Annotated in this window: 91 protein-coding genes and 1 riboswitch (1 of these 92 only partly in view); of the genes, 43 read left to right on the top strand and 48 right to left on the bottom strand. The window is 54.7% G+C overall.

Annotation, left to right across the window (positions count from 1 at the left end):
* Positions 1 to 7: 7 nt before the first annotated feature.
* Positions 8 to 1,717 (bottom strand): DEAD/DEAH box helicase, encoded by a 1,710-nt coding sequence (locus ACFSOY_RS10345; RefSeq protein ID WP_417852005.1) that lies wholly within the window; start codon positions 1,715 to 1,717, stop codon positions 8 to 10.
* Between the two features lie 125 nt (positions 1,718 to 1,842).
* On the opposite strand from ACFSOY_RS10345, the gene ACFSOY_RS10350 reads away from it, so the two are divergent.
* The gene (locus ACFSOY_RS10350) at positions 1,843 to 2,628 is read left to right on the top strand and encodes a hypothetical protein (protein ID WP_386046318.1); all 786 of its coding nucleotides are present in this window, start codon (positions 1,843 to 1,845) and stop codon (positions 2,626 to 2,628) included.
* A 48-nt stretch (positions 2,629 to 2,676) separates the two neighbouring features.
* Here the strand turns inward: ACFSOY_RS10350 and ACFSOY_RS10355 are convergent, their stop codons facing one another.
* Positions 2,677 to 2,970, bottom strand: coding sequence for a DUF3817 domain-containing protein (locus ACFSOY_RS10355; RefSeq protein WP_386046320.1), 294 nt, complete (start codon positions 2,968 to 2,970; stop codon positions 2,677 to 2,679).
* A 56-nt stretch (positions 2,971 to 3,026) separates the two neighbouring features.
* Positions 3,027 to 3,740, bottom strand: a complete 714-nt coding sequence (gene rluF, locus ACFSOY_RS10360) for a 23S rRNA pseudouridine(2604) synthase RluF (RefSeq protein ID WP_386046322.1) — start codon at positions 3,738 to 3,740, stop codon at positions 3,027 to 3,029.
* Between the two features lie 196 nt (positions 3,741 to 3,936).
* Between rluF and ACFSOY_RS10365 the strand changes: the two genes are divergently transcribed.
* Positions 3,937 to 4,095: a hypothetical protein gene (locus ACFSOY_RS10365; protein WP_386046324.1), complete on the top strand. Its 159-nt coding sequence runs from the start codon at positions 3,937 to 3,939 to the stop codon at positions 4,093 to 4,095.
* A 15-nt stretch (positions 4,096 to 4,110) separates the two neighbouring features.
* On the opposite strand, the gene ACFSOY_RS10370 is transcribed toward ACFSOY_RS10365, so the two are convergent.
* Positions 4,111 to 5,952: a dihydroorotate dehydrogenase gene (locus ACFSOY_RS10370; RefSeq protein ID WP_386046326.1), complete on the bottom strand. Its 1,842-nt coding sequence runs from the start codon at positions 5,950 to 5,952 to the stop codon at positions 4,111 to 4,113.
* 288 nt (positions 5,953 to 6,240) lie between these two features.
* On the opposite strand from ACFSOY_RS10370, the gene ACFSOY_RS10375 reads away from it, so the two are divergent.
* Entirely contained in the window at positions 6,241 to 6,594 is a 354-nt protein-coding gene (locus tag ACFSOY_RS10375; protein WP_386046328.1) for an SdpI family protein, read from the top strand.
* Between the two features lie 38 nt (positions 6,595 to 6,632).
* Here the strand turns inward: ACFSOY_RS10375 and ACFSOY_RS10380 are convergent, their stop codons facing one another.
* Positions 6,633 to 8,063 carry an MDR family MFS transporter gene (locus ACFSOY_RS10380; protein WP_386046330.1) on the bottom strand — a complete coding sequence of 477 codons (1,431 nt, stop codon included), beginning with the start codon at positions 8,061 to 8,063 and terminating at the stop codon, positions 6,633 to 6,635.
* Positions 8,064 to 8,187: 124 nt separating this feature from the next.
* Between ACFSOY_RS10380 and ACFSOY_RS10385 the strand changes: the two genes are divergently transcribed.
* Both ACFSOY_RS10385 and ACFSOY_RS10390 read left to right on the top strand, forming a co-directional pair.
* Positions 8,188 to 8,769 (top strand): PadR family transcriptional regulator, encoded by a 582-nt coding sequence (locus ACFSOY_RS10385; protein WP_386046332.1) that lies wholly within the window; start codon positions 8,188 to 8,190, stop codon positions 8,767 to 8,769.
* A 313-nt stretch (positions 8,770 to 9,082) separates the two neighbouring features.
* On the top strand, positions 9,083 to 9,448 hold the full coding sequence (locus ACFSOY_RS10390; RefSeq protein ID WP_386046334.1) for a hypothetical protein: 366 nt from the start codon (positions 9,083 to 9,085) through the stop codon (positions 9,446 to 9,448).
* Positions 9,449 to 9,636: 188 nt separating this feature from the next.
* Here ACFSOY_RS10390 and msrA read toward each other — a convergent pair whose 3' ends face one another.
* Positions 9,637 to 10,599: a peptide-methionine (S)-S-oxide reductase MsrA gene (gene msrA, locus ACFSOY_RS10395; protein WP_386046336.1), complete on the bottom strand. Its 963-nt coding sequence runs from the start codon at positions 10,597 to 10,599 to the stop codon at positions 9,637 to 9,639.
* Between the two features lie 48 nt (positions 10,600 to 10,647).
* Positions 10,648 to 11,544 (bottom strand): hypothetical protein, encoded by an 897-nt coding sequence (locus ACFSOY_RS10400; RefSeq protein WP_386046338.1) that lies wholly within the window; start codon positions 11,542 to 11,544, stop codon positions 10,648 to 10,650.
* A 287-nt stretch (positions 11,545 to 11,831) separates the two neighbouring features.
* Between ACFSOY_RS10400 and ACFSOY_RS10405 the strand changes: the two genes are divergently transcribed.
* The 3 genes from ACFSOY_RS10405 to ACFSOY_RS10415 all read left to right on the top strand — a co-directional run bounded on the left by ACFSOY_RS10405 (position 11,832) and on the right by ACFSOY_RS10415 (position 15,735).
* Positions 11,832 to 14,207, top strand: a complete 2,376-nt coding sequence (locus ACFSOY_RS10405) for an MHYT domain-containing protein (RefSeq protein ID WP_386046340.1) — start codon at positions 11,832 to 11,834, stop codon at positions 14,205 to 14,207.
* 63 nt (positions 14,208 to 14,270) lie between these two features.
* Entirely contained in the window at positions 14,271 to 14,642 is a 372-nt protein-coding gene (locus ACFSOY_RS10410) for a response regulator (protein WP_386046342.1), read from the top strand.
* A 16-nt stretch (positions 14,643 to 14,658) separates the two neighbouring features.
* Positions 14,659 to 15,735, top strand: a complete 1,077-nt coding sequence (locus ACFSOY_RS10415; protein ID WP_386046344.1) for an HD domain-containing phosphohydrolase — start codon at positions 14,659 to 14,661, stop codon at positions 15,733 to 15,735.
* Positions 15,736 to 15,825: 90 nt separating this feature from the next.
* On the opposite strand, the gene ACFSOY_RS10420 is transcribed toward ACFSOY_RS10415, so the two are convergent.
* Positions 15,826 to 16,596: a MerR family transcriptional regulator gene (locus ACFSOY_RS10420; RefSeq protein WP_386046346.1), complete on the bottom strand. Its 771-nt coding sequence runs from the start codon at positions 16,594 to 16,596 to the stop codon at positions 15,826 to 15,828.
* Positions 16,597 to 16,741: 145 nt separating this feature from the next.
* Positions 16,742 to 16,929: riboswitch (cobalamin riboswitch) on the top strand.
* A 144-nt stretch (positions 16,930 to 17,073) separates the two neighbouring features.
* Between ACFSOY_RS10420 and ACFSOY_RS10425 the strand changes: the two genes are divergently transcribed.
* The 5 genes from ACFSOY_RS10425 to ACFSOY_RS10445 all read left to right on the top strand — a co-directional run bounded on the left by ACFSOY_RS10425 (position 17,074) and on the right by ACFSOY_RS10445 (position 20,906).
* The gene (locus tag ACFSOY_RS10425; RefSeq protein ID WP_386046348.1) at positions 17,074 to 17,841 is read left to right on the top strand and encodes an energy-coupling factor ABC transporter permease; all 768 of its coding nucleotides are present in this window, start codon (positions 17,074 to 17,076) and stop codon (positions 17,839 to 17,841) included.
* On the top strand, positions 17,838 to 18,119 hold the full coding sequence (locus tag ACFSOY_RS10430; RefSeq protein WP_386046350.1) for an energy-coupling factor ABC transporter substrate-binding protein: 282 nt from the start codon (positions 17,838 to 17,840) through the stop codon (positions 18,117 to 18,119). Before ACFSOY_RS10425 ends, ACFSOY_RS10430 begins: the two co-directional genes overlap by 4 nt.
* The gene (gene cbiQ, locus ACFSOY_RS10435; protein ID WP_386046352.1) at positions 18,119 to 18,922 is read left to right on the top strand and encodes a cobalt ECF transporter T component CbiQ; all 804 of its coding nucleotides are present in this window, start codon (positions 18,119 to 18,121) and stop codon (positions 18,920 to 18,922) included. Before ACFSOY_RS10430 ends, cbiQ begins: the two co-directional genes overlap by 1 nt.
* Positions 18,919 to 19,752: an energy-coupling factor ABC transporter ATP-binding protein gene (locus tag ACFSOY_RS10440; RefSeq protein ID WP_386046354.1), complete on the top strand. Its 834-nt coding sequence runs from the start codon at positions 18,919 to 18,921 to the stop codon at positions 19,750 to 19,752. The genes cbiQ and ACFSOY_RS10440 overlap by 4 nt, the downstream gene beginning before the upstream one ends.
* Positions 19,753 to 19,892: 140 nt before the next feature.
* On the top strand, positions 19,893 to 20,906 hold the full coding sequence (locus tag ACFSOY_RS10445) for an SDR family oxidoreductase (RefSeq protein WP_386046356.1): 1,014 nt from the start codon (positions 19,893 to 19,895) through the stop codon (positions 20,904 to 20,906).
* A 24-nt stretch (positions 20,907 to 20,930) separates the two neighbouring features.
* On the opposite strand, the gene ACFSOY_RS10450 is transcribed toward ACFSOY_RS10445, so the two are convergent.
* Positions 20,931 to 21,830, bottom strand: coding sequence for a LysR family transcriptional regulator (locus tag ACFSOY_RS10450; RefSeq protein WP_386046358.1), 900 nt, complete (start codon positions 21,828 to 21,830; stop codon positions 20,931 to 20,933).
* A gap of 188 nt (positions 21,831 to 22,018) precedes the next feature.
* On the opposite strand from ACFSOY_RS10450, the gene ACFSOY_RS10455 reads away from it, so the two are divergent.
* The 3 genes from ACFSOY_RS10455 to ACFSOY_RS10465 all read left to right on the top strand — a co-directional run bounded on the left by ACFSOY_RS10455 (position 22,019) and on the right by ACFSOY_RS10465 (position 25,468).
* Positions 22,019 to 23,308, top strand: coding sequence for a purine/pyrimidine permease (locus ACFSOY_RS10455; protein ID WP_386046360.1), 1,290 nt, complete (start codon positions 22,019 to 22,021; stop codon positions 23,306 to 23,308).
* A 242-nt stretch (positions 23,309 to 23,550) separates the two neighbouring features.
* Positions 23,551 to 25,167: a helix-turn-helix domain-containing protein gene (locus ACFSOY_RS10460; protein ID WP_386046362.1), complete on the top strand. Its 1,617-nt coding sequence runs from the start codon at positions 23,551 to 23,553 to the stop codon at positions 25,165 to 25,167.
* A gap of 184 nt (positions 25,168 to 25,351) precedes the next feature.
* Positions 25,352 to 25,468 (top strand): putative holin-like toxin, encoded by a 117-nt coding sequence (locus tag ACFSOY_RS10465; RefSeq protein WP_386046364.1) that lies wholly within the window; start codon positions 25,352 to 25,354, stop codon positions 25,466 to 25,468.
* Positions 25,469 to 25,865: 397 nt separating this feature from the next.
* On the opposite strand, the gene ACFSOY_RS10470 is transcribed toward ACFSOY_RS10465, so the two are convergent.
* From ACFSOY_RS10470 to ACFSOY_RS10480, 3 genes are all read right to left on the bottom strand, one after another.
* Positions 25,866 to 26,003 carry a hypothetical protein gene (locus tag ACFSOY_RS10470; protein WP_386046366.1) on the bottom strand — a complete coding sequence of 46 codons (138 nt, stop codon included), beginning with the start codon at positions 26,001 to 26,003 and terminating at the stop codon, positions 25,866 to 25,868.
* Positions 26,004 to 26,063: 60 nt separating this feature from the next.
* A complete protein-coding gene (helD, locus tag ACFSOY_RS10475; protein ID WP_386046368.1) occupies positions 26,064 to 28,412 on the bottom strand; it encodes an RNA polymerase recycling motor HelD in 2,349 nt (782 codons plus the stop codon).
* 277 nt (positions 28,413 to 28,689) lie between these two features.
* Positions 28,690 to 29,385 carry an ankyrin repeat domain-containing protein gene (locus ACFSOY_RS10480; protein ID WP_386046811.1) on the bottom strand — a complete coding sequence of 232 codons (696 nt, stop codon included), beginning with the start codon at positions 29,383 to 29,385 and terminating at the stop codon, positions 28,690 to 28,692.
* A gap of 310 nt (positions 29,386 to 29,695) precedes the next feature.
* Here ACFSOY_RS10480 and ACFSOY_RS10485 point away from each other — a divergent pair, with 310 nt between their 5' ends.
* The gene (locus ACFSOY_RS10485) at positions 29,696 to 30,160 is read left to right on the top strand and encodes a helix-turn-helix transcriptional regulator (RefSeq protein WP_386046369.1); all 465 of its coding nucleotides are present in this window, start codon (positions 29,696 to 29,698) and stop codon (positions 30,158 to 30,160) included.
* 39 nt (positions 30,161 to 30,199) lie between these two features.
* Here ACFSOY_RS10485 and ACFSOY_RS10490 read toward each other — a convergent pair whose 3' ends face one another.
* Entirely contained in the window at positions 30,200 to 31,174 is a 975-nt protein-coding gene (locus tag ACFSOY_RS10490) for a hypothetical protein (RefSeq protein ID WP_386046371.1), read from the bottom strand.
* 355 nt (positions 31,175 to 31,529) lie between these two features.
* On the opposite strand from ACFSOY_RS10490, the gene ACFSOY_RS10495 reads away from it, so the two are divergent.
* Positions 31,530 to 32,300 (top strand): alpha/beta hydrolase, encoded by a 771-nt coding sequence (locus ACFSOY_RS10495; protein ID WP_386046373.1) that lies wholly within the window; start codon positions 31,530 to 31,532, stop codon positions 32,298 to 32,300.
* A gap of 495 nt (positions 32,301 to 32,795) precedes the next feature.
* Here the strand turns inward: ACFSOY_RS10495 and ACFSOY_RS10500 are convergent, their stop codons facing one another.
* Complete coding sequence (locus ACFSOY_RS10500; protein WP_386046375.1) at positions 32,796 to 33,917, bottom strand: DUF2087 domain-containing protein; 1,122 nt, start codon at positions 33,915 to 33,917, stop codon at positions 32,796 to 32,798.
* Positions 33,918 to 34,075: 158 nt separating this feature from the next.
* On the opposite strand from ACFSOY_RS10500, the gene ACFSOY_RS10505 reads away from it, so the two are divergent.
* The 3 genes from ACFSOY_RS10505 to ACFSOY_RS10515 are packed head-to-tail and all read left to right on the top strand — an operon-like array spanning position 34,076 to position 37,023.
* Positions 34,076 to 34,993, top strand: coding sequence for an ABC transporter ATP-binding protein (locus tag ACFSOY_RS10505; protein ID WP_386046377.1), 918 nt, complete (start codon positions 34,076 to 34,078; stop codon positions 34,991 to 34,993).
* Between the two features lie 16 nt (positions 34,994 to 35,009).
* The gene (locus ACFSOY_RS10510; RefSeq protein WP_386046379.1) at positions 35,010 to 36,158 is read left to right on the top strand and encodes an ABC transporter permease; all 1,149 of its coding nucleotides are present in this window, start codon (positions 35,010 to 35,012) and stop codon (positions 36,156 to 36,158) included.
* A 28-nt stretch (positions 36,159 to 36,186) separates the two neighbouring features.
* Positions 36,187 to 37,023, top strand: coding sequence for a P-loop domain-containing protein (locus ACFSOY_RS10515; protein WP_386046381.1), 837 nt, complete (start codon positions 36,187 to 36,189; stop codon positions 37,021 to 37,023).
* A gap of 137 nt (positions 37,024 to 37,160) precedes the next feature.
* On the opposite strand, the gene ACFSOY_RS10520 is transcribed toward ACFSOY_RS10515, so the two are convergent.
* Entirely contained in the window at positions 37,161 to 38,399 is a 1,239-nt protein-coding gene (locus ACFSOY_RS10520; RefSeq protein WP_386046383.1) for an MFS transporter, read from the bottom strand.
* Between the two features lie 252 nt (positions 38,400 to 38,651).
* Between ACFSOY_RS10520 and ACFSOY_RS10525 the strand changes: the two genes are divergently transcribed.
* Complete coding sequence (locus ACFSOY_RS10525; protein WP_386046385.1) at positions 38,652 to 39,380, top strand: DUF1284 domain-containing protein; 729 nt, start codon at positions 38,652 to 38,654, stop codon at positions 39,378 to 39,380.
* Positions 39,381 to 39,658: 278 nt separating this feature from the next.
* The gene (locus ACFSOY_RS10530; protein WP_386046387.1) at positions 39,659 to 41,335 is read left to right on the top strand and encodes a methyl-accepting chemotaxis protein; all 1,677 of its coding nucleotides are present in this window, start codon (positions 39,659 to 39,661) and stop codon (positions 41,333 to 41,335) included.
* A gap of 138 nt (positions 41,336 to 41,473) precedes the next feature.
* On the opposite strand, the gene ACFSOY_RS10535 is transcribed toward ACFSOY_RS10530, so the two are convergent.
* The 5 genes from ACFSOY_RS10535 to ACFSOY_RS10555 form a co-directional block, all read right to left on the bottom strand.
* Positions 41,474 to 42,688, bottom strand: coding sequence for a bis-aminopropyl spermidine synthase family protein (locus ACFSOY_RS10535; protein ID WP_386046389.1), 1,215 nt, complete (start codon positions 42,686 to 42,688; stop codon positions 41,474 to 41,476).
* A gap of 466 nt (positions 42,689 to 43,154) precedes the next feature.
* Positions 43,155 to 43,691, bottom strand: a complete 537-nt coding sequence (locus ACFSOY_RS10540; RefSeq protein WP_386046391.1) for an ion channel — start codon at positions 43,689 to 43,691, stop codon at positions 43,155 to 43,157.
* A 174-nt stretch (positions 43,692 to 43,865) separates the two neighbouring features.
* Positions 43,866 to 44,990, bottom strand: coding sequence for a response regulator (locus ACFSOY_RS10545; protein ID WP_386046393.1), 1,125 nt, complete (start codon positions 44,988 to 44,990; stop codon positions 43,866 to 43,868).
* Complete coding sequence (locus tag ACFSOY_RS10550) at positions 44,977 to 48,102, bottom strand: ATP-binding protein (protein ID WP_386046813.1); 3,126 nt, start codon at positions 48,100 to 48,102, stop codon at positions 44,977 to 44,979. The genes ACFSOY_RS10545 and ACFSOY_RS10550 overlap by 14 nt, the downstream gene beginning before the upstream one ends.
* Positions 48,103 to 48,280: 178 nt before the next feature.
* Entirely contained in the window at positions 48,281 to 48,730 is a 450-nt protein-coding gene (locus ACFSOY_RS10555; RefSeq protein WP_386046394.1) for an SRPBCC family protein, read from the bottom strand.
* A gap of 194 nt (positions 48,731 to 48,924) precedes the next feature.
* On the opposite strand from ACFSOY_RS10555, the gene ACFSOY_RS10560 reads away from it, so the two are divergent.
* On the top strand, positions 48,925 to 49,731 hold the full coding sequence (locus ACFSOY_RS10560; RefSeq protein ID WP_386046396.1) for a DUF6597 domain-containing transcriptional factor: 807 nt from the start codon (positions 48,925 to 48,927) through the stop codon (positions 49,729 to 49,731).
* Between the two features lie 258 nt (positions 49,732 to 49,989).
* Here the strand turns inward: ACFSOY_RS10560 and ACFSOY_RS10565 are convergent, their stop codons facing one another.
* From ACFSOY_RS10565 to ACFSOY_RS10575, 3 genes are all read right to left on the bottom strand, one after another.
* Positions 49,990 to 50,439, bottom strand: a complete 450-nt coding sequence (locus ACFSOY_RS10565; protein WP_386046397.1) for a LytR/AlgR family response regulator transcription factor — start codon at positions 50,437 to 50,439, stop codon at positions 49,990 to 49,992.
* A 134-nt stretch (positions 50,440 to 50,573) separates the two neighbouring features.
* A complete protein-coding gene (locus ACFSOY_RS10570; RefSeq protein ID WP_386046399.1) occupies positions 50,574 to 55,913 on the bottom strand; it encodes a DUF8202 domain-containing protein in 5,340 nt (1,779 codons plus the stop codon).
* Positions 55,914 to 56,368: 455 nt separating this feature from the next.
* Complete coding sequence (locus tag ACFSOY_RS10575; protein ID WP_386046401.1) at positions 56,369 to 57,253, bottom strand: SDR family oxidoreductase; 885 nt, start codon at positions 57,251 to 57,253, stop codon at positions 56,369 to 56,371.
* 117 nt (positions 57,254 to 57,370) lie between these two features.
* Between ACFSOY_RS10575 and ACFSOY_RS10580 the strand changes: the two genes are divergently transcribed.
* The 6 genes from ACFSOY_RS10580 (at position 57,371) to ACFSOY_RS10605 (ending at position 64,686) form a co-directional block, all read left to right on the top strand.
* On the top strand, positions 57,371 to 58,345 hold the full coding sequence (locus ACFSOY_RS10580; RefSeq protein WP_386046403.1) for a helix-turn-helix transcriptional regulator: 975 nt from the start codon (positions 57,371 to 57,373) through the stop codon (positions 58,343 to 58,345).
* A gap of 165 nt (positions 58,346 to 58,510) precedes the next feature.
* Positions 58,511 to 58,990 carry an SgcJ/EcaC family oxidoreductase gene (locus tag ACFSOY_RS10585; protein WP_386046405.1) on the top strand — a complete coding sequence of 160 codons (480 nt, stop codon included), beginning with the start codon at positions 58,511 to 58,513 and terminating at the stop codon, positions 58,988 to 58,990.
* 103 nt (positions 58,991 to 59,093) lie between these two features.
* The gene (locus ACFSOY_RS10590; protein ID WP_386046407.1) at positions 59,094 to 60,647 is read left to right on the top strand and encodes a PucR family transcriptional regulator; all 1,554 of its coding nucleotides are present in this window, start codon (positions 59,094 to 59,096) and stop codon (positions 60,645 to 60,647) included.
* Positions 60,648 to 60,985: 338 nt separating this feature from the next.
* Positions 60,986 to 62,599 carry an OPT/YSL family transporter gene (locus tag ACFSOY_RS10595; protein ID WP_386046409.1) on the top strand — a complete coding sequence of 538 codons (1,614 nt, stop codon included), beginning with the start codon at positions 60,986 to 60,988 and terminating at the stop codon, positions 62,597 to 62,599.
* 23 nt (positions 62,600 to 62,622) lie between these two features.
* Positions 62,623 to 63,684 carry a DUF917 domain-containing protein gene (locus ACFSOY_RS10600; protein WP_386046410.1) on the top strand — a complete coding sequence of 354 codons (1,062 nt, stop codon included), beginning with the start codon at positions 62,623 to 62,625 and terminating at the stop codon, positions 63,682 to 63,684.
* 54 nt (positions 63,685 to 63,738) lie between these two features.
* Positions 63,739 to 64,686 carry a DUF1177 domain-containing protein gene (locus ACFSOY_RS10605; RefSeq protein ID WP_386046412.1) on the top strand — a complete coding sequence of 316 codons (948 nt, stop codon included), beginning with the start codon at positions 63,739 to 63,741 and terminating at the stop codon, positions 64,684 to 64,686.
* 45 nt (positions 64,687 to 64,731) lie between these two features.
* Here ACFSOY_RS10605 and ACFSOY_RS10610 read toward each other — a convergent pair whose 3' ends face one another.
* Positions 64,732 to 65,355, bottom strand: coding sequence for a kinase (locus ACFSOY_RS10610; protein ID WP_386046414.1), 624 nt, complete (start codon positions 65,353 to 65,355; stop codon positions 64,732 to 64,734).
* A gap of 143 nt (positions 65,356 to 65,498) precedes the next feature.
* Here ACFSOY_RS10610 and ACFSOY_RS10615 point away from each other — a divergent pair, with 143 nt between their 5' ends.
* Both ACFSOY_RS10615 and ACFSOY_RS10620 read left to right on the top strand, forming a co-directional pair.
* Complete coding sequence (locus ACFSOY_RS10615) at positions 65,499 to 66,074, top strand: TetR/AcrR family transcriptional regulator (RefSeq protein ID WP_386046416.1); 576 nt, start codon at positions 65,499 to 65,501, stop codon at positions 66,072 to 66,074.
* Positions 66,075 to 66,225: 151 nt separating this feature from the next.
* Entirely contained in the window at positions 66,226 to 68,325 is a 2,100-nt protein-coding gene (locus tag ACFSOY_RS10620; RefSeq protein WP_386046418.1) for an MMPL family transporter, read from the top strand.
* A 229-nt stretch (positions 68,326 to 68,554) separates the two neighbouring features.
* Here the strand turns inward: ACFSOY_RS10620 and ACFSOY_RS10625 are convergent, their stop codons facing one another.
* Positions 68,555 to 69,655 (bottom strand): threonine aldolase family protein, encoded by a 1,101-nt coding sequence (locus tag ACFSOY_RS10625; protein ID WP_386046419.1) that lies wholly within the window; start codon positions 69,653 to 69,655, stop codon positions 68,555 to 68,557.
* Between the two features lie 236 nt (positions 69,656 to 69,891).
* Between ACFSOY_RS10625 and ACFSOY_RS10630 the strand changes: the two genes are divergently transcribed.
* Complete coding sequence (locus ACFSOY_RS10630; RefSeq protein ID WP_386046421.1) at positions 69,892 to 70,956, top strand: alpha/beta fold hydrolase; 1,065 nt, start codon at positions 69,892 to 69,894, stop codon at positions 70,954 to 70,956.
* A 303-nt stretch (positions 70,957 to 71,259) separates the two neighbouring features.
* Here ACFSOY_RS10630 and ACFSOY_RS10635 read toward each other — a convergent pair whose 3' ends face one another.
* From ACFSOY_RS10635 to ACFSOY_RS10655, 5 genes are all read right to left on the bottom strand, one after another.
* Entirely contained in the window at positions 71,260 to 72,801 is a 1,542-nt protein-coding gene (locus tag ACFSOY_RS10635) for an alpha/beta hydrolase (RefSeq protein ID WP_386046423.1), read from the bottom strand.
* Positions 72,802 to 72,823: 22 nt separating this feature from the next.
* Positions 72,824 to 73,852, bottom strand: coding sequence for a FecCD family ABC transporter permease (locus ACFSOY_RS10640; RefSeq protein ID WP_386046425.1), 1,029 nt, complete (start codon positions 73,850 to 73,852; stop codon positions 72,824 to 72,826).
* A complete protein-coding gene (locus ACFSOY_RS10645) occupies positions 73,845 to 74,852 on the bottom strand; it encodes a FecCD family ABC transporter permease (protein ID WP_386046427.1) in 1,008 nt (335 codons plus the stop codon). The genes ACFSOY_RS10640 and ACFSOY_RS10645 overlap by 8 nt, the downstream gene beginning before the upstream one ends.
* 20 nt (positions 74,853 to 74,872) lie before the next feature.
* Positions 74,873 to 75,832, bottom strand: coding sequence for an ABC transporter substrate-binding protein (locus ACFSOY_RS10650; protein WP_386046428.1), 960 nt, complete (start codon positions 75,830 to 75,832; stop codon positions 74,873 to 74,875).
* Between the two features lie 112 nt (positions 75,833 to 75,944).
* The gene (locus tag ACFSOY_RS10655) at positions 75,945 to 77,570 is read right to left on the bottom strand and encodes an ABC transporter substrate-binding protein (protein WP_386046430.1); all 1,626 of its coding nucleotides are present in this window, start codon (positions 77,568 to 77,570) and stop codon (positions 75,945 to 75,947) included.
* 338 nt (positions 77,571 to 77,908) lie between these two features.
* On the opposite strand from ACFSOY_RS10655, the gene ACFSOY_RS10660 reads away from it, so the two are divergent.
* Positions 77,909 to 78,424, top strand: coding sequence for a GrpB family protein (locus ACFSOY_RS10660; protein WP_386046432.1), 516 nt, complete (start codon positions 77,909 to 77,911; stop codon positions 78,422 to 78,424).
* A gap of 241 nt (positions 78,425 to 78,665) precedes the next feature.
* Here the strand turns inward: ACFSOY_RS10660 and ACFSOY_RS10665 are convergent, their stop codons facing one another.
* The 4 genes from ACFSOY_RS10665 to ACFSOY_RS10680 all read right to left on the bottom strand — a co-directional run bounded on the left by ACFSOY_RS10665 (position 78,666) and on the right by ACFSOY_RS10680 (position 86,850).
* On the bottom strand, positions 78,666 to 82,193 hold the full coding sequence (locus ACFSOY_RS10665) for an S-layer homology domain-containing protein (protein WP_386046434.1): 3,528 nt from the start codon (positions 82,191 to 82,193) through the stop codon (positions 78,666 to 78,668).
* Between the two features lie 117 nt (positions 82,194 to 82,310).
* Positions 82,311 to 83,438, bottom strand: coding sequence for a response regulator (locus ACFSOY_RS10670; RefSeq protein ID WP_386046436.1), 1,128 nt, complete (start codon positions 83,436 to 83,438; stop codon positions 82,311 to 82,313).
* A gap of 10 nt (positions 83,439 to 83,448) precedes the next feature.
* Positions 83,449 to 86,553 carry an ATP-binding protein gene (locus ACFSOY_RS10675; RefSeq protein WP_386046815.1) on the bottom strand — a complete coding sequence of 1,035 codons (3,105 nt, stop codon included), beginning with the start codon at positions 86,551 to 86,553 and terminating at the stop codon, positions 83,449 to 83,451.
* Positions 86,554 to 86,634: 81 nt separating this feature from the next.
* Positions 86,635 to 86,850, bottom strand: coding sequence for a hypothetical protein (locus ACFSOY_RS10680; protein WP_386046438.1), 216 nt, complete (start codon positions 86,848 to 86,850; stop codon positions 86,635 to 86,637).
* A 366-nt stretch (positions 86,851 to 87,216) separates the two neighbouring features.
* Between ACFSOY_RS10680 and ACFSOY_RS10685 the strand changes: the two genes are divergently transcribed.
* The gene (locus tag ACFSOY_RS10685) at positions 87,217 to 87,336 is read left to right on the top strand and encodes a putative holin-like toxin (protein ID WP_386046440.1); all 120 of its coding nucleotides are present in this window, start codon (positions 87,217 to 87,219) and stop codon (positions 87,334 to 87,336) included.
* A gap of 275 nt (positions 87,337 to 87,611) precedes the next feature.
* Here ACFSOY_RS10685 and ACFSOY_RS10690 read toward each other — a convergent pair whose 3' ends face one another.
* The 4 genes from ACFSOY_RS10690 to ACFSOY_RS10705 all read right to left on the bottom strand — a co-directional run bounded on the left by ACFSOY_RS10690 (position 87,612) and on the right by ACFSOY_RS10705 (position 92,666).
* Positions 87,612 to 88,448 (bottom strand): YitT family protein, encoded by an 837-nt coding sequence (locus ACFSOY_RS10690; RefSeq protein ID WP_386046442.1) that lies wholly within the window; start codon positions 88,446 to 88,448, stop codon positions 87,612 to 87,614.
* A 522-nt stretch (positions 88,449 to 88,970) separates the two neighbouring features.
* A complete protein-coding gene (locus ACFSOY_RS10695) occupies positions 88,971 to 89,207 on the bottom strand; it encodes a helix-hairpin-helix domain-containing protein (RefSeq protein ID WP_386046444.1) in 237 nt (78 codons plus the stop codon).
* Between the two features lie 267 nt (positions 89,208 to 89,474).
* On the bottom strand, positions 89,475 to 90,719 hold the full coding sequence (locus tag ACFSOY_RS10700) for a right-handed parallel beta-helix repeat-containing protein (protein ID WP_386046445.1): 1,245 nt from the start codon (positions 90,717 to 90,719) through the stop codon (positions 89,475 to 89,477).
* A 363-nt stretch (positions 90,720 to 91,082) separates the two neighbouring features.
* On the bottom strand, positions 91,083 to 92,666 hold the full coding sequence (locus tag ACFSOY_RS10705) for an MDR family MFS transporter (RefSeq protein ID WP_386046447.1): 1,584 nt from the start codon (positions 92,664 to 92,666) through the stop codon (positions 91,083 to 91,085).
* A 292-nt stretch (positions 92,667 to 92,958) separates the two neighbouring features.
* Here ACFSOY_RS10705 and ACFSOY_RS10710 point away from each other — a divergent pair, with 292 nt between their 5' ends.
* A complete protein-coding gene (locus tag ACFSOY_RS10710; protein WP_386046449.1) occupies positions 92,959 to 93,420 on the top strand; it encodes a MarR family winged helix-turn-helix transcriptional regulator in 462 nt (153 codons plus the stop codon).
* 402 nt (positions 93,421 to 93,822) lie between these two features.
* Here the strand turns inward: ACFSOY_RS10710 and ACFSOY_RS10715 are convergent, their stop codons facing one another.
* From ACFSOY_RS10715 to ACFSOY_RS10725, 3 genes are all read right to left on the bottom strand, one after another.
* The gene (locus ACFSOY_RS10715; RefSeq protein WP_386046450.1) at positions 93,823 to 94,278 is read right to left on the bottom strand and encodes a cupin domain-containing protein; all 456 of its coding nucleotides are present in this window, start codon (positions 94,276 to 94,278) and stop codon (positions 93,823 to 93,825) included.
* 164 nt (positions 94,279 to 94,442) lie between these two features.
* On the bottom strand, positions 94,443 to 94,784 hold the full coding sequence (locus ACFSOY_RS10720; RefSeq protein WP_386046452.1) for a zinc ribbon domain-containing protein YjdM: 342 nt from the start codon (positions 94,782 to 94,784) through the stop codon (positions 94,443 to 94,445).
* Positions 94,785 to 95,049: 265 nt separating this feature from the next.
* A complete protein-coding gene (locus ACFSOY_RS10725) occupies positions 95,050 to 95,700 on the bottom strand; it encodes a DsbA family oxidoreductase (RefSeq protein ID WP_386046454.1) in 651 nt (216 codons plus the stop codon).
* A gap of 547 nt (positions 95,701 to 96,247) precedes the next feature.
* Between ACFSOY_RS10725 and ACFSOY_RS10730 the strand changes: the two genes are divergently transcribed.
* Positions 96,248 to 96,751, top strand: a complete 504-nt coding sequence (locus ACFSOY_RS10730) for a DoxX family protein (RefSeq protein ID WP_386046455.1) — start codon at positions 96,248 to 96,250, stop codon at positions 96,749 to 96,751.
* Between the two features lie 214 nt (positions 96,752 to 96,965).
* Entirely contained in the window at positions 96,966 to 100,097 is a 3,132-nt protein-coding gene (locus ACFSOY_RS10735) for a hybrid sensor histidine kinase/response regulator (protein WP_386046817.1), read from the top strand.
* 61 nt (positions 100,098 to 100,158) lie between these two features.
* Here the strand turns inward: ACFSOY_RS10735 and ACFSOY_RS10740 are convergent, their stop codons facing one another.
* The 5 genes from ACFSOY_RS10740 to ACFSOY_RS10760 form a co-directional block, all read right to left on the bottom strand.
* Positions 100,159 to 103,647 carry an S-layer homology domain-containing protein gene (locus ACFSOY_RS10740; RefSeq protein WP_386046457.1) on the bottom strand — a complete coding sequence of 1,163 codons (3,489 nt, stop codon included), beginning with the start codon at positions 103,645 to 103,647 and terminating at the stop codon, positions 100,159 to 100,161.
* Between the two features lie 299 nt (positions 103,648 to 103,946).
* Complete coding sequence (locus ACFSOY_RS10745; protein ID WP_386046458.1) at positions 103,947 to 105,347, bottom strand: HAMP domain-containing sensor histidine kinase; 1,401 nt, start codon at positions 105,345 to 105,347, stop codon at positions 103,947 to 103,949.
* Positions 105,348 to 105,515: 168 nt separating this feature from the next.
* The gene (locus ACFSOY_RS10750) at positions 105,516 to 106,403 is read right to left on the bottom strand and encodes a hypothetical protein (protein WP_386046460.1); all 888 of its coding nucleotides are present in this window, start codon (positions 106,401 to 106,403) and stop codon (positions 105,516 to 105,518) included.
* A 102-nt stretch (positions 106,404 to 106,505) separates the two neighbouring features.
* On the bottom strand, positions 106,506 to 107,153 hold the full coding sequence (locus ACFSOY_RS10755; RefSeq protein ID WP_386046462.1) for a response regulator transcription factor: 648 nt from the start codon (positions 107,151 to 107,153) through the stop codon (positions 106,506 to 106,508).
* Positions 107,154 to 107,306: 153 nt separating this feature from the next.
* The gene (locus ACFSOY_RS10760; protein WP_386046464.1) at positions 107,307 to 107,882 is read right to left on the bottom strand and encodes a TetR/AcrR family transcriptional regulator; all 576 of its coding nucleotides are present in this window, start codon (positions 107,880 to 107,882) and stop codon (positions 107,307 to 107,309) included.
* Between the two features lie 180 nt (positions 107,883 to 108,062).
* Between ACFSOY_RS10760 and ACFSOY_RS10765 the strand changes: the two genes are divergently transcribed.
* Positions 108,063 to 109,283: a cytochrome P450 gene (locus ACFSOY_RS10765; RefSeq protein ID WP_386046466.1), complete on the top strand. Its 1,221-nt coding sequence runs from the start codon at positions 108,063 to 108,065 to the stop codon at positions 109,281 to 109,283.
* Positions 109,284 to 109,814: 531 nt separating this feature from the next.
* Here ACFSOY_RS10765 and ACFSOY_RS10770 read toward each other — a convergent pair.
* Both ACFSOY_RS10770 and ACFSOY_RS10775 read right to left on the bottom strand, forming a co-directional pair.
* Positions 109,815 to 110,630, bottom strand: a complete 816-nt coding sequence (locus ACFSOY_RS10770; RefSeq protein WP_386046468.1) for an ABC transporter permease — start codon at positions 110,628 to 110,630, stop codon at positions 109,815 to 109,817.
* Positions 110,627 to 111,589, bottom strand: a complete 963-nt coding sequence (locus ACFSOY_RS10775; protein ID WP_386046819.1) for an ATP-binding cassette domain-containing protein — start codon at positions 111,587 to 111,589, stop codon at positions 110,627 to 110,629. Before ACFSOY_RS10775 ends, ACFSOY_RS10770 begins: the two co-directional genes overlap by 4 nt.
* Positions 111,590 to 112,043: 454 nt before the next feature.
* On the opposite strand from ACFSOY_RS10775, the gene ACFSOY_RS10780 reads away from it, so the two are divergent.
* The 4 genes in view from ACFSOY_RS10780 to ACFSOY_RS10795 are tightly spaced (at most 32 nt apart) and all read left to right on the top strand, a layout consistent with a single transcriptional unit that may run on beyond the window.
* Positions 112,044 to 112,415, top strand: coding sequence for a hypothetical protein (locus ACFSOY_RS10780; protein WP_386046470.1), 372 nt, complete (start codon positions 112,044 to 112,046; stop codon positions 112,413 to 112,415).
* Positions 112,416 to 112,447: 32 nt separating this feature from the next.
* Complete coding sequence (locus tag ACFSOY_RS10785) at positions 112,448 to 113,650, top strand: ABC transporter permease (RefSeq protein ID WP_386046472.1); 1,203 nt, start codon at positions 112,448 to 112,450, stop codon at positions 113,648 to 113,650.
* Positions 113,651 to 113,665: 15 nt separating this feature from the next.
* Positions 113,666 to 114,943 carry an ABC transporter permease gene (locus ACFSOY_RS10790; protein WP_386046473.1) on the top strand — a complete coding sequence of 426 codons (1,278 nt, stop codon included), beginning with the start codon at positions 113,666 to 113,668 and terminating at the stop codon, positions 114,941 to 114,943.
* Positions 114,943 to 115,343, top strand: partial view of an ABC transporter ATP-binding protein gene (locus ACFSOY_RS10795; RefSeq protein WP_386046475.1) — the 5' portion only. The gene runs 325 nt beyond the window's last position; 401 of the gene's 726 nt are visible here — the first part of the coding sequence; the start codon lies at positions 114,943 to 114,945; the stop codon falls past the right edge of the window. The genes ACFSOY_RS10790 and ACFSOY_RS10795 overlap by 1 nt, the downstream gene beginning before the upstream one ends.

Consider the following 115,343-nt stretch of genomic DNA (forward strand, 5'->3'; position numbering starts at 1 on the left):
ACTGCGACTATCTCCCACGTCTTCCGTTTCGTCCATCGCTCGACCCCCGACCTGGTCTCGAATCAGGTCTTCCTCCTGCTCTCGATTCAGGTCTTCCTCCTGCTCTCGAATCGGGTCTTCCTCCCGCTCTCGAATCAGGTCTTCCTCCCGCTCTCGAATCAGGTCTTCCTCCTGCTCTCGAATCAGGTCTTCCTCCCGCTCTCGAATCAGGTCTTCCTCCCGCTCTCGAATCAGGTCTTCCTCCCGCTCTCGATTCGGGTCTTCCTCCCACATTTGAATCGGGTCTTCCTCCTGCTCTCGAATCATGTCTTCCCCCGGCTCTCGATTCGGATCTTCCTCCCGCTCTCGAATCGGGTCTTCCTCCCGCTCTCGAATCAGGTCTTCCCCCGGCTCTCGAATCAGGTCTTCCTCCTGCTCTCGATTCGGGTCTTCCTCCCGCTCTCGAATCAGGTCTTCCTCCTGCTCTCGAATCGCTCTTGCGTCCTGATCGCTCATCTGACGCGCCGCGGCGGTCGCGCGGTCGTCCTTCACGATCACTTCGCTCAGGCTGACGAGGTGGCCACGGCTCGTCATGGTGTCGACGAAGACCTTCGCCCATCTGCCGTTCCAACTTCAGACCGATTCCCTTTTCGATCATCGCCAGCTCGTTGCGATCTTTCGGTGCCACGATCGTAAAGGCGACACCCTCTTCACCCGCTCGTCCCGTTCGCCCGATGCGGTGGATGTAGCTGTCCACATCTTGTGGGATGTCGTAGTTGAACACATGGGTGACCCCTTCGACATCAAGGCCGCGCGCCGCTACATCGGTTGCGACCAACAGCTGAATCTTCGCCTCCCGAAAGCGTTTCATCACCTGCTCCCGCTTCGCCTGCGACAGATCGCCATGCAATTCGTCAGACAGGTAGCCGTTCGCTTGCAGCGCTTCGTTGAGCGAGCTCGCCCTCCGCCTCGTCCGGCAGAAGAGGATCGCCAAATAAGGTCGGTGCTGATCGACCAACTTCATCACCGTATCCTTTTTCGACCGATCGGTCGTCTCCACCGCGACCTGTTTGATTCCCTCCAGAGTGATGCGCTTGCCTTCCACCTGCAGATCGACAGGCAGTCGCAGATAGCGATTGGCGAGCTTGCGCACCTGATCGGGCATCGTCGCCGAAAACAGAAGCGTCTGGCGATCCAACGGCAGCTCGTCCAAAATCATTTCTACCTCTGGCAAAAAGCCCATATGTAGCATCTGATCCGCCTCATCGAGCACCAGCGTCGAAACGCCGTACAGATCGATCGTCCCGCGGCGCAGATGATCTAACAGCCGTCCCGGCGTGGCGACTACCACATGAACCGCACGTCTCAGCTTCTTGAGCTGTGCTTCCACATCCTGTCCACCATACACGGCCAAGGCGTTCACACCGTCGAGAAACGTCATCGCCTTCTTCACTTCTGCTGTGATCTGCAACGCCAGCTCCCGCGTTGGCGTCACGATCAGCGCTTGCACCTCATCCCGCGCCGGATTCACCTTTTCTAAGATCGGCAAGACGAACGACAGCGTCTTCCCTGTGCCTGTCTGCGCTTGCGCCACCACATCATTTCCTGCCAACACCTCTGGAATCGCTCGCTCCTGAATTGGGGTCGGTTCCATGATGCCTTCCGCCTTCAGCGCTCGATCCAGCTCCTGCCGAATGCCCAGGCTTAAAAAATCTGCCAAGCTGATCACCTCTTTCATCAATTCCGGTTCTTGTTCCTCAAAAGCGTGGTTCTATATCAAAAAAATACACTGCTCATTTTAAAGGGATCTGTCTTTTTTAACCCACCATCTGTATAATATTGCCATCAGGAGGTATTTTGATCATGCCGAACAAGAAAATGATTTCGCTTGCCATCCTGCTCTGCACAACTGGTATCCTGTCAGCCTGTTCATCAGACGAAACAATGGATGCGCAAGCTCCCAGCGAAACGATTGAAGACGCTACCTCGCCTCTCGCCCAACCGTTCGATTTGGGCACAATTTCAACCAAACGCGCCACGCAGGATCAGAAGAAGACACCGCTCTCTTCCGTTTTCAGTCAGGTCGAGTGGATCTCTAAGACAAATCAAACGGTCTCGCCCACAGAGCACGATGTGCTGTGGAAAGCAACGATCGGAAAAGATAGCATCGTCGCGCTCAAAGTGCCGAACACCGCGGAAGATCGCTACAACTTCTTCTTTCTCTCCAATGACGCCGGAGAGTGGAACCTGCACGCGACCACCGACGCTCCCTTGCCGTTGCATAGCGATACGCGTATCAAGGTCGGAATTGAACTCCCGCTTGAACGATTCATCACCCTGCAAACGACATTCGGAATGGACAATCGAAAAGTTTGGACGTTCGCCCACGGAGAAAAGGCTCTCGCGATCGGTTCCTATCCGCACCAACCGTTCTCTCCCGCCTCCAACGCGAAACAAGTGCTGATCGGCGATCGGCAAGCTTGGCAGATCACCGAAGCGGACGGCGCCTCCCTGCTGTACTATCTGGATCAGGGTCAACTGGTCTGGCTGGCGGGCAATTTTAGCGAATCGGAGCTACGAACTGTCGCAGCCGCCCTCGCGAGCGGTCCGGCATCCTTTCCTGCACTCCTCGCCCCGCGACCGCTCTAACGCAACAAAAAAGCGTCGAAAGTACACCCTGCCTTCGACGCTTCTCCTCTACTCCCCTTTGCGACGCAACCGCGCATCCAGCACGAACGTACCAAAAGGAACGGACGACGCGATCAGCGCTCCCACGATCCACTTTAGCGACCACTTGTGCACGACCGCCGCTTGTACGACCGCGAGGATGTACAGTATGAACAGCACACCGTGAATCGCGCCGACAACGGTCACCGGCCCCGGGATGTCCATCCAATATTTCATCGGCATCGCGATGAGCAACAGCACCAAAAACGATACCCCTTCCACCCAACCAATCGCTCGCAACCGCCCGATCGGAGTTTTCAACATCTTCCTCACCCTCTCCCCACGTTCTATCACGCCGCACAGGAGCGGCCCGCTCGCCTCTATTCCAGCATCTCGAACAGCTGTGCGAGCTCCTTATAGGTCAGATTGCGCCAGTGCCCGAGCTTCAGCCCTTCGAGCCGAATGTTCATGATCCGAATCCGCTTGAGCGTCCGCACCCGATAGCCGAACGATTCGCACATCCGCCGAATCTGCCTGTTCAACCCTTGGGTCAGGATGATCCGAAACGTGTTGTCGTTGACGCGGAACACTTGGCTGGGCTTTGTCGTCGTGTTCAAAATTCGCACTCCGCTGGCCATCCCCTTCAAAAAGTCGTGGGTGATCGGCTTGTTGACCGTGACGACATACTCTTTCTCATGGTTGTTTTCGGCACGCAAAATCCGATTGACAATATCCCCATCGTTGGTCAGCAGGATCAACCCTTCCGAGTCTTTATCCAGCCGTCCGATCGGGAAGATCCGATCCTGATGGTTCACAAAATCGACGATGTTCCCTTTCACGCGGATGTCTGTCGTCGATGTGATGCCGACCGGCTTGTTCAGGATGATGTAGACCGTCTTTCTTCGCTTCTTGCGACCGCCATCGCCCCCTGCGCGGATCGACTCTCCGTTTACTCGAACATCGTCGCCATGCTCGACCGTGCTGCCCATCTGGGCGACCTCTCCGTTGATCGTCACACGCCGTTCCTCGATCAGCTTGTCCGCTTCCCGGCGCGAACAAAGTCCGGTGCCGCTTATATATTTATTAATCCTCATCTGATACCCTCTCAGCTCCATTTTTCAAATATCGTTTCTTTAGCGCCCATCCATTATACCATTTCCCCCGACTGGGAAGTCATCCCCGTCACAGCCGATTTGATCGGGCTGCTCCGCTCACTTTTATTTTGCAAAAAGCAGGAAATCCTAATCCTCAGCCAGAAACTGAAAGGCAGAATGGAGGTACCGACAACGCATGAATGATCAGATCGAGAAGATGAGACAGCTCGTCAACGCCAAAAAGGCGCAGAACGCCAGTCAGAAATCGAAGCTCCGCCCGGAGAAAAGCATCAGCGACTCCAACCGCAAAGTGGCCAAACAGCACAAAAAGGGCGGGCTCTTCGACGGCAAATAATACAACAAAACCACCTCATCGAGGTGGTTTTCGCTTGCACAGATACGCATGGGAAAAATATAGCCCGAGCAGGTACAGCGCGAGGGCGATATAGGCGGGCAGCAAGTGATAGAAATCGATGTATCCGATCTTCAAGTGCACGCCGATCCCTGCCGCAAGCCCGGCAAAACCGCCGAGCAGATAGCTCCACCACAGCCAGCGCTCCCCTTCTCGGTAGCCCCAAAGGCTGATCAGCAAGAGCAGTAACCCCTCACAGATCAACGCCCCGCCAAATCCGGCGCGGTCGTGTGCGATCAGCGGGATCAGCCGCTGATTGAAGCGATCGATCTCCTCGGGCGCCACGCCGATATAACACAGATCCTCTTGGACAAACACATCGCCCATGCCGATCAGCGAGATCACCACCCCCGCGGTGAGCAACGCTCCTCCCAACAGGACGAACATCAGCTGCCCGATCTGGCTGCGCTGCCACGCCTTCGAGTTCTGCCGATTGGTCGAACCGTGCGGTAGCGACACCTCTTTCGTCCGCCAGAGCCCCCAGATGTAAAACGGTAAGATCAGCGCATTGTAGAGCAGATGCCAGGCGTCCACATATCCGACGAAGAAGGAATAGAGAAAGTTGAGAAACCCATACCCGGCTGCGAGAGCAAACAGGACGATCGCCCATCGCTCCCCTCTGCGCACTTTGTGCCAAGCGAGCTGAGCGAACAGCAGACCGGCTGAGATCATGATCCCTGCCAGCGTGATCCGGTCGTGGGACATGAATCGGAACAGCTCTGGACTCCACTGGGAGACCGCCTCGCGGGACAGCCCTAGAAACTCTTCATCATGCGCTAACATCACATCGGTCAACCCGACCACAAGCGCGAGGATGCCTGCGACCAGCACCCCCAGCCCCATCAAAAACCAGCTGAACCAGCCAGGCGTTCCCGACCTGTCGCTCCCTGCCGCACGCCTCGGCACCTCTCGCTTTCGCAGCTCATCGAGCACCGCCTCGTTGATGCGTTTGGGCAGACCTGGCCCCGAATAGACAAACCCGCTGCTCAGCAAGACCAGATCGGCTCCCGCATCCAGCAGATCGATCGCATCCTGTGGTTCGTAGATGCCGCCCGACACGACGATCGGCACTGTCACTCCGGAAGACTTCAGCGCGCGCAACCGTGCAAGCGCTCTGCCCTTCCCCTCGCGATCATCGCGGAATCCGCCCTCGACAGGCATGCGATCATCAAGATAGATGCCGTCAAACGTCACCTCAGCCTCTGCAGGGAGCTCCCCGTCCAGAGCGTACAGCACAGGCGTCTGTGCAAACTTTTCCTTGACCGACCGATACTCGCTGACCGTTCCTTCAAATATATAGAGATCCGCGTCATCGCGCGTTCGCTCCATCAGCTGGACGGCCCGGCTTCCCGCCACATGCACCGCCAATGGAACGACCGCCTTCTTTTGCCGCTTCAAGCGCTCGACCACCTGCTCAACATCGATGCCTTGTGCGCCACCGCGATAGAGGATCGCTTCCTCCTCGCGAGCGAGGACAACTTCTGCCGCCCCCGCCTCTGCGGTCGAAGCGATCGGCCCGACCTCGATCCAACCAAAACCAAACTTGCTCAAGGCGGACGTCGCCAACAGCTCTGGGTCGACACGCCCCGACAGCCCGACCGGAGACGGAAAGGTGATGCCGAAGACGGTTCGTGCAAGCTCCGGATACGGCTTCATATGACCCATCAGCTCCAAGAGCAGATGGCCGCCCGGCAGTCGATCGAGCGTGCTGATCGCGGTGAGCGTCAACCTGCGCGCGGTGGCTGCGGGAAGTTGAAACAGTAGCGGCTTAAACAGTGGATGATACGACCAATCTGGCATGACAGTTCCTCCTTCTCAACGAAGCGGTTGAGAAACGATTTGCCAAAACATCGAGCGCCTCTTCGCCCCGCTCGTCGATCTGAGCCGGATGGATCGCGCCTTTTCTTTCTTAAACCCCACCAGCCCTTGCACAGCACTCCCGGGCAAGGTGCCGATGCTTCAAAAAGAAATGCTGTTTCCCTTGCATTCTCACAGAGACGAGAAACGCTCTTCTGGTATAGTAATAGAAAACATATCCAGTTGCAGGCGGCTGCTACGCCATACTTCCAACAGACGGGGAGGATAAAAATGGTATTTGTCAGCATTGGATACGCTGCGCTCGTCGCGCTCATCTTCATCCTATCGGGACTGATCATGAAATATAAGCCACCGAAAGAGATCAATGCCCTCTATGGCTATCGTACCTCTCGTTCGATGAAAAATATAGACCTGTGGAGAGCAGGCAACAAATACAGTGCGGAGCTGATGATCAAATACAGCATCGTCGCCTTCCTGATCGGCGTTCTGATCAGCTTTCTGTTCGAAGAGTTGATCGCGATCCTGATCATCTCCGGACTGATGCTGGTGAAGATCGTGATCATGATGATCCGTGTGGAGGGCAGGTTGAAAGAGCTGGACGAGGAGCTGCAGCAGAGAAGATGACGGGCATTCGCTACAAAACGAAAAAACAAGCCTGTCCGCTACGCTTCGGACAGGCTTGTTTTCCGTTTGCGAATCATCAAGCAGATCGGCAGGCCGATCAAGGCGATCAGTGCTGCCAACAGGAAGACATCGTTCATCGCTTGCAGCAGCGACAGGTGAGGAATCGTCTTGCTGTCCACCTGCTGCTCGATCAACTGCTCCCGATACACCGCGGTTCGAGACGAGATGATCGTCGTGAACAGCGCGATCGAAAAGGCGCCCATCACGTTTCGCACCCAGTTGGAGATCGACGATGCATAGCCAGACTGCTCGCGGGGAATCTCTTCCATCCCCGCATTGCTCGATGGCATGTGCGACAGGGAGATCCCCACATTGCGCACGATCATCCAGAGCATCACGTAGCTTGCGGTGGTTGCCAAGGTCAGCCCTGACATCATCCACGTGCCAAAGGAGACGAGCAACACGCCTGCGATCATCAGCGGCATCGGGCCCGTCTTCGGGTAGAGGCGTCCGACGAACGGCATCAAGAGCGCCATCACCAGCGAAGCGGGCAACAGCACCAAGCCTGTCACCAGCGGCGTCTCTCCCAAGATGGTCTGCAAAAAGAGCGGCGTCAGATAAGCGCCCGAATACAAGCTCATCGTGACGATGCTCGTGACGATCAGCGAAAGCGAAAAGCGCTTGTTCAGAAACACGCGCACATTTAGCAGCGGTGCTCGCGACCTCACTTCCCACCAGAAGAACGAGGCGAGAACCAGCAGGCCGAACGCGATCAACCCGATCGTTTTGAAGGAGGCAAAACCCCACTCATGCCCGTTGCTCAGCGCGATCAACAAGGACAGGCTGCCCACGATACAGGTGATCAGCCCGAACAGATCAAACCCCTTGGGCACGTTGAGGCGAAAATAGGGGATCAGGCGCACGGTCAGCACGATGGCAACCAGCCCGACCGGCACGTTCATCAGGAACAGCCAATGCCAGCTGAGATGCTCGATCATCACTCCGGCCAGCGTCGGCCCGATCGCCGGGCCGAGCATGGTGGAAAGCGACCAGAGCGAAAGAGCGGACGCTTGCCGGTTGCGCGGGACGATCTGAAAGATCATCGTCATCGTCGTCGGCATGACCAGACCGCTGAACACGCCTTGCATCGTGCGAAAGGCGACCAGCGATGTGGTGTTCCACGACAGCGCGCAGAGCAGCGAAAAGAGCGTAAAGCCACAGAGGCAGACCAAGTACAGTCGCTTGTAGCTATACCGCTCCCCCAGATAGCCGGTCAGCGGTGCGATCGTCCCCGTCGCGAGCAAAAAACCGGTCAGCGTCCACTGAATAGAACTCAAGTCAGAATGGAAATGCTCCATGAGGACAGGAACGGCGACATTGATCGTCGAAGTGCTGAGAGCGGTCAAAAAGGCGCCCACGAAGATGGCGATCATGATCGGCCAAAATTTTGCAGATTGGTTCCCTTCCACGGTGAACACTCCCTCGATTGCGAAATGTCGACCATATGTCAAACGTTACATATAATCAAATGCATGACACCCATCTTACGCTTGCCAGTTCTATATGTCAACAGTTACATATAGGGAGGAAAATATGAACTCATTAGCCTACGCTTTGCTCAGCGTGCTGACCCGGGAATCGATGTCAGGCTACGACCTGATGTTGCGCATCCAACCGTTTTGGCAGGCGAAGCACAGCCAGATCTATCCCCTGCTCTCCAAGATGGAGCAAGCAGGTTATGTTGAACACATCCTTGTCGAGCAATCGGACAAGCCTGACAAAAAAGTGTATTCCAGCACAGAAGCGGGACTGAGCGCCTTGCGCGATTGGCTGTCCCAGCCTTCCGCCGACCTGGTCACCCGCGATGAGATGCTGATCAAAGTATATGCCAGTTGGCTGGGCGATCGCGCCGAACTGCGGCGCCACCTCGAAGACCGAATTGTCGCCTGCCAGAAGCGTCTCCGGCACCTGGAAGGGCTGCGCGACAAGTACAGCTCCGACTTTCAGGCGGATGCAGGCGCAATGGATCTACTTTCCCCTGCGTTTAGCAGCTATATCCTCATCAGGCGCTCGCTGCAGATCGTCAACTCCGACTTGGAGTGGTGCCACTGGGTGCTCGAACTGCTCATGCAGCAGGAGCTTGCCTCTGGCACCGATATGACAAGTACCACCTGATCCACCTCTGTCCCAGCTTCGATCGAAAAGTACGTGCGTTCTGGTGCAGGTGGCTCGAACAGATCGCGCAGAAGCGGCGTACCTAGAAAAACCCCAACAACACGTTGTTGGGGTCTAGGTACTGTCTATTCGAGTCGGACACAGGCGACAAGCCCAGAGTTTACATCTGTACCATGTACGCATGTGAGAAGGACTGGTGCCACTCCTCCATCTTTTCCTCATCAGCATAAAATAACAACTTACATTGACAAACACAAATATATTTCGTATTATTTTAATAAATATTAAACAAAAGAAGAGGGGTTTTGATGCTATGTCCGATACGATGGTAGAGCTTACGATCAAAGTAGTAAACTATAGTGATGCTGATTTGCAATACGATAGCCGTTCATCCGTTCTCGGCGGTGGTGTATGGGTATTGGAACCATGCGACATTCCAGCTGACGATGAGGGGTATGGTTTATGTAAGTTCTATGCGCGACCTGAGCCTGAGGGCAGTCATTTGGCAGGTACACTCACTTACAACTTGCCGGGCGGCTCGTTGAATTTGCTCTTCGACAGACCGAAGTACAGCGCAACGAGTTCTTCGGAGCAATATGTGGTCAACGCCTACGATGAGACGAATTACTCGATTGAGAACGGTAGCTTTACGATTCGATATGAGGTGCGGAATCGGTAAGCAAGCACCTTGTCCTGCTGTTTTCGATAGATATTTGCTGCGATCTATCAGGTAAGGAGAGGGAAACATCCCTCTCCTTTTGTATGCACACCAGCATCTCCCCATGAAAAACCCCTCTTATCAAACAGGAGTGGCTCACTTCCTACCTGTCTACCTTAAGGGGAACACGTCATGATTTTCAGCATGCCTTACCGATCAAACAGATGCAAGTATTCGCCATACCCTTCCTGCTCCAGCTCTTCGCGCGGAACGAAGCGGAGGGCGGCGGAGTTGATGCAGTAGCGCAATCCTTCCGGGCCTGGGCCGTCCTCAAAAACATGACCGAGGTGCGAGTCTGCTTCGCTGCTGCGCACTTCCGTCCGAATCATGCCGTGGCTGGTATCGATCCGCTCTTCAATGCTCGACGCCTCCAGCGGCTTATGAAAGCTCGGCCAGCCGCAACCAGCATCGAACTTGTCGAGCGAGCTGAACAGCGGCTTGCCGGAGACGATGTCCACATAGATTCCCTCTTGCGTGTGATCCCAGAACTCATTGCGAAACGGCGGCTCCGTCCCGTTTTCTTGCGTGACCGCATACTGCATCGGAGTCAGCCGCGCGCGGAGCATCTGCTCATCTTTGCGAGGCGTCCAGTGCTTCTTAATAAATACGTCTCGCCCCGATCCGTGCCGGTACATCTTGTAGCGGATCGGACTTTTCTTGTAGTAGTCCTGATGGTACTCCTCCGCCGGAAAGAAGGCGGTCGCCGGCAGGATTTGCGTGGCGATCGGCTTGTCAAACCGACCGCTGGCCGCCAGCGCCCGCTTCGATTCTTCCGCCGCTCGCTTCTGCTCTTCATCATGGTAGAAGATCGCCGTCTGATAGGACTGACCCCGGTCAAAAAACTGCCCGCCCGCATCGGTCGGATCGATCTGTTGCCAATAGAGTTCAAGCAGCTTCTCATACGGATAGATGTCCGGATCGAACGTGATCTGCACCGCTTCATAATGTCCGGTCGTCTCGGAGCACACCTGCTCATAGGTCGGATTCTCCTGATGCCCTCCCGTATAGCCGGAGACGACTTGGATGATTCCTGGCTGCTCGTCAAAGGGAGCGACCATGCACCAAAAACAGCCGCCCGCAAACGTGGCGAGCTTGTTCCGCTCTTCTTTCATCTTCTTCACCTCTCTATCCAATCTGTCCACTCGATCGCTCGCTCATGCTCAGAGGCGGTCGAAGGCGCGGAGGGTCAGCAGATGATCGACCGTCAGACGCCCGCTCCACTCCACTTTTGCCTGCTCCCACAGCTCTTCATGCAGCCCACCCCACGTCCACGTCGGCTCCCAGCAACCCGACTCGGTCTGCTTGCTCGCCAGGTGTTCTACATTCTTTTGAACGACGTCCGCATATTGCGAATAGAACGGGGACGCAGGCGATGTGACCACCTGAATCGGCTGTAGCCCGTACCCTTCCCACTGCGCGGGATCGACCGTCACGCAGTGCTCCACGATCGCCTTGATCTTGCCGGCCACCTGTTCGCGCAACGATTCTGGCAACTGCTCTTGCAAGCGCAAAAAGCAGAGCAGCTCGTGAAACTCATAGTTCTCCAATCGTTCGAGATACTTGATCGCATGATCGGTCAGGCGGTCGATCATCTCGGCTGGCACCCATTTGCTATATTTCAGCAGATACCCGACGATCTCCGCATTCGGATTGCCCCAATCCTCGCGGTCTGGCTCATAGTTCCACCACGGAGCGCGAGGCGCTTGCTCCACTGCTGGCGGCACGATGTCCCATCCGATTTTTTCCGAGTTGAAGGTGGCGAGCAGGTAGCCGATCGCCTGCTGCACCATCTCGTGATCCTCACCCGCACCGACCCGCGCTAGATATTGGAGTCCGATCGTCGTCACATAGGCGGAAGATGCGGCACAGCGAATGTCCGGCTCAAGCCCTTTGCCAAACCCGCCATCTTCATTCTGATAGGCGCGCAAAGCTTGCAGGACAGCATCTGCTGGCCCCGCTTCAAATTCATACTCAAACAGGGCGAGGTCGACCGCTCGCGCTTGCTCCTTCATGAAGGATCGAGCTGCTTCCAACTGCGAAATCGTTTGTTCGCTCATCCAAAAACCTCCTTTTTTCTCTTCTTATCATACCACAGGGAACCTCCGTTCGCCTTTGCTTCGATCTTTGCCCTCAAGTAAGGAAACTGTTTAGATGATGAGCAGGAAATTAAAGCGCAATGTCAAATTCTTTTCAGCTATTGAGCAAATCGCCTTGTAAAGACTGACGAGCACGAACCTGCGATCATTCAACGAAACCAACTCGATCGCTGTAACAACGCTTTTCTGTCCGATTGCTCTGCGGTCAAATTTTATAAAGGATCGGTTCAAAGAAGGAGAGGAGAAATATGGAGCACGTACACGGTTCTTATGATATGATGCTTGTCGTCTTTTCATATGTCGTCGCGGTTGTAGCTTCTTACACCGTTCTTGATCTGGTAGGCAGGATCAGCACGTCCACCGGAAAAAAACGCTGGCTCTGGCTTTTATTCGGCGCTGTCGCCATGGGGATGGGCATCTGGTCGATGCACTTTGTCGGGATGCTCGCCTTCACGCTTCCCGTGCCGATCGCTTATGATCTGATGGTTATTCTCATGTCCGTGTTGGCTGCGATCATCGCGTCCTTCATCGCTTTATATATCGTCAGCCGCGATCGATTGACGCTGCGCCAACTGCTTGGTGGCGGGATGGTGCTCGCCATCGGCATTTCGGCTATGCATTACATCGGCATGGCCGCCATGCTGGTCAATATCACATACGACCCGCTTTTCTTTGCTCTCTCCATCGTCATCGCGATCGTCGCCTCCATCGCTGCCTTATGGTTGGCATTTTATTTTCGCAAAGATGGAGAGCGCGGCGAGATCGTCAAGAAACTCGGAAGCGGGATGATCATGGGCGCTGCGATCGTCGGCATGCACTATACGGGTATGACGGCCGCCGATTTTCATCTGAGCGACCACTCGATGACAACTTTCGGGATGGTGCTCGATCAAAAATGGCTCGCCTATTTGATCTCAGGAGGCACATTATTTACGCTCGGGTTTTCTCTGCTCGGGATTTTCATCTCCAAGCGATTCTCCCATAAGGACTCGGAGATTCAAAAAAAGACAAAAGAGATCTATCTGATGAACCAAGAACTTCGTCAGTTGAACGATCATTTGGAGGAATTGGTCAGAGAGCGAACCGCACAGCTTGAAAAAGCTCATGATGAAGCGATCAAGGCGAATTTGATCAAAAGCCAGTTTCTCGCCAATATGAGCCACGAGCTGAGGACTCCGCTCAATGCGATCATCGGGTACAGTGAAATGCTGATGGAAGATGCGGAAGAGATCGGTGAGCCGGTCTTCGTCGAGGACCTCGGAAAGATCGGAAAAGCGGGCAAACATCTGCTCTCACTCATCAATGATATTTTGGATATTTCCAAGATCGAAGCTGGAAAAATGGAGATTTACTTCGAGACATGCAGTTTAGAGGGTCTAGTTCAAGATGTGATGACGACTGTCAAGCCGCTTATCGAAGCGAATCGGAACCGCTTAGAAGTCGGCTCCATCAAAGGTGAAATCACAACCGATGTGACAAAGCTGCGTCAGATCTTGATCAACCTGCTCAGCAATGCGAGCAAATTTACCAAGGACGGTAGAGTCGATTTTGACGTATATCACCAAGATAGGGGCAACACGGCCGGCTACTGCTTCCGGATCAAGGATACAGGGATCGGGATGACGCCCGAACAGGTGGAGCGGCTCTTCCAGCCTTTCACACAGGCCGACTCTTCGACGACTCGCAAATATGGTGGCACCGGTCTTGGATTGGCCATCAGCCAGCGCTTTTGCAACATTCTGGGCGGCGACATCGACGTCGAGAGCGAGTTCGGTCATGGCAGCACATTCACTTGCTGGCTGCCCGCAGCTCCCTCCGGGCAGGAGCTGGTCGCTGATCTGCCAGAAGACGATCGCGAGCATGTGCAAGAGGCCAGCCAAGTGAGCATTTTGCTCATCGACGACGAGCCGTTCAACCAGCAGTTGATGCGGCGGTATCTTGCCAAAGAGGGATGGACGATGGCATTTGCCAACAGCGGACAGGAAGGACTGCTGCTCGCCAAGAAGCTTCGCCCGAAGGTGATCTGTCTGGATATCCTTATGCCGAGCATGGATGGGTGGAGCGTCTTGTCTGCGCTTAAAAACGATCCGGAGCTGGAGGACATCCCCGTCGTGATCTGGTCGATGACGAACGACAAGAATCTCGGCTATTCGCTCGGCGCTTCCGAATTTCTGACAAAACCGGTGCACAAGGATCGGCTGATCGAAGTGATGAACAAGTATATCACCGACAGTAACGATCAATCTGTCCTCGTGATCGAAGACGACATGACGACAAGCGAAATGATGACCCGGCTGTTGCAAAAAGCGGGATATACGGTCACTGAGGCCAAGAATGGCCGGCTAGCGCTGGATTGCATAGCGAAGGAAGTCCCGAAACTGATCCTGCTCGACCTGATGCTGCCGGAGATGGACGGCTTTCAATTCGTAGCAGAGCTGCGCAAGCGGGAGTCTTGGAGCGAGATTCCGATCGTGGTCGTGACAGCCAAGTCGATCACGGCGGAAGAACGGATGAGGCTGAACGGTCATGTGAAGAACATCATTCAAAAAGGAACGTTCGATCACCAATCGCTGCTCGCGGAAATTCGCCAGTTTCTGACCGTTGCTATCGATCAAAAGAGCTAGCGCACAGCACTTCCCGACAGGATATGTTGGCATCTTGCGCAAATCAAAAGGAGGTGGATCGAGTTGCAGACGATACTTCTGATCGAAGATAACGAAATGAACCGCGACATGTTATCTCGCCGCCTTGCCCGCAAAGGGTTTCGGGTCATCACGGCGGAAGACGGACAACAAGGCGTTGATCTGACGATGCAAGAGCGGCCTGATCTGATCCTGATGGACATGAGCTTGCCCGTGTTGGATGGCTGGACGGCCACCCGGGTGATCAAACAAGCTCCAGAGACGAAAGATATTCCGATCATCGCCTTAACAGCACACGCGATGGCAAGCGATGAAGAGAAAGCGTACCAAGCGGGGTGCGACGACTTCGATACCAAACCGGTCGTACTCAATCGGTTGCTCGAGAAGATGCAGAACGCATTGGCAAAGAGCAAATAAAGGAATGGAGAAAACGATGTACGAAATCAAACTCGCGAAGATCTTGATCGTGGATGATCAGGAATACAATGTCAGCCTGCTGGAGCGGATTCTCCGCCGTGCAGGATTTGAAAATATATACAGTACGATGGATTCGCAGCAAATCCAAAATCTTCTCGTCGAAGTTGATCCGGATATCGTGTTGCTCGATTTGCACATGCCAGGAATGGATGGGCTACAGGTGCTGAGACTGATTCGCGAACACACGGGAGCGGACAGCTACTTGCCGGTGCTGATGCTCACTGCCGACCTGACTTCTGAGGCGAAGCAGCGAGGTCTGCAGGCGGGAGTAAACGACTTCTTGACGAAACCGTATGACCGAACGGAAGTCATACTCCGCATCAACAATCTGTTGAAGACGAGGCATCTTCATTTACAGCTGCAGCAGCAAAATGACACGTTAGAAGAAAGAGTACAGCTGCGGACGGAAGAGCTGCAACAGGCGCAAATCGAGATTTTGCAGCTCCTCGGACGTGCGGCAGAATATCGTGACGATATGACCGGACAGCATACGCTACGGGTAGGTTGGCTGTCCGGGTTGATCGCGAAAGGCTTGGGCCTCACCGAACAGGAAGTTAGCATGATCCGCATGGCAGCTCCTCTCCACGATATCGGCAAGATCGGCATTCCTGACGAACTCCTGTTGAAGCCTGGAAGATATGATCCTGCAGAGTTTGAACGCATGAAGTCACACACGATGATCGGTGCCAGCATTTTGGAGGGGAGCTGCTTTAAAGTTCTGAAAATGGCTCGAACGATCGCCCAGTCGCATCATGAGAAATGGGACGGCTCCGGCTATCCGGTCGGGCTCAAAGGGGAGGCGATCCCGCTTGAAGCCCGCATCGTAGCTCTTGCCGACTTTTATGATGCTTTGACACATGAGCGACCTTACAAAAAGGCCTGGGAGCCTGTTGAAGCGGTCGCAGAGATCGTGAAGCAAAAGGGGCATCATTTCGATCCGCGAATTGTGGATGCGTTCCTTCTGCTGTTTCAACAAATGGACCTTTCGATCCTGGATGAGCAAGTGCTTACAATCAAGGGAGCGTTCGGGTGATGCGCTCCCCCTTCATCAAAGCAACGGCGAATGCCGAATCGACCCTACAAAAAAAGATCTCGCCCACATGCAGGCGAGATCTGAAACGGCTTACGATTTCTTTTCCAACTGGTCACAATAGAAATGCATCGCTTCTCGCAAGAACGCAGCCAGACCGGGCTGATACTTGTCGATGTTCGCGGTGAATCGCTCATCTGCGACATAGAGGTCGCCGAGCCCGCGAAAGATCTCCAGCGTGCAGTCATAATGATAGTCGATGATTGTCTGGCGCAGGTCGGCGACCGCCTCCTGCACCTGCGGATCGCTCGGCCCGTTGTGCATGGCGGCGATGATCTTCGCATAGTTCGCTTCCTGACGGGCGGTGATCTTCGCCCAGTCCTCTTTCGTGTATGACTCGGTGCGCTTTTCGGCCGCCTCCACCACCTCGTCCCCGTATTTCGCCCGCGCTTCTGCCGAATATTTTTTCTTGTGCTCCTCAAGCGGCGTCATGTCAAACCCTTCAAACAGCTCTTTTTCGCTCATCTCAATGCCCTCCTCGATCGATTCGATCGTTTTCTTCACCGTTGCGATGATGTCTTCCAGCCGCTTTTTCTTTTGCATCAGGATCTCTTGATGGGCGACGAGCGCGCTTTTGCGATCGAAGTCGGGACTGTCCAAGATCTCTCCGATCTCCTGAAGCGAAAAGCCGATCTCGCGGAAGAAGAGAATCTGCTGCAACCGCTCCAACTCCCGATCGGTGTACAGCCGATAGCCAGCCTCGCTGACCGAGCTTGGCGCCAAGAGACCGATCTCATCATAATGATGAAGCGTCCGCACGCTCACGCCGACCAGATCGGCCACCTCTTTTACTCTGTAGGCCACACATCATCACCTCCGATATCTGCATCATACTGCCTCACGTTGCGTGAGGGTCAAGCGAACGAGGAAAATTTGTGCGAAACAGGCGGGTGGAGAAGGATTTCCCCTGCTGTGACGAGAATCTGTAACACGTATTAAAACCACAACCGAATAGCGCGAACAAGCAGGTGCCCTTGCCGGAGCAAGGGGTAACAGGGAATCGGGTGCAAATCCCGAGCGGTCCCGCCACTGTAAATGGGGAGTTCTCACTCAAGAAGTCACTCGATCTCGATCGGGGAAGGCGAGCGAGAATGATGATCCTAAGCCAGGAGACCTACCTCGTTTGTTTACACCCACACGCCTTCGCGGAAAGGAGCGGTGTACAGGGACGAAACGAATCGATCATGCTGTTCTTTCGTCAACTTGTGCAGCATACCTATGACCAATCCAAGGCAATCGGGGTTGGTTTTTTTACGTTCAAAAACGATGAGGAGGTTCAAGATGAAAGCTCGAAAGTCACTGTTTTTGCTGTTGGCCACATTCGGCTTGACCAGCTATTTTGTGGTCAACACCCCGCAGCCGGCGCACGCAATGCACATCATGGAAGGGTTTCTTCCGGCAGGATGGGCGCTGTTCTGGTGGGCTGTCTTTATACCATTTTTCATCCTCGGAGTGCGCTCGCTGATCAAGATCACCAAGGAAGCGCCCGAGCTGAAGCTGATGCTCGGTCTGGCCGGTGCGTTCACCTTCGTCCTGTCTGCGCTCAAGCTGCCCTCTGTCACCGGAAGCAGCTCGCATCCGACCGGGACCGGGCTTGGCACCGTGATGTTCGGCCCGCTGCCGATGAGCGTCTTAGGCTCGGTCGTGCTGCTGTTCCAAGCGGTTCTGCTCGCCCATGGCGGCCTGACCACCCTCGGCGCCAACGCCTTCTCGATGGCTGTTGCCGGACCGTTCGTCGGCTATGCGGTCTACCTGCTGATGATCAAAGCGACCGGCAAGCCGAAGCTTGCGATCTTCGCAGCCGCGATGATGGCCAACCTGTCCACCTATGTGGTCACTTCGCTCCAGTTGGCGCTTGCCTTCCCTTCGGTCGAAGGCGGGATGCTCGCTTCTTTCGCCAAGTTTGGCAGCATCTTTGCAGTCACTCAAATTCCGCTCGCCATCAGCGAGGGCTTGCTCACCGTGCTGGTCTGGAACTGGCTGCAGCGCTATAACTCGGAGGAGCTCACTTCGCTTCGCCGTCGCATGAAAGGGGTTGTGCAATCTTGAAAAAGGTATGGATCAATCTTTCGATGCTCCTCGTCGTCATCCTGTTAGCCCTGTTGCCGCTGCTCTTCATTCAGGCGGAGTTTGGCGGCGCGGACGGTGCGGCGGAGGAGGCGATTCAAGAGATCGCACCTAGCTATGAGCCGTGGTTTGAGCCGCTTGCCGAGCTCCCTTCTGAGACGGAAAGCATGCTGTTCGCCCTGCAGGCGGCGATCGGCGCTGGCATCATCGGGTACGCGATCGGCATCATCAGGGGGAAATCCTCAAAGTCGAAAGCATGATGATCAGAAGGATTGACACGCTCTCATACAACAGCCGCTTCTACTCGCTTTCACCGCTGTGGAAGTGCGGATTTGCTGCCCTGATGTTTCTGCTCTCCTATTTTGCACATCCGATCGTTCAGATCCTCATCGCGCTTTGGATGCTCTACTGGACGATCAAGCGCGCGCAGACTCCGCTGCGCTACTATCTGATCCTGTTTGGGATCTCCAGCCTGTTCCTGATCTCCAGCTTGCCCGCCCTGCTGCTGGAGATCGGCAGGACCGGCTCTCTGCGCGAGGCGGCGATCAGCTATGAGATCGTGACCGGCACCGATTATACGCTGTATGTGACACAAGCGGGTTTGTACCAAGCAGCGACGCTCGCCACGCGGATCGCCGCCTGCGTGACCTGCTTGTTTTTTGTGATTTTCACGACCCCCGTGCCGCAGCTGCTCCAAGTGATGCAGCGGTTGCGCATCCCGAGTTTGGTGATCGAGATCACGCTGATCATGTATCGGTTTGTCTTTCTGCTTGAGGAGACTGCCGCGGAGATGATGGTGGCACAGCGCGCGCGCGGCGGCTATGTCAGCTTTTCGGGAAAGCTGCGCGATGTGGCGATGCTGACCGTGCGGCTGTTCATCAAGACGATGCACAGGTATCGCGGGCTTTCGCATGGGCTGATCGCACGTGGTTTTACAGATGATCTCGGCTTGGCACCCGATCGGGCGCAGCCGCTGCCGAGGCGCTTCCTGCTGGAAGGGCTGCTCGGCGCGATGCTGTTGATCAGTTTGGAGCTGTGGCTTAGATGGAGGGGTATGAGATGAAGCCGATCCTTGAAGTTCAAGACCTGACCTACGCCTATCCGGGCACGAGCCACCTCGCATTACAAGGGATGACCCTGCGCATCCCCGCCGGGAAGAAAACGGCGATCTGCGGCCAGAACGGCTCGGGGAAGTCAACATTTTTCCTGCACGCGATCGGTATTCACCGTCCGAAGTCGGGCGCGCTGCACTGGAAGGGAGCGCCTTACTCCTATCAGCACAAGGAGCTGGCGAAGCTGCGGCAGAACATCGGGCTGGTCTTTCAAGACCCGGAGCAGCAGCTGATCCTGCACACGCCTTATGAGGATGTCTCCTACGGTCTGCGCAACGCCAAGCTGCCCGAGCCGGAGATCAGATCGCGCACCGAGAGCATCCTCGAACAGATGGGTCTCGCGCACCTGGCGCACACGCCGCTGCACCACCTGAGCTTGGGGCAGAAAAAGCGCGTCTCCTTGGCCGGCGTGCTCGCGCTGCAGCCTGAGCTGCTCCTGCTGGACGAGCCGACCGCCTTTCTCGACCGCCGATCGGAGCATCAGCTGGTGGACGAGCTCGAACGGATTCATCAACAAGGGATCACGCTGGTAATGGCCACACACGATCTAAACCTCGCCTATGCGTGGGCCGATTGGATCTTGGTCTTCGATCGGGGAACGTGTGTGATGGAGGGAACTCCGGAGGAAGTGTTTCACGAGGTGGAAAAGATCGAAGCGCTCGGGCTGGAAATGCCGATGCTCCTCGACATCTGGCAGGCGTTGCCCGCAGCTTGGCGCGCCGGACAGCGGCCGCCTCGCGATGTCGCTTCGTTCAAAGCGTGGATCAAAAGCCACTCCTGACGATCAGGAGTGGCTTTCTGCTGTCGTCTCGTCAACCGGCCAGCTTCAAACCGATTCCTTGCTTCGTGATCTGCAGTTTATCAGGTTTAACAATTGACTTTCAACGGAAGATGGTAGAAGATCGTTCTGGAGGCGATGAAATGAATTTACTTGTTACAGGTGCGACCGGCTTTTTGGGCAAGCACCTTGTGCAAAAACTATTGCAAGAAGGTCACAAGCTGATCCTGTTCGTTCGCCAAAAAGCGAAGGCGCAAAAGGTGTTCGGCGAGCTGTTGACCAACTCTGCTTCGATCTCTTTTCTCGAAGGAACCCTGACTGAAGAATCGCTTGAACAGATACCGCAGGTGGATGCGATCATCCACTCCGCCGCCTATCTTTCATTCGACCCCGCCCAGCAGACCGAAACCTATCAAACGAACGTGATCGGAACCAAGGCGTTGCTTGAACGAGCCAAAGCGCTCGGCTCACCGAAGTTCTTTTACATCAGCACCGCCTTCACACTGGGAGAAGAGCTCGACGGGCACGAACAGCTCTATTCGACCGATCGCCGCTTCGTCAACGAATACGAGCGCACCAAATGCATCGCAGAACACTTGGTTTGCGAGTACAGCACCCATTTCCCCACCTCGATCATTCGCCCTTCGATCATCATCGGCGATTCGAAGACGGGGGAGGCGAACACGACGTTTGGGCTCTATGGGCTGTTGCGGGCGGCAGACATTTTCCGGCGCAGGCTCAGCAGATCGCAAGGCTGGGATGCGCAGACTCAGACGCTGCTCTGCGACCCTGCTGTGACAGCGAACCTCGTTCCGGTCGATTATGTCGCCGATGTGGTTGCGACCGCCCTGCAACATGGCCAAGCCAATACGATCTACAACGTGACCAACCCCAACCCACCTCGACAAGGCGACATCTTTGAGCTGATCAAAGAGCGGTTGTCGTTCCCCAACTTACAGATCAGACCTTTCAGCTATGCGGGGCCGCTCACGCCGGAGAGCCAACAGTTCAACTCCCCGCTGTCCGTCTTCAAAAGCTATTGGCATCGTTCGATCCGCTTCGATTCAACGCACACCAAAGAGATGCTTGCGAAAGCGGGCAAGCAGGAGTTGGATCTTGATCTCGCAACGCTGCGCTTCATCATTCAATCGTACTAGGGAAGCCCGCCGGCTTCCCATTTTTCATCCCCGCCTACCGTCGGTGAACGCGCTGTTCGACGAGAGCATGTCGATAAAATGTTGCGCCCCTTTGGAGAGATAGCGATCTTTTAGCCAGATCAGCACAGATGTGGCGGTGAGCGTCGTGTCGACGATCTTGAGCGCCCGCACCGCATGCCCCCTGTGCAGTTGCAAGACGGACGCCGGGACGATCGTCGCGCCCAACCCGGATGATACCAACTGGAGCAACAGCGAGATGTCGGAGCACTCGCAGATCACGTTCGGCTCAACCTGACAGCAGGCAAACTCATCGACGATCATCTGATGAACGCCTAGCCCCTCTGTGCTCGGCAGGATCAGCGGAACCGACCCGATCTCCGGAAAGGAGATCGTCTCCCCCTCCACCTGCTCTTGCGCAGAAATCACAAAACAATACGGCTCAGTCTTCAGATGCAGAACCGAAAAGTCGCTCAACTCCAGCGGATAGCGAACGATCGCCAGCTCGATCGACCGCTCTCTGACCAATTGGCAGAGCTTGTCCGATTCGTTTTGCTGGATCTTAAACGAGATGTTCGGATATTTTCCCCGAAAGGCGGCGAGCAGTTCGGCAAACCGCGCGTCGGACAGCGTGTTGATCCCGAGCGTCAACTTGCCGCGCAGACCCGCTCCTGTCTCCTGCACTTCAAGCTGTGATTCTTCCATGTAGCGGATGATGTGCAACGCATGTTTGTACAGCATCTTCCCCGCTTCTGTCACCTCTAAGAGCTTGCCGCTTCGCTCGATCAGCTGCACGCCCAGCTCCTGCTCCATCAGCTTCAACTGTTGGCTGAGCGGCGGTTGCGCAATATGCAGCCGTTTGGCGGCTGCCGTGATCTTTTTCTCTTCGACGATGGCGATAAAATACCTCAGTTGCCGCAGATCCATTGACATCACGCTCCATGATATGAAAAACGTATGAAAGGTGAATGAAACAGATATTTTTCATCAATCCTACTGCCATGTTAGCATGAGACGATCCCCTCGACCAAACTGGAAGGGCGCACTAGTTCTCGTCCGATGCCAAAGCGGTGAGGGTGTTCGTATCGATCTCTGAAAAGAAAGGTGAAACACACATGGCACAATCGCGCTGGTTTCGCCACTTGAGCACTTTGCAGTGGTTTATTTTTTTGGTCACCAATTCGATCGCGCTGCCCGTCGTCATCGGCAGCCTCTTTCAACTGTCTGTCGAAGAGGTGTCCTCCTTGATGCAGCGAACCTTTTTTGTCGTCGGGATCAGCACGCTCTTGCAGGGGTGGTTGGGTCACCGCTATCCGGTCGCCGACGGCCCTGCCGGCTCCTGGGTCAGCGTGTTTGTCATCTTGGCAGACGTGTCGCTCCACCAGGGGACGAGCGCGCAGGAGACGTTGCAGCTGTTTACAGGGGCGCTGCTCGTCGCAGGCATCCTGTTGCTCTTTTTAGGCTTAACCGGTCTGGTCGAGCGGATCGCCTTTCTGTTCACCCCGCTGGTCACCGGCTCCTTCCTGCTCCTGCTCACCATCCAGCTGAGCGGCGTCTTCTTAAAAGGGATGCTCGGCGTGCAGGGAACTGGTCAGCCGCTCGATCTCACCCAAGCGCTGCTCGCCTGCGGGGTGTTTGCGCTCGTGTTGATCCTTTCGATCAAGGGGAGGGGCTGGGTGAAAAACTACGCCGTGCTGATCGGAATCCTCGTAGGCTGGCTGGTGTTCGCTCTGCTCGGGAAGAGCTCAACCTCACTCACAGGCTCCACCGCTCTCTTTCAATTGCCGGAGATGTTCGCCTGGGGTCTGCCCAAGCTGAACGCAGGCATCGTCTTCACCGCCATGCTGTTCACGCTCACCCTCGTCTCCAACACGATCGCTGCCGTTTCGGCGGTCGGTCAGGTCGTGCCGCGCAATGAGCAGCTCCATCAGCGATCGGTGCGACGCGGCAGCTGGGCGGGCGGGTTTTCCCATCTGTTCGCCTCCTCCTTTTCCACGATCGGGGTGGTACCGCTTCCGGTCAGCGCTGGCTTCATCCGCCTGACAGGGCAGACGCAGACCCGGCCTTTTCTGATCGCCTGCCTGCTGCTGTCTGGCGTTGCCTTCCTGCCGTGGATCGTCAATTTTCTCGCGCTGTTGCCCGGCACGGTCGCAAGCGCCGTCCTGCTGGCCAATTTTGTCCAACTGGTCGGCATCTCGTTCCAATCGCTCCTCCGCGACCCGCTGGATCAGCGGAGGTTGAGCATCCTCGGCATCACGCTGCTGATCGGCGCTGGGCTGATGGCCGTACCTCCCGCCGCCTTTCAACAGCTGCCTTCGCTCGTTCAATATGTGGTCACCAACGGCCTCTTGGTCGGAACGCTGATCGTGATCTTGCTGGAACAGCTGTGGAAGGAAAAGCGCTGATCGCTGCGGGGAAGCGCTGTTCAAGTTGTGTCTGTTTTTCAACCCTCTGACCGCTGACACCCTTTATAGAAAGACAGCTGGCGTTTTCCTGCCTGCTGTCTTTTTGTGTTGGTCTTGTTGTAGCCACCCACCAACCCGACCGAAAAAGAGACTTCCCATTGACATTGAGAATCATTTTCATTGAAAATAGAAGTAACACATTCTGGCACAACGGATGACTCACCTTGAAAGGACGCGGTCGGATGAAAACTACGCAACACTTTTTGCGACAAGCTTGGTTTGAGGTCGATGCCTTTCAGATCGAACAGGTTGCTGAGGGCTGTTCGATCACTTGGTACCCCTCAACTCTGGATCGGCTTTGCTTTGTCGCCCAAGGAAATGGCTCGCTGCAACAGGATTGCGACCCGCTGCCGCTGTGCGAAGGCGATCTGGTCATCCTTCCCTCGCATGCGGAGGCGCGGTGGGACGGTCTGATGCCAGCAGGGATGGTGCTCTATCGCTTCGATTTTTCTTGTGTGGAGATCCACCGCGCCCTGAGCGGCGAATGGACGGCAACCCCCTGCCGCTTTCCGCTGGAGGGGCACGTCCGCCCTGTTGCCCGCACCGTCGTGCGCCATCTGATCGACAAGATTCAAGAGCAGGTGCAGGCTGGCATCGGCGTCTGTCAGGCGGGACGTGAAGCGTATTGGCACGAACTGCTGTCGATGATGCTCCAACATGCGGCGGAAGTTCCGAGACCGGAAAGCTATCGTCCGAAACCGGAGCTGTCGATCCTTGAGACTGCCTCCTACATGGCCGAGCATCTGGAAGAGGAGTTTCAGGTCAATCGGATGGCGGTCGATTCGGGGCTGGGCGTCACTCAATTTTACAAACTGTTCAAAGAATACCTCGGCGTGACTCCCCTGCAGTGGTTGACATACCACCGCATCAGGCGCTCGCGGGAGCTGATGGCTTCGAGCGAGCTGAAGATCGCCGAGATCGCCCACGCGGTCGGCTATGCGGATGAATATTACTTCAGCCGCCTGTTTAAAAAGCACAACGGCTTGGCCCCGAGCGAATTTCTGGCCGGTGCCCGCCGAAAGATCGCGGTGCTGGCAAAGGGAATGGAGGAATCGCTCCTCGCGCTGGGCATCACCCCCTGTCTGACCATCCCCGATGTGCCGAGCGGCTCAGATGGCCCGTTCAAAGGTCGCTTCGCCGCCGATCTGATCAAACGGCTGCATCTGGTCAAGCCGGATCTCATCCTCGCTCCGCCAGAAGCCCGTCCGATTCTCGATCGGATGAGCGCGATCGCACCTGTCAGACTGATCGAAGACAGGGGCGCCACTTGGCGGGAACTGCTCGTCCGCGCCGCCGAGAGCATCGACCTGCGCGTGCTCGCTCTCGCCTGGCTCGACACCTATGATGCGCGGGCCCTGCATGTCGGTCGACAAGTCCAGAAAGCGCTGCAAGCCGACTCGGTGCTCCTCGTACATGCGTTGCCGGACGAGCGATTTCGCGTGTATGGGGCACGGTCGAGCGGGATCAGCCGCTCGTTGTATGAGGAGTTGAACGTGCGGCTCCCCGATCGCGTGCGGAACATCTCCCAGGTCGAGACGGTACATTGGCAAGATCTTGATGATTTCGATGCGGATCGAATCGTTCTGTTGGCAGACTCGATCCCCGAGGTGGCAGATGTCGTCTCCCTTCATCAGAAAAACGGCATGCAAGGATTGCGCGCGCAGTTGAGCGATAAGCTCTATGTCACCGCCCCTTCTCCGTGGATTCATCCTTCGGCATGGGGTCATGAGCAATTGCTAGAAGCGGTGATGCAGCTCTGGGTATATCCGTCTGGAAATGAAAAACGCCCCGCGCAGTAGAAACCAAGCACAGGACGTTTAGCAAGACAATTGTCCCGCTGTCATTTCACTTTAATTTTATTCTATCGAACACACTTTTAAGTCATATCACTTTCAATCACCTTATGATAGACTACAAAAGCACAACTGAATAGGCTCCTCAAGGGTGGTCGGCTCATCCCCGGTGAAAGGGGGTGAGATCGGTATGACTGTGTTTCAGACGCTCACTGTGATGATTGCTTTCGGCTCGTTGGTAGCTGCGATCATCTTCGGTCTGCTCACTTTGATGATCAGCATACTCAACCTACAAAAAAAGAAATAGACCTCTCTTGAGCTTAAAGGGCCATTGAGGTCTACTTCTATGTTTCAACATGAGCCGACACCCTTTTGGGGTATCTGTTGTGCAAACGACCGTAGGTGTTCCAGCACCTATGGTCATTTTTTTGACCTCCCTTGAGCTTACCAGGCCATTGAGGTCTACTTCTCTGTATTAACAAGAGCCGACACCCTTTTGGGGTATCTGCCGTGCAAACGACCGTAGGTGTTCCAAGCACCTATGGTCTTTTTTAGACCTCCCTTGAGCTTAGCGGCCATTGAGGTCTACTTCTATGTTTCAACATGAGCTGACACCCTTTTGGGGTATCTGTTGTGCAAACGACCGTAGGTGTTCTCAGCACCTATGGTCATTTTTTATGGTACGCATTTCTTATGCTTTTATTCTAGCACATCGCCAACCACAGCTTCAACTCACACGCCACCCGCTTCGCCAACAGCTCGCCAAAAACACTCCCCTGCACATTGGCTCTGAACCAACTCACCACCAAGCGCGAACTCACAGTTGAAGTATGTTTCTCCAAGCCACTATCCCCCTGACGAGGGGGACGAGAGGTGGTGATTTCCTCCCAAGCCCCCACTTCCTACCTGTTGACCCGATACGTATCTTCGCCCGCTTCAAGGAGAAAAGGGTTCAGCTCGCCGCTTGCGAAGAGGTGCAGCTCATGCATCGCCCGCGTGCAGGCGGTATAGAACAGCTTTCGTTCCGATTCCTCCCGATAAGCGGATGCGTCATAGAGGATGACCGCATCAAACTCTACCCCTTTTGCCAGATAAGATGGGATCACCAACACGCCCGCCTCATAAGCGGTCGTGCGCAGATCGATCAGCCGAAGATCGACTGCGCTTTGCAAAGCTTCATAGGCATGCTTGCTCTCGCTCGCCGTTCTGCAGATGATCGCGATCGTGTTGTACCTTGCCGATTGCAACGTGCGAATCTGCTCGATGATCTTGTCGTGCAGTTCACGCTCGTCTTCCACTCTGGTGAGCGTCGGCTTCTCCCCCGGCCGGTTAAACGGTTCGATCGACTCTCCGCCCGCGATAAAACTGCGGGTAAACTCGACGATCTGTCGGGTCGATCGATAGCTCTTCGTCAGCAGGATCGTCTCCACATCCTCCTCCTGATAGAGGTCGATCAGCGGTTGGAAGACAAACTGGTGGTCTGCGCTGTGCGCGTAGATCGCCTGGTTGAAATCCCCGAGCACCGTCATCTTGCCATGCGGAAAAAGCTTGCGCAGGAAGGCGAATTGAAACGCCGAATAGTCTTGCGCCTCATCGATAAACACGTTGCGAACAGCAGTGTTCGTGCGAAATCCTTCGATCTTCTCTTGCAGATAAAGATAGGGCGTCGCATCTTCCAGCGCCAGTTCCTTTCGCTCAAGCCGCGCCACCGTCTGCTCGCCGATCTCTGCCCAGCAGTCGGGAAGCCTGTCGTTCAGATCAAGTTGAGCGACCAGCTGCGGGTCTGCAAAAAGTCGCCGATAGACGGCAGGAATGTCGAGAAAACGCAGCCGTCTGATCTGAGCGCGCAGAGGTTTGAACAGCTTTTGGACGACCCGCTCGGCCAAGAGTTGACGCTCGCGATCAAAATCATCAAAACTGTTTTCTGTAAATCGCTTTTTGCGCTGCAGCGAACGGAAAGCTTCCAAATACTCCTCGTTGTCCAGCAGCTCGACCTCTTCCTCGACCCACGGTTGCTCAAGCTCGTGCAACGCCCGCTGTTTCAACTGCTGAAGCAGCGCTTCGACCAGCAGCTCCAGACGGTTGGGGATCGGCAACGACCGCTCAAGCTGGTAGAACTGGTCGTAGATCAGCTCTTTCGACAGAATGATCTCCCCGCGAAATTTCAGATTGCGAAACTGCAGCCCCTCTTGCCCGAGGTACTGCACATACCGCTCGATCAACTCGACATAGGCAGGGCTCGACTTGTAGCGGATGCTTTCGAGGCGCGCCGCATACCCCGACTCCTCACCTGCGGTCAGCGTGTATTCGAGCTGTGCGAACGGCTCCTCCAACTCAAATGTGCGACCCAATCTGTATTCCAGATAGTCTTGAAAAGTGGTCTGCTGCATGTTTTCCTCGCCCAGCTCCGGCAGGACGGAAGAGACGTAGCTGTTGAACATCCGATTGGGCGAAAACAGCACCATCTGCTCTGCGCGAAGCGTTTCCCGAAACCGATAGAGCAGATAGGCCACCCGCTGCATCGCGGCAGACGTTTTGCCGCTGCCCGCTGCGCCCTGCACGACGAGCAACCGGCTTCGCGTGTTGCGGATGATCCGGTTCTGCTCCTGCTGAATCGTGGCGACGATGCTTTTCATCTGCAGATTGGCCTGCTGGCCCAACACCTCTTGCAGCAGTTCATCTCCGATCGTCAGGCCCGTGTCAAACAGGCTTTTGATCATGCCGTCGCGGATGACGAACTGCCGCTTCTGCACCATCTCCCCCTCGATCGTTCCCCCCGGCGTTTCATACTCGACCGGGCCGGGAGCATAGTCGTAATACAGGCTCGACACAGGAGCCCGCCAATCATAGATCAGATATTCTGTCTCGCTCTGATCAAGAAATGAGCCGATTCCGATATAGATGCGCTCCGCTTCTCGCTCCCCCTGCTCACGAAAATCGATGCAGCCAAAATAGGGCGATTGCTGAAGTCGTCTCAGTTTTTTCAGTTGTCCGGTCGTCTGGCGATGTCTGCGCTCTCGCTCAGACAGCACCTCCGCCTGTTGTCGCAAAGTCGCATGCGTCTCGATGATGTCATCCGGCTCATCCAGATTGACTGTCACATCGTCCCAAAAGTTTTTGCGAAACTCGACGATCTCCGCCCTGGTCTCGCCCTCTTCCTGCTCAAGGACGGAGATGCGCTTGTCGATCTCCGCGAGCACGCGAGTCACCCTGTCCTGTTCCCGTCTCCAGTCTTGATCAGTCACGCTCATAAAATCGCTCCTTTACCGATAAGGGTTTGACAAACGAGCTTTTGCTGTGGTACCATTATTGTAGGATATTTGTGCGGATTATATCACTTTCCACAATGAGCACTCCTCATTGTACCATTTTGCTTTTGGCGAATCAAGCGAGGTGAGCGCAGTCAGAGTTGTCTGGCGCGCTCACCTCTTTTTCATTTGTTCTTCTCGCAGTAAAAAAAACGATCGCCACAGCGAGATTCGCTCGACGATCGTCTTTCTATATTAGCATTCATATGGCAACCCCGTTTTATGCTCCCGCCGCATGCAAGATCTGCTCGATCGCCTGAAATCTTTTGCTGCGGGCATGCTGCAAAGGCGTGACCCCATCCTTATCGGCGATCTGCACATCCGCTCCATGCGCGATCAACAGCTGCACGATCTGCTGGTGATCTGCTCCTCCGCTGCCGAGCAAGACAGCTTCCAACAAAGCGGTCCAGCCCAAGTTGTTCACATGGTTCACATCGACATCTGTGCGCGCGAGCAGTTCGCGAACGACCTCGACATGTCCGCGCTCCGAGGCGGGAATCAGCGCCGTGCCGCCATAGCGATTGGTCAGCTTCGTATCCGCACCCGCTTCGATCAGCAGTTTGAGAATCTCCAACTGCCCCTCCGCCCCGGCGTACAAAAACGGATTGTCCTTTCTGTCGTCCTGCAGGTTGATGTTCGCCCCCGCATCGATCAGCGCTTTTACCGTCTCCACTCGATTCCCATGCGTAGCCGCCATGATCGGAGTCCGACCGCGCGAATCTTTCGCATCGAGGTCTGCTCCCTTTCCGATCAGCTCAAGAACGGTTTTCGTGTCCCCCTGCTCTGCCGCCTGGATCAATTGATCGCTCATGCTGTTCACATCCTTTTCATCCGTCTGCAAATGGCTCGTTCCTTCCTGCCGATCAGGTGCAACCTGACAGCCGACAAGCGCGATGCTGAGCAAAACGATTGCGATTCTGAGCAAGATGCCCCCTCCCTCGCCATGTCCTCTACTTGCACACAGAATAGCATCACAGCTCCTGCATGAAAAATATGAAAATCATAGCTTTTCCATATCTTTTCTATATGAGCCCCGTTCATCTCCTAATGAGCCTCCCTCATCTCTCCAATCAAAAAAGCGCCTCCTCACCGCCAGCCAGATCCAAAAGGTGAGAAAGCGCGACGCCAGTGTTTCAATCTGGTGCGGACAACGCGCACCTCGCACGCATATTGCATAATCCCCCTTTTCGTGTAAAGATACACGTAATGAAAGGCGGGAGACGACGATGGAACAGGCGATGTTGGACGAGATGGTGTCGGAGCGGGCCCGGCTGATTCGGTCGGAGGCAGACTTGACACAGGAGCGGTTTGCCGCGATCATCGGGATTTCCAAGAAGACGTTGGTCGAGGTGGAAAAGGGGCGCAAGACGTTCGGCTTCACGACAGCCGTTGCGGTGTGCGTGCTGTTTCGGGATGGGGAGATCATCCGCAACCTGTTTGGCGATGCGGTGTTGGAAGTGATCGACTTGAGCGCCAAGCGGAGTGCGCCGCGACCGAAGTTGCGCACGCTCGGCGGGCTGGTCTTTTGGAAGGTGATCGAGGAGACGGGCCACTTTCGCGTCCAGCACAACCGGGTGACCGGCCATTACCGGATCATCGACAGCAACAACTATCGTCATTTTTATTCGTACGAGTTGGACGAGATTCACAAGCGGTTAGAAGAGCTAGTCGCAGAGTCGACGGCCGAGTAGACAGGCGGTGCCCAAGCGGCACCGCCTGTTTTGCTTCGTCTATACGCCGAGCGCATCGCGCAGTTCCGGGTTGTATTTGCTGCGCCACGACCACAGCTCGACCCAGAAATGAAAGATCGTCAGGCCGAGCAAGCCGTAGATCAGCGGCGAGTGAAACTGCTCGTTAAAGCGAACGAGCACGACGGCGATCATCGTGTAGCCGAAGGTGAACATCAGAAAGCGGAGGAAAAAGCGACGGTTGCGCGCGCCCGCCCACTTCAGGATGCGCCTGTTTTTTCCGTCATGGTAATGGCCAGCAAGCCCGATATATTGCAGCGAGTGCGGGATGGAGATCAGCGCATACATCAGCAGAAAGTTGTGCGTCAGCCAATAGATGCTGGCCAGCGACACGATCGAGAACAGCGCGGTCAGGAAAAATGGGAGAGTCAGCTGCCCGCGGGCGTATCGCCATCCGCAGTAGACGAGCCAGCCGCCGAGCAAGATCCACCAGAGGATCGTGCCGATCTCCGCAAGCGCTGGCGGCAGGTGAAAGCGATAGAGGGTGATCGTGTAAAAACCGAACGCCTCCGGACGCGCAAACTGCACCAACAGCGGCAGAAAGAGCAGCAGGTGTACCAACCACCTGTCGATGCGATCTTCCTGCGGTCTGCGCTTGCCCGTTTTTGACTTGTACAGCATCGCGATTCCCCAATGCTGACGCGCAAAATGCCAGAGACCCCAGTACACGTAGACTGACATGAACAGCGAAAGATCCCACATCGAAAGCAACACCGAGCCGAGCATGATCAACCATCCCATGTGTACGTAGCGCATGCGGTCAAAGCGATAAAATGTCGCATCGCGGTACAGCAGCGTCCAGTTGGTCGCGATATGCACGCCAGACAGGAGCAGCGAGAACAGACCGAGCGCCGCGATCACCGTCTGGTTGGCCCGATCGAGCGGCAAGAGCAATAACACAACAAGCGGAGGGAGAATCAGCCAGCTAAGATCAAAGCGAGCCGAACGAAGCCACATCGAACAGACCTCCTCACCAGAGATAAGATTCATTTTCACATTATGTGTATTTTTACACTATATGTGCAACATATCAAGTTTTGACCCTGCTTTTGAGCACAAAAACCCGCATCGCGATCGATGCGGGTTTTTCATATTCGAGTGGGTCTTCACTCTTGTTCAAGTGGCTGCTCACTCCTGCCAACCTATTCAATTCGATAAACAGGAGGTCGGAAATGGTTTCAAAGCGCGACCGCATTCTTCGCTCACACCAGCTGCCGCTTGCGATATTCGCTGCTGCACCCGCCTTCGCTTTTGCTTGACAGGAGGATACCTGGCGTGGAGAATGGTTGTACTTTGACGAAGGGGTGAGCAGATGGAACGAGTGACGTTTACAAATTCCCGCAATTTGAAGCTGGTGGGCAATTTTCACCCATCGTCCTCACGATCGGTCATCATCATGTGCCACGGCTTCACTTCAGACAAATCATCCAGAGGAAGGTTTGATCGATTTTCAAGTGCGTTTCAAGCGATCGGCTACAGCGTGTTGGCGTTCGACTTTAGCGGCTGTGGGGAGAGCGACGATGATGCGCTGACCCTCGCGAAGATGGTGGACGATCTGCATGCGGCGATCTCGTTTGTGCAAGCGAAGGGATTCTCTCAGATCGCGCTTTATGGGCACAGCTTAGGATGCAGAGTTTGTCTGAGCGCCTACTCGCCGACAATTTCGACGATGGTGCTCTCCGGCGCAGGGACAGGGCCTGTGAACTACGATTGGAATGAGCACTTCACAGCGGAGCAGATGAATGAGCTCGCCGAGAGCGGACGCATCACCGAACACCTGCAGTCAGGGCCGCGGCAGACGCTGATCATCGACAGGCAGATGCTGCTCGACTTTGCCGACTTCGATCAGGAGAAACTGCTGTCGAGCGTAAAATGCCCAGTGTTGATCATTCATGGAGACAGCTGCTGGGAAGAGAAACTGCTATCCTCCATCACTGAGCAGGGGATGAGATGGTTGCCGAGCACCTCAAAGCTTGCGATCGTGGAGGGGGCGGAACACAACTTCATGCGCCACTTGCAGATCGTCGAACAGCTTGCGTGCGATTGGTATCGCGAACACTTTCCTTTGCAAGAGAACGTCTAACCTGCGACCGACTGGTATCACGAGCACTTCGCCTGACTGGATTACAGCTAGCCTGCTTCGGCTGGTATCGCGAGCATTTCTCCTCGTTGAATCACGTATAGCCTGCTTCCTACTAGCATCGCGAGCACTTCTCCTCGTTGAATCACGTCTAGCCTGCATCCGACTTGCATCGCGAGCATTTCTCCTCGTTGAATCACGCCAAGCCTGCTTCCGGCTGGTATCGCGAGCACTTCGCGTCACTGGGTCACGCCTAGCCTGTTTCCTACTAGCATCGCGAGCATTTCTCCTCGTTGAATCACGTATAGCCTGTGTTGCCTGCGAACCTGCCTACCGATTCACCAAGATCGGGACTCCCGACCTCCTGAGCAGATATGTGCATCTCGAAACAAAAAGACCTCCTGTGCGCGCAACTCGCTCAGGAGGTCTTTCGTTTGCATCTGGGTGGTTCGGGGAGTCTCATGACAGACCGATGCGTACCAGCTGCTGTCCTCAGTGTCACTTTGACTCCTTTTTGATGTTGTACCCGCGCTCCTCGTATGGCTGAAGCTTATCGAGCCACTTTTGTTCCAACTTCTCAAGCGCATCCTTCGCATCAAAATAGGGGTCCTCTTTCTGCTCCAGCACTTCTAAGACTTCGATCACAAACGCGCCTTCCCCGTACTCGTTCCACTCCTCTTGCAACTCCTTGGACATAAACGTCCCCCTGTTCGACACGCTCGTTCCCATGTTCAAGGAGAACCGCTTTCCATTTAGCGTCTTCAGGTTCATCGTGCTGCCGAGAAAGACCTTCTGGTTTTTCGTATTCTTGATCTGGTAGACGCCAGCTTCCGTTTTCGATTCTTTGTAAAGCTGTTTTAGCTCTTCTCTGCGACTTTGATTCATCCCATTCTCCTCCTCTGTCGTCGGTTCGGACTCCAACCAATACTGACTGCCATCCGGCTTGCGCTGCAACAGCCCATATTCGACCAGATACCGCCTGATCATCACATGATCATCATAGACAGGTTCCAATATCTGATTGACCTCTTTTTCGCTATAGAAATGGTCCGGCTGAAACCGTTTGGCGATCTCCTGCAGCACGACCAGCCGCTGTTTTTCCTTCAGCGCAAACGTTTTTAACGGCCCCGAAGTGCCATCGGGAAAGTATTTCTGCAAGATCTTTTCACTTTCGCTCGCCGAGGGCGGCTGGCGCTCCTGCTGGCCCACTTCTTTGAGCAGTTCCATCATCGCCAAAAACACTCTCGCCTGCCGCTCTTTCTCCTTCAAAGCAAAGCGGTGATTGCGAATCGTCGAGGCGCTGCCGATCCCCATTTCCGCCTGTACCTCGCGATCGCTCTTCCCCTGGTAAAAAAGGTGCAGCAGGCCGTTTTGATGATCGGACAGCCCGGTGAACTTCTTATCCAAGCGGATCAGATGTTCAAACACCGATCGGTGAGCTCGCTCCACGTGGAGCCTGATATAGCGACCCGCCTCATAGAAGACACCCGCTTCCGGATAGACGATTCCCTTTTCGATCTTCTCGCCACAGAGCAGGCAGACATAATGATCCTGCTCCTCCACATACCCGCGCTTGATCTCTTCCAACGATGCGCTCCAAAAACGGTCTGTGACTTGCACGGAACGGACACCTCTTTTTATCATCTAATTTATTATAGACATTTTCTTATTTTGTTTGTTGTTTGTCAAGATTCGTATCTTTCATCTCGAACATTTTCTTGCAACCGATCGCTGATCGACACGTATAAAGAGGAAGGAAACGGAAAGGGGAAGAGAAAATGTCAGTCATAGAAGTTCAAGGTCTTACCAAGACATATGCCAACAAGCAAGCGTTGCAAGACGTCACGTTCTCTGTCGCTGGCGGCACTTGCTTCGGCCTGCTTGGCCCGAACGGCGCGGGCAAATCGACGACGATGAAAATCCTGACCGGCATCATCGACGGCGATGGCGGCACCGCCAAAGTGCTCGGGCTCGACGCCAAGCGCGAGCGCGGCCAGATTCAGCGCAAAGTCGGCTATGTCCCGCAGGAGATCACCTTATACGACAAGTTGAGCGCCTACGACAACCTCTTGTTTTTCGGCGAGCTTTACGACGTGAAAGGCAAAGAGTTAAAAGCGCGCATCGCGACCGTCTTGGAGCAAGTCGGGTTGACCGACCGCGCAAAAGATGCGGTGCAGACATTTTCTGGCGGCATGAAGCGCAGGATCAACATCGCCGCCGCCCTGCTGCATCAGCCACAGGTGCTGATTCTCGATGAGCCGACCGTCGGCATCGACCCGCAGTCGCGGAACCATATTTTCAACATGATCCGCCAGCTGAAGGAGCAGGGTGTGACTGTGATCTACTCCACTCACTACATGGAGGAAGTCGAGGCGCTGTGCGATGATCTGGCGATCATCGACAACGGGCGTGTGGTCGTGCAGGGGAGCTTGCAGGAGTTGCTCGACAAGTACGTCCAGCAGGCGATCTTCGTGCAAGCGGAAGAATGGGCGGAGCTTCCGGCTTTCACCCATGTAAAAGCGGTTCACCAGGAGCAGCGCGGCCACATCGTGGAGACTGACAATCTGCTGGAGACGATGCAGAGCATCACCCAGACCGCCCTGCAGCAAGGTGTCAACATCCGCGAGCTGGAGATCGTGCGCCCTTCGCTAGAAACTGTATTTTTGACGCTGACCGGCACATCGCTGCGCGACTAGGAGGTGGAGACTTGAGATGAAAACGATCATTCGCAAAGAGGTTCAATTGTTGTTAAAAGAGAAGGGCACCTTCTTCTGGCTGTTCCTGCTCCCGATCCTGTTTATTGTCATGTTCGCATCGATCTTTGGAAACATCGGGGGCAAGGACATCGCGATCCAATATTTTGACCAAGACAAAACGCAGGCATCCGAGCAGTTCCTCAACACGATCAAAAGCATAAAGGGGTTCGAGCTGAAAGCGGACGCCGACCTGACGCTCGACGAGCAGCTGCAAAAGATCAAAGACGGCAAGCAATCCTCCCTGCTGGTCATTCCCAAAGGGTTCGAGGATGCGCTCAAGTCTGGCAGCGCCAAGGCGGACCTCGACCTCTACCATGACGCCACCGCCGATCAGGAGGTCGCTCCGATCCAAGCGGTCCTGCAAAACATCGCCACCAACTACCGCGAGGGCAAGTTGAACAGCACCCTCAAAGCGCTGGGCAAAACGGAGGCGGAAGTTCAGCAGATCTTGACCCCGCCGGTCAATATCAACGACATCAAGGAGAACGCCTCCAAACTAGACATGGTTTCACAAGTCGTTCCCGGATATACGGTCATGTTCGTCTTCTTTATCATGATCTCGATGGTGCGCTCCTTCATCAAGGAAAAAGAGTCGGGCATGCTGGCCCGCCTGCGCTGCACGCCGCTCAAGCCGCTGTCCTATCTGATCGGCGAATGGATCTCCTTTATCCTGATCGCCCTGATCCAGTGCACCGTGCTGCTGGCGTTTGGGCATTTCGTCTATGACCTTCACCTGGGCGATGTGTTCGCAGTCGCGCTGATCGTGCTCAGCCTCGCGATCTGCGGCACAGGAATCGGGTTGGCGCTCTCCGTTTGGGTGCAAAGTGAAAACCAAGGTATCGCCTTCACCCAGATCTTCACCATGGGCGGTGCGATCGTCGGCGGGCTCTGGTTCCCCTTCGATCTGCTCCCTGACGCGGTTCAGATCGTCGGGCGCTTCACCCCGCAATATTGGGCACAGCACGGTCTGCAAGATGTGATGATTCGCAACGCGCATCTCGCCGACGTCTGGCCGACGCTCTTGGTTCTGCTCGGCTTTGGGGCACTCGGCCTCGCCCTGGCGGTGACCCGCTTCAAAAAATTCATGCTCACCGCACATAATTGATGAGTACAGAAGCGAGTTGATAGAATACATGACACGAACAAAGCTTGTGATGATCGAAGGAATCATGGGATCGGGCAAGACATCCACCGCTCAGCACATCACCGATCGACTGCGCGCACAGGGCAGGACAACCGACCTGTTTCTCGAAGGTGACCTCGATCACCCGGCCGACTACGATCGGGTCGCCTGCTTGACCCACGATGCGTACCAATCCCTGTGTGAACAGCATCCTGGCTGTGCGGCGGCGCTCCAACAGGCGGTGACGCGGGATGGTGACGACTGGCTCGTTCCTTATGGCAAGCTGGATCAGCAAATTCCACCCTCGCTCACTCACAAGCTTCAACAGTTTGACATCTATGATGGAATCGACCTCGTGAACCACAGCAGACTCCTGCAAGCAAGCTGGTCACAATTTGCAGAGCGAGCGGTCGAACGAGATGTGACCACCGTCTTGGAGTGCTGTTTTCTGCAAAACCCGATGTGCGCCTTTCTCGCCAAACATGACGCGGGTATAGAAGCGGCCGCACAACATGTGTTGCGCTTAGCGGAGCTGATCGGGCCTCTCCACCCGTTACTGTTCTATTATTATCAGCCTGATGTTCGCAAGACGGTCGAGCGAGTATGTGCAGAGCGTCCGAAAGCTTGGCTCGACTTTGTGATTCAGTATCATACAGAGCAAGAGTATGGGAAAGCGCATCGTTTGCACGGGTTTGACGGACTGATCGAATTTCTCCAAATGAGACAGGAAGTCGAGCTTGAGATCTGCAAACGACTCCCGTTTGAGACGGTGATCCTCGAAAACGACGACCATGATTGGCCGCGACTCCTAGCGCTCGTCGACGCTGAGCTACAAGCGAGACTTTAATCGACTCTGTTCAGGTGCTGTTCCGCCCGTACAATCCATGATGCAGGCATCACGAGGGCGACTTCACGAAAAAGGCTCAAAACTGAGACGCAGCCAAGCGTCAACGTTTTGAGCCTTTTGTTGGCAGAAGTTTTAGGTCAAGGCGACTTGGCAGATGGTGCCTGCGTTTGTTCATAACTAATCCCACGTTGCATCTGATTCCGAAACAACACCGTTAACACGAACACGGTGAGCGCAAACAAACCAGCCCCCCGGTACATCCAGTCGATGTCATAAGAAGCCACAAGTCCCCCGACAACCATCCCCGTGATATAACAACTGGTGGTAAAGAGATTGAGCAGCCCGAAATACCTGCCCAACAGCTCTTCCGGCACGATCATCTGAGCCAGCGTTGTGGCTACAAGGTTGGGGGTCGACTGCAGGACGCCGAAGAAAAAGAGGACGGCAAGCTGGAAGGGTGGTGGGACTAGCGTTAGCAAGATCAACATCGACCCGAGCCCAGCAAAGGCGGTGTAGGTCATCGTCTGATATGGATCAAATCTATGGACAAACTTCGGAAAGATCGCGGTGGCGATGATCGTTCCGAGTGCGATCATTGCGTTGAGCAATCCGTAGGAAAACTCATCTCCCTGCAGAGATCTAGCGTTGTAAACAACTAACTGCGGCACGAACAAGCCCATCAAAAAGCTACCCAGCGTAAAGACGGCCAGCAGTTTCGGAACGGCTGGGATGCGCCGCACCTCCTTGATCCCGATCAAGACATCTTGGAGAAGTGAAGTCTTCGCGGTGCGATCTACAAAAGAGTTCTGAGGAAGCGCCGACCCATTAGCGTGATAGACCACTCGCAGCAAGAACAGGGCGGAGATCAGAAACGTGGTCGCGTCAATAAAGAAGGGGATATGATACCCCAATGCCCCGACGATCAGACCGGCAGACATCGTTCCGATGATCCGCACAAATCCGGAGATGCCAAAGCTCCAGCTGTTTACGACCGCCAGTTCATCGCGGTTGGCCACCTTGGTGATCACCTTCTGTTTTGCCGGTGCGAAGAAGCAACTGAACGATACCTGAACGAGCAAAGCGACATAGATCAGCCAAATGTTTGACGAGAAGAGAGGAATCGACGCCACGACACTTGCGCGAACCAGATCACAGACGACCATGATCTTCTTCGGCGAGTGTCGATCAGCAAAAGCGCCCCCGATCGTAGCAAACAGAATGATTGCAATATTTTCTGTGATCATGATCATACTCACCAATACGGGACTCTCCGTCGCCTTGTAGATCAAGAGCATGATCGTCCCCGCTGTGATCCAATCCCCTACATCGGAGAAGAATTGGGACAGTAATAGATTTCGAATGTTTCTTTTTCCCACAGGTACCCTCCTTGCTCGACAAAGAACTTGCAGCTCGCACAAGGTAATTATATCCTGTTTCGATCAAAATTTGGAAGTATTGATTTTGATAATGGAAACTGGGATTCATATCTTTTTACCCCAATTAGGCAAATGTTCCCCTAGCCCCTTCCGAATCACTCAGGATGCCGACCACAACCCCTCGCCACCTCGCTCGTAAAAAGCATGTGCTATAGTAGAAACATCCTCTAAACAGCAAGGAGACGTTTGACGATGCCAATCGCGTTGCGCGGGCATCATCTGCTCTGTCTGCTCGGGTATCGAGGGATGGGGTATTCGGATGCCTATGTGGACAATATGACTGAAGTGTATCGGACGTTGCTCGCCGATCCGCAGACCGAATGCGAGCTTGTGAAAGGCCCCGATCAGCTTTGCGCCTGCTTTCCCCCAGACGGCGATTATCACTGTGAAGATCGCACGGTGGCAGAGCGCGACGCGCTGATCCTTGAGCGCTTGGGCCTCGTCACCGGTCAGATCGTGACGTGGGCTGACATCCTAAACCGCGTCGCCACCTCGCTCCAACCTGACGATCTACTCCAGATCTGCTCGACCTGTCCGTGGCTTCCTTACGGGGTCTGTCAGGATGGTGTGCGTCGAGTGGTAGCGGGTGAGCCACTCCCGATCGTCCGGCCAAGCGTGTACGGTGTCGACGTCGATCAGCAGACCCGCTGCCAGCACTACCACTCCGAGCTGGACATCATCGCCTTAAAGTTCGGCTGCTGTGAGCGCTATTATTCCTGCTATCAATGCCATCTGGAAACGGCGGACCACCCGCCAAAGCCCTGGCCGCAATCTCGGTTTGACGAAGCGGCAGTGCTGTGCGGCTCCTGTGGACATGAGTTGACCGTACATGAGTATAAAGAGTGCGATTCGAGATGCCCCGCCTGCAACGCATCGTTCAACCCAGGCTGCGCGGCTCACCATGCGCTCTATTTCGAATAGTGAACCTGCTTCAGACAGCACGAGGCAGAAGCGATGATCATCGACCGTACCGCCCTCTCCTCCGCTCGGATGAAATTGTGATGACAACCGAGCGGCGAGCAGGGCTTTTCTTATGCATGAAAGTTCGCGGAATCTCTGCTCACCTTTCATCCAGCTTCTATAATCATTCTTATCAAGCAATCTTGACAACCTAATCATTTTTATTAAAAAATACCAATGTGTTATATTATTTCCATAAAGATATTGTCGATTGTATCGATTGTGGAAGGAGCATTTGAATGAGACGAATCAGGCACAAGCTTCTATTATCCTTTATGATCATATTCTTGCTGATGATCAGCGTTGGCGTCACACTCTATGTCGAGCTGGAGTTCCGGACGGATGACGCGCTGCAAATGAAAAACAAAACGCTGATCACGGCGATCCAAGCGGACCAGATGAAACTTTCGGTCGTGCAGGTGCAGCAGTTCTTAACAGATGCGAGCGTCACCAAAGATGTGACCGGATATGATGACGCGGCAGAATGGGCGCAAGAGTTTGAACAAGCGTTTGCCAAGATTGCTGAAGTCAATCCGGAAGACGATGCGAACCTCCAGTCGATCAAGGCGAAGTTCGATTCCTATTACGAGTTGGGCCAAACGATGGCACATGCTTATATCGAGCAGGGAGCTGAGCAGGGCAACCAGATCATGGAGTCATTCGATCAGATTGCCAAAAGCCTGAACAATGAGATCAACAAGTATCGGGATCGAGCATTGAGCAACCTTGAGAATTCGGTCGGGCAGTTAGAGCAGTCGATACAATTTATCCAGCGCTTGATGGTGATCTTGGCGATCGTCAGCTTCGCCCTCAGCATTGCGATCGCGTGGTTCGTATCGAAGTCGATCACCAAGCCGCTGACCAACCTGCTCCTGCGAGCACAGGAGATGGCAAAAGGCGATCTCTCCACCGAGATTCGCCAGATCTCACGGGACGAGACGGGGGAGCTGACCCAAGCGGTGGAAGCGATGCGCAAACAGCTCCGCGAAATGCTCGCACACATTCGGTACACATCGGAGCATCTAGCCTCTTCCTCCGAAGAGCTTGCTGCCGGCGCTGAGCATGCGACGATCGCCACCCATCAGGTCGCAAGCAGAATGCAGGAGCTTTCCGAAGGCTCTCACGCTCAAGTGCAGGATACGGAGCGAAACGCGAGCGCGATGGAGCAGATGGCTGTCGGCATCCAAGTGCTTTCCAATACGGCTCGCACCATGCACGACGCCGCAAAAGGTGCGGCAGCAGAAGCGGAAGAAGGCAGCCATGCGATGCGCAAAGTCATCGAGCAGATGGATGCGATGTCAGACTCTGTTCAAGTGACAGTCCAGGCGGTGAACCAGCTTGGCGAGCGTTCGCGAGAGATCGAGCAGTTCGTAAATGTGATCACGGCGATCTCCGAGCAGACCCACCTGCTCGCCTTAAACGCCGCGATCGAAGCGGCGAGGGCGGGTGAAAATGGTCGCGGGTTTGCCGTGGTTGCAGATGAAGTTCGCAAGCTGGCAGAGCAGTCCAAACAATCGGCAGACCTGATCATCGGCGTGGTGCAGATGATTCTCGGCGAGACTGACATCGCCGTGCATTCGATGGATCGAGTGGAGCAGGATGTAGCATCCGGCCTGACCGTGACGAAGAGCGCGCAGACCGCCTTCGAAAAGATTTTGCTCGCCGCACGCCTTGTGGCCGAACAGGTGCAAGCGGTGTCTGCAACTTCGAAACACCTGTCGGACGGGACGAAGCAAATCTCCGCTTCCGTAGAGGAGATCAGCGAGATCGCCAAGTCTTCCGCCGCCCAATCCGAGCAGGTGGCCGCGCTGTCGGAAGAGCAATTGGCCACGATGGAAGAGATGAAAGCTTCGACCGATGGACTGACGCGCATCGCCGAAGAGCTGAACGGCCATGCGCAAAAATTTACAGTGTGAGCGAAACGCCGCAGTTTGTTCTGCCATCAGGTTGCACGTGCAGCTCTTTGGAACTTGAGATCGGAAGTCGTGACGAAAAGACCGCAAGTGCAAATGCACCTGCGGTCTTTTGTTTGCCGATGTCTCGCCCGATCTCCCTCAACCTGCCGTAGCCTGATCGCTCCCATCGCCTTGCTCGCCTGCTGTCTGCACAGTCGTTTTGCTGACGAGCTGGAACGTATCGTTTTGGCAGGAGGGGCACCCCCGATTTTTCAAGTCTTCGATCGTGGGCACATCACCCTGAGCCCCAACATAGACCGCTTCCTCACACCGCATACAGCGATAGGTGCGCAACGTCCGTTTGACCTCGCCTGTATAGAGCGCATCTTCAAACGGCGCGATGATCGGAGGGGCGGTGAGCTCCGTCGTCTTCAAGACGATCATCTGACTTCTGTTGGCGATCATCTCCGCCCCTTCATACTCGTTAAAGCGCGGAATCGTGCTGCAGACAGTCAGCCCCATCCGCACAAACTCGCGCTGCATCGCCAGCATAAACTCGGGCGATTTGTGGGCGAAAGACAGGAAGATCGGCGCCCCCTTCCGCCGCTTCAAGGCGTTGATCCCCCGCGAGACGAACAGGGTCATGCCTTGCAGCGTGTACGGCGGGTCGGTAAAAAAGCTGTCGTACTGCTCATGCATCTCTTCTGGCAGCGGCTGGCGCAAGTCCAGCTGACGACACCGGATCGGCAACCGCTCCCGGTCGGCGACTTGTCGAATGTAGCTGATAAACCGCGCGTCGAGATCGACCACATCGATCGCTGCTCTTCGATCGCTCCGCTTGGGAAAAAGCAGCTGGAGCAACAGGCTGAGCGACACGCTGACCAGATCATCATCGCCGACGCACAAGATCTGCTTGCCGATCAAAGCGTGGTGCTTCAAACAGAGGATGGCGCGGCGCAAGCTGGTCTCCGCCGTGCATTTCGATTGGTCGATCTGCACGTTCACCTGGGGGCGCGAGCGGAAGATCGCTTCGAGCTTTGCCAGCAGTTCTCCCAGTTCATCAGCCCAGTCCAGCTCCCCGCCGATCAGCCGTTGGTACAAATTTTTGTCGATCCCGCCATACCCAAGCTCCTTTTCGATCCACTCCGCACCTCGGTCGGTGCAGCGCACGCCGCGGCCCTGTTCCAAAGCGCCCGCTCTGATCAGCTCTTTTTTGATCGCGGTGGCCACCGGAATCGGCAACAGCGTTTTTCGCGCCAGCTCTTTGGTCGAGATTCCCGGTCGCAGATAGCATTCGATCAACAGTTGTTCGATCACCTGCGCTCCTTCTTGCAGCTTGACGTTTGCGTATGCTTCTTCGATTCTATCTTTCAATGTGAACCCTCTTTTCTCCACGTTTTTTCCAACAAAAAAAGGGCAGTAGATGAACATATCGTCCATCTACTGCCCCTTAAAGGGTCATCGCCTGCGAATTGCGCCTTGCCGGAACGTCAACAAACAGCAGGCCAAAAAAAGCCTGACAGGTCCGACAACATAAAAAAACCGCGCATCAGAGCACGGTTCTCGCAGCCAACTGGATACGGTCGATGTCTCATGTTCTTAACTAACTGCAGGTCACCCCGTTTTCGAGCATGAGCAAACAAACCACTTGAAATGTGGCTTTCGGTTCAAGCGAACGGAATCGACCTTATGCAATTTGATTAGTTAAGAACAAACGCGGACATCCACACAGCCCCTATCGTTTTCGTTGCTTCCATTCTATAACAACCGCCTCAATCGATCAAGGTTCACCTTCCGCATGAGGAACGTCTGTCTACCCTTGGGTCGCCAACTGCTCTCTTCACTCAGGCGAATCAGCTTCTTTTCCCGTGAACATCCTTTCGGTCGATTGCTCGCTCACCTTTGACCGCGCAAAAAAATAGCCCACAACGCTGGCGACAAAAAAGGCGCTGAGCAGATAGCCGAAGATCATCTCCACCGTTGTGATCGCCTTGATGATCGCTGTGCTCGATACGATGTCAGCTTGCCCGGTCGCCGTGAAGTGGCTCACGCTGTAGGCGATAAAGTCCAGCCCAGACAGCTCCCCTGCACTTTGAAACGACCGGTGATCCACCCAGTTCATCCAGCTGTAGAGCAGCGCAAAGACCAGCAGCAGTTCGACCATGATCAGCAGGAGAAACATCACGATGCTCCTCGTCTTATAGAGGGTCACATGCCGGATCACCAGATAGGAGAAAAACAGGAGCGCCGCCAGATTGAGAATCGCCACCAGAATGCCTACCGGTTGCGAATGAAACACGAAAAATGTAGCACTTGGCACAAAAATCAGAAATTGCACGAGAAAAAGAATCGCAACTTCCGACTTCGTCTTCTTCACCCTTTGTTCCGCCTTACGGGACACTTCTTTCCACCCCTTCTTTCTAACAACCGCCTTCCACCCACAGGAATTCTACCAGACGAACCTCTCAAAGTTCTCACAAGCCCGCCTCTGTGACCGCACGCAAAAAAGCAGGGAGCGCGTCCGACTCCCTGCTATCAAAAACGCTTTCGATCACCGATTGTTCAAAAAGGAATCGGCTTGGCTTTTCATTTCGGCCGGAGGTGCGAGCCCCAGCTCCTGACGGTAGGCAGCTTCGAAGCGGGCGTACTGTTTGGCGAAGCTCTCCTTGTTGCCGCTGTGCGAATACACTTGCAGAAGGGCCAAGTTCATCTCCTCATGCAGCGGATAGGCGGTCAGGTACGCTTCGAGCCTTCGCTCCGCCTTTGCCCACTCCTGGGCAGCGAAGTCCTGCCTTGTCAGGTTGCGCACAAGCGAGGTGTACTGCTTGCGAAACTGCTCTTCCAGCGGAGCCTTCCAGAGATAGTCCTTTCGCTCAAGCAAGGGGCCTGCGTATTGCGCGCAGAGCTGTTCTGCACGCGCAACATCGCCAACTCCATTCGCCGAGGAGAAGTCATGCTGTTGAAAGGCCAGCACGTCATACGTTTGATCGGCCGTATCCAGCAGATAGCCATCGATCGTCTTCCGAATGTCCATGCCGATCTCATGCCCTTTTAGCATCTTTTTTAAGCGATAGATCGTGTTGTGCAGGTTGTGGGTGGCGCGATCCTCATCCATCTCCGACCACAAAAAGTCGGACAGGCGCCACTTGCTGATGTCCCGGCCGGGATGGCAGAGAAAAAAGGCGAACAGCTCCTCCGTCTTGCGCGTCGGCCAGCGGACGAGCGCACCCTCTGGATTGCGAACTTCAAACCCGCCAAAACAGCGGATCGTCGATTGCCGTCTCGGCTGCTCGACCCGCACCACAGGGGGTCGCTGTTTGAGCAGACGGTTCATGATCCGCTCGATCTCCATCGGCGTCACCGGCTTCAAGATATAGTCGAATGCGTACACTTTAAATGCATCGAGCGCATATTCCTTATAGGCGGTTGTAAAGACGATTTTCGTCTGATCGGTCATCTCGTTGATCTTTTGCGCGAGCTCAAGCCCGTTCATCTTCGGCATTTCCACATCGAGAAACACGACATCTGCTCGGAGTTCAGGCAAGCTGGCCAAAGCCTCTAGCGGGTTGGAAAAGGCACCTACGATGTTGTAGTTTTGGTTTTGCCCAACCACATATTGCATCAGATCTAGGACCGACTTCTCATCTTCCACGATGACCACGTTAAACAACTTCACTCCCCCATTCCCCCTCCTGCTCGGCCAGCTCCTCCTGACGGATCGGCAGACAGATCATCGCCTTGGTCCCGCGGCCCAGCTCCGAGCTGATCGTCAGCGTCGCTCCGAGGATCGCGTCGATTCGCTTGCGGATGTTGGCGATCCCGATCCCCCCGCTCCCCCCGCTCCCACCGTTCGGTCGCTCGCCCCTGGACAGCTGGAAGAGCACATCATCTGGGATCCCCACCCCGTCATCCTCGACGATCACCTGCAGATAGCGATCCCCCTCGTGGATCATCAGCCTGACTCTGCCGCGCCCCTCTTTTTCAAACAGCCCGTGCCGGATCGCATTCTCGACAAACGGCTGAATGCATAAGGAGGGGATCGTTCTGTTCAATACGCTCTCTTCCACGTGGCAGACGAAGTCAAACCGCTCCCCGAAGCGCGCCTGTTCGATTTCAACATACGCTTGGATCAGCTCCAGCTCCTGATGCAGCGGAACGAACAGCGTGGTACGATCCATATCCAAAATGTAGCGCAGATACTGGCTGAGCATCGACAGCAGATGGGCCGCCTTTTTTCCGTCCTGGTAGCAGAAGGCGATGACGCTGCTCAGCGCATTGTAGAGGAAATGCGGCTTGATCTGCGCTTGATAAAACGCATGTTCATTGCGAATCGCCTCCTGAATCGAAGTCTTCATCGCGATCAACGTCTGAATCCTGGCGATCAGCGTCTCCTCGTCGAACGGCTTGGTCACATAATCGTTCGCCCCCACGCGGAAGCCGAGCGCGATGTCCTGTGAGGTCTCCTCGCCCGTCGCAAACAGGATCGGAAGGTCGAGAATCGAGTAGAGACGGCGCAGCATCTGGCACAGCTCGATCCCCGAACGCCCCTGCATGATGATGTCCAAGATGACAAGGTCGACATGCGGATGCTCTTTCATCTTGACCATCGCCTCCTCTGCGGAGAAGGCGGTCACCACGTTGTACCGATTTCGCCTGAGGATGTTCAACAGCGTATAGATGTTGGACGCTTCATCGTCCACGATCAGAATCGTGTGCTCGTGCTGATTCAAAATATCGAAGGGCAGCGGATCGCCGACCGCCCGTTGCCGTTCCTCGGTCAAAGCGATCGGCTCTTCTGACGCAGGAACTCGTTCTGCGCAGGGCAGGGCAAACGTCATCCGCGTCCCCTTTCCGACCTCCGTCCAGTCGATACGAATCTCGCCGCCCATCCGCTCCACCAGCTTCCAGCTGATGTACAGACCGAGCCCTCTGCCGGTGTATTCATCCCACGGCAGCGGATGATCGAGCAGCTTGAAATAGTCGAACATCGTCGCATGCTGATCGCTCGATATCCCGCTCCCCGTGTCCTCGACCGCAATGTGCACCTTCCCCGCCGCCAGGTTGGATGTCACCATGATCGTCCCTTTGTCTGTGTGCTTGATCGCATTGTGCACCAAGTTGTACATGATTTGATGCAAGCGGTTCTCATCTGCTACCACCCATACGTTCGACCCGACCCGATTTTCCAGCCGCACCGGTTTGCCCAACAGCTCAAACCGCAGCACATCGATCACCAACTGCGCCACGACTCTCACGTCGACGATGGTCGAGCGCAGGGGCAGCTCACCATGTTTCAGGCGGGTGACATCGATCAGATCCTGAATCAGCATCGACAGCTTCCTCGACGTGTCTTTGATCAGCCACAAGTTTTGCGTTTGCTTCTCTGTCAGGTTGTGCTCCTCATCGTCGAGCAGGTGGGCGGTGATGTTCATCATGCTGTGCAACGGCTTCTTGATCTCGTGGGAGGTGTGCTTCAGAAATTCATCCTTGTGCTGATTGGAGATCTTCAGCCGATGCGAGAGGATCTCCGTTCGCTGCAAGGCGTTGGTAAATCTCACCGCCAACAGGAAGTTCATGCAGGTGATGAAGCAGACCACCCCGACTTTGCTCACCAGATCCACCTGCACCAAATTTTCTGTATACAGCACCGATTCTAGCAAGAAGACCAACAGGGAGACGCTCGCCCCGATGAAGAACAGCCACTCCTTCCGATCCAGTGCCAGCTGTTCGTTTCTGCTGTACAGATAGATCATCCGCCCGATCATATACAACAGGATGATCGCCACATAGGCGCTGGTCAGATATTGGACCGTGCTGTAGACCGAGTAGGGCAGCAGGGCGATCAGCAGCGTGTACAGCGCGATCGGCGCGGTCAGCACAACCATCTTCCGAAATGAGATCAGCCGATGATCGACTTTGTAAAAGAGCGCGAGGATCGCCACCCCGCTGAGCGACAAGCTCAGATCTAGCAGCTTGTAGGCAAGCTCAAACGGGATGGCCGGAAACAGGCGCAGCAGAATTTTTTCACCGAAGAGCGACTGAGCGATCAGCAGGAAGAACAGATAGAGCCCGCTGAGCAGATAGATGCTCTCCCCCCTGCGCAGGAAAAAGAAGCTGAGGTGGTACGCGCCGAACATGCCCAGAATCAAGATTGCCGCCACGTCAGTACCGATCTGGATTCCGTTTTGTCTGGTGATGTCCTCCTCCAACCCAAACTGGATCGAATTGACGATACCGCCGGTGATATATTCGTAGTTCGCCACTTGCAACACAATTTCGATCTCGCGTGCGTCGCTGTGAAAAAATGTGCTATACGGTGTGTTTCCAGGCTGACTCCCCGCTCGATCTGCTGCGGGAAGCCCGCTGCTCCCCTCAAGCTTCCCATCGATGTACAGGCGATGCGACATGCGGATGCTCCGCAGCTTCAACCCGTAGATTTCGTCCGCATCGCGAAGCATCACTTTCAGTCGGTAGGTGCCGTAGCCCTTTCCGCTCTTCCCGCCAGCTGTGATCGCCCCCTTCCACGTGCCGGGGACAGACAGGTAGGCGGCGTCTGCCCGAGGCTGTACGAAGTCGGCCGGCTCCAGCAGTTGACCGTCATAAAACTCCCACTCTCCGTCAAGGTTGACCATCCCCTGCTGGTGCAGATCCCACGCTGATAGATCGAGCACCCCCTGCTGGACAGGCGGTGTGTTCCCCTCTGGTATCGTTTGATAATAGATGCAGATATAGATCGCGATCGAGAGCAAAAAGATCAAGCCGACCCCGATTAGATTGCGTTTGCGCATTCGTTCCAACTAGACAGTCCCCTCCCTGCGGAAATCGACTTCATCTATTCTATCATTCGGCGCTCACCTAAAACTCACAAAGCGCACGCCGCAGTCGATCGACGCACAAAAAACCTCTCGGCCGCTTGGCACGAGAGGTCGTTCATCCGATTCGCTTTGGGCGGACTCCCGCTCCGATCTACCAGCCGAGATCGAGCGTCTTGCCCGTTTCGGCCAGCGTTTTGATGTTGCTCAAAATCAGCCACCAATGCTGATCCGCATTTTGCGCCGAAGGGTGGTTTTCTGCCCACTGGTCGTTGACCAACGTCAGTTTGGTACACTTGCCGACCGTCTCCAGCGTGAACGTCACGCGCGATGTCAGCCGTTCATGGTCGGCCTGATAGCAGGCTCCCGGGTGTTCGATATAGCTGAGCACCTTGTGCGGCTCGTAGGCCAAAATGTTGCCGTACACGTGCACCGTCTCATCGCCCTCTTCGCCCGGGCCCACATAGGCGAACGAATCCCCTTCTTGAAAGGTCGATCTGATCACGCATCCAAAAAAGGTCTTCTTCGTTCCTTCGGGGGAAACGAACGCATCCCATACCTGCTCCGGCTGCGCATCGATGTAAAATACATATTTCATATCCATGTGGCTTCCTCCTCACAAATTGTGCATGCTGATCAATGTTTGCCGACTGCTTGCGCTGTCGCTAGGATCAATTATAAAATTCTACCTATAAAAGTATTGTAAAAACGCGACAGCAGACGACCGTACTCTTCGCCAAAGCGCGAGCCGCCTGTCGCTTCGATTCGTCAATTCCAACTGAACAGGAGTGACTGTAGATGAGTACCACCGTTCAGCGGCCAAGCTTGGGCGTTCTGCATCTAGGCGAGGGCGAAAAGAGATTTCGACTTTCTCGCTACGCCCCCTCTGCTGAGGTCAGCTTTTTTGTCAGACACTACTGGATCGTCAGCTGGGACTTGACCGATCAGGAACCCTATCTGCAAGATGTGATCCCCAACCCCTGTGTGAATTTGGTGATCGAGAAAAACAAATCGGGCATCTACTGCCCGGCGAGAAAGAAGTTTTCCTACTTCCTGCAAGGAAAAGGATGCGTGTTCGGGGTCAAGTTTAAGCCGGGCGGATTCTACCCGTTCCTCCGCCAGCCGATCTCCACATTTGCCCAGGGGGAGGTCTCGCTTGGCGACGCATTCGATCTGGATGATGAGACGGCGGAGCGCTCGATCTTCGCGCTCGACGACGAAGGCGCGATGGTCGAGTTTGCCGAATCATTTCTTCGCCCCAAGCTGCCGCCGAGGGATGAGTCGGTCGTTCTGATCAACCGCATCATCGAGCAGATCATCGAGGACCGAGAGATCACCAAAGTGGACGATCTCTGCGAACGATTTGACCTGAACAAAAGAAAGCTGCAGCGCATCTTCGACCAATATGTCGGGGTCAGCCCCAAATGGGTGATCCAGCTCTACCGAATCCAGAATGCTGCCGAATCGCTCGATCAGGAGGATCGACAGCCCGATTGGTCGCAGCTGTCGATCGACCTCGGCTATTATGATCAAGCGCACTTTATCAAAGACTTCAAAAGCATTATCGGCGTCACCCCGGTCGAATACTCGCGGAAAAAATTATAAGCCTGCGCTCAAGCTCGAACTCCTCCACCTGCCGACAGACAAAAAACAGACCTCCTGCGCACATGGCCAGGAGGTCTGTTTTTCACTTTGAGCCGAAGCCTTTTGCCGATCTCTGCCTGCGAATGAACACAGATGGCAGAGTCGCCTGTGGTGTCGCTCGATGGTGCGCACGTTCTGAAAGCTGGCTTCCCTTGAGACCCTTTCCGCATCCCGCATCCACCGACACACTGCAACAGAGCGACTCTTTTGCTCAATCCTCTATCTTCGCACAGGCAGGTTGTTCAACACCTGATAAAAATAGCTGATGCGCTCCGGCTCTACATGCCGCTCGATCTCCATCGAGCGGTTCGCCTTGCTTTGCAAGCGTTGCACCGTCTGTTTCAACCGCTCCAACTGGACCGGCTTCATCATGTAATCGACCGCGCAAAGCTCAAACGCTTGCACCGCATAATGATCGTAACCTGTCACAAACACGATCTCGATGTCCGGTAAAGACATCTTCAACTGTCTTGCGATCTCCAACCCGCTGATCTCCGGCATGTTGATATCTAAAAATACAGCGTCCGGACGAAGCGCATTGGCCATTGTGATCACTTGGATCGGATCTGAATACGTCCCGATCACTTCAACACCGCCAATGTCGCATTCGAGCATTCTCTTCAAATGCACGAGCGGGAGCAGTTCATCATCAGCCAGCATCACTCTCATCTGTTTCACCCACCTTACCATCCTTGAATCCCCGTCCTTGCACTTTTCTCCCCGATTTGGATCGTGTAAACTTCACCTTCCACCCCGTCATCCTGACGGGCCTGACGGAGTGGAGGCGAAAATCGAACGAGCGATCAGTTTGACAGCCAGTCTTCTCCGCCTGCTGAGCGGTCTGTAAACCGATGCTTTTGCGAAGCTTCCTCGATGTTATGGAACGCCCAATGGCTGCTGTCCACATCTGGCCAGCTCGATTGCGTGACCCCATGCAACGGCCCGCGTTTAAACAGCTGGTTGAGGATGGTGACCGCCTCTGCACGCGACAGCTGCTGCGCCGGGCGGAAGGTGCCATCCGGGTAGCCTGCGATCACGCCAGCCTCACGCACGGCCGCGATGATATCATGCGCCCAATCATCTGTTGTCACATCTGTAAAGCTGTTGCCTGTAGCCGTACCGCTCAAGCCGAGATACTTGAAAGCGACCGCCGCCATCTCGCGGCGCGTAATCGAGCCGTCCGGCTTGAAGGTGTGATCGGGATAGCCGCTCATCCAGCCGGTTGCGCTCACCCGTTTGATGAACGATGCGGCCCAATGGTTTTCAACATCGAGCAGTTCAACCGCATCTCCTGTCGCCTCGCCGCTCAACATGCCCGCGTTGGCAAGCATGGTGGCGATCTCGGCGCGCGTCACGCTCCGATCCGGTCGGAACGTTCCATCCGGATAGCCGCTGATATAGTTTTGGTGTACCTTGATTCCCTCGAAATGCAGGATGGTGAAGGTGCTGAACTTGGTCAGGCTGAAGCGAAGTCCCAATTCGCCACCTGCGAGCGTCACCACATCGCCAAAGACGACCTCTTTCTCACCGTCTGTGTGCTCGATGAAGATTCCCAGCTCCTGCAGATATTGCTGCCGCGCTTGCTCATCTTTTGGCAGATCGACATCGCGCAGCGGAAGCGTCAGCACGACCGGACGGCTGGACAGGTTCGTCTCGATCGTCATCGGGCGCGTCACCACTTCGAACCGATTTTTCCCGGCCACTTTGCGCACGACCGGCTCGGTCTTCGCTCGGTCTTCCACTTCCTTGCGCAAGCCCGGGTCTTTGACCGGAACCAGACGGAAGTAGAAGTCTTCATCCAACCCTGCCAGCGAGGAGCTCGGGATTTGGATGATGCCGTTCGCCGTGTAGATCTCCAGATCGATGTTGTGCTTTTGCAAGATGTGCAGCGTCTCGCGCAGCACGTTCACATCGACTTCGCTCACCTTATCTTCCGCGTCTGGGATGACGATGCGCGCGACATGATCGCCTGTCAGAGCAGCTTTCTCAGCCGTCTCTGCCGCTTTGTCCGGTGTGAACACGACCTTGTCGGTGATCTTCCCGTTCGCGTGCTTCGTCCGTTCGATCTGCAGCTTGGTGATGCCTGTCGGTCTGTCTCCACCGATCACAACATCCACGGGGATCCATTCTTTCGTCTCACCTGGAGTACCGCCATCACCAGTACCCGCTCTGGTGACGGTCAGCTTGTACTCTTTTACTTTGTTCTCAGGGTCTGTCACCCTGACGACTACCTGATTGTTGCCGACCTGCAAGGCGAAATCATCGCTCGCTTCGCCGCTGTCTACAGTCTGCCACGGCCCACCGTTGACGCTGATCTCAATCTTCGCGTTCGGATCGAGCGCTTTCGGTGTCAGATGCAGTTTTTCTACGCCATTGGCCACCTGCACCGTGTAGGAAGGCTTGTCCGCATCGAATGCTGGGCTCATATTGCCTGCCGATGGCACCAGCGATTCCAGCTTGTCGGTCGAACGAACGATCGTGGTCGTGTACTCGTTCAAAAGGTTGCCGCTCTTGTCATATACCCCTACTTTGACGATGTTGATGCCCTCTTTTAGCGGGAGGTTGTCCCATTGCCCCGGGGCTACTTGTACACCGTTTAACGAAACCTTGACATCCGTATCCTCTGGCGCGAACGCTTTTGGGTTGATGCTGAATTCGGTCGTATCGTTCGGCACCCTCCCTGCATACGGCCCATAGTGACCCGGATCGAACGTTGGGCTCAAGTCGATCTTTTTAGACCCATCAGGCGACAGACCATTCAGATCGAGCTGCGAAAGCCGTTCACCCACTACAGCATCGACCGTCACCTGCTTGCCCTTGGTCGTCTGCTTGCCATCCTTCACGGCGACCACGTCGAGCGTGTACGCACCATCCGGAAGGTTGTCGGGCGTTGTATAGCTCCAGTTTCCTTCCGCATCGACAGTCGCGGTCCCGCTCGCGACGACCGTGCCGTGCTCATCCTTGATCGTCACCGTCACCGTTGCATCCGGATCGGTCGTTCCTTTGATCGTCGGCTTGGTGACATAGATCTTGTCAGAAGCAGGCTTGGTGATGTTCAGATCGGGCGCTGTCGCCAGCACCAATCCGTCTCTGGCATCGGTCAGCGCTTGCAGTGCCGCCGCCACTTCGCTCGGCGTTGCGCCCTGGTTGTTCAGCACACCGTTCGCATCGGTCAGCGCTTGCTGGAACGCCGCCCATCCTGCCGCCTTATAATCGCCTTCCACCAGGTTTTCCCCGACGATCTCATCCACTTTTGCTTGCAGGTCGCCTTTGTCCACCTGAGCAAATGTAAAGTAGGCGCCATCGGCGAGCTTGCTGCTGTCCAGCGTCACCTTCCCCGCAGCGTCCAGCAACAGTTGGCTGGAAGGCGAGGCGAAGCTCTCCTCTTGGCTGATCAGCAGATAGGTCTTCACAGTTCCGTTCGCACCATCCGCTTGCAGCGTGATCGTGCCGTCCTGCCAGCTGTCCGTCTTGTCCACTTTGAAGACTCGCTTCATCGTTTTCAGATGTTTTCCGAGGAGGCGGTTGTCATACGCCACTGTCGCGCCGTTGTCGCTAAAGGTGAAAAACGAATCGTCCTGCGCGATCGAATTCGCATTCTCCTTGTTCGAGGCGGCGATCGCTGTGCCCAGCGAAAGGGTCACCGTCGCTCCGCCCTCCTGCGACTTCGACTGCTTTTGCTCCAGATCGCTCCCGCTGTCTTTGCCGATCCCAGTGATGCGTTTTCCGTAACCCGCATTGTCGTCAGCTTTCCACATTTTCGTGCTGCCGTTGCTGGCCGTATAGTCAGACTGCCCATCATTCAGCGTCAGACCATACTTGAGCGCGAGATAGCTTTCGATCCTGTTTCGATCGGCAGCGGTGCTCGCCGGATAGAGGATGACCTCGGAGAACTCCCCGTTAAACTGCTGCCAGTTCGAGCTGTTGCCAGCCCCGTTGCTGCCGCCGATCATCGGGATAAACTCTAGGGAGGTAAATGCCGCCGGTCTGTTCAAAGTTTGGTTTTTCCCATTCAATCGGCCAATTGCGTTTGAGTCCCCTGCATGAATATCATATCCGGCCAAGCGATATTGCCCGTAATAGGTGTACGGGATCTGATAATACGTGCTGTTCACACCGTTGCCAACATGCAGAGCACTCGACTCTTGGGCAAAAACGGCCGCTCCGTAATTCGTGAAGCTCTGCCTAGAGCCGACGAGTGCACCGCCCGCATTCTTCCTAAAGTTGACGACCGCATATCCGTCCACATAGCTGATCTGTTGGTTGCCATCCATGCGGTTTTGCGGCAACACGTTGCTGGAACCACCGTTCTCAAACTTCACCGCCGGATTGAAGTTGACTCCGCTGCTCAGAACGCTCGGCGCCCCGTACACTGTGAAATCGTTCGTGCCGGTCTGATCATTCCAAGCGGTCAGCTTGCCGTTGGTCGATTCCACATCTCCATCCGCCTTCAGCCACAGCGAGGCGCCACCCACCCCGCCCGGAGTACCTGCTGATGCTTGCTTCACCGTCGCCAGCTGCGAAAAGTCGCCAACCAAAAGGTTGGAATGGGCATGCTTCAGATTCCCGTTCGCCTGCTCATAGGTTACGGTCGTCTGCACCGCATCTACTCCGGTGATCGGTTGAGACAAGGTCAGCGTGACCGATTGGCCGTTCGCCTGAATCGAGTCAATCACGAGCGTCTGCCCGTCGTTCGTCTCCACGCGGAAGCCCGCTTGGTCGGTCAGGCTCACCTCTTGATCGAACGTCAGGACGATCTGCTTACCCGATCTGCTGATCACCGCGCTGGTCACTTTCGGCGGCGTGGCCGCATAGGTGAAATACTGACCGTCGCTCAAAGTGAGGCTCGCAGCCGAATACGTTGTGCTGCCCACCTGAAGATCGGATAGCGGCACTTCTGTCGCCACGCTAAAATCGGTGTCGCTGTTGCTCACGAGCAACTTCGCGCCGGACGGAATCGCCGTTTTCGCGATGGCGACTTGCACCTGTCCGACCCCGTTGCTGTTCTCGGCCTTCCAGACGCGCTGTGCGTGGAACAAGTCTGTGCCACCGATCTGCTGATCGAACGTCAGCGGCTTGCCGTTGTCGCCCCAGAGCAAGTATTGCTTGTCCTGAGCGAATACTGCCTGGTTCGCCGAGTTGGTCTCCTCGATCGAGCCTAAGCCGATCAGAACTTGATCGCCCGTATTCGTGCTGTGGCTCTGCTTTTGGTTCAGCGATCCGTCCACATCATGGCCGATCCCGGCGATGTTGTGACTATACTGCGCATTTTCTGCCGCCTGCCAAATCGCAGCTCCCGCAGAGTTGAGATAGTTGATAGAACTGCTCTGATCGATCATATAGCCATACTTGATCGCGAGGAAGGAGCTGACCTGTTGACGCTCCGTTTCGGTGAGCACGCGGTCATAGACGATGATGTCCCCGATCGCACCTTGCCAATATTCCCCACCACCGATAATCGAACCGATCCGCGCTTGGGTGTTTCCGGTGTTCCAATAGTTTCGGTTGCCGCTCCCTAATGTTTTCATTCTGCTATACAGGCTCGCATCTGTACCGTCCCAAGTTCCGAAGAGTTCATTTGGAACTCCAACCTTCCAGAAATTGCTAGGACTTTGAAATGCGTTGCTATGCCCGGTCAACGCACCTGTCGTGTTGATCTGCATCATTCCAATCATCTTGCTTGTCGTACTCGTTCCCCATGAAATGATGTAGTGGTTGCCAGTGTCCACCTTCGTCTGCGCCACCGCGACGATCGTTCTGGGGCTGTTGCCCTGCGGAAGCTTGGCGATATCCAGCAGAAGACTGCTGTTGCTCCCGTTGAAATGCACGACGGGGTTGAAATTCACATTGTGTGCCGCGTCATCCCAAAAGGTAGGTTGATAGGCGGGTGTCGCTTGTGTCGCGTGGTTCTCGCTTGCGCTTCGATCCTTCCATTCGGACACGCTTTGACCGCTCGTTCCCTCCGGCTGGAGCCACAAGATCGTCCCCGCAACTCCGCCTGGGGTTCCAAAACTTTCTTCAGCATCATCCGCAACAGCTTTGGACGGAACAAATGCGTTGGTAAGACCTCCGAACGCCAAGCTAAAGATGAGCGGCACTGCTAGCTTCTGCTTCCAACTACGATTCTTGCTTCGTACTCCCATCTTTCGATCCTCCTGTTCCCATTGCTCGACCATGCCATCTGTCGGTCGGTAGAAAATCGTTTCCGTCTCTGTGATTTTTTCGATTCATCACACCTTTCTGTCATTTTCTAGCACATGGCTTGTCCGCTATTTGACAGCGCCCATCTCATCTCTGGATGCCTGCTTGTTCGGTCACCATTTACTGTATCAGGGTGAACTATACAAGAAATGAACAGCGCAGTTCGTCGTGCTCTCTTGGTGTTATTTATTAAAAAGAGACCCCCTTTGCAGATGATCGCTAGGAGGTCCCTTCCGTTTCTTTCGAGTATTCAATTGTCCGGTTTGTATCGATCACAAGTGCTGCAGCGCCGATCGCCCTTTCTCGTCTGGGCAATCTTGAGTCGATTCCCATCATCGCAAGCAAGACGCTTCACCAGCAGCATTCAGCATTCAGCACCTGCGAACTGCCAGAAAGATCACTTCTTTACATGCTCTGCATAGTACCTGCCCCAGTGGGGCTGACGTCCATCGATGTCTTGAAACCCGTATTCCTCCACCAGCCCCCAAGTCGAGAGCGCCTGACCCGACTTTTGGTTCACCAGAGGATCACTTGCTAACGCGACCACAGCGCGACCGAGATAGTAGGGCGTCTCCGAAGCGATAAAATGCGGTTCCTGCTCCGCCCCTGCTTGCCAGTTGTCCTCGGTGACGCCGAACAGCTCCAGCATCGCTTCTGAGCGCAAAAAACCGGGTGTGAGCGAAAGTGCGGTGATGTTCAGATCGCGGCTCTTCAAGTCGGCAGCCATCGCTTCGGCCAGATGGATCGCCGAGATCTTCGCCAAGCTGTAGAAGTTATTCCCTCTGTAGTCATAGCTGTCCCCGTCGGTGATCTCGATGATCAGCCCCTGATCGCGTTCCACCATCAGCGGAGCGCCGTATCGGCTGAGCATCATGTGTGAATGCACCGCTTGCGCCTGCATCTGCAACCCTTTTTCTAAGCTCAGCTCCCAAAACGGTTTCCCCCACTCGGTGAGCGGATCGCCGCCCCAAACATCGTTGACCAACAGATCGAGCCTCCCCTCCTGTTCTTGGCGCACCCGCTCAAACAGTGAGATCACCTGCTCCTCTACCGTCAGATCGACCTGCACCGGGATTCCGACCCCGCCGCGCGCGGTCACCAGCTCCGCCGTCTCTTCGATCGTCTCCGGTCGGTTCATCGCCGAGCGACTTGCACGCGTGCTGCGGCCCGTCACATACACGGTCGCACCCGCTTCTCCCAAACATACGGCGATCGCGCGCCCTGCACCGCGGGTCGCCCCCGCAACCAACGCTACTTTTCCTGCCAACAGATCGTTTCTCATCTCGCCCACCTCCTGAAGTCTTACCCTCAGGATACTGCAGCATATATGACATCGACTGTCATATTCGCATGGTACAATTGTGCCAAGTATCAGCCTGCACCAAAGGAGGATTGATCGATGAGAGCAGATCGCCTGTTGACCATCTTGCTGCTGCTGCAAATCCACAAACGCCTCACGTCTGCCGAATTGGCGCAGCGACTGGAAGTTTCGGAACGAACGATTCACCGCGATATGGAAGCGCTGAGCAGCGCTGGCATCCCTGTCTTCGCCGAGCGGGGCAGCGGTGGGGGCTGGAGCTTGCTGGGCGATTACCAGACCTCGCTAACCGGTCTCAAATCGGACGAGATCCTCTCCCTCTTTCTCCCGCAGCCCACCCATCTGCTCGCCGACCTCGGCTTGGAAGCGGCGTCCAAAAACATGTTTCTCAAACTGCTCTCCACCCTGCCCAGCGCCTCTCGCCAGGAAGCGGAATCGATGCAACAGCGCATCCATATCGATACGACCGGATGGAGTCGGTCGGAGCGCGGGATCGCCATCATCCCCCAGTTGCAAGAAGCGCTCTGGCAGCAACGCCGACTTCAGATCTCCTATCAAAAGGTGGACGGCCTGGTCGAGCGGGTGATCGATCCGCTCGGATTGGTCGCCAAAGGCAGCGCGTGGTATCTCGTCGGGATGGTGGAGGAGAATGTTCGCACCTACCGCGCCTCGCGGATTCTCAGCGCCACGCTGTTAGCTGAGCCAAGTTCCCGCCCGAGCCATTTCAATCTGCGCGCTTATTGGGAAGCAAGCGCGGCGCAATTTGTCACCAGCTTGCCCAGCTATCGGGTGACATTGCGCGCTCATCAGGCAGATCTGCCTCGCTTGCGCCGCCTCAAATTTAGCCGGGTACTCGAAGAGTCGGAAGCTGACCACAGCGGCCATCTGCAGATCGTCGTCGATCTGCAGACGTTCGATCACGCCTGCGAGTCGATTTTGAGCATGGCGACCGCGGTGGAAGTGATCGAGCCGCTCGCGGTGAAGGAGCGGGTGGTTCGGCTGGCAGAGGAAATTGTGCGCTTTTATTCGACTGCTCGTGATCATTATCAGACATAGATCTCACAGCGATGCGATCCATTTGGTTCGCACGCCTGAAACAGCAAGCTCGCTTTGCCCGTCCGTCAGGGTTCCCACCATTTCAGTTCGGCTCCGGCGCTGTGATATACTTTTGTGAAATTGGAGCTTGCGGCTCTGTACAAGCTCCCCGAGGAGGAAGTTGCGATGAACCTTTCAATCGATCGTTCGGAACGAGAGCATACTGCTGAGGAGTACGAAGTCACCGCCCTGTACCAGCGGTTGATCGAGAGCTGGAACAAGCGCGATGCGGATGCGATGTCCGCTACGTTTGCCGAGGATGGTGAGCAGATCGGATTTGATGGAAGCCAGCTCGTCGGTCGGCCCACGATCGCTTCCCATCTTCAGCAGATCTTTACCGACCACATCACGCCCCCATTTGTGTGCAAGCTGCGAAGCGTGCGCTTTCTGAGCGCTGAGGTCGCAGACCTTCGCGCCATCGCGGGAATGATCCCGCCTGGACAGTCTGACTTAAACCCAAGTCTGAACACACATCACACGCTCCTCGCCGTCAAGCGCGAAGGCGAGTGGCGCATCGCGCTCTTTCAAAATACTCCCGCTCAGTTCCACGGCAGGCCGGAGCTGGTCGCAGAAATGACGGCGGAGCTGCGAAAGACTCTTTCGTAAGCCCCTCTACAGCCCTGATTAACGATCCATATTTTCGGGGACTCTTTTGATATTCGATGGAAATCTCTTGAATCGGGAAGCGCAAGAGCTATGAGGTGAACGTATGGGAACCAGCCCTTTTACCGTGGAGCGGCTACTGCAACTGCCCGTGTTTCGCCAAGCGAAAGTGATGGCCGGGCAGGAAGGTCTGTCCAAGGAAATCTACTATACAGACTGTATGGAAACGCCCGACCTGACCGGGTTTCTAAGACCGAACGAACTGATCTTGACCACAGGCTACTCGTTTCGCCATGAACCGATGATGCTCTGCCGACTCCTCGACGAGATGCATCGCGTCGGAGGCTCGGCAGTCGGGATCAAAGCGAGACGGTTCATTCAGGAAGTCCCCCCCGAGGCGTTGCAGAAGAGCAACCTCTACGGCATTCCGCTGTTCGACATCCCCTTGGAGATGCCGTTTATCGACATGACGCATGCGGTGATGGATCAGATCCTCGATCGGCAAGCGTTCATGCTGCGGGAAGTGCGGGAAGTGAATCAGCAGTTTACCAACCTGGTGTTAAACAGGCGGACGACCGAGCTGGTCGTTCTGGTCGGCCATCTGCTCGCCTGTGAAGCGGCCGTATTGAATCAGGAGGAAGAGATCGAGCAATGCACCTCCTCCTTCAGCAAAGCGGAGATTGCTGAAAAGCGGGCCATTCAGATCGGCAGCAGGATCACCGGCTATCTGGCCATCTCCAGAGAATTGAAAGAGCGGGATCGCTTTGAACAGATGTGCCTCGATCATGCGGTCACCGTTTTGGCGATCGAGTTTACCATCCGTCAGTCCCAACAGCTGCAGCGGGAGCGCGAGCAGGAATCGTTTCTGGTCGAGCTTTTTTCCGGCTCTTCCCATCAGGAGGAGCTGCTTCGCTATCGGGCCAAACAGTTGGGGATCTCCCTCCGCCAGTTTCACTATGCGATCGTGATGCGCGTCGATCGCAAGTCCGGCTTGGACAATGAGCAGCTCACCCTGTTGTCCAATCAGCTTTTGCACAAGGTGAACAAGCCAGGGCTGCATGCGCATAAGGGAGTGGTGATCAACGACTCGCTGATCGTGCTGTGCTCGTCCACCTACGAGGAGGCGGACAAGCAGCGAGAAGAGGCGGAGGCGCTGATCGCAGAGCTGACAACACCTGCTGAAGATCTCCCGTCCGATCTGCAGCTGTTCGCCGGGATCGGAAGAGTGCGCCAGCTTCTGTCAGACGTGCCGTTCAGCTGCCAAGAAGCGCAAAAGGCGATCTCGATCGGGCAGCAGACATTGCCCAAACAGAGGATCGTTCATTTTCATGAGATTCTGGTCGAGGACTTGCTGCTCGATTCGGCAGGACATCCGGTGCTTTCGATGCTGACCTCGATGCTGATCGAGCCGATCGTCACCTATGATCGAGAGTATGGCACCGAGCTGATGGCCACGCTGAGCGCCTTTCTCCGCTCGGGCGGCAACACCAAGCGGGTGGCGGAGGAGATGTTCATCCACCGCAACTCGGTGCTGTATCGCTTAGAGCGGATCGGCGGGATTCTCCAGACCGACCTGAACGATCCTGAGGTGCGCTTTCGGCTGGATGTGGCGATGCGCGTCTGGAAAACGCAGGAAGTGGACATCCTGTCGATCCTCTAAAACCGCGGCACGATCTGCCGTTTGTGATCGTGCCCAAAAAAGGGCGTGAAGTTTTAGGTCGCTTTCCATAGGGAAAAGCGGCTTTTTTTTGATAAAGTGAAAAAACAGAATTGAAAGAATCTATCGGGAAGGGGGAAATTTCTCACGGGCAGACGGTGCGTCCGCATCGGTCTGTTTCTGTTCCAACATCATGAAGACGCTTCCAATGTTCAGCAAACTAAGAGAATCCCTTTTCCTCGACACAGCAAATAATACCAGTATCACAAGCAGCTCGAACTCAGCAAACGATGACCGTTCTTCATGACATCATCCAGTTGATCAATAAAGGAGGCTCTACGATGGCCAAAGATCAGTCACCACGAAAAAAACACCCTTCCGCTTTTGAGCCCTTTTCCTTAATTTTAAATATTGCCTTATCTGTCTTCGGGGCAATCATCGGCATGCAGTTGATCACCTCGCTCGGGGTCACGCCGAGCACCGCGATCATCGGTGCGATTGCGGCGATGCTGATCGCGCGGATTCCGATGCAGATCTTCTCCAGGTTCCGCTCGGTCCACCGGCAAAACCTCGTGCAGACCTCGATCTCATCCGCCACCTTCGGCGCGGCAAACAGCTTGCTGATTCCAATCGGGATTCCATTTGCGATGGGCAAGCCGGAGTTGATCATCCCGATGCTGATCGGGGCGGGGTTGGCGATGTTCGTCGATACCGCTCTGCTGTACAAGCTGTTTGACTCCAAAGTCTTCCCGGCCTCTGGCACGTGGGCGCCGGGCGTCGCGACCGCCGAGGCGATCATCGCCGGCGACAAGGGCGGCAAGCGCGGGATGCTGCTCGGTGTCGGCACCGCGACCGGTCTGCTCGGCTCCTATCTTGGAATTTCGATGTCGGCGTTCGGGGTTGCTTTCATCGGGAACATCTGGGCACTGGCGATGTTTGGCGTCGGGCTGTTGCTCCGCCAATACTCCGTTCCGATGTTTCAGACAGACATCAACACGCTCTACGTTCCTCACGGCTTTATGATCGGGGCGGGCATCATCGCCCTCTTCCAAGTGGCGATGATCATCTTCAAAAAGAAAAAGCCTGCCGCAGCAACGTCGAACGGGACAGCGCAAGCGGAGGAAGAATCCTATACGCTGAGCGACAAAACGACTTCGCGCGTCCTAGGCTTCGGCTTTCTGGCCTATCTGGTCGTGGCGCTGATCGTCGCCATCGCCGGCGGCCTGATCACCCACATGTCGTTTGGCATGCTGATCGGTTTCCTGATCTTTGCCGCATTCGCCGCCTTTGTGCATGAGTTGATCGTCGGGATCGCCGCCATGCACTCCGGTTGGTTTCCCGCCTTCGCCATCGCCCTGATCACCCTGATCATCGGGATGATGATCGGCTTCCCACCTGTTGCGCTCGGCTTGCTCGTCGGGTTTAGCGCGGCGACAGGGCCTGCGTTTGCCGATATGGGCTACGATTTGAAAACGGGCTTCATCCTGCGCGGCAAAGGTGCCGATCCAGAGCTGGAACGAGAAGGGCGCAAGCAGCAGTACATCACCGGCCTGATCGCTTTTGGCGTTGCTTTGATCACCGTCGCCGTTTCCTACAAGAGCTTCTTTGCCCAAGGTCTGATCCCACCTGTCGACAAGGTGTACGCAAGCACGATCGAGGCGGGCGCCTCTCCTGAGATCGCCAAGCAGTTGTTGCTGTGGGCGATTCCGGGCGCGATTCTGCAACTGTTCGGCGGGCCCAACCGGCAGATGGGCGTGATGTTCTCCACCGGTCTGCTGATCTTGAATCCGAACGCAGGCTGGGCGGTCTTGGCGGGGATTTTGATTCGGAGCGTCGTGCTGAAGCTGCGCGGCAAACAGGCGGAAAGCACGCTCAGCGTTCTCGCCGCCGGGTTTATCGCCGGGGACGCGATCTACAGTTTCTTTAACTCGATCTTTAAATTTGCGAAAAAATAGATAGAAGTGGGGGGAGCATGCAGATGGCAAGAATCGCATTGGACAGCGCGATGATGGAAGCGGCCGTGTACGGGGGAGCTGTGCTCGGCGGCGGCGGTGGCGGCTGGATCGAAGATGGGATGGAGACGGGACGGCTGGCCCTTGAAGTGGGCTCACCCCAACTGTATACAGCAGATGAGATGAACGACGAGGACCTGCTGGCGACCGTTGCGCTGGTCGGTGCGCCGGCAGCTGAAGATCAGTATGTCAAGCCGATGCATTATGTGCGCGCTTTACAACTGCTGGAAAAGACGATTCAACAGCCGATCAAAGGGATCATCACCAACGAAAATGGGGCGGGAACAACTGTCAACGGCTGGTTTCAGGCGGCTGTGACCGGACTGCCAGTGATCGATTTGCCCTGCAACGGCCGCGCCCATCCGACAGGTACGATGGGCGCGATGAACCTCCATCAGGTCGATGGCTACATTTCCCATCAGGCGGCAGTCGGCGGCAAGGACGAGCGCTATCACGAAGTGTGCGTCAGCGGGCATCTGCAGCAGGCGGCAGGTCTGGTTCGCAAGCTCTCGGTGGAAGCGGGCGGATTGGTCGTGGTGGCGCGCAACCCGATCAGCGTTTCCTACGCTCGTGAACACGGAGCGCAGGGCGCCATCCTGCAGGCGATCGAAGTTGGACAAGCGCTGCTCAGCGCCAAAGGGGAAGCGGCGATCGAGGCTGTTTGCCAAAAGTTGGGCGGTCGCGTCATCACGGCCGGTCTGGTGGACGAGTTCGAGTTGACCACGGCGGGCGGATTTGATGTGGGCCGCGTCGTGATCAAAGGTCACGAGATGACGTTCTGGAACGAGTACATGACGCTCGAACACAAAGGGGAACGACTGGGGACGTTCCCCGATCTGATCATGACGCTCGATGCGCAGACAGCAAAACCGATCGTCTCGGCAGCGCTGGAAAAAGGACAGAAGCTCGCCGTCATCCACGTTCCGAAAGAGCGGTTGATCCTCAGCGCGACCATGCGCAACCGCGAATTGCTCGCCGCGGTCGAGAGCGCCGTCCACAAAGAGATACTTTCCTATGTTTTTGGCTGATGCGGTTGCATCCGCGTCAAGAGAATACACCGTTTGATTCAGGGAGGAGCTACCATGTCGTTAAAACAAACCATCACCGCTTTTGAGACGATGGACAGCGCCTATGTGACGGGCGGAACCATCAAAGATCTGTTCGCTTCTTACCCGGACGTTGCGGTCACCGTGCAGACTGTTGCAGGCGAAGAGGGCAGCACCGATTTTGTCAAAATCATCGTGCCTGGGAAACAGGGCAGATCGACAGGAGGCACCGCTCCTACGCTGGGGATCATCGGTCGCTTGGGCGGAATCGGGGCGCGCCCCTCGCGGATCGGTCTGGTGTCCGATGCGGATGGCGCTGTGGCTGCGGTTGCAGCTGCCCTGAAGCTTGCTGAGATGCAACAAAACGGAGATGTGCTGGTCGGCGATGTGATCATCAGCACGCACATCTGCCCAGATGCCCCCACGCAACCGCACGAACCGGTCGATTTCATGGGGTCGCCCGTCGATATTTTGACGATGAACCAGCATGAGGTGCTCGAAGAGATGGACGCGATCCTCTCGATCGACACGACAAAAGGAAACCGCATCATCAATCACAAAGGGATCGCGATCTCGCCGACCGTCAAGGAAGGCTACATTTTGCGGATCAGCGAAGACCTTCTGCGGCTGATGGAGATGACCACCGGACAGCTTCCGGTGACATTCCCGATCTCGCTGCAAGACATCACGCCGTATGGCAACGACCTGTTCCACATCAACAGCATCCTGCAGCCGTCTGTCGCCACAGACGCACCTGTGGTCGGCGTTGCGATCACCGCGCAGACGGCCGTTCCCGGCTGCGGGACAGGTGCGAGCCATGAGACGGACATCGCGCTCGCCGTCAAGTTTGCGGTCGAAGTGGCCAAAGAGTATACCGGCGGCATCACCACATTTTTTGATCAGGATGAATTTGCGCAGATCATCAGCCGCTACGGTTCGATGAAAGTCTTTCAGACGATGGGCAACACAGCGGTCAAATCATAGCATGCGAAACAGGGAGACGGTAGATCTCCCTGTTTTTTTGCTCGCTCAGCTCGAACGAACGACACGATCTGCCTGTTGGAGCGGTTTCTCCGTGTCGAGATAATAGTCTTCTGCCGCCCAGTACCGCCTTCTGTATCGCTCGATCCGCTCCTGATCGGCGATGTCCTGCCCTCCTCTGCCCGTCACCCGTGCAAACCTTGTGCTCCGCGGGCAGTCGATGTAGAGCACATGATCAAAAAAGCTCCGCCATTCCTTCCGCTGCAGAAAAACCCCTTCGATGAGCAAAATCCCCCGATCGGGCACGCGCACCGTTCGAGCAGTCAGCAAATCTCGATCCGCATCGTACACATCCAGCTCCAGTTCGGTCGCTCCTCGTTCCCAGCTCCGAAACACTCTCTCCGCAAGGCTCGCGACGTCCCACTGCAAAAAATAATGTTCGTACCACTCTGCATGGCCGGTCTGATAGCGCATCTTGCGCACTGTGATCAGATCATCGAGATGCAGAACGGTCGAACGAACGCCGTGCTTGTCCAGCTCGCTTGCAAACTGCTTCGCCAGCGTGGTCTTGCCCGATCCACTCAGGCCATCGATCCCCACGAGCAATCGCTCTCCATCCTGCATGTTGTTCAAAACTGCTCGTAGCGACTCGCCGATCATCCGATTCTTCACCCCTTTTTCCGTCCAGTATAGCAGACGCGAGTTTGGAAAAAACGACCGGTAAAAAGCGCCCTGATGATGCTTGACGCCATCTGCTCCCTTTCGTGCTCATACACTGCCTCATCTTCCTTTATAATAGGGGGTGAGGTGAGAATATGGCACGTGAAAGAAAGTTCACGACAGATCGTTTATTTCAAGAAGTGAAGCATGTGCTTCTTGAGCACGGATATGAAGGGTTTACGTTTGGACATGTAGCGGAGCGGCTCGATATCTCAAGAGGCGCGCTGTACAAATATTATGAGAACAAAGAAGAGCTGATCACCGACTTTATGATCTACGAGATGGACAATGCCTTACAGGATATTCGGATGATCGAAACGCATCACGGGTTTGAGGCGCAGTTCGATTGCTTGCTAGAGGTGATCTTCGAACATAGCATGATGCATCAGATCTTGAGCATGGCCCACCAGTTAAAAGGCAGCTCCAATCAAAAGGTGCTCGAAAACAAAAGCAGATTGCACGAGTTTCACACGAGCCTCTATCAGATCCTGCAGCAGTTTATCGATCGCGGTCGCCAAGAAAAAGTGCTGAAGGAGCATCTGCCAGACGAACTGTTGCTCGGCGTGATCATCCAGATGATCAACATTCCCAACCATGTAGGCGTGCAAAAAGAAGCATGGATTCGCTCGGTCAACGAGATCTTGCGCCACGGAATGTTCGAAAAAAATTAATTGACACTTGTGTCACCAATTCGACATAATGATAGTGACATAAGTGTTACCTACTCGGAATCCGCTTGCTCGAAAGTCGGAGTAGAACGATCGGCTGGCGAATGATCGACAGCCGTTTTCTTTTTGTGCTCGATGGAAGGAGGAACTTACGATGAAAACGATCATGCGCAAAGTGACCGATTTTACGGCGACGAAAAAAGGAATGTGGATCACGCTGAGCATCTGGCTGGTCGCGACGATGCTCTTGGCGATGTTGGCCCCCGGAGCCAAGCAGTACGAAGTTTCCAGCATCGATTCATTTGCCCAAGACGCCCCCTCGGTCCTCGCGCAAACGAAGATCGACCAGCATTTTGCAGACACCGATGAGATTCCAGCCCTGCTGGTGTTTCAGTCGAAATCAGGGGAGCTGAAGCTGGAAGAGCTCTCCGCCGCGCTGGAAAAGATCGGCGCAGAACAGATTGACGGTCTGAAGAAAGTCATCTCCTTAGCAGGATTGCCGCCACAGGCGACGGCAAGCTTTTTCTCCGCAGATAAGACGACCGCCGTGATCCCGATCAGCTTCGACGCTTCCCTCGGGTCGAAAGAGCTGAGCGAAAGACTTGATCAGATCAAAAGCGTCGCAGATCGATCAACCCCGCTGTCGCTCAACATCACCGGCCCTGCTGGCATCGCGGCCGACTCGCTCAATCTGTTCTCCAGAGCGGACATCGTTTTGCTGCTCTCCACGATCGGCCTGATCCTGATCTTGCTGATCGTGATCTACCGCTCTCCGCTGCTCGCCCTGATCCCACTGGTGGCAGTTGCGTTCGTCTATGAGGTGGTCAATCAACTGCTCGGGCTGCTCGGCAAGGCGGGAGTCGAGCTGAGCAAACAATCCTTATCGATCATGTCGATCCTCCTGATCGCTGCGATCACCGACTATTCGCTGTTCGTGTTCTCAAGATTCCGCGAAGAGCTGAAAAATCATCAGAGCAAGCACGATGCGATGAAGTTGGCGATGCGCGAAACGGGAATTCCCGTCTTTTTCTCCGGCGGTACCGTCTTGGTGGCGATGCTGATCCTGTTCTTTGCCGACTATGGCGACTCGCGCAACTTTGCCCCGATCTTCGGGACGGCGATATTTGTGATCATGCTCGCCTCCGTCACCCTGGTGCCCGCTCTGTTCACCCTGTTCGGGCGCAAGTCCTTCTGGCCCAAAATACCGAAAGTGGGGGACGCGCAGATCGTTCACAACTCGCTGTGGTCAAAAGTGGGACGCTTTCTCGTCAAAAAACCGTTGGCCTCCGCGCTGTCCATCCTGTTGTTGCTCGTCCTGGCGGCCAGCAATATGTTCAACCTGACGTATGAGTTCGATACGATCAAATCCTTCCCGAGCGACATGCCATCCCGCGTCGGCTATGAGCTTTTGCAGGAGAAGTTTGAAAAGGGCGATCTCGCACCGACAACCGTCCTCTTCGAATCGGAGAAGGAGCTCTCCAAAGCGGAGCAAGAAAAACTGCGCGATACGCTATCCGCACAGCCGCTGGTCAACAATGTCAGGCTGAGCGGTGTATCCGACGATGCAAAAGCGGTTCGGTACAGCCTGACCTTTGCCGATAATCCGTATGCGGCCGCGACGCTAGACGCGCTGCAGATGATGCGCGACGAATCGGCTTCTCTGCTCAAAGCGAACGACCTTGCGGGAGAGCTGTATTTCGCTGGGGAGACCGCTACAAAAGTGGACGACCGCGCGGTCAACAACCGCGACCTGCTCGTGATCGTCCTGATCGAATCGGTCCTGATCTTCGCCATGCTCGTCTTCTTGACCCGATCGCTGAAAATGCCGCTCTATATGATGGGGACGATTTTGCTCTCCTTCCTGTCTGCAGTCGGGATCGGCATTTTCCTGACCGAGCTGATCTTCGATATCGATGCGGTGAGCAACAGGGTTCCGCTCTATACGTTCGTCTTCCTCGTCGCGCTCGGCATCGACTACAACATCATCCTGATCTCCAGGTTTATGGAAGAGCGGAAGAAACACCCGGTGAAAAAAGCGGTGGAGATTGCGGTCGCCTCGACTGGTGGCGTCATCTCTTCGGCAGGATTCCTGCTCGCCGCGACGTTTGCGGTGCTGATGACTCAGCCGATTCAAGTGTTGTCCACCTTCGGCTTTATCGTCGCGATCGGGATCTTGCTCGACACGTTCCTGATCCGCGGCATCCTGCTTCCCTCTCTGATCGTCCTGTTCGAAAAAGAAAAACCTGCCCAGTAAGGGCAAGCCGTTGCACCAGAACCCATTCATTCAGACCTCCTCCGCACCGTTTGCGAGGAGGTCGTTCTTTTTTCTACGGACGCTCCTTCCTGTCGGTCGTCCCACACGAAAAAACCACAGGCCTGAAAACCAGCGCCTGTGGTCGACTAGGAAAACTCTTTTCTGATGTTCCGCACGGACAGCCGCTTGCGCTCAATCGAACTTGGCTGCTCCGCCCACTCCTCGCTCCTCAGCTCAGATCGTTCTCCCGCAGTCGCTGATCGAGCAGTTGAAACGCCTTTTCGATCTCCGCTTTCGGCACCTGTGCATAGCGATCCCCGATCCCTACCTCATAGTAGCAGATCGTCTGATCATACTGCTTCACATATGGGGTCAGGCCAATGCCCGTGTCCTGTTGGACGGAGAGCAGCGCTGCTTCCACCTGTTCGATCGGCAGCTCAACATGCACATGAAACATGTTTGAGACGGGCACTTCTGGCACCGTTTTGACGCGATGGCAACGATTGTAGAGGGCGGCCAACTCCTGCGCCTGCTCATAATACTGCCCCATCTTCGACCGCCGCTGCTCGAAATAATGATCGGCGCTGATGATATACGGGTAGAGGCTGATCAGCTCCCCGCCGTAGCGATGCTTCCACACTCGCGCTTCCTTCGTGAAATCCCCATCGCCCGCCAAGATCGCGCCGGCGATCCCTCCGACCCCCTTGTAAAACGACATGTAGACGCTGTCGAACAGCTGGCAGACCTCGGCGGCCGACTTTTGGTAATAAGGCAGGATCTCCATCAGCCGAGCGCCATCCAGATGCAGCTTGATCCCCTTTTCGCGACAGTGCGCGGAGATCGCCACCAGCTCTTCGTAGGCGGGCAGTTGTCCGCCGATCTCCCGCTGCGGCAATTCGAGCAGGATACAGGCGACCTCCTCTTGGATGTTCAGCACATCTTCGAGGCGAACGATCCTGTTTTTCGCACAGAGCAGCACCGTCTCGATCTGGTGCAGCTCTTTCAGCCCGTCCTCTTCATGAATCTCCAGATGGGCCAGCGGGTGATAGGCGACTCGTTTGATCCCTTTCCGATCGGACCAGACTCGCAGCGCGATCTGCTGTGCCATCGTACCGCTGGGGAAAAAGATGGCAGTCTCTTTGCCTAAATACTCTGCTATTTTCGATTGGAAGTCTTCGATCAGCTTTCCATTGCCATAAGTGTCGCCCTCGACGCTTCCTTCGATCTTCTCCAGCGCATCCAGCAAAACCTGGACGTTCCGCTTCGCATGTCCCCCCAATGGATAGGTGGCCTGCTGAAACGATTCGAACAGCCGAATTTTCCCCGTCATCTTCGCTGCATCTCCCTTCCCGTTCTCCTCCTGATAAAATTGCGCTTGAGCAAAATCACTCCTGCAACCTGTACGTTCATCTTACCATACCGCTTTGCATCCGGCCTGATCGGTTGTCGGCCAGCTGCTTCGCATTGCAGGGCTCCCTCGTCTCGACCTGCTCCTACCGTTGTCTTTGCGAGATGGCAATCTTATAATCAGGTTATCATTTCCATTCGAAAGAGAGATTTGATGCGATGATATTGCTCAGACGAAAGCCGATCCGCTGGTTGATCTTCCTCCTTTGCTCGCTTCTGCTGTTCTTCTTTTTTCCGACGTGGACGCCCGACATCAAAGCTCCTGACGGGGCTGCGCTTCCAAATAGCATCTCGACGCTGGAAGAGATTGAGCTGGGCGGCATCAAACAGTCGATTCTCCTCCGCGGGAAAGATCGGAACAATCCGATCTTGCTCTTCCTCCACGGTGGCCCCGGCTATCCGAAGATCGCCTATGCGCGGAACTACCAGCGCGAGTTGGAAAACGATTTTACGGTCGTCAACTGGGATCAGCGCGGCTCGGGGAAGTCGTATCATCTGAGTCTGACAGACGAAGATCTGCAGGTCGAGCGCCTGATCGAAGACACGATCGAGCTGACGCGCCACTTAAAGCAAAGATTTAACCAGCCCAAAATTTTTATCGTCGGCCACTCGTGGGGCAGCCTGCTGGCCACCTGGACCGTTCAAAAAGCGCCTGAACATTTCTATGCCTATATCGGTGTCGGACAGGTGGCGAATTCGCAGCTCGGTGAAGAGCTGTCCTATCGATTCGCGCTGGAAGAAGCGAGGAATCGAAGCGATGAGCAGGCGATCGAGGAGCTCGAATCGATCGGATCGCCGCCCTATCAAAACCCCCGTGCCGATGCGACGCTCGAACGGAAGTGGGTCAGCGCTTTTGGTGGATCTGAACGAAAGAGCGACACCTATCGAGAGATGATCAAAGGGATCTTGCTCGCCCCCGAATATTCATGGGCGGATGGGATTTGGCTGGCTCTTGGCGATTCGTTTTCCCGCCAGGCGATTCTGCCCCAGACCGCATCGACCAATCTGTTCGAAACGGTCCCTGAGCTACAGGTTCCGGTCTATCTGTGCATGGGAAAATATGATTATATGACCCCTTCAGAAGTCGCGTACCGCTATTATCAGCAGCTGATTGCGCCCGACAAACAGTTTATCTGGTTTGAGGAGTCGGCTCATTTTCCCCATTTTGAAGAGGTGGAGAAGTTCCATGACCTGATGCTGGAGATCAAGGAAAAGACCCTGTAGGTGCCTTCGACTCCTCCAGCCAAGTCTGTCTGACCAACAAGAAACCTCCTTTGCGCTGTTGGCGCTGCGGAGGTTTCATCTTTTTGTGATCGATCGCGCAGCTAGGTTATCTTGAGCGCTCTCCTCCACCTGCCGCCTCGCTTCGGCGAGCAGCAGCGAGCGCGACTCTGGTGTGCAACAAAAAGGCGACCACGAATCGCTCGTGATCACCCCACGTCTACAATTTTGATCGAACATCTCCAAAGGCTCGTACAACGCATGTCGATCAGGGAAGCGCAAGCATGGTCTTGCGGAGCGCTGCGCCTACTTCTGCAAGATAAACCGCAACATCGGACTGATCAGCGGGTGAATCACCGAGACGTGACCCTCCCCCTCAAAACTGCGATGCTCGACACGGAGCCCCAACTCCTGATAGGGTGCGAGCATCCTGTAGAGGCGCTCCGCATCTTCCACCATCGATTGCTTCTCCTCCGCACCGATCGCGATCAGCAGATCAGCCTGTGCCTCCGCACCGAGCAGATTCGCTTCCAGCTCGGGCAACCTTTGCAGCAGGTGATGACCTTTCCACCAGACGGACGGGCTTCCGGCGATATAGTAGCGAAAGGCGGCCGGCTGGGAAAACAGCACATGGAGCGCAAAAAATCCTCCCAGCGAATGGCCGAACAGCGCCTGTTGCTGCCGATCGATCGGAAAGCGCCGCTCGATGGCAGGCTTCAGCTCCTCTTCGATAAAGGACAGAAACAGCTCCGCCCCGCCCGTCTCCGGCCACGGCGAACCGTCTGGGCGCTGCCTCAGCTCAGACGTGTCCGCCTGCACCGTGTAGTCATAAAACCGTCGATCGGTCACGATCGGACCCACAGCATCATAGGCGATGCTGACGATGATCGCCGGCGGGAGACCCCGCGGCGGGCGCGTCTGCAGCCGTATCGCCTCTGCCAGCGACCCGAAGGATGCGTTGCCATCGAGCGAGTAGAGAACCGGATACCCTTGCTCCGGCGGCGGTGTGGTCGGCACCGCCACCAAGATGCGATACTCGCGGCCGGTGCGCTTCGCATGCATCAGCCACTGCTCAGTTCCCGGGATGCTGTAGGCTGCCACCCGCATCTCCGCTTGAACGGGGAACAGCCATTGCAGCGCTTCTGGAAACCGCTTGGTCATAAAAAGGTCATCATGCGTGCCTTCAGGCTCGACCACAAAGCGAACTTGCGAGGCGGGAATCCCTTTTTCGAGCAACAGCGCATAGGCGTTTCGCGTGTTCTGCACCATATCCTTCTGCGCGTTGTGCTTATAGATCCCCTCACAATCTCCGACCGACATGAACAGGCGAATCTCCTTCGCCAAATCCCCTTGCTCTTTCATGTAGGCCATGACGCCCTCATACCAGAAAGAGGCGGACAGCAGGCCGATCCTGCCGAACGTCTCCGGTCGCCAGTAGGCGGCAAACAGCGAGATCAGCCCGCCGAGCGAGCCGCCGATGATCGCGGTGTGCTCCGCTTCCCGCTTGGTGCGATACTGCTGATCGATCCAGGGTTTGATCAGATCGGCGACCTCGTCCACATAGGCGCGCCCAATGCCAGCAAACGGCGGAATGCTGTCCACAAGCGGCAGTGCCGGCCACGGGGTGTATTCGTCATTTCTGTTGTGCGACGCGATCCCGACCAGAATCAGCTCGGTCAGTCTCCCTTGAGCAAACAGGTGATCCAGATAGTTGATACATTGCGCAAACTGATCGCCGCCGTCTTGGATGTAGGCGACCGGATAACGACCTTCCGACTCGCGATAAGAAGGAGGAACGTATACGGTGAGCTCTCGTCCTTCCACCGTCATTTTATGCAATCGCTTCATAGGTCCTCCTCTTGAAACACCTTTACTTTCTCTTATTGCTGCGCATCAGCAGATAGACGTAATAGGGCACGCCGATGACGGAGATGACGATGCCGACCGCAAGCTCTGCCGGCGCAAACACCGTCTTGCCGATAAAGTCGCCGATCATGACGAGCGCCGTCCCGATCAGACCGCTGATCGGAATGATGCGCAGATGCTGAATGCCGACCAAGCGCCTCGCCAAGTGTGGCGCGATCAGCCCGACGAAGCTGATGCTGCCGGCAACAGATACGCTCGCGCTCACCAGCCCGATGCTGCAGAGCAGCAGCACGTTTTTCTCCCGTTCCACAGAGACGCCCAAGCTTCTGACGCTGTCTTCCGCCATCTGAAACAGATCCAAGATGTGCGCGCGGAACATGAGGATCGGCAACAGCAGGATCAGCCAGGGCAGCACGGTGACGACAAACTTCCAGTTGGCGCTGTGCAAGCTGCCCGCCAGCCAGGCGACCGCCATCTCGAAGTCGTTCGGATTCATCTTCAGCGACACGTACATCGTGATCGCGGAGAATCCGGAGGCGATCGCGATCCCGACCAGGATCAGCCGCTGCGTGTCCAGCCTGCCGCCATGCATGGCGAACAGGTAGATGAGCGCCACGGCGATCAACCCGCCGACCAGCCCGAACATCGGCATCGTCAGCACCGCCAGCCAACCGGTCTGCTGCATCGTCCCTTGGAACAGCAGCATGAACAGCACGATCGCCATCCCCGCTCCCGCATTGATGCCGAGGATGCCAGGGTCGGCCAGCCCGTTTCGCGTGATGCCTTGGATCACAGCGCCTGCCGCACCGAGCGCAAAACCGACCAAAGCGCCCAGCACGATGCGCGGAAGTCGAAACTCGAAGACGACCATCACGTGCGCTTCGTCCTGATCGATCCGCAGCAGCGTCTTGACCACTTCGAGCACCGACATGTCGAACGTCCCGTTGGTCAGGCTGAGATAGAGGGCGACCGCGATGATCGCCAAGCAGATCGCCACGACTGTCAAATAGCGTGGGAGCGATTGGTTACGCATGTCGCCCGCCCCCTTTCGTCCTGATCAGGTAGAGGAAGAAAGGAACGCCGAACAGCGCGGTGACGACGCCGATCGGCGTCTCAAACGGCGCGTTGACAAATCGAGAGATGATGTCGCACAGCGCCAAGAACAGCCCGCCGAGCGCCGCGGAGACTGGGATGATCCTCCGGTAATCAACCCCGACCAGAAACCGCGAGATGTGCGGGATGATCAGGCCGATAAAGGCGATCTTGCCAGCCAAGGCGACCGATATGCCGGTCAGAATGACGACTGCCAACATCGAGATCAGCTTGACGATCCATGTGCGCTGGCCGAGGCCGGCAGCCACATCCTCGCCGAGCGAGAGGACGGAGATCGACTTGGAGATCCCGATCGCCAGCGCCAGCCCGACGATCGCGAACGGAATCGACAGCTTGATCAGGGCAGGGTCCATCTGGTCGAGCCGAGCGTTGTACCAGAAGCTCACGTTTTGCGAGATCTGAAAATAGCTGGCGGCCGCCGCCGAAACCCCGCTCAAGAAAGTGCCGATGATCGTGCCGAGAATGGCCAAGCGCACAGGTGTCAGTCCGCCTGGGATCAGCCGGGCGATCCCAAAGACCATGCCCGCGCCGAGCGCCGAGCCGATCAGCGAAAACGTGATCAGCAGCGTGGAGGGCGCATCTGGCAGAAAGACCATAAACAGCGTGACGACAAAGACAGACCCATCCGAGACGCCCATGATCGAAGGAGAGGCGAGATCGTTTCGAGTCATCCCTTGCATCAGCGCGCCGGATACTGCCAGAAAGGCACCGATCAGCATCGCGCCGATCACTCTGGGCAATCGAGAGCTGATGATGATCTGATGATCCACATTTTCCGGGTCAAAATGTATGAACGATTGCCAGATGATATCTGCCGTGATCTGCTTGGCCCCGTAGAGGATGGAGAAAAAACAGAGCAGAACAGCAAGAACCGGGGTCATCACCAGGATGACCCCCGGAAGTGAAATTTTGAATCGCATCTGCAACACACCTTATGCAGCTATTTTGACAAGTTGCTTACCGCCGCTTTTAGGAACTCGACCTTGCTGTACGCAGTGCCGCCCTGTGCGAGCGGATCGATGACGTTGACAAACGTCTTGTCGTTTTTGAACGCGTTGATGTTCTTGAGGATCGGATTGTTCTGCAGTTCCTTCAGCGCATTCGGCGTTTCTGCGTTCTCATCGGCTGCAAATTGGATGAACAGATAGTCTGGGTTCATCTCAGCAAACTTCTCCACCGAGATCAGCTCTTGCTTCTTGACCGCCTTCACTTCTTCCGGCACCTTCAGACCGAGATCTCCGTACAGCACCGGGTTGAAGAACACGTCTGCCGGATAGAGATAGATCTTCCCGGTGCGAACTCGTGCTGCGACCACTTTCTTATCCTGCAGCTTGCTGGTGAACTCCGTTTTTGCCTTCTCCAGATCCGCTTTGTACTTGTCGATCTCCTTTTTCGCCTGATCCTGTTTGCCGCTCAGCTCGCCGAGCAGGGTCAGGTTCGCTTCCCAATCGGTCGCGATATGAGAGTAGGGGATCGTCGGCGCGATCTTTTTCAACTGCTCGATCACCTCAGGCTTGAACTTGCTCGAACCGAGGATGACGTCCGGTTTCAAAGCGAGGATCGACTCGAAGTTCGGTTCGGTCTTCTCACCGACCGATTTCGCCTCTTTGGTGATCGACTCGAACAGCGGTGGGAACTTGCCGGAGAACGAGATCGCACCGACCGGACTGACATCGAGCAAGATCGCATCTTCCATCGCTTCGACCGCACCCGTCATGACGATCCGCTCCGTTTTCGTCGGAAGCTCATACTCATTGCCCAAATACTTCACAACTTTCGTTTTCGGTTCTTCTTTCTCCGTCGCCGGCGTGTCTTTTGGCGCGGTGCTGTTGTTTCCACAGCCGACCAGCATCATGGCCACCGCTCCAAGCATGAGCAGACTCGTTGCAAATTTTTTCATATCGACTTTGCGCTCCTTTTTGCATCTATTGGCTCGATCCAATTGATAATGATTATCATTTACGATGATAGTCGCTTTCGGCTCATTCGAACATGGACGATCACCAGAAAAGTTATGGACGATTTCCAGACAGGAGCTGACAGGCATCGTCGAGCATCCGTTCCAGCGCGATCGGCGAATATTCACGCCACGGCTCGGAGGCGATCAGGTGCAGCCTGTTTTCCCGCACCGCTTTGAGCGACAGCCACTGCGGCGTCTCTTGCATCTGCTTCCAAGCGCGCAGCGTGTCCGACTCCTGCCAGACGAGCAGGAGAACATGATCGGCACCACAAGTGTCCAACTGCTCAAGCGTCATCGGCAGGTTGAACGGCAGCTCGGCAGCCGGATAGGGGGATTGAAAGCCCAGGGCGCTGTAAAGCACATCTGACATGCCGCGGTTGCAGTGGACGGTCAGCTGATCCTCTTGCAGTCGTAGGGTCAACACGCTGTTCTCCTGCGCCTGCTTGCCGATCTTATCGCGAACGGTCGCCAGCTTACGTTCAAACGATGCGATCCACCTTTGCGCCTGCACAGGCTCTTCCAACAGCTCGGCGACCGCCAGCAGCTGCCGTTGCCAACCTTCTCGCTCGCTCGGCAGCTCAAACACAGGGGCGATCGCCGCCAGCCGCTCCTGCTCCCATCCGTCCAATCCGGGCGAGCAGATGATCAGATCTGGCGAGGCTGCCGCGAGCTTGTCGAGGTTGGCACTCCGGTTGTGATTCTGCCGGTACGCGTCCAGATGAATCGGAATGTCCGCACCGAATAGATCGTTATAGTACCTCGTCCACTTTGCATGCAGGGGAGCGGCATACGGGATGACCTCAAGCGGCATCAGATAGCCGATCAGCGAAGTGGAGCCGTAGACTGCCACTTTGCGCTGCCGCTTCTTGATGAAGGCGGAAGGGGACATGCCCACCTCCTTCTTGAACTTGCGACTGAAATAAAACTCATCCCGATAGCCGACCTCGTGGGCAACATCGCGCAGCAGACGCTCGGAGCACAACATCAGCTGTTTCGCTTTGCTCATCCTGATCTGCGTCAGATGATCGAGCACGCTCACCCCGTACCTTTTTTTGAACAGGTCGACAAAATATTTTGGACTCAAGCCGGCGATTCCGGCCAAGCGATCGATCGTCAGGTCATCCGCAAAATGCGCTTCCATATACGCTTTTGACCGTTCCATCGCCTGATGCGTGTCATCCTGCGCTCTGTTGCTCGCCGCTGACAACACCTCAACCAACAGCTCTTGGAACAGCGCCTGTGCTCGCCACCATCGGAGCGGCTCCGCACTGCAAAATTGTTCGTGCATCGAGCGGCACAGCGCGTGCAAACGCCCTGCCGGCTCGACCTTGATGCTGCTGCTGTCCGGCAGAATCCCTTCCGCCAAAACCGCGTGCATCTTCGTTCGGCTCGGGTTGGAGACCTGAAAAAAACCGAAGCGAATCTGGGCGACTGACAGCACCTCTTGCCCTCCCGCCGAAATCCCGAACGTGCTTTCCGGCGGACAGATGTAAACCGTATCCTGACGCATGGGACAGGATGCGGACCCTCGCTCCAAAATGCCCTCTCCACTCAGCAGAACGAGGAGCGTAAACGTATTTGTCAGATGCTGACCTTGTTGAAAGGCGCTGTCGCCCGCGATGAGTTCTACCTCCCAAAGCGTTGCGCTCATCTTGCCTATTTCAAGTGGTAACGACATCACTGCATACCCCTTTAAATGAGAATGGTTATCATTTTCATATAAAGCATAACAAATTCTCCCGTTCCAGCGCTAGAGGTAAGTGTCGACAGCCGCTCGATCTGCTCCCGCAGCGGGGAGTGAATCGTCGGTTCACGATTGGCAAGAAGCGGACGTTGAGGATTGGAAAGGCTGTATTTTTATGTAGGTCAACTGTGTACTTTTTACAACTCAGGTGTGTAAACAAGCGGATTGATCAGTTTTGAGCTTCCCGTTCTGACCTCCTGACATTCTATCGACCCGAGGAATCGGGAAGACATCGTCGAATAGGAAAGGTAAAACGTCAGGAGGTCAGGCAAATGAATGTTGTGGTTGCGAAACATGACGAGACATGGGCACGAATGTTCAGCGAAGAGTCGCAAAAGATCCGGCATATTTTGGGTGATCAGCTGATCGACATTCATCATATCGGGAGCACGTCAGTTCCTCAGTTGTCCGCCAAACCGATCATCGATATCATGCCGGTCGTGCGGGACATCGAACAGGTCGATTTGGTCAATGAGCAGATGACAGCGCTCGGTTATGAATGCATGGGCGAGTTCGGGATGCAAGGAAGGCGGTATTTCCGCAAAGGCGGAGATCGCCGCACACATCATGTTCACGTCTTTCAAGCGGGTAACGCGGAAGATATCGATCGCCATCTGGCTGTCAGAGACTACCTTCGGGCACATGCAGATGTGGCGAAGCAGTACGGAGATCTAAAAGAGAGTCTCGCAAAACAATTTCCACAGGACATCGAAGCGTATATGGACGGCAAAGATGCGTTCGTAAAAGAGCTGGAGAGAAAGGCGCTAGACTGGTATATGAAGCGGTAACGAGTTTGCCCGCCCCGAGCGCCCCGACATCGAGGCGACTTTTTCCCTCTAAAAGCATGGAGATCCTGCCCGGCAGCTCCCTTGCGTTAAGGAGCGGGGTGGAGCTCTCCTCTTACGTCTTCGGTGTTTCTCGATTCTGATCAATGTACAGCAAAAAGACCTCCCGTCCGCCAACTGGCATTGGGAGGTCTTCTTTACTTGTCATCCTCGTCCAACCGCTTGCACGACTGCGAGGGACGACCTATTTCGATGTGCCGCTGGCAGCACTCTGGATCGCCTCAAACGCCCAGTGTGATGATGGCACATCTGCGTACATCGCCGCGCCCGCAGCGGTCGGTTTGAGATCGAACAGTTTGTTCAGGATCACCACCGCTTCGGCGCGGCTTAACGCTTGCTCCGGTCGAAACGCACCGTCCGGATACCCGCTCAGCAGACCGACCGCCTGTGCCCAGCAGATCGCATCTGCCGCCCAATGACCCTCTGTGTCCACAAAGCCAGAGCCGTTTTGAACCGCATCGCCTCCTTTGCGGAAAGCGGTCAGCAGCACGGCCATCTCGGCGCGCGTGATCGGCTGGTCAGGGCGGAAGGTGCCATCCGGATAGCCTTTCATGACACCGCGGGCGGAGGTGAAGCGAATCGCATCTGCTGCCCACATCGTGGCGGAGACGTCGGTGAAAGTAGTCTCTCCACCGCTAGCTTTCGCACCGAAAAAGCGGGCGAAGATGGCTGCTACCTCCGCGCGCGTCGTGCTTGCGTTCGGCTTGAACAAACCGCCCGGGTAGCCCGAGATGTAAGCCGCCCGCGCACCGCCCTCAAACGCGCTCCACCCGCTCACTCTCACCAGCGCAAGTATGCCCAGCTTCGCAACATCAACCTGCAAGGTGATCGCTTTAGCGTTTCCATCAGCAGCGACGATGCGTCCCCGCGTCAGTTCCTTCGTTCCATCCTTGTATTCGATGTAGACCCCGACATCTTCGTTGCCTGCCGCATCGTCGATCGGCAGGGTCAGCGTCGCTTTGCCGTTTGGCAGAGTGAGCAGATTCGTCTCGATCGGCACCGGGTCGCCGATGACAGCTACTGACCCGCTGCCAGCCGTCAACAGAACGGTCGGCGAAGCTTCTGCCCGCTTGCTCATGCTCGCACGGCTCGCATCATCTCGAAGGGGAGAAACGCGGAGTGTCACGCTCTCTTTACCCCCTTGTAGCGAAGCGGACGGGAGGAGCAGATCCGCATCTTTCGTCCGCAGATCGAGAGCGATCCCGCCTGTTGCCAGCGCGTTTGCCGTTCCTTGCGGCAGCGCGACCACAAGTTCTGACGCATCCGACTTGGAAGCGGGCCAGACGATCTCCAGCTTGTCTTTCCCCGCCGCCTTCAGCTTCGTGATCGCCATTCTCACAAACGCTTCTGACAGCTCCAGCGCATCTTTTCGCCGCCCGTCCTGCCCCAAGGTACGCTGAACGGTCAAGCTTCCGATCCATTCGCGATCTGAGTAGACGTCCAGCGTATAGGAGTTCGGGTTTCCGCCGTCGCCGATTCCGATCTTTTTCTTCTCAAACGCTGTGATCGCCTCTTGGAGGGCGGCCACCGCCAGATTCACCTTCTTTTGCGTGACGAGCGGAGTATCGAACAGCGCACCCGCCGCATCGATCGCCGCTTGCAAGATCGCTTTGGAGCCAACCGGATATTCCCCCGGCGCTGCCCCTTCTTTCGCTTGCATGTGGAGCGTCCGCGCAAGATCGAAAACTCTTTCCAATTCGGTCATATCGATTGGAACTTCCTTCATCACAAATTCGTCTGTCGCATCGTAGAGCGCAGTGAGTGCCGCATCGACTTGCTCTTGCGTGGCGAGCGCATCGTTTTTCACCGCTTTAGCCGCGTCGATCGCCGCTTGCAAGATCGCTTTGGAGCCGACCGGATACTCCCCCGGCGCTCCCCCTTCAACCGCGTCATCATGAAGAGATTGTGCGTTCACAATCGCGGCGCTCAGCCACGCTTTCTCGACCCGCACCTTTTGTGCTTCAAACGCTGCCACCGCCTCTTGGAGCGCCGTGACCGCCGCATTGATCTGCCCTTGCGTGGCAAGTGGGTTGATCTGCACCGCCTGCGCCGCGCCGATCGCCGCTTGCAAAATCGCCTTAGAGCCTTGAGCGTATTGGCCGTCCGCCGCTCCCTCCACAGCGTTGTCATGCTTGCTCTGCGCCGCCTCGATCGCGTCTGTCAACGGTTGAAGATCGGTGATCGGGATGTCGACTCCAGTTCGAACGCTCTCCGCCCGATCGGCGACCGTGTCGGTGAGCGTGACGTACACTTTCGTCATTTCGATCCCGCGCACGAACTGCAAGGTCAGCGGGCCATTTGCCTGCCCTTGCTGCTTCGTCTGAATGGGACTGCCGTTCGCCGCAAGCTCATAAACTTTGACCACCGCATCGGCCGCAACCTCATCGATCTTCAGGCTGTACGACCCATCCCCGTTTGGCGCGATCTGGATCGCATCTGGCGAGATCGCTGGCGTCACCGGTTGCTTGACCTCAACCTGAAGGGTCACCGTCACCGTGTGCAGTTGACCATCGCTCACCTCCACGCGCACCTCGGTCTGCCCGATGCCTTGCGGTTGAACGACCAATCGGTTCGAGTCGATCGAAACTGTCGCGACGCTCGAATCATCGGAGGCAGGTGTGGAGAGCGTCAGCGGGTCGTCATCCTCGTCTGTCGCCAACTGGCTCGGATCAAACGAGACGGCAGGCGCTCCCCGCTCGATCGTCGCCGTCAAATTTGCCGCTGGAGTCGGCGGCACATTCGGCGGTTGGTCTAACACCAAATTGTAAAATCTGTACTCATCAATGATCTTCAGGCCTTCTACTTCCCGAAACAGCGTCAGCCACGCTTCGCCAGTCGTCGTCGGAGTCGCTGGCAGCCTGACTTCATTGCCGCTCGCCGTGCTGGACATCGCAATGGTGTACGATTTCCCCTCCTCCAAAAAAACGCCAGCTGGCAGGATCATATCGATCATCGACATGCTCTCATTCACCATCAGCGCTTGGGGCGTGTACGAAACAGAATCGGTGTTGTTCAGAATCACATAGTCGCTCTTTTTATGAAGCGTTTGATTCGTCTCAAGCCAAGCGCTGTTGCCCGCCTGATTCGGGAAGGTGAACTGGATTCGATTCGCATTGCCGCTGGTCGGCCGAAAGGTGACAAGTTGGTCTCCCGCTTTCGGCTTGTATTTCACTTTGCTCGGCAGGTCGATCACCGGCGGTTCTTGAAAAACACCTGGCGTATCATTCGCGACTGCCGCTTCTGCCGTGCTCAACGGATCGCCCGAAAGATCGGTGATCGGGTTGTCCTCTTTGATATATTGGAGGGTCACCGTCTCCCCCTTCACGACTGGCCGCTCAAGGAAGAGAAAGGCAAATGTCAATTTTAGGTCGGGGTCGATCAAGGGGCTGATCGCAGTCACCTGCACGACTTGCCCATCCACCTTTACCACAAAATCTTGCGACTCCAGAGACTTGCTGCCGTCCATCTCCTCGCTGAAAAAAAGGTTGATCGCATCCCTTACGACAGATGGGGTGATGATTTCCGGCAGCGCCGCCGCATTCATCACCGCATAAGGAGACCCCACTCTCAACGTGCCCACTTCTGGCACCCTGCCATCGCCCGGTTGCCCTGCCGCTGCGCTTGCCGCGTTCCCCATCGGGCTTACGAGCACATCGACAAGCGCGATCGTCGTGATCAGCGCCGTACAGCTCTTCCAATTCAATCGATTCATCCTCTTCCCCCTCTTTTGGAATTGCTATTCGGATGCTAACAAACCGCGCTCCCAAAATTCTCCCAAGCCAAGCGGGAGCATAAAAAAAGAGAGCGGCCATTCGGCCACCCTCTCCTCCTATTCGATCTGCTCTGCCAATCTTTTGATCTCCTCCGCTGGACCGACCCCAAGCTCCTGTTCGAGCTGTTCGAGATAGCGCGCATAGTGGTGGCGAAATCGATCCTGTTCACCATGCGCAAGATAGAGCTGTAGCAGTTCCCCATTCATCTCCGCATCGAGCGGCACATGGGTCAAGTAGGCGCACAGCGTTTTCTTCGCCGCGGCATCATCCCCGCTTCGCCGGTGAAAGGAGACCAGCATTCTGGTCAGCGACGCATATTGCCCCGCAAGCTCTGCGGTTACCCCGGCGCTCCAAACGTAGTCCTTCCCTCCGAACAGCGGCCCCTGATACATTCGGAAATGCGTCTCCCCTTCATGCGCGTTGCGATGATCGATGATCGCTGTGCGCCGCAGAAAGTCCCGAAAGCTTGTCAAGTCGGAGAAACCAGGGGTCAACCGCATGTAATACCCCTCGTTCGTATGGGTCAAATCGATCGCAATGCTCGCTTCCTTCAACGCCTTTTTCAAACGGTAGACCGAATTGTGCACGTTGTGCAGCGCACGCTCTTCCTCCAGATCTGGCCAGAGCAGATCGGCGAGCTGCCATTTGCCTGCCAGCCGGTTCGGATACACGAGGAAGTAGGCGAACAGCTCTTCCGTCTTGCGCGTCGGCCACTTGATCAGGCTGCCATCTAGGCCTCTCGTCTCGAACGTCCCCATGCAGCGAACGAACAGCTCTTCCGCCTGTACGGTCGAACGCTCCTTCCGACGGGAATGGTTTTTCGCCAGACGAGCGACCACCCGCTCAATCTCGTCAGCCGCGACCGGCTTCACCAGATAGTCGACCGCACTCACCCGAAACGCTTCGATCGCATACTCGGGGTAGGCGGTCGTGAACACGATCTGCAAGTTGTCATCAACAGCTCGCAGCTTTTCTGCCAGCTCGATCCCTCCGACCCGAGGCATCTCGATGTCGAGAAAGGCAGCGTCCAGCTTGAGCGCTTCAAATGCGTAGAGCGCTTCTGCCGCGCTGGTAAACGACCCTGCCAACTCCAGCAGCGGATGCTGCTCGACCAATCGCTTCATCAGGTCTAAGATGGGTTGCTCATCCTCCACGATCATCACGCGAAACACCGCTATCGCCACCGCCCTCCTGTTACTGCTCCTGTTTTGGCAAATAGACGATCACCTTCGTCCCTCGCTCCAAGGCGGAATCGATCGCCATGCTTGCGCCCCGTATGGCGGCAAGGCGCCTGCGGATGTTGGTCATGCCGATGCCCGTTCCCTCTGCACGATCCCCGGCGCGCAACAGGTAGAGCAGATCGTCCGCCATGCCAACGCCATCGTCCACGATCTCCACTCGGACATATCCGTCTCCATCTGCGATCGACAAGGTCACCGTGCCCGGCCCCGCTTTGTCAAACAGGCCGTGCCGAATGGCGTTTTCGACGAACGGCTGGATGGTCAGCGAAGGAATGCAGACCGATTCTACCCCTGGGTCCACCTGCAGGTTGAAAGCCAGTCGCTCTCCGAAACGGGCTTTTTCGATCTCCACATAAGCATGGATCAGCTTGAGCTCCATCTGGAGCGGCACGTGCAGCGTTTGGTGATCCCGCTGAAACACCATCTGCAAGTAGCGGCTCAGCATCGAGAGCAGATGGGCCGCCTTCTCCCCGTCCGAATAGCAAAACGAGATGATGCTGCTGATCGCGTTGTACAGAAAATGCGGCTTGATCTGCGCCTGCAGAAACGCCAGCTCGCTCTTGATCGCCTGATCCATCGAAGTTTTCATCGACAGCAGCGTCCGCACCCTCGCGGCGAGCGTCTTCTGATCGAACGGTTTGGCGATAAAGTCGTTTCCTCCCGCGCGGAAACACAGCTCGATGTCGTGCGGGGAGTCCTTCACCGTCGCAAATAGGATCGGCAGTTCCAACACCGACCTCGTTTCCCTGATCGTCCGACACAGATCGATGCCCGACATCTCCGGCATCATGACGTCGAGGATCAGCAGGTCGATCTGCGGGTGTTCTTCCAGCTTGTGGAGCGCTTCCTTTGCAGAAAATGCGGTCAACAGATTGTGCTCTTCCCCCAACAGGTTGAGCAAGATGCGGACGTTCGAAGCTTCATCGTCGACGATCAGCACGGTGCTCGTCCGCGAGGAATTGACGATGTCAAGATCGGCAGCGCGGGCAGGCGCCATCAGCCCTCTTCGATCGGCGAGGGACAGCTCCGCTTCCGTTGCAGCCGCCGCGAGCGGCGCAGCTTGGAGCGTGAAGGTCATGCGCGTCCCTCGCCCCAGCTCGGACCGTTCCACAAACATCGTGCCGCCCATCCGCTCGACCAGCTGTCGGCCGATATGCAGTCCGAGCCCCATCCCCGTGTATCCGTCGTTCGGCAAAGCGCGTTCCGCCTGTACAAAATAGCCGAAGATCTCCTCATGCCGATCAGGCGGGATGCCGATTCCCGTGTCCTCGACCGACACGATCACGCGGCCGTCCGCCACGCTTGCACTGACCTCGATCCAGCCCTGTTTCGTGTGTTTGATCGCATTGTGGATCAGATTGTACAGCACCTGCCGAACGCGGTTTTCATCCGCAGTGGCAAACGTGCCAGGTGCGATGCGGTTTTCCCAGCGCACCTCCTTGCCGGCCAGCTCAAACTCCAGCACTTGAAACGCCGTCTGGGCGGCGACGCGCAGATCCAGGACGGTCGCTTGAAGCTGAAAGTCCCCCTGTTTCAACCGGACGACATCCACAAGGTCGTTGACGAGCGCCGAAAGCTTGGTCGAGGTGTCGTGGATCAACAAGAGCTCACTGCGTTGCCGCTCCGTAAGCGCCCCTGCCTTTCCGTCCAGCAGATGAGTCGTCATGTTTTGAATCCCATGCAACGGCGTCTTCAGCTCGTGCGACGTGTTGGCGAGAAATTCATCCTTCAACTTGTCGCGCAAGATCAGCTGCTCTGTCAGCCGTTCCGTCAGCTCTGTGGCATGGGTGAGGCGCAGCGCGAGCAGCGTGTTCATAAACATGATGACCGCAAGAAACGCCAGCCGCCGCCCAAGATCGGTCTGCACCCAGCCGAGGAAGTAGAACAGGCCGAACAGCAGGATCGAGGCGATGGAGACGAGCACCCCGATCAGCAGCGCCGCCTCTTTGCGGTCTAGCTTCCCATCCTGCTTCACATACAGGCGGATCGCCCGATAGAGGTAGAAAGCGACCAGCAGCATCGCATAGTTCCACGGCAGATTTCCCACCCTTGCATACAGCGAAGTGGGAAAGATCAGGACGGCGACCAAATAGACGGCGATCGGCGTCAACAGCACGAACAGATGCCGGCGCGTCAGCAATTTCCGATCGAGGTGGAAGAGAAAGATGCCGAGCACCACAATGTTTAAGAATCCGCCCAGGTTGTACACTTTTTGCGACGCCTCATAGGAGATCTCCGGAAAAAGCTGAAGAACCAGCTGGTCCCCGCTCACGAGGATCATCGACAGCAGCGTCAGGAAATAGAGCGCGCTGTAGAGATACGCCTTGTCCTGCAGCCGCAGGACGTAGATGCTCAGATGGTACCCGCCAAACAGAAGCAGGATGAACAGACCGGAAAACTCGACCGCAAACTTGATCCGATCCATCATCAGCATGTCCGCCTGCGAGCCCAGCTGCAGCTCTTCGAAGCCGCCGCCGTTCACGTAGGTAAAGTTCGCCACCTGCATCACGATGTCCAGCTCTCGCCCTTCCACGCGGACGAAGGTCGTGTACGGTGTGTTCCCCGCCTCATAGCTTTGGACGTCTGAAGCGGGATGTCCCTTCTGGCCGAACAGCATGCCGTTCACATAAAGGCGATGGGCCATCAGCACGTTCGATACCCGAATCCCATAGCTGCCGTCGCTCTCCTTCAGCTTGACGGCCAGCCGATACGTGCCGTATTGGGCTTGGCTTGCTTGGTCGGGAGGAGTCCCATCGAACCAAGCGTTGGGAATGTCAGGATAAGCAGCGGCGGCAGGCAACGCACCGCCGCTTCGGAAATCATCAGGCGTCAAGAGTTGGTTCGGATAGAACGACCACTCCCCGTCGAGGTTCACGAATCCTCCCTTGCCGAAATCCCACTGGCTCAGGTCGAGCGTACCGTGTTTTGCCTCTGGCGCCGACAGATTCGGCACCGTATGATCGTATATTCCGATCAGCAGGAGAAACGACAGCAGCGGTATGAACGTCAGGCATGCCACCCGATAACTGAGACTGATCTTTTTTCGCAAGTTGTTCATTCCCACCGACGATCCTCCCGACTTCTTCCTTTCCGCCAGCATAGCTGCTGCCACTCCCAAAATACTCTCAAGCACATGCTCCTAACTCAGCAGGGCATACCCCCAGAAAATGACGATCGGCGCAATCCAGAGCAGCGGTATGCAGTTCAGCCAATAGGCCAGCCGATCCTTTTTCAACGCATAGGCGATCCAGCTGGAGATGATGCCCACGCCCAGTCCCAACGGGTAGACCCAGATGGTCAGAATGATGGCGACCACCACAAGATTCTCTTCCGAGCCTGGTGCGCCCAGCCCCATGACCGATATCCCGGCAAACAAGAACCACGGAAATAAAAACAGTGCGAATAGCAATTGCGAACATAGTAGAATCAAAAATGCTTTCGTGTTCCGCAAATCGATCTCCCCCGATTCGGCTTCTCTTTTGTCACGACACATTTTATTCGAGGTCACCCCGATCACTCCCTTTTCAACCGATCAAAAATCGGACCATTCAACTTATTTACACGCAAAAAAGACCTCCCTTACGCGTGTTCGCAAGGCAGGTCTTTCAAGATGTAAATCCTAGCACAAGGATTTGTTCTATGGTAGAATGCAACCAACACAACTGGATAGGCTCCTCAAGGGTGGTCGGCTCATCCCCTGATGAAAGGGGGTGAGAACGGTATGATGACAGAATTTCAGACGCTCACTGTGATGATTGCATTCGGCGGTTTGGTTGCCACGGTCATTTTCGGTTTGCTCACTGTGTTCATCGCCATACTCAACCTACTAAAAAAGAAGTAGACCTCCCCTTGAGCTTGGCAGGCTTAGGAGGTCTCTTCTTCTCAGTTAAACCATGAGCCGACACCCTTTGGGGGTATCCGTTGTGCAAATGACCTTAGGTGTTCATAGCACCTAGGGTCTCTTTTTATTGTACGCAAGTTCTATAAGATTATTCTAGCATAGCTCAGTTCATCGTTTCAAGGAGGGTGGATACAAACCACAGGCGGATACACCGGTCGACGATCATTCGCTACCGTCAATCCGGCTGCCTCTCTGCCGGAGCTTTCTCTGCCCGATCACTTCGCTAGTTCCATAAACCCTTCGCCAAACACATCGCGCACATCGTGGATGGTGATAAACGCTTCTTTGTCGATCGACCGCACAATCTTCTTCAGCATGCTCAATTCCTGTTTGCTGATCACAATATAAAGGATCTCCTGCGGTTCTTTCGTATAATGACCGTGTCCATAGATGACAGTCACGCCGCGACCCATGACCACGTTTACTTGCTCAGCAATCTGGTTCTGCTCTTTGGAAACGATCGTGATCGCCTTCTTCGGGTTCACGCCCTCGATGATAAAATCCATCGCTTTGGTGCCAATATACAGCATGACGATCGTGAACATCAAGCTTTGCGCACCCACTACAAAATAGGAAGAGAAAACGATGATCAGATCGAAAAACAGCAACGCATAGCTAACATTCCAATCCAAATACTTGTTCATAATTTTTGCGAGGATGGTCGTACCAGCAGTTGTCCCGCCGACTCGGATGATCAAACCGATCCCTGCCCCCGCGAGCAGCCCGCCAAAGATGGCATTGATGATCAGTTCATCCGAATTGATATGCCAGCCCTCCGTCAGATAGAGAAACAGGGAGAGCAAAAATACGGCGATAATCGTATACACCATCGTCGCTTTATCCAAAAACTTATAGCCTACGACCAACAGCACCGAGTTGAAGATCAAGCTGACGATACCGGGCGACCATTGGAAGACGTAGTATAAAATGATGGTGATCCCTGTAACCCCGCCTTCGCCAAACTTGCTGGGGATCACAAACAGATTGATTGCCAGAGCAAAAATAAACGCTCCTACCACAATAACAAGCATGTCAAAGCATCGTTTTTTCATCATCGTGTCCTCTCTTGTTGTCTAAAATCGTTCGCTGGTACTTTTGAAAGGGCTCAATGCAACGGTAGCAAGCGATGCTTTGTGCATCGGACGAATCATCGAGAAAATACGTTCTCCTACAGAACATCCTTTCCGTTTTTTCTCCTCCGATTCGGATCGGCGACACAACTTCAGAAACTCCTCGAAGCAGGTCGGCTCATTCCTACTCAATCTATGAAAAAGGATCTATGGAAAAAAGAAATAGACCTCCCATGAGCGTGAGGGCTAAGAAGGTCTACTTCTGAGCTTTTCATCGAGCTGACACCCTGTAGGGTATCCGATCTGCTAATGATCACAGCTGTTCTGCACAGCTGTGATCTCTTTTCGCGTACAAAAGTTCTGTAGCCGATTCTATCATAGAGAGCAGATGCACTTCAAGACGATAGCCTTCCTATTTGTGGCAAGACTTGGAGACAAGACAATTCCCGAAACAATCGTGCATCTCACAAAGTCGCACGCCGACTTCAAGTTCAATTCGTTGCTTTAAAGGTCGGAGCTGGCAAACGAAAGCCCCTTGGCGGTGAGCGCTCGACGAAGCTGATCGATCCCCTTCGGTCCCATACCATGCAATTGCAAGACATCCGCTTCACGCAGTTTGGTGAATTGCTCAAGCCTCACGTAACCCGCCTGCGTCAGTGCCCGCAGCGCTGGCTTTGACAGCCCGGTCGGGAGGTCGCTCTCCACCTCATGGTCTTCCGCATGAACATTGTGCTTTTCCATCCTCACACCTCCAAACGGATCATCACCTGCTCCCCATCATATCATATCGCACGTCCAAGCTCGCCCCCCCTTGATCTGGCGCAAATCGCCACTCCCTGCATACGCACAGGTTGAAGCCGAACTTTGTGGCAACAGAGCACCTTAACCACGAGAGCGGGACGATTCTTTTCGGAATATAAAAACTTGCCACCTCGAACGAAACGCTTGGTCGACAAGCGGATGAACTCCTAACAAAAAGCCTCCCAAGCGAATGGGAGGCTGATCGCATTACCTTTGATCTGAAATCGTCGCGTTGCTATTGGCTGCGCTCAAAGCTTGCAAGTTGTCATACGGTGGGCCCATCGTGGTACCGACAAGCAGCACGATGTCAAACTCGTTGCTCGGACTTCCCCAGGAGTTTCCATTGAACGTTGTTACCGCCCGATCCACCAAGAAGCCGCCCTTCGTATTGTAGACGACATTGTTGTTGATCGCTCCTGTCACGTTCGGGTTGATGTAGATCCCCGTTCGCAATGAGAAAAACGTGTTGCTCTGCACCGTCAAGTTGGTGATGCTCACCTGTGGGACAACCGCTCGGTTCACGACCCAGTTTGACATCGGCAATGCTTGGGCCGGGCCAAAGATCGTGTTGTTGAGCAAGGTCGTGTCGTTCCCACCCACTTGGATAAACTCTTTCGCATACGGGATGTCACTCGTGATCTCCAGCCCGGAGATGGTCGTGCTACCCGCTGTGACCAGAATGGCAATCAAGTCTGCTTGCAACAAGAGCGACGCTCCCGGTTCGCCCTGGAGGGTGATCCCCGTTTTGTTGACAACGATTTGCGAAGTGATCGGGTACGTACCGGCCAGGATATGGACTGTTCCCTCTGGATTGACTGCCGCGATCCCCGCTTGAATCGTGCCAAACGGATGCGCCTGACTCCCATCTCCTCCGACTGCGCCCGCGCTGACATAAATATTGTTTGGATCGACAAGCTCGTTGATCGCCTCGTCGAGCGCCTGTTGGACGCTTGCAACGCTCGGATAACCGGAGAGTGGCCGGTTGGCCAATACGGTGGCTGCCACCTGATCTTTTTCTGTGCTGGTGAGCGCATCATATGCGGTGAGATCAAGCCCGAGCGCTGGATCTTCAAGTGCAGCTCGCATTTCGGCTGTCGTTTGAGCGGCGTTGACAGCGTCGAGCGAAGGATTCGATGCATACGTGACGATATCCGCCTCCACCAGCGAGAAGGAAATCATATCGTTTGTGTTGAGCAGGTTATCGAGCGGGCTTTCTGCGATCGCTACGTATTGCATTTTCAAATACGTATCCCCATTGAAGAAGGTGTACAGGTACAGACCATTCAGGAAGGGGTTTTGCTCATCTCCATACGTGATCGTTTGCGTCTGTAGCGGTAAGAGCACAAAGGATACGACGTTGCCTAGATTGGCAGGGTCCGTTCCCAACCGTTGATAGAGGGTGATTTGCAAAGTAGCCAGCGTATTGTTGATAAAGGTTTTTGCTCCATTCATGCGATCACCTCCTTTCCCTTTGGTGATAGAATGAGCAGGTTTGAAAACCTAGCAGAAAGAAATGCAGATTTCTTTCTCCTGATAAACTATGCGCAAACTAAGAAGACGGTGTCATCTTGGTAGGTCCAATTTGGAGATGATTGTTTCCCGCTCTGCAAGTGGTCAGCTTGTCGCGGGGGAACATGCGCGCAAAAAAGCCACTCGGACAGCTGCAGTGCTCTCTGAGTAGCTTTCCAACGTAAAAGAGCTGACCGCAGATGCGATCAGCTCTTTTCTCCTCGTTCAATCACCACAGGATGGTTACACCAACCATCTTTCCCTTCCTACGCATGGCTCTCTATTTTTGTATGCCTCGCTCTGCGATTAGCTCTCTTTCGGCGCCTCGCTTTTTTCAGCAGAGCGCAACGGAATTTCTTTCAGGAAGAAGACCAAAAGCAGTGCCGCAACCAACAGCCCTGCCCCGCTCAAAAACACGGTGGACAGCGTGTCGCTCAACACGGAGCGGAGCATATCCATCATCTGAGCGAAATAGGTTTGGAATCCGTCCGGCAGCGAAGCTTCGATCGTCTTCAACTTCGGCTGATCCAGCAGAATCTGCGGGTTTAAAAATGCTGACATCTGTTCCGCTTGCTGTGGGTCCAGTTTCGATAGATCCACACCCTCCCCTGAAGCGAGCTTCTCTTCCAGATTCCGCTTCAGTGTCGAGTTCATGATCGAACCGAAGACGGCGATCCCGATCGTCCCGCCCAGATTTCGGAAGAGCGTGGCCGATGCGGTCACCACGCCCAGCTGGTTGAGCGGAACTGCATTTTGCGCGACCAGCGTAAAGACTGGCATGCCCAAGCCAAGCCCCAACCCGAACACGCACATGCTGGCGATCGCCATTCCGATGCTATCCATAAACACCATCATCAGCATGCCGATGATCATCACGAAGATGCCGGCGATCGCATAGCGCTTGTATTTTCCTGTTTTGGACATCCAGCGTCCAACCAAACTGCTCAGCACGATCATCGTGATCGACATCGGCATGTTCACAAATCCCGATTGGGTCGGACTCAGCCCCTTCACCCCTTGAACGAAGAAGGGCAAGTACACCATCGCCCCCATCATTCCGGCATTCATGATAAATCCGACAAGGTTCGAATTGGTGACGATCCAGTTTTTAAACAGCGACAGAGGCAACACCGGGCTTTTTACTTTTCGTTCAATCAAGATCAAGATGATGGTGAAGAGAACCGCTGCGCCAAACAGACCGAGAATCTCGATCGAATCCCACGCATATTTGGACCCGCCCCAAGAGAATCCCAACAGCAGCGCAATGATCGCGAGGGACAAAAAGAGCGAACCCCAATAGTCGATCGATTCGGCCGGAACGCGCGGCGTCTTCGGAAACATCCGCCAGATCATCGCGAACGCGACAATCCCGAGCGGCAAGAACGTCCAGAACAGCCACTTCCATTCCATGTGGTCGATCATGACGCCGCCCAGAGTCGGCCCGATCACACTGGAAAAACCGAAGATCGCCATCATCAGCCCCGTCCATTTTGCCCGTTCGCGAGGCATGAACAGGTCGCCGACAGCCATCGTCGTAACCGACATCAAGACACCGCCGCCCAAGCCCTGAATCCCGCGATAGGTGATCATCTGAAAGATGTTCGTGGAAAGGCCGGTGAGCAGCGCACCCAACATAAAGATGACAATCCCAAACAACAGGAATGGTTTTCGTCCGTATATATCGGATAACTTACCAACCAAAACTGTTGCCACCGTAGAGGTCAGCATGTAGATCGTGATGACCCAGGAGTAATACTCCATTCCGTCCAACATTGCAATAATCCTCGGCATTGCTGAACTGACAAGCGTTTGGTTGATAGCAGCAAAAAACATCGAGGCCATCAACGCGATCATAACGATCACTTTTTGTCTCTGTGATAAGTTCTCCATCCTACTCCTCTTTTCGATTGTGATTAGGCCTGACCCTTGTTATAATAATTAGGTAGCCAACCTATTTTGTTATTATACATGCTGATCTTGCTCCTTTCAAGGCTTATTCTTCGCTCGATTCGACCGCAAGCCACCAGCTATGTCTAACTTGTGAATCGGTGATTCGTTCTTGTTTTTTCAAGTTTCACGCCACCGCTTATGAAGTTGATGGCACACAAGCTGAAGTGTTATGATTACGACGTTCGCAGATGAGCGATCATCATGAGGGTATTATCGATAAAGGTGGGAAATCATGACTGCAGATAAATATGAAAATGTGGTCCGCTTAATCGAGCTCTTCTCGCGGTTTGCAAAATCAGATTGGCGAAAGCAGACCAAATGGAGCATCAAGGCGAGTGAAGTGCGTCTGCTGCTGGCGATAAAAGAAGGAAGCACTCATACGGACTGCAAAGGCATTGCTGTTTCAGATATTAGCAAGATCCTACAAGTTACTTCTCCCACGGTCACCCAGATGATCAACAATTTGATTCGCAATGATTATGTCATCCGTTCCGTCCATCCGACCGATCGGCGAATGGTCGAAATCTCGCTCACCGAAAAAGGGGAACGGGTCGCGCAAGAGGCGAGCGAGATGTTTAAAAGGCTGTTTGAAGGATTGATCGATCATCTGGGCAAAGAGCGAAGCGATCAGCTGATCGAACTGCTCGATCAGTCTTTGACTTATTTCCGACAGACGCATCAAGAAAAGATCTGAGGCCGGTTGTTCTCGTGGGCAGGTCAGAGCGCCTTGTAGATCCTCGCGATACCTCGATCGAAATGACCGTCGATCGAATCGGATTTTGCTCCGCGTCAACAGCAAGTTCCTAAATATTTTCTAGCTGATGCGCCCTCGTGGTGCATCTTTTTTATCGATCGGGTGGCAAAGGCGAGCGCTTTCTCCAGACCTCCCAACAAAAAAAGGCTTGGGACATCCTTGTCCAAGCCTTTGCGCGACACACGCCTTTTCAGTTTACTGACCTCTATCATCGCCCTGCTCAACCTACGAAAAAGAAGCAGACCTCCCGTTTGCTTGGTGGCTACGAGAGGTCTGCTTCCGCTAGAGATGAGGGCGGACAGCTCGCCTCGATCATCGCAAACCGCCTCAGGATCAGCAGGGTCACTCGTTCGGCTCGCTCGACCAGTCCTGAATCGCATCAGAATTTTTAAACTTTTTCTTCAGCTGTCGAACGTACACCATGTCCTCATCTGGGTAGGTGGCGACATCGTCCGGCGTTTGGAGCCCACAGTCGAGAATCTCCAGCACTTCCGTTCCGTTGTTGATAAACTGGTGGGCAATTCCCTTCCCAGCCGGCTTGGCAACAAAATCACCTTGCTGAACTGGGTGCTCCTCATCGTTCATCCGCAAGATTCCGCTGCCTTTCAGGATCAAGAAAAACTCTTCTTGCGTAGAGTGGGCATGATATTTTGTGCTTTTTGCTCCTGGGTCTACATAGTCGATATTCACGTACAATTTCTCACTGCCAGCGGCGAGCCCGAGGTAGATCGTCTTCATCGGCCCATAGATGTCGACCGACTTTTCAGGCATGTTGTGGATGTTGTGGATTTTCGTCAAACGCACTGCTCCTTTTTAAGAGATTGGGTAATAAAGGGAAAATGAAGCGTAGTGCGTCCTATTATACTACACCGATCTCTGTTTGATTGAATCTATTTTTCAGATTAAAAAATAGACCTCCCTAGCGTTCAGCCAATCAGGAGGTCTTGTTTATGAATCGAGGTCTATGCCTTTTTTACAAATTCGGTCTTTAATTTCATCGCGCCAAAGCCGTCAATTTTGCAATCGATATCGTGATCCCCGTCGACCAAACGAATGTTTTTCACCTTCGTCCCCATCTTCAGGACGGAGGAACTTCCTTTTACTTTCAAGTCTTTGATGACGATGACCGAATCACCATCGTTCAACACATTGCCATTCGCATCTTTAAAAATCTTATTGTCTTCATTCGATTCTGTTTCCTGCCCCAGCGTCCACTCATTCCCGCATTCTGGGCAAATTAAAAAACTGCCATCTTCATACGTATATGCTGAATTGCAGCTCGGGCAATTTGGCAAATCGGCCATGTTCTCATCTCCTCATCCGCTATGATCACAATCAAACCTCTTACTACTTGTAGATGTGACTTGCAATCACCTCTACTGTAAAAGATTCCTCATCGGGCAACATACTATCATAGTCGCTGCCGATTTACAAATTTGCCGACTACACGCAGCTCACGTCTCACATTGGAATTGGCCCCGCTTGGGGTTCGACGGTGACCGTGGCGCACAGAAGCAAAACAAGGAGCCCCACATGTAGGGCTCCTCTTCCTTTCCCACGGCAACCACCTCAGCAACCGTCGATGCTGCAAGCCATTCCTTCACCAGCACCTTTTTTGTCCTGCAGCTGCGACAGCTCCGCGTTGATGACCTGCTCAAACGCTTCCTTGCTTCGCAGCCCTTCGAGGACTTGATCCCCGATCACAACGGTTGGAACCACCTTGATCTGAGCTTCGTTGTACGCGTGATGCAGCGCTTTCTGGTGAGCCTCTTGATAGGTTCGAGATTCGAGAGCTGCGCGAAACTGCGCCTCGTCCAATCCGACCTCACCGGCGAGCTTGGTCAACACATCCACATTTCCGATGTCCTGCTCCTCTTGGAAAAACGCTTTGAACAGGCGATGGTTGTACACTCCGCCTTTGCCATGCTCTTGGGCAAACTGGAATCCTTCAAACGCCAGATGTGTGCGCGGGTGTGGCGACATCTGCGGCAACACGATGTTCACGCCCATGCGCTCCGCCATCGGTTTTACCGATTGGTGAAACGCGCGCTGGATATACGGTTCATCCGGTCGCAGCGGTTCGTTCGGAGCGGGTCGCAATTCGAACGGCATCCATTCAACCTCGACATCTTTTCCATGGGTCGCCTGTAGCAGCGGGTCTTCTGCGAGAAAACAGAACGGGCATACGTAGTCTGAATACACTTTGATCTTGACTGTCATTTCGTTCCTCCTCACCACTCGTTCGTGGTTTTTCAAAAGCGTCGGCTACTGCTTATCTTTCAAATCTCGAATCGCACTGTCTCCATTAAGATCGGACTCCCTTTGCAATCCTGATCAAACCTTATACTTTATTATATGAAGTTACTTGCTTGTGTGATGTGATGCATCTTACTCTTTCGAACGGAACGCCCTATCCGAGCGTCAGACCAACATGCGCAACCGATCAGATACGGTTCGCAGTGTCGTCCTCCCGATTCAAATGTATTTTTCTCCGCGATCGTCAATACGCTTCGATATAGCGTTGCAAGTTCCGATGTTAAAACTTCATAACACTCGCTAACACCCAATGTTACTCAGTTTCCGAGATTGAAGAACTAACCACTTTGAGATTTTTTGTGTGATCGTGAGGACTTATTACGTTCATAGGTCTGTCAAAACTTTATTGCAAAAACATGAACTTTTTTCCAAGCTGATTCTTTTTGGAAAATAAAGTGTTACTCTTATGGTATGGTAATCCCTTCTAATTTATTTGAAAGGAGCAAACGTGATGTTTGGAAAATTTTATCGAAGCAATAACATCGTAGCCGGTATCTTAACGATCATTCGTGTGTACTGGGGGTACCTGTTCTTAACGGCAGGCTGGCAAAAGATCACCGGTGGCTTTGATGCAAATGGCTACTTGGCAAACGCGGTCGCCAAACCGGTAGTTAGCAACGGCGAGCCCGTATTTGGCTGGTACGTATCGTTCCTCGAATCATTTGCACTGCCCAATGTTGAGCTGTTCAACGTAGTGGTTCCTTGGGGAGAATTTTTGGTTGGTTTGGGACTCATTCTTGGATGTCTAACAACTGCTGCTGCATTCTTCGGAATGGTCATGAACTTTGCGTTCTTGCTGGCAGGAACTATCTCTCATAATCCTACCGATATTATCATGGGTATCCTTATCGTATCTGCAGGTTACAATGCTGGTAAGTTCGGCTTAGACCGTTGGGTGCTTCCCTACTGCCGCACGAAAGTTTTCAAAATCAAAAGCGACGAGTTGTCCGCCTAAGGTCAACCACAGAAAGCCATCATTCGCTTGATGGCTTTTTCTGTGCAAAAATACGACGAGTTCCTTGCACCCGCCTGCTGTCGTAGCTGATTGACGATGACACCCCACGAAAGGTAGCAAGCGCTCAACCGATACAAGCGAGACGTTAGGTGACGAGAGCATTAATGCACCGATCGATTAAAAAGGTATAAGGCGAATTTATGTCGAAGTCACAATTTATGATGCGAAAAAAAATATCTCAGCGCTTAAATATATTGCGATCTTTATCCTATTTATCGGGATTCTCCTCGGCCTGCGCTTAGCCTGGGGCGAAGCGTTCACCACGTTAGATTCCCACCGTGCCGTTCAAGGCGTGCTCGACTTGCGCGGTGTTGATTTGGAGAGGTCCCCTTCAATCTTTTTAGACGGACAATGGGAGTTCTACCCGAACCAACTCATCACATATCAAGATCTAAAGGAAAAGGGTAATCAATCCAGTCCCATTCAGGTCCCAGGAGATTGGAGCAGTGTGCTCGATCCAGATTCCGGATCATCCTACGGATATGGAACCTATCGATTGCGCATCCTCGTCGATCCGCTGAAACAGCCTTACACATTGTGGCTGCAAGGAATTCAAGCCTCTTCAGAGGTGGAGATGAACGGAATTCCCACGAGCACGGTCGGTCAACCTGCCACGACAGCCGAACAGTACACGCCCAAAAGCATCTCCTACACCGCTTCCTATTCGGGCGAGGGGACGACGGAGATCGAGCTGCTGATTCGTGTCGCCAACTTTGACGAGCCTTTTAAAGGTGGGATCGTTCGCTCGATTCGCTTCGGCTCTCAGGCTGCGATCGATAACGTCCGCTGGTATTCGATCGGATTTCAACTGGTGATGTTTATCATCTTGTTGTTGCACGGGTTATATGCTGGGATTCTTCATTTTTTCAATCCCCGGGAGCGAGCATTGCTCGACGTAGCACTGTTAATGCTGACTGTCAGCATCGCGATTCTGATCGGTCATGATAACGTGCTCCAGTTATGGTTCCCATTCAGTTATGCGTGGGCGATCAAGATCAGGCTGATCGCCTTGCTCTGGCAAAACTACTTCATTCTGATGATCTTCAGAAAGTTTGCTTTGGCCCCATCACCAAACGTGTGGTTGCGCGCCTATACGGCGGCGCTGGGGATCCTGACTGGAGTCCTGCTGGTCGCGCCCGCTTCTTGGGCGAACGGGATCATCGATCTCTACATCTTCCTCACGTTCTATCTGATTGCAATCGTTTGGTTTATCTACACGGTCGGAACGATGATCTTCAAAGAAAAGGCGGACAAAGATGTCGTCTTCCTGCTCCTCACCGCAGCTGGCATCCTCTCCAACTTGTCGTGGAGCATCGTCGAGTCTGAACTAGAGGTCACCACCGTCTACTATCCGATCAATCTCATTGCGGCGCTCTTGGGATTCTCCACGTATTGGTTCAAGAAATACTTCCGCAATTCCAGAGAAAACGCCCTGCTCAACGAACAGCTGAAAAGAGCGGACAAGCTGAAGGACCAATTTCTCGCCAATACGTCACATGAGTTGCGAACGCCGCTGCACGGCATCATCAATATCGCGCAGAGCGTCGTAACCAAAGAGAAAGAAAAGCTGAATGAGCGCAGCCTCAAAGATATGGAGTTGCTGATCACCATCAGCCGCCGCATGTCCCATATGCTCGGCGATCTGCTCGATGTCGCCCGCCTTCAGGAGCATCGCATCGTGCTGCAACAGGAGCCATTGCAAATCCAATCGATCGTTCCTGGCGTGATCGGCATGCTTTCCTTCATGGTCGAAGGCAAGCCGATTCGGCTGCGGATGGACATCGCGGAGTCGCTGCCGCCAGTCATGACCGACGAGAAGCGGCTGGTGCAGATTTTATATAATCTCTTGCACAACGCCCTCAAATACACAGAGGAAGGAACGATCTCCGTTTCTGCGGAGACGAGGAGCGGCCATGTCATTCTCCACATCGCCGACACTGGGGTTGGCATGGATGAGGAAACGCAGGCGCGAGCATTTCTCCCTTATGAACAAGGGTCTTATGGAGTAAGCGATGGCAGAGGCGTCGGGCTGGGGCTCAGCATCTGCAAGCAGTTAGTAGAATTGCACGGCGGCACATTGACCGTTCGCTCCGAGCTGGGCAAAGGCTCCGTCTTCAGCTTTGACCTGCCGTTTGCCCCCCCGTCGAGTCTCGCCTCGATGCAGAGCTCGCCTTCGCTTCACCTTCAGCAGATCACAGCAGGAGCGGAAGCGGGGCTGGCCGACATGATTTTACCGGACAAGCCGATCGGCGTACTGGCAGCCTCCGCGCTCACCCCAACGCTATTGCGAGACGAGAAGATGAACATCCTGGCGGTCGACGACGACCCGGTCAACCTCAATGTGCTGGTGAAAATCCTTTCGACAGAGCCGTACAACATCACAACTGCGACGTCTGCTCGCGAGGTGTTAGAGCTGCTCGACACCCAACAATGGGATCTGCTGATCGCCGATGTGATGATGCCGCACATGTCTGGCTACGAGTTGACGCAGCGCGTACGGGAGCATTACTCCGTATCGGAGCTGCCGATTCTGTTGTTGACCGCGCGCAGCCAAGCTGAAGACATCTACACCGGATTCTTGTCGGGAGCCAACGATTATGTGACCAAGCCGGTGGACGCGCTGGAACTGCAGTACCGAATTCGGGCATTGGCCACGCTGAAGCAGTCGATCAACGAGCGTTTGCGCATGGAGGCTGCCTATCTGCAGGCGCAGATTCACCCTCATTTTCTATTCAACACGCTCAATTCGATCATGGCGCTGAGCGATATCGATACGGAAAAGATGCGCAAGCTGGGCGATGCGTTCGCCTCCTTTTTGCGGATCAGCTTCGATTTCCTGAATACGGGGAAACTGGTTGAGCTCTCCCACGAGCTCGAACTGGTCGAAGCGTACCTGTATGTCGAAAAGGAACGATTTGAGGACAGGTTGTCGATCGTCTGGGAGGTCGACCCTGCGATCGACCTGCTGCTCCCGCCGCTCACGATACAGCCTTTGGTCGAAAATGCGGTCAAGCACGGCCTGCTGAGTCGGAGCAAAGGCGGCACCGTTCAGATTCGGATCGCCCGCCAGGACAGCAGCACCCTTTTTGAAGTCATCGACAACGGCAAGGGGATGGCAGCAGATCAGGTCGAGCACCTGTTGGATCAGACGGCCGATCGCAAAGGTGGGATCGGGCTCTCCAATACGAATCGGCGGTTGACTCAGCTGTACGGTCAAGGGTTGTCGATTCAAAGCACACCCCAGAAAGGAACGACTGTGTCCTTTGTCATTCCGGACAACGCGTGAAAAACCCCCTCAAGCTGCTTGCGAGCGCTTGAGGGGGTTTTTCGATGCATCGCTGTGTGTCTTAGATCAGATCGGACTGCTGGAGCAGCTTTTGAACGATCACCGCCACTTCTGCTCTTGTGATCGTCGCCTTCGGCGCCAACTCAGCACCGCCTCGTCCAGAGATGAGACCGTACTGTAAGCAATCGGAGATCGCGCGCTTCGCCCAGCCTGAAATCTCACCCGCATCGGTGAAGGCGTCTACCGATCGTCCCCCATCTGGAGCGCTCTTCGTTTTCAGCTCAGTTAGAGCCATCGCTCTGCTCAAGATGGTCATCGCTTGTTCGCGCGTAAGCTGATCATTCGGCCGGAACGCACCGTCCTCAAATCCGCTGATCAGGTCGTACTTGGCTGCCGTCCCAATCGCACCGGCAAACCAATCCTTCTCAGCAACATCGGGGAATGACACTGCTCCCGCCTGCTGTGGCAGCCCCAATCCACGGACGAGGATCGCCGCAAACTCCGCCCGCGTAATCGCTTGATCCGGCCGGAAGGAACTGTTGCCAACGCCGGAGATGACCATGCGCGAGCCCATCTCGTTGACCGATCGTTTTGCCCAGTGCTGCGCTACATCCTGAAACTCCAGCGGATGCCAGATCAGCGCATAGATGCTGTTCGTCAAGCTGTTCACTTGGGCAACGTACTTGCCGTCTCGCTGCACGACCTTCGTCGGCACATGGCGCAGCGTTCCATCCGGCTCCAGTACGACCCCCGTCGTGATCTTGTTCGGATCGACCCCGTCCGGGAGAGCGATCGTGCGTTCCACATATGCTTTGAACGCGGTCACTTCAATCGCAGTATCCTGATGCAGAGCCCTTACCTTGAAGTCGAGCGGCGGGATGACCATCGAGATCTCGCTTGCCTCCGATTCGGGTAGCCCCCCTGGCGCTGGCGCTTTCGGCAGAGCGATTTCGACCTGCACTCGAATCTCGTTCAGGGCTACCGAACTGCCGATCTGAGCGACGATCGATCTGATGTCGATCAGTTCTGCCGGCAGACGATAGGTCGCCCTTTCCGTCTTTACTTCCAATACTGCTTGCTGCGATTCCATCTGGCTGACCATCTGTCCGTCCAGCTCTCCGATCACCACATCGGAGCGGGTGTTCACCGGGATCGTCACCACAGCATGCTGACCTTCCTTCGCCAGCTTTTCGGCCAGCTTGGTCGGGTCGAGCGTGATCGTCGCTACCTGCTGCGAGTTTACGCTGGTCACCTTGAGGGTGCCGGCATACTCCAATTTCCCGTTGACCAGAACGACCGCAGCTTCTGGTGTCGATGGGCTCCCCCCGTTGCTCGCGCTCGGGATCACCGCATTCGAAGCTGCCGAAGCGACGCTGTTGCCCGCCCTGTTCGTCGCCTGCACTTTAAACGTATACGCGGTGCCGTTCGTCAAGCCATCGATGGTGATCGGGCTGCTCTTGCCGGTCGCTGTGATCGCCGTCGCTTGACCGTTCAGCCATGCTGTCACCGTGTAGCCTGTGATCGCGCTGCCGCCATCGCTTTGTGGAGCCTGAAAGCTGACTTTTGCCCGACCATCGCTCCCGATCGCTTTCACATCGGTTGGCTGCCCCGGCGGAACTGTCAGATCGCTCTGCAGCTTTTGAATTCGGTGATTTTCAAACTCGGCCACATAGACAATCCCGTTGCTGTCGACCGCCACGCTGAGCGGGCTGTTAAACTCGCCTAAGCTACCGCCCGGGCCGCCGCCGCTCCGCTTCCACTCACTCCACACCCCTGTGGAAACGGTCAGCTTCTGGATTCGATGGTTGCCCGTATCGGCCACGTAGATGTTCCCATCGCTGTCGATCGCTACGCTGTTCGGATCGTCAAACTCGCCCAGGTTGTTGCCTCGACCACCGCCGGTTTTCTTCCACTCCCACCAGAATCCCATTTTCGCATCCAGCATTTGAATTCTGTGGTTGCCGCTGTCCGCCACGTATACATTTCCCTTGCTGTCCACTTCCACACTGTACGGATTCTTGAATTCTCCGAGGCCGCTCCCCGATCCTCCGCCCGGCTTCTTCCATTCGCTCCAACTGTTGTTCGCTGCGTCCAGCCTCTGAATGCGATGGTTGTTATCTGCCACATACAGATTGCCGCTCCCATCGACCGCCACGCCACTCGGATAGGCAAACTCCCCCAAGCCGCTTCCCTGACCGCCGCCGTTCTTCTTCCATTCACTCCATATGCCGGCAGAGACGTCCAGCTTTTGAATCCGGTGGTTGTGCATGTCTGCCACGTACAGATTCCCGTCGCTGTCGAGCGCAACGTCTGTCGGACCATCAAACTGACCGAGACCGCTTCCCTGCCCATCGCCGATCTCTTCCCAAACATCGGTGGATGCATCCAGCTTCTGCAGGCGATTGTTATCAAAATCAGCAACGTACACGTTCTGACTGCGATCGACCGCCACGGCGCTCGGATAGGAAAACTCTCCTAACTCCGTCCCTGGAACCGGCCCTTGATAGATCCACTCGCTCCACTTCCCTGTGGCTACCGTGAGCTTTTGAATACGGTCGTTCAACGTATCCGCCACGTAGAGGTTGCCGCCGCTGTCGAGCGCCAAACCGCCGGGGCTGTAGAATTCGCCCAGACCACCGCCGGCGCCACCGCCGCTCTTTTTCCATTCGCTCCATTCGCTTGTGGAGGCATCAAGCTTCAAGATCCGATGGTTTCTTGAGTCGGCTGCGTATGCGTTCCCCCTGCTGTCCACCACAACGTCGGTTGGCGATGAAAATACTCCCAACGCGCTTCCAGCATCTGTCCACTCGCTCCAGACGCCCGTTCCACCTGCGGAAACATCTAGCTTCTGGATGCGATGATTGCCCGTATCGGCTACGTATACGTTCCCGCTGCTGTCGACCGAAACGCGCGCAGGGCGGTTAAACTCGCCCAAAGCGCTGCCTGCGCCGCCGCTGTTCCGCTTCCACTCGCTCCAGACGCCCGCTCCTCCTGCAGACACGTCCAGCTTCTGAATCCGATCGTTTCGCGAGTCGGCCACATAGACATTTCCCACTCCATCGACCGCCACGCCTTTCGGGTCTTTAAACTGCCCGAGCGCCGTACCTTCCCCATCGCCGATCTCGCTCCACTCGTTTGCCTGTGGATCAAACTTTTGAATGCGATGGTTGCTGCTATCCGCCACATATAAATTATCGTGTTTGTCGATCGCCAAGCCTTGCGGGCTAGAAAACTCCCCCAGCTCGCTTCCGAACCCGCCATCGCTCGCTTGCCACTGGCTCCATTCTCCTGTCGATACGGTCAGCTTTTGAATGCGATGGTTGCTCGTATCGGCCACATATACGTTGCCTTTGCTGTCGATCGCAACGCTCTTCGGACTGGAGAACGCGCCGAGATAAATGTTGCCGCTCTTCTCGACCTTCGCATATTGACTCCATTGATCTGCCGCTTGCACGGGAAATGGGAAGGCGGCAAGCGAGACGATCATGATCGCCATCCCCCAAACACGCAATTTCCCGATAAAATTCTTCATTTGCCTGTTAGTGATCATTTCAATCCTCCTTTTACCAAATTTCACATAGATGTAACCCCTACATTCTAGCAAACGCTTCTCTCATAATTCTCGCAAAGTACACCGTTCCAATGTCCTAGGTCGATCGTCAAACATTGCTCAACACTGTTGAAGACCTGATGACTGAAAACCTAGAGCCCTCCCTGGCTCAGCGCATAAAAAAGAGCGCCGCGATATGCGACGCTCTCCTACAAAGCGATTCACTCAGATGCCCTCTTTCCCTTCGCCGTACTCTGCTCATCCAATCGGCGACTCCTATTCTTCAAACCAACAAGAACTTACGCGGAACCTGCAAACGTCAGCTTCACCGTTGTCCCACGCCCCAGCTCAGACGAAAAGCTCAGCTCCGCCTCATGAGTCACCGCAATCTGCTGACAAAGCGTCAGACCGAGACCTGCGCCACCTCCTGCGCGACTGCGAGAAGGGTCGACTCGATAAAACGCCTCTGTGATATGAGCGAGGTGCACCTGCGTCATTCCCTTCCCGTCATCTTCGACGGAGATCACCTTCTGCTCATCAACGCGATCTGCGACCAGCCGGACCACCCCACCCGAGCCGCACGCTTTCATCGCGTTCTCGATCAGATTGACGAGCAGGATGTGCATCAGGTCAGCATCGCACGCTAACGTGTCAAAGCGCAGTTCATAGGTGATCTTGATGTTTTGCTCCGCCGCCCGCATCGACAGCGATTGCTCGACCCCGCGCACCAAGTCGAGCAGACGAACTTCGCGCCGCTCGATCTTGTTGCCGCGAATGGTTGCCAAATCCAGCAAGCGATAGGCGATATTTTGCAGTCTGCGGCTCTCCTCCATGATCGAGTTGGTCGCAAACAGCTTGTCCTCTTCGGTGCGAACGACCTTCTGTATGTATTCCGCATATCCATAGATGGCGGTCAGCGGAGTTCTCAGCTCATGCGCCAGATTGTCGACAAACTGCTGCTTCTGTTCCGCCGCTGTAGCCAACTGCTGCATCTGGCTCTGAATTTCCTCCGCCATATGATTGAAGCTCTGTGCCATTTCCGAAAGCTCATCTTTCCCTGATACGGGCAGCCTTGTTTCGTATGCACCGGCCGCGATTTTGCGGGAAATTTGAGAGATCTGCGCGAGAGGTTTGAAGATTCGATGCAGCAACAGGAGCAGTCCGCAAGCGAGCAGCCCAGACAGCAGCAAACCCGCCAAAAACAGCATGTTTTTCATCCGCTCCCATGCGGTGATCGCCTCTGTCGTATCATAGCGATAGACCATCGTGTAAACGTTGTAGGGCGCCGGCAGCTTTCCCGACACGATCACATAGGTGCGGTCATCCGTCTCTCGCATCGCAACCAGCCGATTGCCATCTTTCGGCGGTTCTATAAACTGCTGCTCGACCGCAGTCTCCAGCCGATTGGAATAGACGAGCTGATCGCCTTTGTAAAGCGCCAGATTCACCTTTTTATCCCCGGACAGGAAGCTATACGACTGGAGCAGCGAGTCGAAAGAGCCGTCAACACCGACGCCTCTGCTCTCCACCGCATGAAAATCTTTCAGAAGCGCAGATGTGATCAAATAATGTTCGCCCAAACTCTTTTCTTTTGCACGATCCACAGTATCTTTAAACGTGGTGAAAGAGATCAGCAAGATCCCCAGATTGAAGGTGACCAGAAAAAGCACGAGCGTGGTGAAAAAGGTCCGGTATTTCATCGACCTACCTGCAAGCAGCATGCCGACCGGACATTTTGTTTCATCTGCTCCTCGATTGCCTGCGCCACAGGGATCGCCCCCTTTCACTTGATCTGAATGAAGGAAAAGCCGCCAAGATTGCGGCGGCATGCAAGCTTGAAGTTCACTTTGTCATTTCGAGCAGAGCACTTACTCCATAACTTTGAGCAGGAAGGCTCCGTTTTCACCAGCTGGTGGTGCAGATTTGGCAAGCTCCTTTGCCTTTTCCTGCACCTGGTTGTGGAAGCGTTCGCTCGCTTCCAGCGCTGCCTTATACTCCGCATTATAACTGATCCCGAGCAGCGCCTTGTCAAAGCGGGAGAAAGACATCAGGGCGATCTCCCCATTTTCGCCCTTGATGTCGAGCGAAATCGTCGGATCGTTGTTGCTGTAGCCCTGACCGTTGTATTCGACCGATGTCACCGCGCTGTGAACCACGTTGTACTTCTCCGCCAGCTCTCTTGCCAGATCGACATACTCTTGCGGATTTTGATCGAGCGCCGGGTCAAACGCTACCGAAACCTCCGTCTCCAGCGCTCTGTCGTGACCGATGGTGAACAGCTCCCCCGTGACCGAGTCGACCGAGAAACTATAGCTGCGCTTGCCGTCGATCAGCACATCAGCGTACCAGTTGGAGCGGGGAAGGTTTTCGGTGGCCGGTTGGTAGCCCATCTCGATCACCTGACCTTCTAAGTTCAGCCCAAAGACTGCCCACAGGGCCTGTGCGCCGATTTCCGCCGCCTCCTCCTTGGCCATGTCCGCGCTGGTCGGCGTCTGGTTCTGGTAATATTCCAGATCGATGTCTCCCACCGTATAATTCGCTGGTTGGTAGCCGGCTGGCAGGCCGTTTGGTGCTGCGTGCGATGAACCGACCGCTTGGGTGGCATAGTGGGTCGGAACGGAGCTTGTCTTGTGAAGTTCTGTCGCCGTCGCCGCCTGAATGAATCCTTGAAACACCAATGTGCTGGCTCCGATGACCAATGCGCCCGCCAACATCGTTCGTTTCACGCTTTTTCTTGCCGATCCGTTTGCTTTCATTTGACTCTCTCTCCTTCGTAGTTTGTTTGTGATCACATACGCAGTATAAAATGGCCAAATGATCGAATCGTCACCAAGTGATTAGCGAGTTGTAAAACTTTTCTACACTTCCAGACGATATCCCAGCTTGTAGACCGTTTTGATTCGCGCTTCCAGATCCAGCTTCTTGCGCAGTTTCTGAATATGAACATCTACCGTTCGCGTATCCCCTGCATAGTCGTACCCCCAGACGAGTTCGATCAGCTTGTCCCGCGAGAGGGCGATGTTGCGATTTTTCACCAACACCTCAAGCAGATCGAACTCTTTGGGCGTGCATTCGACCGGTTCGGCATGCAAAAATACCTGCCTGCTCGCAAACTCGATTTTTACCCCGTCCAGCTCAAATTCCTTGCATTCCTTCTTGGTGCGTCGCAACACCGCATCCACCCGTGCCAACAGCTCCAACATCTCAAACGGTTTGACCAAGTAATCGTCTGCGCCGATGGTCAAGCCCTTCACCTTGTCGGAGAGGCTGCTGCGAGCTGTCAGGAAAATGGTAGGCGTCCCGCGAATCTGCCGAAAAACCTCATACCCGTCCATCTCTGGAAGCATGACGTCCAGCAAGACGAGATCCACGTCCTGCTCTGCCAATTGCTGAATGGCCGCACCGCCATCCAATACAGCAATGCATGTATGTCCAACCGACTGTAGATTGCGTTTGATCAGCTCATTGATCGAGCGTTCATCCTCGACAATTAGGATCGTTGCCACCAGGATCACCTCTTCATCAGCTTAGCACGGCGATATTATCAAGTTGTAAACGCGGCAGTCGCCACCGGCGGTCAACACAGCTTTCCTTCCACCTTTGTCCGAACTTGTGACACGCCTCAGCCGCTCTCTCTTCTTGCGAGACTACCTGTTCGCTCAGCGCAATGCCTGAGCTGTCGAGCGCATTAAACTCATCAGTTGCGTCGCCATGTACTTGGTCGAATATTTCATGTCATTTCGCAACCACCACGCCACCATGCCCGTATAGGCTGCCGAAACATAATGCAGAAAAAAATCGAACGGCACCTCCCTTTCCCCCTGTGGGAGCAGAATGTCTTTAAATTTTGAAAGCGCGCTTCGCATGACTTTTTCCAAATAGAACTGAAAGTGTGGGAAACCCTGCTCACTGAGCATCACCCGGTAGAAATCGCAGTGCTGGGCAAAATGTTCGAACATCCGCACCAGCGTCTGCCGCGAGTCCTCTTCCTGAAAAGTTTGCTCATGCCCTTCGAAACAGCCCACCAACTGTTCAAAGACTTCTCTTCCTGTCTGCCGCAATAAATCCTCCTTGTCCCGGTAATGCTTGTAGAACGTCGAGCGGTTGACAGTCGCCCGCTCGGTAATATCGCGAACTGTGAGGCGCTCGTAGCCTTTTTCCGCGATCAAAGAAACCAATGCTTCGCGCAAAAGCTGGCGGGATCGTTTGATGCGGGCATCGAGTTTTGCTTCCATGAAGGTCATCCTCCTCACGAGACATATTGATTGTGTCGTTTATTCCGTCATTATGGAACAGATCCCCACAAAGCGTCTGATATCCGACAGTTTTTGGAAATTTGTTGGTTGTAGTTCAAAACATAAAACATATAATAACAATTAATAATATACCAATTTTTATAACAAAGGAGGATACTTATGGAAAACAAACAAATGCTGCAAACTCGTGGGGCTATCTACGTCCCACCGATCGAGGAGTTCAACACCGAGGAGAAGCGGGCCAATCCTTTCCCCATCTTGAAAGAACTTCGTGAAAACACTCCTTTGCGCTACGAGGAATCGACCGGAATGTGGGATGTGTTCCTCTACGAGGATTGCATCCGCATCTTAAAAGACCCCAAGACGTTCTCCTCCAACTTCAAGCGGGACAACCGAAATGTGGAGAACATCATCAGCGTCGATCCGCCACGTCATCAAGAGTTCCGCGAGCTGGTCAACGGTGTGTTCACCCCGAAGGCGGTGGCCGACCTCGCGCCGCGCATTCAGGAGATTCTCGACTTGTTGCTGGATCAGGTGATCGATCATGACCGAATCAACACCGTCTTTGATGTTTCCGCTCCGCTGCCGGTCATGGTGATCGCCGAGCTGCTCGGTGTCCCGGTCACCGACCGACTGTACTTCAAGGAGCTCTCCGACACGCTGGTCACCGGGGTTGAAGATGATTCGGAGGTGACCTACCAACGCGTCTTGTCCAAGCGCGAACATGCTCGCCAAACTTTGAATGACTACTTCCTCCACCACTTGAACCAGCGCAAAAAACAGCCTACAGCCGACCTGACCTCGAAGCTCTGGTATACGAACGCCGAAAAGCAGGTGCTCGACGAAGAGCAAATCTTAGGTTTCCTGACCACCCTGCTCGTCGCAGGTCACGAGACGACGACCAACCTGATCGCGGCGATGGTGCGCGTGCTCTGCGAACAACCGCAGTTTCAGGACCGTCTGCGCAGCGAGCCGAACCTGATCTCAGGCTTTGTGGAAGAGACCCTGCGCTATTACCCTTCCGTCCCTCGCGTGACCCGCCGCGCGACCACAGATGTGGAGATTCGCGGTCAGGTGATCAGGGAAGGTCAGCTGATCCAAGTTTGGACAGCTTCGGCAAACCGCGATGCGGCGAAGTTCGAGCATCCTGATCTGTTCGACCCAACCCGTCAACCGAACGCACATATCACGTTCGGCTTTGGCAACCACTTCTGCCTCGGAGCGCCGCTGGCCAGACTTGAGGCTCAGATTGCCCTGGGGACAATCGTGAAACGCCTCGGCAACATTCGCCTCGTCGAAGGAGCCAAGATCGAGCCAACGCCATTCCCCTTGTTCACGGCGGTCAAAGAGTACCCGATCACTTTTGAAGCGCTCCGCTAAAAGAAGAAAGGATCAGGCGTGAGCGGCCTGATCCTTTCTTTTCGCTTCGTGTATTATTTTTTTCAATCGAATCTAAAGGTTGTGCATCCCTCAATTGTTTCTCCTATGATAGAATACAACCAGCACAATTGTATAGGCTCCTCAAGGGTGGTCGGCTCATCCCCTGACGAAAGGGGGTGAGATCGGTATGACGGAATTCCAGTCGCTCACTGTGATGATTGCGTTCGGCGCTTTGGTCGCCTCGATCATTTTCGGTTTGCTCACTGTTTTCATCGCCATACTCAAACTACTAAAAAAGAAGTAGACCTCCCTTGAGCTTCGACGGCTAAGGAGGTCTCTTCCGCAGTTTTCATGAGCCAACACCCTTTTGGGGTATCAGTTGTGCAAATGGCCGTAGGTGTTGACAGCACCTATGGTCACTTTTTATTTTATGCAAGTTCTGTAAGTTGATTCTAACATATGAGCACAGATCGCTTCAAGCGAGACCTGCTGTAGACCCACCTTACGAAAGCTGTGAAAAGCGCATCCCGTCTACGTCCGGCGCATATAGGCGCGCACCGTGAGCGGTGCGAAGACCGCCACGATCACCGCCGCACCGATCAGGGTGATCGCAACATCCGTGCCGATCGTGCCGTGATTGGCAAGATCTCGGACGGCAGACACGAGATGGGAGATCGGGTTGATGTTCACAAACCACTGCAGCCAGTTGGGCATCGTCTCGACCGGTACGAACGCGTTGGAGAGAAAGGTGAGCGGAAACAGCACGATCATCGAGATCCCTTGTACGCTTGAAGCGGTGCGCGCAATCACGCCGAAAAAGGCGAAGATCCAGCTGATGGCCCAGGAGCACACGATGACGAGCAGCGCGGCGATGGCCACATTCGCCAAGCCCCCTTCCGGCCGATAGCCCATGATATACCCCATGACTAGGGTGAGCACAGTCGCGATCGCATAGCGGATCGTGTCGGCGAGCAGGGCTCCAGCCAAAGGGGCGATTCGCGCGATCGGCAGTGACTTGAACCGGTCAAATACGCCCTTTTCCATATCCTCACGCAGTTGGACGCCGGTGACGATCGAGGTGGTGATCACAGTCTGCACGAGGATGCCCGGAATGATGATCGGCAGATAACTTTGCACGTCTCCGGAGATGGCACCGCCAAAGATGTAGGTGAACATCAGCGTGAAGATGATCGGCTGAAACGTCACGTCAAACAGTTGCTCGGGGGTGCGCCTGATCTTCAGCAGACCCCGATAGGCCATCGTCAACGAGTTGCGAACCGACTGGCCGAAGCTCGTATAATTTTTCAGCGGGCGAGCTGTCCCCCGCTTCATGGATGTGCTGCTCATACTCTTACCCCCTCTGCTCGGTTCGATGTTTCAGACTCTGATGGCGTGCTCTCCTGTACGCCTTGGCCGGTGATGGTCAGAAATACTTCATCGAGAGTCGGCTTCTGCACGCTGATCTCGGCCAGCGAGATACCGCGTGTACGAAGAGCGATCAGCAGGTCGGTGACCAGGTCTGCGTCCGCCATCGGCGCAGTGATCCTCCCCGCTTCTGCCGACACGTTAGAGCGGGCCTTCAGCACCTGTTCGACGATCTGGCGAGCATCTTCGGTGTCCTGTGAGCGCTGGACTCTCAAATGCAGTGACGAGGTGCCGACCGATGCTTTCAGTTCGTCCACCGTCCCCTCTGCGACGACCCGCCCGCGATCGATCACTGCGATGCGGTCTGCCAGTTGATCCGCTTCATCGAGGTACTGCGTCGTGAGCAGTACGGTCGACCCTGTCTTCACCAATCGGCGGATCGTCTCCCACATCTGCGCACGGGTGCGCGGGTCCAACCCGGTCGTCGGTTCGTCCAAAAAGATCAGCGGTGGCTGTGCGATGAGGCTTGCCGCCAAATCCAGTCGGCGGCGCATGCCACCGGAGAAATTTTTCAACGGGCGTTTTGCCGCTTCGGTCAAGCCGAATTCCTCCAGCAACTCGGCCGCCTTGCGCCGTGACTCCGCACGCCCCAGCCCCAGCAAACGCGAGAAGATGACCAGATTTTCGGTAGCGCTCAACGACTCGTCAACCGACGCGTACTGGCCGGTCACCCCGATCAATTGGCGCACGATCTGCGGCTCTTTCACCACATCGTACCCGAAGATGCGCGCCGATCCTGCATCCAGACGAAGCAATGTTGCCAGCATCCGAATCGTGGTGGTCTTGCCCGCTCCGTTCGGTCCCAGCACGCCGTAGATCGAACCGGCGCGGACGTTTAAATCCACGCCATCCACCGCACGATTGTCGCCAAAAGTTTTCATCAGTCCACAAGCTTCAACAGCCCATTCACAATTGTCTAGCGCTGTTTGTCTGTGTTTACTCTCCACCATAACTCCTCCTTTTGTACCGATTGCATGGGATGATATCTAACCGATCTCTCTGATGAACTGTGTAAGGAACGATGACTGTACCCGCCCTGTTTGCGTATTCTCTTACATTGTAAGGAATGCCGAGCGGCTATTATACCACCCGCAGAACGAATTCCTTCTCAGTCTCTAGGCGGAGGAGCCTGTTTGGGTTATGGATGTGGTCTTTTTTCGAGTAGGGATTGGTGAAAAAGAACATCCGCAATTTCTTCCTCGCTTAACAATACCAATCGAGTTCCATTACAGTAAATATTTGGTTGACAACCTATTTCATATTCCAGTATTATGTAATTGACCGTCGGTTGATTTTACTTATACACAAGAAAATGAACTAAGGAGAGGGTTATCTATGCGCAAAAAAACCATCGCATCCATGGCGCTTGCATTCGCAATCGTAGGAACTAGCTCAGCCGCTTTTGCAGAAACCCACACGGACACCATGACCTACAACGGAAAAACTATCAATTGCTCCTTGACAGGCGATTTCCGTTGGACTGGTCTTGATTACGGAAAGGCAAGAACCGAATGGAGCAGCACCAACAACATCAACAAAGTCTACGTGTATCTGATTGGCGATTCAGTATCTAAGTCGGACACCGGCTACACTTGGGCTGAAGCAAATGTTGAGGAAGAGTCCGTATGGGACTTTAACAGCACACACAAACTTCTAGACGGTACTGGTACTAATACGCTGGTTTCCAGACAATTGTCTGACTGGTAGGACACAAAGAACGCTATAAAGAGTGATCGATGATGATCACTCTTTATAGCGTCTTCCCATTCATTGAAACAGAGAAGGTGATCGATTTGCGACACAGATCCATGCAGATAATCAGACGTCAATTTATATCTTATCCCGCCCCGACAATTTTCCTGATGATCGGTTTTGTGATCTCTTTCCTGCTCATTTCGTTTGGCACCAGCAGCTTTGTTCAACTGAAAAATATGACTGAAACTCGAAATAACAACGTCCCTCCACATGGGATCGCTTTGAGTCTTTCCATTGGAGAAGGGAACTTCCAATTCGACAAATGGCTTGACTCATTGAATCGATTAGAGAACGATACAGGATTGATCTTTACAGGATTGAAAGGGTTTCTCGATGATGCAGATTCCAAAGAGAAGGTCTCATTACGAGCCGAATGGTTCAAATCGGATTTGAACTGGAAGTATATCCTGATGGAGGGACGCTATTACAGCCCGAAAGAAGTCATGAGCGCTCAGCCGGTAGTGCTGCTCGGCAAAAACCTCCAGAAACTCTCAATTCGCGAGGGGTCCCGAGATGTCGTCATGGTTTCAGGGAGAAAGTACGAAGTCATCGGCATTCTTGGGAAAAAGAACGAAAAGACAAATTGGGATAACACGATCGTCATGCCTGTAACCGCCTTGCCAGAAACGACAATCGGTTCGATCGAATCTTCCCGCGCGATCAGCATGATTCTGCATAAAGAAAGCAAACTGCCGATGAAAGAGTTGTCACTGTTGGAGGACGATCTCAAGCGTGCATACAGCGGCAGTCAAATTCAGGCGGAAGAAGTTCAAAAAGAGTTGGACTATATGAGCACGGCGTTGGCCAATCCCGATTTTGTCCAAGTGCTGTCCGTTCTTGTGTATGTGCTTGCTTTGATCAATTCGGTGAATGTAACGTCCTTTTGGATGAACGAAAGAAAATATGAAATTGGGGTGCGAAAGGCGTTTGGTCATACGAACTTCACGATCATGAAACTTCTCATGGCAGAAATGCTATTGCTGATCTCGATCAGCGCTGTTGGAGGAATCGGCATTCATCTGGCGCTCGACATGGGGGTCGGGTCGATTGCAGAGTATACGACGCAATTTTATCTGGAGAACATCATCGTAGCCGTGATCTTCGTGGCGCTAAGCACATTTCTAACAGCCATCATTCCTGCCCTGAAATGCATAAAGCTTCAGCCGATTGAAGCTTTGAAGAAATAGTATGGAGGAACCAGTATGCAAGCGCTAAAGATCATCTTTAAATCGCTGTTCAAAAAAAAGATCGCCAGCTTGCTGATCCTGTTGCAGCTGACAATCTCGTTATATATGCTAATCACTTCCGTCATTCAGATGAACTCGACCAATTTTCAGGAGAACCAATTTGAGAAACATTTCAACAAAGACATGAATACAATGGTTCATTTGACCATTCAGAGCAATGACGATTCGAAGCAATACACCAAGTCCTACTTTGATTTGCAAACTTTCATAAGTAACATGCCTGAAGTAAACGCGATCGGCGCGTACGATTTGACCAACACTTCCTTTAAAGAACTGGAGACAGATGCAGCCTTCCTACAGTTGAGGAAAAACATTACTGCGGGGACTTTTAAGGAGCGATTTCCCCAAGCTGTGGAATTTCTCAACGTGGAAGCCGGAGCTTCTAAGATCATAGAGTTGAAGGTGTCGGAGGGCAGAAGCTTTGTCACTTCTGACTTCGAACGCGGAACGAATGTCGCAATTCCGTTGTTGTCCGGGGCTGCATACAAAGAGATTCTTCAGATCGGCACAATTCTGACTGACAGCAACACTCAACAAAAGTATCAGGTTGTTGGCTTTCTGGCAGATAACAGCCGATGGTTCTCAGACAGCAATTATATTCGACTTCCTTTCATCGAGTTGGATGATAAGTTTGTCGCGCCCTTCTCCTATTTAGAGGAAGATGCCATGTGGCTTCACTCCCGCTCTGACAAACTGTTTTATGAGCTCAAAGACACCCAAGACTTTGAGACGGTAAAAAATGCGATCACGGTCAAGGCAAAAGCGTTAAATCTCCCGGTCCAGAGCATTACGGTTGCCGATGAGTTGGCAGCGTTTAAAAAGGATAATCAAAAGGAGATCACGTTTATTGTTGTGGTCAGCAGTGTTTTAGGCTTGATGACACTCTTTGGTCTCGTCTCAGTCATGCTGTCGACGATCGTGGCTCGAAAACGGGAATTTGGTATCCGGATCATGGTCGGTACGACCATGCGATATATCCAATTGCTGATCTGGGGTGAAATTTTTGTTTTGACAACCCTGTCATCGCTGATCGCAACCCTCATTCTCTATTTCCAAAAGAAAAATGACCAACAAGAATGGGCAGGAGTTGTCAATGAAATGAATGATGTGACGATCGAGGTTATGCTGTCGGCGGTGGCCATCGCCTTTGTTTTCAGTCTCCTCGCATCGTTCATCCCGATCATGCGTTTGCGAAAACTGCAACCAAGGGAAATGGTAGGAGGAATCGACTAATGAGTTTGATCGAGTTGAACAATGTCTCCAAATTCTACGGAAGAGATGAATCGAGGACGGTTGCGCTTGAATCCATCCAAATGAAGGTGGAGGTTGGTGACTTTATTTCGATCATGGGGCCTTCGGGATCGGGCAAATCGACGTTGTTAAACATTCTCGGGTGCATGGATGTACCATCTGTGGGGGAGTATCTCCTGAAAGGCCGCTCGCTGAAAGGCGTGGATCACAAAGAACTGAGTCACATCCGCAACAAGGTGATCAGCTTTGTGTTTCAACATTTTGCATTGCTGAAAAACTACTCGGTGTACGAAAATGTGGAACTTCCGTTACTGAACAGAAAGTTATCGACGAAAGAGAAGCGGGAGAAGATCTTCACACAGTTGGAAAAGCTCGGTATCAA

Origin of the sequence: Tumebacillus lipolyticus (assembly GCF_042682745.1) — a bacterium.
GTDB classification, from domain to species: Bacteria; Bacillota; Bacilli; order Tumebacillales; family Tumebacillaceae; genus Tumebacillus_A; species Tumebacillus_A lipolyticus.

Bases quoted from the DNA above. Each gene is read 5' to 3' on its own strand.
- ACFSOY_RS10345 (WP_417852005.1), bottom strand. From the start codon at position 1,717: ATGAAAGAGGTGATCAGCTTGGCAGATTTTTTAAGCCTGGGCATTCGG.
- ACFSOY_RS10350 (WP_386046318.1), top strand. From the start codon at position 1,843: ATGCCGAACAAGAAAATGATTTCGCTTGCCATCCTGCTCTGCACAACT.
- ACFSOY_RS10355 (WP_386046320.1), bottom strand. From the start codon at position 2,970: ATGTTGAAAACTCCGATCGGGCGGTTGCGAGCGATTGGTTGGGTGGAA.
- rluF (WP_386046322.1), bottom strand. From the start codon at position 3,740: ATGAGGATTAATAAATATATAAGCGGCACCGGACTTTGTTCGCGCCGG.
- ACFSOY_RS10365 (WP_386046324.1), top strand. From the start codon at position 3,937: ATGAATGATCAGATCGAGAAGATGAGACAGCTCGTCAACGCCAAAAAG.
- ACFSOY_RS10370 (WP_386046326.1), bottom strand. From the start codon at position 5,952: ATGCCAGATTGGTCGTATCATCCACTGTTTAAGCCGCTACTGTTTCAA.
- ACFSOY_RS10375 (WP_386046328.1), top strand. From the start codon at position 6,241: ATGGTATTTGTCAGCATTGGATACGCTGCGCTCGTCGCGCTCATCTTC.
- ACFSOY_RS10385 (WP_386046332.1), top strand. From the start codon at position 8,188: ATGAACTCATTAGCCTACGCTTTGCTCAGCGTGCTGACCCGGGAATCG.
- ACFSOY_RS10390 (WP_386046334.1), top strand. From the start codon at position 9,083: ATGTCCGATACGATGGTAGAGCTTACGATCAAAGTAGTAAACTATAGT.
- msrA (WP_386046336.1), bottom strand. From the start codon at position 10,599: ATGAAAGAAGAGCGGAACAAGCTCGCCACGTTTGCGGGCGGCTGTTTT.
- ACFSOY_RS10400 (WP_386046338.1), bottom strand. From the start codon at position 11,544: ATGAGCGAACAAACGATTTCGCAGTTGGAAGCAGCTCGATCCTTCATG.
- ACFSOY_RS10405 (WP_386046340.1), top strand. From the start codon at position 11,832: ATGGAGCACGTACACGGTTCTTATGATATGATGCTTGTCGTCTTTTCA.
- ACFSOY_RS10415 (WP_386046344.1), top strand. From the start codon at position 14,659: ATGTACGAAATCAAACTCGCGAAGATCTTGATCGTGGATGATCAGGAA.
- ACFSOY_RS10425 (WP_386046348.1), top strand. From the start codon at position 17,074: ATGAAAGCTCGAAAGTCACTGTTTTTGCTGTTGGCCACATTCGGCTTG.
- cbiQ (WP_386046352.1), top strand. From the start codon at position 18,119: ATGATCAGAAGGATTGACACGCTCTCATACAACAGCCGCTTCTACTCG.
- ACFSOY_RS10440 (WP_386046354.1), top strand. From the start codon at position 18,919: ATGAAGCCGATCCTTGAAGTTCAAGACCTGACCTACGCCTATCCGGGC.
- ACFSOY_RS10445 (WP_386046356.1), top strand. From the start codon at position 19,893: ATGAATTTACTTGTTACAGGTGCGACCGGCTTTTTGGGCAAGCACCTT.
- ACFSOY_RS10450 (WP_386046358.1), bottom strand. From the start codon at position 21,830: ATGGATCTGCGGCAACTGAGGTATTTTATCGCCATCGTCGAAGAGAAA.
- ACFSOY_RS10455 (WP_386046360.1), top strand. From the start codon at position 22,019: ATGGCACAATCGCGCTGGTTTCGCCACTTGAGCACTTTGCAGTGGTTT.
- ACFSOY_RS10460 (WP_386046362.1), top strand. From the start codon at position 23,551: ATGAAAACTACGCAACACTTTTTGCGACAAGCTTGGTTTGAGGTCGAT.
- ACFSOY_RS10465 (WP_386046364.1), top strand. From the start codon at position 25,352: ATGACTGTGTTTCAGACGCTCACTGTGATGATTGCTTTCGGCTCGTTG.
- helD (WP_386046368.1), bottom strand. From the start codon at position 28,412: ATGAGCGTGACTGATCAAGACTGGAGACGGGAACAGGACAGGGTGACT.
- ACFSOY_RS10485 (WP_386046369.1), top strand. From the start codon at position 29,696: ATGGAACAGGCGATGTTGGACGAGATGGTGTCGGAGCGGGCCCGGCTG.
- ACFSOY_RS10490 (WP_386046371.1), bottom strand. From the start codon at position 31,174: ATGTGGCTTCGTTCGGCTCGCTTTGATCTTAGCTGGCTGATTCTCCCT.
- ACFSOY_RS10495 (WP_386046373.1), top strand. From the start codon at position 31,530: ATGGAACGAGTGACGTTTACAAATTCCCGCAATTTGAAGCTGGTGGGC.
- ACFSOY_RS10505 (WP_386046377.1), top strand. From the start codon at position 34,076: ATGTCAGTCATAGAAGTTCAAGGTCTTACCAAGACATATGCCAACAAG.
- ACFSOY_RS10510 (WP_386046379.1), top strand. From the start codon at position 35,010: ATGAAAACGATCATTCGCAAAGAGGTTCAATTGTTGTTAAAAGAGAAG.
- ACFSOY_RS10515 (WP_386046381.1), top strand. From the start codon at position 36,187: ATGACACGAACAAAGCTTGTGATGATCGAAGGAATCATGGGATCGGGC.
- ACFSOY_RS10525 (WP_386046385.1), top strand. From the start codon at position 38,652: ATGCCAATCGCGTTGCGCGGGCATCATCTGCTCTGTCTGCTCGGGTAT.
- ACFSOY_RS10530 (WP_386046387.1), top strand. From the start codon at position 39,659: ATGAGACGAATCAGGCACAAGCTTCTATTATCCTTTATGATCATATTC.
- ACFSOY_RS10550 (WP_386046813.1), bottom strand. From the start codon at position 48,102: ATGCGCAAACGCAATCTAATCGGGGTCGGCTTGATCTTTTTGCTCTCG.
- ACFSOY_RS10555 (WP_386046394.1), bottom strand. From the start codon at position 48,730: ATGGATATGAAATATGTATTTTACATCGATGCGCAGCCGGAGCAGGTA.
- ACFSOY_RS10560 (WP_386046396.1), top strand. From the start codon at position 48,925: ATGAGTACCACCGTTCAGCGGCCAAGCTTGGGCGTTCTGCATCTAGGC.
- ACFSOY_RS10565 (WP_386046397.1), bottom strand. From the start codon at position 50,439: ATGAGAGTGATGCTGGCTGATGATGAACTGCTCCCGCTCGTGCATTTG.
- ACFSOY_RS10570 (WP_386046399.1), bottom strand. From the start codon at position 55,913: ATGGGAGTACGAAGCAAGAATCGTAGTTGGAAGCAGAAGCTAGCAGTG.
- ACFSOY_RS10575 (WP_386046401.1), bottom strand. From the start codon at position 57,253: ATGAGAAACGATCTGTTGGCAGGAAAAGTAGCGTTGGTTGCGGGGGCG.
- ACFSOY_RS10580 (WP_386046403.1), top strand. From the start codon at position 57,371: ATGAGAGCAGATCGCCTGTTGACCATCTTGCTGCTGCTGCAAATCCAC.
- ACFSOY_RS10585 (WP_386046405.1), top strand. From the start codon at position 58,511: ATGAACCTTTCAATCGATCGTTCGGAACGAGAGCATACTGCTGAGGAG.
- ACFSOY_RS10590 (WP_386046407.1), top strand. From the start codon at position 59,094: ATGGGAACCAGCCCTTTTACCGTGGAGCGGCTACTGCAACTGCCCGTG.
- ACFSOY_RS10595 (WP_386046409.1), top strand. From the start codon at position 60,986: ATGGCCAAAGATCAGTCACCACGAAAAAAACACCCTTCCGCTTTTGAG.
- ACFSOY_RS10600 (WP_386046410.1), top strand. From the start codon at position 62,623: ATGGCAAGAATCGCATTGGACAGCGCGATGATGGAAGCGGCCGTGTAC.
- ACFSOY_RS10605 (WP_386046412.1), top strand. From the start codon at position 63,739: ATGTCGTTAAAACAAACCATCACCGCTTTTGAGACGATGGACAGCGCC.
- ACFSOY_RS10615 (WP_386046416.1), top strand. From the start codon at position 65,499: ATGGCACGTGAAAGAAAGTTCACGACAGATCGTTTATTTCAAGAAGTG.
- ACFSOY_RS10620 (WP_386046418.1), top strand. From the start codon at position 66,226: ATGAAAACGATCATGCGCAAAGTGACCGATTTTACGGCGACGAAAAAA.
- ACFSOY_RS10625 (WP_386046419.1), bottom strand. From the start codon at position 69,655: ATGACGGGGAAAATTCGGCTGTTCGAATCGTTTCAGCAGGCCACCTAT.
- ACFSOY_RS10630 (WP_386046421.1), top strand. From the start codon at position 69,892: ATGATATTGCTCAGACGAAAGCCGATCCGCTGGTTGATCTTCCTCCTT.
- ACFSOY_RS10635 (WP_386046423.1), bottom strand. From the start codon at position 72,801: ATGAAGCGATTGCATAAAATGACGGTGGAAGGACGAGAGCTCACCGTA.
- ACFSOY_RS10640 (WP_386046425.1), bottom strand. From the start codon at position 73,852: ATGCGTAACCAATCGCTCCCACGCTATTTGACAGTCGTGGCGATCTGC.
- ACFSOY_RS10645 (WP_386046427.1), bottom strand. From the start codon at position 74,852: ATGCGATTCAAAATTTCACTTCCGGGGGTCATCCTGGTGATGACCCCG.
- ACFSOY_RS10650 (WP_386046428.1), bottom strand. From the start codon at position 75,832: ATGAAAAAATTTGCAACGAGTCTGCTCATGCTTGGAGCGGTGGCCATG.
- ACFSOY_RS10655 (WP_386046430.1), bottom strand. From the start codon at position 77,570: ATGTCGTTACCACTTGAAATAGGCAAGATGAGCGCAACGCTTTGGGAG.
- ACFSOY_RS10660 (WP_386046432.1), top strand. From the start codon at position 77,909: ATGAATGTTGTGGTTGCGAAACATGACGAGACATGGGCACGAATGTTC.
- ACFSOY_RS10665 (WP_386046434.1), bottom strand. From the start codon at position 82,193: ATGAATCGATTGAATTGGAAGAGCTGTACGGCGCTGATCACGACGATC.
- ACFSOY_RS10675 (WP_386046815.1), bottom strand. From the start codon at position 86,553: ATGAACAACTTGCGAAAAAAGATCAGTCTCAGTTATCGGGTGGCATGC.
- ACFSOY_RS10680 (WP_386046438.1), bottom strand. From the start codon at position 86,850: ATGGGGCTGGGCGCACCAGGCTCGGAAGAGAATCTTGTGGTGGTCGCC.
- ACFSOY_RS10685 (WP_386046440.1), top strand. From the start codon at position 87,217: ATGATGACAGAATTTCAGACGCTCACTGTGATGATTGCATTCGGCGGT.
- ACFSOY_RS10690 (WP_386046442.1), bottom strand. From the start codon at position 88,448: ATGAAAAAACGATGCTTTGACATGCTTGTTATTGTGGTAGGAGCGTTT.
- ACFSOY_RS10695 (WP_386046444.1), bottom strand. From the start codon at position 89,207: ATGGAAAAGCACAATGTTCATGCGGAAGACCATGAGGTGGAGAGCGAC.
- ACFSOY_RS10700 (WP_386046445.1), bottom strand. From the start codon at position 90,719: ATGAATGGAGCAAAAACCTTTATCAACAATACGCTGGCTACTTTGCAA.
- ACFSOY_RS10705 (WP_386046447.1), bottom strand. From the start codon at position 92,666: ATGGAGAACTTATCACAGAGACAAAAAGTGATCGTTATGATCGCGTTG.
- ACFSOY_RS10710 (WP_386046449.1), top strand. From the start codon at position 92,959: ATGACTGCAGATAAATATGAAAATGTGGTCCGCTTAATCGAGCTCTTC.
- ACFSOY_RS10720 (WP_386046452.1), bottom strand. From the start codon at position 94,784: ATGGCCGATTTGCCAAATTGCCCGAGCTGCAATTCAGCATATACGTAT.
- ACFSOY_RS10725 (WP_386046454.1), bottom strand. From the start codon at position 95,700: ATGACAGTCAAGATCAAAGTGTATTCAGACTACGTATGCCCGTTCTGT.
- ACFSOY_RS10730 (WP_386046455.1), top strand. From the start codon at position 96,248: ATGTTTGGAAAATTTTATCGAAGCAATAACATCGTAGCCGGTATCTTA.
- ACFSOY_RS10740 (WP_386046457.1), bottom strand. From the start codon at position 103,647: ATGATCACTAACAGGCAAATGAAGAATTTTATCGGGAAATTGCGTGTT.
- ACFSOY_RS10745 (WP_386046458.1), bottom strand. From the start codon at position 105,347: ATGAAATACCGGACCTTTTTCACCACGCTCGTGCTTTTTCTGGTCACC.
- ACFSOY_RS10750 (WP_386046460.1), bottom strand. From the start codon at position 106,403: ATGAAAGCAAACGGATCGGCAAGAAAAAGCGTGAAACGAACGATGTTG.
- ACFSOY_RS10760 (WP_386046464.1), bottom strand. From the start codon at position 107,882: ATGGAAGCAAAACTCGATGCCCGCATCAAACGATCCCGCCAGCTTTTG.
- ACFSOY_RS10765 (WP_386046466.1), top strand. From the start codon at position 108,063: ATGGAAAACAAACAAATGCTGCAAACTCGTGGGGCTATCTACGTCCCA.
- ACFSOY_RS10770 (WP_386046468.1), bottom strand. From the start codon at position 110,630: ATGAGCAGCACATCCATGAAGCGGGGGACAGCTCGCCCGCTGAAAAAT.
- ACFSOY_RS10775 (WP_386046819.1), bottom strand. From the start codon at position 111,589: ATGAAAACTTTTGGCGACAATCGTGCGGTGGATGGCGTGGATTTAAAC.
- ACFSOY_RS10780 (WP_386046470.1), top strand. From the start codon at position 112,044: ATGCGCAAAAAAACCATCGCATCCATGGCGCTTGCATTCGCAATCGTA.
- ACFSOY_RS10785 (WP_386046472.1), top strand. From the start codon at position 112,448: ATGATCACTCTTTATAGCGTCTTCCCATTCATTGAAACAGAGAAGGTG.
- ACFSOY_RS10790 (WP_386046473.1), top strand. From the start codon at position 113,666: ATGCAAGCGCTAAAGATCATCTTTAAATCGCTGTTCAAAAAAAAGATC.